We start from the raw sequence: 82,012 nt of genomic DNA on the forward strand, positions 1-82,012 counted from the left end.
CGACGAGGCACAAGATAGGCGCCTTGACCTTTTCAACCCGTTGTTGGACCGCAAGATACTCGAGGATCCGTTCCTTGACCTTCTCGAGGCCAAAGTGATCTTCGTCGAGCACGCGTTCCGCATTCGAGAGGTCATTGTTGACCTTGCTCTTCTTGCGCCACGGCAAGCCGATCAGCGTGTCGATGTAGTTGCGCACGACTGTCGCTTCAGCCGACATCGGCGACATCAGCTTGAGCTTCTTCAGCTCGGCGTCGGCCTTCTTCTTGGCTTCCTTGGGCATGCGCGCGTTGGTGATGCGCTTCTCGAGTTCTTCGAGATCCGCACCTTCCTCGCCTTCGCCCAATTCCTTCTGGATCGCCTTGACCTGTTCGTTCAGGTAATACTCGCGCTGGCTCTTTTCCATCTGACGCTTCACGCGTCCACGAATGCGCTTTTCGACCTGAAGAATGTCGATCTCCGCTTCGAGCTGGGCAAGCAGATGTTCAAGACGTTCCACAACCGGGAGCATCTCGAGAATGTGCTGCTTCTGGTCGAGCTTCAGCGGCAAATGCGCGGCGATGGTGTCAGCCAGGCGACCCGCTTCATCGATACCCGACAGCGACGTCAGGATCTCAGGAGGGATCTTCTTGTTGAGTTTCACGTACTGATCGAACTGCGACACAATCGCGCGGCGCAACGCTTCAGTTTCAGCGCTGTCGGCATGGTCGGGTTCAAGCGGCATCACATCGCAGGAAAACTGTGTTTCCTGTTCTTCGATGGTGAGCGTCTTGGCACGCTGCAAGCCCTCGACCAGCACCTTCACGGTACCGTCCGGCAGCTTCAGCATTTGCAGGATGTTTGCGATACATCCCACTTCGTACATGTCTTTTTCGGTCGGCTCGTCTTTCGCAGCGGTCTTCTGGGCGACAAGCATGATGTGCTTGCCACCTTCCATCGCGGCTTCGAGTGCCTTGATCGATTTGGGTCGTCCGACAAAAAGCGGAATCACCATGTGCGGGAAAACGACTACGTCACGCAGCGGAAGCAGCGGGAGAGTAATACGTTCCTGCGGGAGGAGTTGGGTTCCTGACATTTTCATTTCCCCAGTAGTGGAATCAGTTCAGTCGTAAATAAGGCCGTCAAAATGGATTGCAAGCCTTAAGCGTGTGGGAAAAGATCAGTGAATCGAAAAAATTCGCCTCAGTAACGTGTCAGTAACGTCCACAAGATATCCGAAAAATAAACAAAAAGCCGTTCACGTTGCCATGAACGGCTTTTCGCCGACACACAGCCCAACTCAGTTAGAACCTGCTACCTTCGGCGTGTCTTCGTAGATCAAAAGCGGCTTGCCATCGCCATCGATTGTATTGTCATCCACGATAACCTTGCTTACACCCTTCATTGCCGGCAACTCGTACATCACGTCCAGCAACGCTTGTTCCAGAATGGACCGCAGACCACGCGCACCCGTCTTGCGACGAATTGCCTTCAACGCAATAGCCTTCAACGCGCCCGGACGAATCTCCAGGTCAACGCGTTCCATGTTGAACAGCTTGTGATACTGCTTCACCAGCGCATTCTTCGGCTCGGTCAGGATCTTGATCAGCGCGTCTTCATCCAGCTTGCCGAGCGTCGCCACAACGGGCAGACGGCCGATCAGCTCGGGAATCAGACCGAACTTGATCAAATCTTCCGGTTCCACTTCACGCAGCACTTCGCCCGCGTCGCGATCCACCTTGCTCTTCACGCTTGCGCCAAAACCGATGCCGGTCTTTTCCGTACGATCGATGATGACCTTTTCAAGGCCGTCGAACGCGCCGCCGCAGATGAACAGAATGTTGGTGGTGTCGACCTGGATGAAGTCCTGGTTCGGATGCTTGCGGCCGCCTTGCGGGGGCACCGAAGCCATCGTGCCTTCGACCAGCTTCAGCAATGCTTGCTGGACACCCTCGCCCGACACGTCGCGCGTGATGGACGGGTTATCCGACTTGCGGCTGATCTTGTCGATTTCATCGATGTAGACAATGCCGCGCTGGGCTTTATCGACTTCGTAGTTACAGTTCTGCAGCAGCTTCTGAATAATGTTTTCAACGTCTTCGCCAACATAACCGGCTTCCGTCAGCGTGGTTGCATCTGCAATCACGAACGGGACGTTCAACATGCGCGCGAGCGTTTGCGCGAGCAGCGTCTTGCCTGAACCCGTGGGTCCGATCAGCAGGATGTTGCTCTTCGACAGCTCGATATCGTCTTTCTTCTCGAGATGCTTAAGACGCTTGTAGTGGTTATAAACCGCCACTGCAAGAATCCGCTTCGCGCGTTCCTGACCGATCACGTACTGGTTCAGGATCTCGCTGATCTCTTGCGGGCTGGGCAGATCCGACTTCGTCAGGCCAGCCTCTTCCGCCGCGCCGGCAGCTTCGTCGCGGATGATTTCATTGCACAAGTCGATGCATTCATCACAGATGAACACAGAAGGACCTGCAATCAACTTCTTGACCTCGTGCTGGCTTTTGCCGCAGAACGAGCAATACAACAGCTTTTCGCTGTTTGAACCTTTTTTGTCCGCCATGGATGTGCGAGCCTCCGGACACTCGATTACATAATACGCCGCTCGATTCACCTACGCAGAAATGGCCTGTGCGTAGGGCAAAAGCGCGTGTGGCGTGTGCTTTGACGCCGTTTTCCGCGTTGGCGCAAGCCGTGCGCGCGGTTTGGGTTGCCGCGCCGCCGTTGGCGGTCTGGCCCGAAACCGCAACGTCCGTATGGACAAAAACGGAACAGCCGGCCCGTTATTCCCCAACGACCGGCCGACGCCCGGTTAAGGACGCCCGTTCAGGGACGCTTGTGAAGAACCTGATCGACGATACCGTACGCCTGTGCGTCATCGCCGGACATGAAATTGTCGCGGTCGGTGTCACGTGCGAGACGTTCCGCCGGCTGGCCCGTATGGTGCGCGAGCAACTGGTTCAGACGTTCCTTCAGGTACAGGATTTCCCGAGCCTGAATTTCGATGTCCGACGCCTGCCCGCGCGCGCCACCGAGTGGCTGGTGAATCATCACTCGCGAGTTGGGCAGCGCAACGCGCTTGCCCTTGGCGCCCGCCGCCAGCAGGAAAGCGCCCATGCTTGCGGCCAGTCCCATGCACAGCGTGGCGACATCCGGCTTCACGAACTGCATGGTGTCGTAAATCGCCATGCCCGCCGACACGGAGCCACCCGGGCTGTTGATGTACAGGCTGATGTCCTTGTCGGGGTTTTCGCTTTCGAGGAATAGCAACTGCGCGACGACCAGGTTGGCCGACTGGTCGTTCACTTCGCCGACCAGGAACACCAGGCGCTCTTTCAACAGGCGCGAATAGATGTCATAGGCACGTTCGCCGCGGCCGCTCGTTTCAACCACCATGGGCACCAGACCGAGCGCCTTGGTTTCGAAATCATGCGGTGCGTTCGACGCGAGCGTGTCCAGCAATTGAGCGCGAAAGGTCATGCAATTTCCTTGTTCGGAATAGGGATACTGAACGACAAAGGAACATCCGAAAAACGGCACAACTGGGCAACCAGGACCAACACAACCGAAATGCAAAAAAGGCGTGCCGGCCCGTCACCTCGACGGCCCTGCACGCCTTGTCGACGCTGCTTACGCTTGCGCCGTCGCGCTGGCCAATTCTTCGAAGCTTACTTCCTTGTCGCTCACTCGGGCCTTGCCGAGCACGAAGTCCACGACGTTGCTTTCCACAACATACGCTTCCATTTCGGCGAGGCGCTGCTGATTCGAATAATACCAGCGGACGACTTCCTTCGGGTCCTCGTAGCTTTTCGCGAATTCGTCGACTTCCGCGCGGATCTGTTCCGGCTTCGCCTGCAGGTCGTTGGTCTTGACCAATTCGGCCAGAACCAGGCCCAGCTTGACGCGGCGTTCAGCTTGTTCCGCGAACATTTCTGCGGGGATGGGTGCATCGGCTGCGTTCGGTACACCGCGTTGTTGCAGATCCTGACGTGCCATTTCGACCAGACGTTGCTGATCCTGCTCGATCAGCGCCTTCGGCACGTCGAGTTCGGAGATCTTCAGCAGCGCGTCCATGACCTGGTTCTTCACGATCTGTTGCGTGCGGCGCTTGGCTTCACGCTCCAGATTGTCCTTGATCTCACCGCGCATCTTGGTCGTATCGCCATCTTCCACACCCAGCGACTTCGCGAATTCGGTATCGATTTCCGGCAGGTGCGCCCATTCGATCTTCTTCATCGTGATGGTGAACTGGGCCGTTTTGCCGGCCACGTCCTTGCCGTGATAGTCGTCCGGGAACTTGAGGTCGAATTCCTTCGATTCGCCGATCTTCAGGCCGAGCGCCGCGGTTTCGAATTCCGGCAACATGCGGCCTTCGCCCAGCACGAACGTGAAGTCTTCAGCGCTGCCGCCTTCGAACAGCACGCCGTCGAGCTTGCCGACGAAGTCCATTGTCACGCGATCGCCGTCCTTAGCTGCCGTATCAGCACCACCGTCGCCATGCTCGCCACCTTCGCCGCGTGCGTGGTAGTGCACGCGCTGCTTGCGCAGGATTTCCAGCGTGCGGTCGATTTCCGCTTCCGAGATGGTCGTGACCGTGCGTTCGATTTCAGCCGTTGCCACGTCGCCGACCTTCACTTCCGGATACACCTCGAAAGTTGCGTCGAACGCGTAGTCATCCGCTACTTCGCCGCCCTTGGGCGCGAAGCTCGGCTGGCCGGCCACACGCAGGTTTTCGGTGCGCGTGACGTCGAAGAATTCCTTGCCTACCTTGTCGCTCAGCACCTCGGCTTCAACCTGGCCCTGGTACTGCTGCGTCACCATCTTGAGCGGCACCTTGCCCGGGCGGAAACCCGGCATGCGCACGTTTTTCGCCAGCTGACGGATACGCGAATCCACTTCCTTTTGCACCGTATCTTTCGGCAGGGAAATCGTCACACGGCGTTCGAGCTTGCCGAGGTTTTCAACAACGTTAGCCATGGCTTCTATCGTCCTAAAGTAAATCGAGTATTCGGGTTCGTGTGTCGGGTCAGTTCTGGTTCGATCTCGCGCCACGATAGGCGCACGGCGCCTCACAGTTCCTGAACAATGCAAGCAGCCTGACTGAGCCTTTGCCAAGTGGCCAACGCTCAATACCGTAGATCCGCCAAGCCGTGACAGGAAGCCGTACGCGCCGGTTTGAGTCAACCGAGCCAAACATTTTACCAAACTATTTGCAAGGGTCGTGGCGGATCAGGGTCTGCCCTGCCAAATACTGGCAAATTCACTGGCAAATCCGGCCCATTTTCGCGATTTTGGTGCCAGTTTCAGGGTCGTCTGTCACCGTGATGCCGCTTCAGCTCCGTCCCGGCCTGTGCAATTCCGAACGCACGTGCGGCCCCGTTGTAGTCCGTTACGGGGCGCGTTTCATTGCCTGCGCGAATCGAAAGCATGCCGTACGCGCATAAGGTTTGATTATTTCGGGCCGTGTCGCTAGATTTCAAGCAAATTCATAACTCGAGACATCATGCCGAACACCCAGCCTGCCGGTTTTTCCGCCTCTCCCCCTCTCCCCGTTGTTGTCATCGCGCCAGATTCGTTCAAGGGTTCGCTCAGCGCGGAACAGGTCGCGGAGGCCATTGCGAGCGGTATCCGGCGCGCGCGCAGCGACGCGGTCATCCGCATCGTGCCGATGGCCGACGGCGGTGAAGGCACGCTCGACGCCATGCTCGCGGCAGGCGGCGAGCGGCGCCTGATCGACGTGCGCGGCGCGGCGGCGAAGCGCCGCGACGCCGTGACGGGTTTGCTGGCGGACGGCAGCGCGATTTTGGAAACGGCGGAGGTCGTGGGAATCACGGACCCGGACGGCATGGCCGTGCCGGTCGCCGAGCGCAGCACGCTCGGCATGGGCGAAGCGATCCGCGCGCTGCTCGATCTTGGCGTGCGCAAGTTCTATGTGGCGCTGGGCGGCAGCAGCACTAACGACGGTGGTGCCGGGCTTTTGGTCGGCCTGGGCCTGAAACTTTTCGATGCAGACAACAAACCGCTCGACCCGGTGCCTTCGCAGCTTGCGCGAATTGCGCGCATCGACGCGACGGGGCTCGATCCGCGCGTGCGCGACGCCGAATTCACGGGCATGTCCGACGTGGACAATCCGCTTACCGGCGAGCACGGCGCGACGGCGATTTTCGGACCGCAAAAAGGCGTGACGCCCGACCAGATCGCCACGATAGATGCAGCACTCGGCCATTTCGCCGATCTGCTCGAACCGGCGCTGCAACTTAGCGGGCGGGATAAACAGGGCGCAGGTGCGGCGGGTGGGCTGGGCTTTGCGCTGCATATGCTGGGTGCGAGCTTCGAGGCCGGCGCGGAAGTGGTCGCGCGGGAAGTAGGGCTGGATGCGGCGCTCGATGGCGCGAACTGGCTGATCACGGGCGAAGGACGCTCGGACGTCCAGACGCTGCACGGCAAGGCGCCGTTCATCGCGTGTCAGCACGCTCGTGCGCATGGCGTGGAGGCGTCGCTGCTGTCCGGCGCTATCGATCCGGCTGCGTTACCGCGTCTGTCCGAGCATTTCAGCGGCTGTTTTTCGCCCGCGCCCGGGCCGATCACGCTGGAAGTCGCGATCCGCGACGCCGCCACGCTGCTGGCGAACGAAGCCGAACAACTTACGCGATTGAAGTTCGGTTCGAGATAGGTTGGCAATGAGCAGTCAGTCGGCTACTTGCTCATCGCGTGTCCACAACCTTGCCGGGACTGAACAGCAAGCGGTCCGATAGCCACACAATCAGCATCGTCGGGATCTGGCCGCTGTATCTATCGATGTGCAACGTACGGTCGGCTTCAGGATCAGCGGGAAAGTACGACATGGTGTAGACACCTTCGGCGGTGGTCGGCAACGCGATGTCGTAGCCATCCTTGAAGCCCGCTTGGCACCCCGAGTGCGACGACCTTGTCGAGCGCAATAGTTGCGTCGGCCGCATCAGCGGTTCTGTGTGGAACATGCGTAGCGCCCACTGCCCACGGTGTCTGCGGCAACGGCAGATCGTCCTTCTTCATGCCGGTCATCGATGGATCGGCCATGTTCATCGCCATCGCGGGTTTCGCGGAATGCACATGTGCGCGGCCTCACGCCCCTTGCGGATTCGAGTTCTACCGGCCAGTCGCGTAGGTATCTCCGCATGCATATTGCGCAGGGAGACATTGGGCATCGATTCGGTTAGAATGCCGGGCTTGGCGCGACGCACGCACCTGTGTCGCCGGGAAATTTTCCTTCCCGAAGTTGATAAGCGCGGTAGGTAGTACAAGGCGGTTGGGCACGGATGACACGCTCCCCAGCCTCCCGAACCCGCTTTAAACTAGCCGCATAAACGCGCGTGAGTGGCGAAATTGGTAGACGCACCAGGTTTAGGTCCTGACGGCAGCAATGTCGTGTCGGTTCGAGTCCGACCTCACGCACCAAGCTGAAAACGAAGCCTCGCAGCGGAAACTGCGAGGCTTCGTCATTTGTGCCGCGGTTTTTTGAGCTGAAGCTGCCGCTCTCGCCTTATCAGGCAGCCCGCTGAGTCAGCACTTCATCGATCAATCCATACTCCCGCGCCTGATCCGCCGACATGAAATTATCGCGGTCGGTGTCGACTGCAATTTGCTCCACGCTCTTCCCCGTGCGCTCCGCCATGATCTCGTTCAGGCGTCCGCGCGAATACAGCACCTCCTTGGCCTGGATGGCGATATCGGCCGCTGTGCCCTGCGAGCCGCCCGAGGGCTGGTGGATCATGATGCGTGCGTTGGGTAGCGCGAAACGCTTGCCCTTCGCGCCCGCGGTCAGCAGGAACGTACCCATGCTCGCGGCGAATCCGGTGCAAAGCGTGGAGACATCGGGCCGGATGAATTGCATGGTGTCGAAGATCGCCATGCCGTCGTAGACCGAACCGCCCGGCGAATTGATGTACAGCGCGATGTCCTTCTCGGGGTTGTCCGCTTCGAGAAACAGCAACTGCGCGACGATCAGGCTCGCGGTCTGGTCCGTCACCGGCCCAACCAGGAAAATGATGCGTTCGCGCAGCAGCCGCGAATAGACATCGTAAGCACGCTCGCCGCGCCCGGAGTGTTCAATGACGGTCGGCACAAGGCCAAGGTTCTGGGGATTCATTTCGCTGCGGTTCCTTGTTTTTGCTCGGTGTGAATGCCTTCAGCCGATATGACGCACAAGGTCGTCCGTGCGTGACGCCCGTTCACGCGATATATTTTTGCCTGGGGCTGTCACATTCGCGTGGCGCTGGCCGTCAGGCGGATACATGGCAAAAGCACGTACTCGAGGGGAACCTGCATGACTGGTGATACGGATATCGATCGCGACACGGCGCAACTCGCCCTCTTCGAGGCGTCGCGCGCGCGGCTGTTTTCGCTGGCATACCGGATCCTCGGCGTGCACGCGGACGCCGAGGACGTCGTCCAGGACACGTTTGTGAAATGGCATCTGCATCACCGCACGGCGGGTATCGCGGGAGGCGATGCGCTGGACACGCCCGCTGCATGGCTCGCGACGGTGGCAAAACGCACGGCCATAGACCGCTTGCGGCGCTTGAAACATGAAGCACCAATGCCGGACGGCATCGACAATCTCGATGGTTTCGATGCCATCGATCACGCTCCGTCGCCCCAGGCGCTGACGGAACAGACATCGGATTTATCGTACGGAATGCGCCTCGTGCTCGATCGGCTATCGGCGGAGGAACGCGCGGCGTTCCTGCTGCGCGAGGCGTTCGAAGCAGACTACGCAAGCATCGCGAAGATCCTTAACCGGAGCGCCGCGCACTGCCGGCAGATGGTGCATCGAGCGAAAGACCGGGTGCGCGGCAATCGGAAAAACAATGACGCAACCGATACGGCGCATGGGGAAGACGCAATCGAGCCATTACTCGATGCCATCGCGCGTCAGGACGTCAGCGCGCTGGTCGCACTGACGCTTGCCACGGCGGCGATCCCGTCGCCGGAGTTTGCACCGGCCGCTCCGGTCTCCGCGATGCCGATGGCCATGGCAATGGCAATCGCCGAACAGCAAGCGGCGCTGCTGACGCACGCGCTGATCGCGCGACTGCGGATCGGACGCATCGATTTGCCGGCATCCGTCGCTGGCGAACGCGTATCCTCCCTCGCGGCAGCCTAAGACCGCCACGGCCCATCAGCAGGCGAAACCCCGCACGGGGCCGCCTGTCAAGCCGCAAACGAATTCTTTCACTCGAACCGTCTCGTGTATCCTGAAAACTGGGTGTCTGGAGGGTCCAGACATCTCGATCAAGGATCCACAATGGCTTTCAACAATCAGGCCGCGACAGTCGCGGTAGGGTCGCGGAGCATTTTTACCAGCGGCCTCCTGCCTGTTGGTTTTCGCTTGCACGGGGCAGTCAGGTGAACGAGCCACAACGCTTTACCGTACGCCACACGAGCATCTACCGGTATTCGGAACCGGTGGATTTTGGCGAACATCGAATGATGTTCCGGCCGAAGTCCAGCCACGATCTGCGCCTCGTCACCATGCAGTTGAAGATCACGCCGGAACCGGCGCGCTTGCGCTGGCTGCACGATATCTTCGACAACTCGGTGGCCGTCGCCACGTTCGATAGCCAGGCAGCGGAGCTGACGTTCGAAAGCGAAGTCACGCTAGAGCACTTCGAAACGCCGCATCCCGACTACGCGCTAGAGCGCTACGCGGCCACGTTTCCGTTTGCGTACACGAACGAAGAAGCATCGGACCTGGTCAATGCGCGCAACCGGCCGGAGCCGGATGGCGATGTCGATGCGTGGGCAAAACGTTTCGTCACGCCCGGCGAACCCATGGGCACGATGGCGCTGCTGCGCAAGATCAACCAGACGATCAACGACGACTTCAAGTACGTTCGCCGCACGGAAAAAGGCGTGAATCGTCCCGCCGATACCTTGCGCCTGCGCACCGGCAGTTGCCGCGACTTCGCCGTGTTCATGATGGACGTAGTGCGCTCGCTGGGTCTGGCCGCGCGGTTCGTCAGCGGCTACATCTTCGTGCCTGATGTTGAGCCGCCGGTTGAGCCCCCGGTTGAGCCCCCGGTTGAACCCAAACTAGAATCCAAGCCCGAACTTAAGCCCGAACCCAAGCCCGACACCACACGCGGCGGCGGCGCCACACACGCGTGGCTGCAAATTTTTCTTCCCGGCGCCGGATGGGTCGATTTCGACCCGACCAACAGCATTATCGGCAACCGTCATCTCATCCGCGTCGCGGTTGCATGGGACCACCATCAGGCCCTCCCGCTATGGGGAACCTGGAACGGCGAACCCGGCTCGTTTCGCGGCCTCGATGTCGAGGTCAGGGTGACCGAGAACCGCTGATATCCTCTTCCATAGAAAGGCCACTCCCATGAAACTCCGCGTTGGTTACGAGCTGGTCTACGAGTGTCTGCAGCCGACACCCATGCTTCTCATGCTGAACACGCACTTCTCGTTCGCTCCCCAGGTCTTGCTCGCCGATCTGCTGGTTGTGAATCCGCCGGTGCCGATCTCGCAGTATCGCGATGCTTTCGGCAATCTATGCAGCCGGATTGTCGCGCCTGAAGGCCAGATAGCGCTGTCGACTTCGGCATTGCTTGAGGTGTCGGATGAATTCGAAAAGCCCGGGCCGCAAGGCGAGCAACATCCTGTTGAAAACCTTCCCAGTGAATCCCTGGTGTTTCTGCTCGGCAGCCGTTATTGCGAAACGGACCTGCTTTCCGACTTCGCGTGGAAAACGTTCGGCAATACGCCGCTGGGGCGCCCGCGCGTACAGGCAATCTGTGACTTCGTGCATAACCACATTGTGTTCAATTACGCCCACGCGCGGCCGACCAAGACCGCGTGGGAAGCGTATAACGAGCGTCAAGGCGTATGCCGCGATTTCGCTCATCTGGCCGTCACGCTGTGTCGCGCGATGAACATTCCGGCCCGCTATTGCACGGGCTATATCAGCGACGCCGGTATGCCGCCGCCCTACACCGCCATGGATTTCGCTGCGTGGTTCGAAGCGTTTATCGGCGGAACCTGGCAGACCTTCGATGCGCGCAACAACGTGCCACGCATGGGCCGCGTGTTGATGGCGAGAGGCCGCGACGCCGCCGATGTCGCGATCAGCAATACCTTCGGCCCCACCAAGCTGCTCAAATTCGATGTCGTTTGCGAAGCGCAATAACGAGCGCTTTCACTTCGGATATCTAACTGAAATCACGCCACGCGGAACAGGCTCAGACGACCGCGTGGCGACGCCTGTTTCGCCTCGCCTTGCAGCACGTTTTCATCCGGGGGATATAATTCGGCCTGAATATCGCTGCAGTGAGCCAGGCGCAGTGGCCCAGAATCAACCTGCACCGAAAAAGACAAGGCTGCATCCTCCCTTACCTGTCCAGTCTCCAGAGCACGCGCGAGCCATTGAGTTTCAATGGCTTTTTTTCTGGCCCGGACCGATCGGCTTACGCCGTCACAACCTTCCATTGCCGTGAACTTCGACGACTACTGCCAGCAAAAAGCCGCGCCCGATGGCTCCAGCACGTACTACGCCCTGCGCCGTGCGCCCTCGGCCAGACAGCCGCTTCTGACAGCGTTTTACGCGTTGCGCCGCGAGCTGGAAGACACCGTCAAGGAAACGAGCGATCCCACCATCGGCCGCACCAAACACGCCTGGTGGCAAAAGGAATTGGCCAGCCTGTTCGGCGGCGAACCCGCCCATCCCGTGACGAAGGCGATCGCCGCGCATCAGGCGAACACCCCGGTTCTCGACGAGCAAGGACAGGAGTCAATCAACAATCTGGTCGATGGCTTCAGCATGGACCTCGATCAGGCGCGCTATCTCGACTGGCCGGGTCTGCGGCGCTATCTGGACAACGTCGGCGGCGCGTTTGCGTTGATCGTCGCCCGCGCGAGCGCACGCCGTCCCGATGATGCACCGGGCTGGGCCAACTCTCTTGGCACGGCGCTCACGCTGGCGGAGCGCATCGCGGAGATTGGCGACGATGCACGCCACGGCCGCATCTATATCCCCATCGATGAGATGCAGCGCTTCAACGTCACCGCGGCCGATCTCATCAACCGCAAATACAGCGATGGGTTCACTGAACTCATGCGCTTCCAGACAGGCCGCGCACGTGAAGCGCTCAAGCAGTCGCTGGCGGCGATCCCCTCAGACGAGCGTGCGACGCAGCGCGTGCTGCGTACGCAAGCGGCTTTATCGCTGGCTTTGCTCGACGAAATTGAACGCGAAAACTTCCAGGTGCTTCATCAGCGGATTGCGCTGACGCCTGTCCGCAAACTGTGGATCAGTTGGCGCGTCCGATAACACCGCTTTTTGACGCGCCAGGCCTCAGGCGCGCAGTAAAGGCAGCGTCTCGAACTTCTGCCCGAGCACTACGGTGGAGTTCATGCCCCACCACGGCCCAAGTACAGTTGCGTACATCTGCCTGAAGTCCACGCCGACCGGCAAATTGCCGTTGCCGTCCAGCCGCGCCAATTCCGGCGCAACACCATGAAGGCCACCATTCACGCGGCCGCCCATCACGAAATGCGGCGCGACCGTGCCGTGATCCGTCCCGTTGCTCTGGTTCTCGCGCGGCCGCCGGCCGAACTCGGCATAGGTCATGATGAGCGTCTCGTTCCATCGGCCCAATTCGAGCAGCGCCGAACGTATCGCAACCATTCCCTCCGATAACTGCTTGAGCAACGCCGCCTGCTGACCCGGCTGGTTCTGATGAGTATCGAAACCATTGAGCGTCAGGCGGATCACCGCGACGCCCTGCCCCGTCTGCGGCACGCCGCCTGGGGTATCCGTCGCGGCCAGCACTTGCATGGCCGTCTTGATCGATGTGCCGAATGCACCGCCCGGAAATTGCGTCTTGAGTGCGAACTGGCCGGCCCGTGGACGCAGCCGGTCGGCCGCCTTCACGATCTCGTTTTCGACATCCAGGATATGCGCGAGCGCGGGGTTGCGTTCCTTCAGCGATACCGGCGTCGCAAGCCGTGCCTGTTTTTCGAACTGCGCGGGATTCACGAGCGCGACGGCGCGTGCGCCGTTCGCGAGCGGTCCCATTTCCGCGCTGCCGATCACCACGGCGTCGGCGGCAAATCCTGTCGGCACGGGCTGCGCGCGAAACGTGCGCGTGAGCCAGCCTTCATGCAGATATTGATCCGAGCGCGAGCCGGTGTCCCAGATCTCGATGGATCGAAAGTGCGACAGATTCGGTTGCGGATAACTGACGCCCTGCACGATCGCGAGTTGCCGGTCCTTCCAGAGCGGCATCAATGGCTGCATGGCGGGATGAAGGCCCGTGCGCTCATCAAGCTGGATGACCTGTTCGCGCTTGATGCCAATCCCCGGGCGCAATGCCGCGTAAGCCGGGTCGGCGAATGGGATCACGGTGTTCAGGCCGTCGTTGCCGCCCTTCAGTTCGACCAGGATCAACACGTTGCCGTAGCCGCTCGAACGCATCTCGACTGGAAGCGGGCTTGCCGCGGCAAATGCCGAGGGAGCAAGCGCGATGGCGCCGGCTGCGCCGGTCATCGAAAGGAAGTCGCGTCGGTTCATGGGGCCGCCTATTTCAACTGGTACGCAGGGTCCATCAGCAAGACCCGCAGATAAGCGCTGCTGGTGACGTCGGGTTCGATGGCATCGGCGGGAGAGACCGCCAGCACCGCCCGCTGCAGTTGCAATTGCGTCGACAGGTCCGGGCGCGCGTCAGGCGTCGTGTTGTATCGCGCGAGCCATGCATCGAGATCGAAGCGCAAGCCGGGATGCGGCTTTGGCATCGCCGCAGGTTTCATGGCGGCGTTGGTCATCATGATCGGCGTTGGACCTGACATCGCGCTCGTCTTCGCATTGGTCGCCGCCGGGTGCATGCCATGCGCTTCGGTCGCCCGGAACAACTGTTCGATGAACTGCTTGCGCGCGAGCAGCGTGGTGCTGTTGATCCAGTTTTCACCGCCCGGCCAGCCCTTCACGTTCGGGGGATAAAAGAGATTTTCACCGAAGTTGCGCACCTGGCCAGCGAGCGGCGTTGCATCCTGATCGGCATAACCGATATCGAATTCGCGCACAGCACCGACCACGAATTCCGCGGGCGACTTGACCAGCACGCCCCGGTTGCGCTCATCCCAGAACGCCTCCGATAAAAACAGTCCTCGCAACGCCGTCTTGATGTCGTAATGCGACGCGCGAAAACGCTCGGCGATCGGTGCAATCTGAGCCGGGTCCGGTGTCTCGGAGACGAACTCGCGCCACAGTTCGGTCGTGATGAAGGTCGCCGTTTCCGGTTGAGCCAGGAGGATGTCGAGCACCTGATCGCCATCGAAAGGGCCCATCTGCCCGAGAACGGTCTTGTCGCCGTCATCGTGGATTTTTGGATTGAATTGATACGCGAACGTATTCGGATCGAGCGTCCAGCCAGTGTAGGCCCGTGCAGCTTCAGTCACGTCACGCTGCGAGTAATGTCCCTCGCCTAACGTGAACAGCTCCATGACTTCGCGCGCAAAGTTTTCGTTCGGTCGGCCTTTGCGGCTACCGGCGCCATCGAGGTATTGCAGCATGGCCGGATCTTTAGAGACAGCGTGCAGCAAGTCGCCGAAATTGCCGAGCGCGTCGCGACGCAATAGCGCGTTTTGCCGGAACATCAACTGCGGATAGTGAACCTTGTCTTCGCCAGACGGAAAGTGGTCGTGCCAGAAGAGCGTCATGCGCTCGGTGAGCGGCGAGCGCGTGGTCACCATTTCGCGTACCCACCAGCCGCGCAACTCATCGTAGCGACGGCTTTGTTCGCGCTGGTCGTCGCGGCGTTCGTCCTGCGTCCACGCACGGCGAACGTCAACTGAAGGGATCGGCTCCATGACCCATGCCGGCGGCGGCGTTTCGGCTTCAGTTCGGGCGCCGGCAAGCAACGCGTCAACGGCCTGCTCGCGGGTCATCCCAATGTACGGCGCGACCTCACTTGCGTTCGCTTCGAAACCTGTGCGCGTGAGCAGGAAGCGGGCATCGGTGGGATCGAGCGGATCGGCATCGACTGCCGCCGCTTCCGTTCGATGCACATTGCGCATCCGACGCGGCGTAGTGTTTTGCGCTGCCTGAGCCGTCAGTGCGCTGGTCAGCATCAAACACAACGCCATGACGAGCGTAACGATATTCAAGCCACGCTCGCGCCGATCCAGCAAACCGCGAGCAATGTGGACATCAGGAAACCTGGAGGGTTGCATCGAGGAGCGAGTCCGGTGGCCGTGCTATGTCAATCAACGGCGCGCTGCCGGGGCCCGTTGACCGCCGATGTCACTTAGGCATCCCGTCAGCGTTACAAAGCCTAAGCGTCAGGTCGCGCAACGCGCCGCAAGCTATTCGACCACGCTGAGCCTCAACTCAACGCTTATAAAGATCCCTGACCGCTTCCTCAATATGCTGGCGCAGCAGACGCCGTTCATCCGCTGTCATCACAGCATGCCGCGGAACCCGTTCTGGAGGCTGCGGATCGGGCGGCGACGGTATGGGCTGCATCGCTTGCTGGTCGCGATTACCGTTGAGCGGCTTTTGCATGCGATGTTGAGCGCGCATGAAACGGCCATCGAAGCGTTTTCTAGGCTGTTGCGAATTGAAATCAGAGCTGTCGCCTTCGGGATTCGAATAGCGGGACGCAGATGATGATGAAGATGAAGACGAAGACAACGACGAATCAGGGCGATCGAGCGCCGATGAATTGCGAGTGGAGGATTGCGATGCTTGCGCAAGAGCGGTGCGTGCGGCAAACACGGCGTAAAACGCGCTAGCGATTAGCGTTAGTCGGATGATGCGCTTGGTGCGCACAGGTATGCGCCGCCGCGCTCCCCTCATGTTGTTCCCTTCGTTGCTCGACAACCGGACAGTCTCAGGCTCTTTGGCGTGGTTGCGTGTCATGCCAGTATCGACGGTTAATGCCGCCATGATACTGACGCGCAATCGTTGTACTAATGGAGTATCCACCGAATGACGGGCTTAGGTAAAGGAGTGTACGCATAGAACCTTTATGTCGTGCCACAGTCGCCGTAAATTTTGTAACTATCTGTTACCTTATAAATGGAGCAAACTAGCAGCTCTTTCTAATCGCGCTAAGATGCGGGCATGGAAACCAAAAATCCCTCAAAAATACTCGTAGTCGACGACGATCCCCGTTTGCGCGATCTTTTGCGACGTTATCTCGGCGAACAGGGCTTTAATGTCTATGTCGCGGAAAATGCGCCGTCAATGAACAAGCTCTGGGTTCGAGAACGTTTCGACCTGCTCGTGCTCGACCTGATGTTGCCGGGGGAAGACGGACTCTCGATCTGCCGCCGTCTGCGAGGCAGCAACGACCGTACGCCGATCATCATGCTCACCGCGAAAGGCGAAGACGTCGACCGCATCGTGGGCCTGGAAATGGGCGCGGACGATTATTTGCCGAAGCCGTTCAACCCGCGCGAGCTCGTCGCGCGGATTCATGCGGTGCTGCGTCGCCAGTCACCGTCGGAACTGCCGGGTGCGCCGTCTGAAACCACCGAAGTCTTTGAATTCGGCGAGTTCGCTTTAAATCTCGCCACGCGGACGCTGACCAAGAATGGCCAGGAAATTCCGCTGACCACCGGCGAATTCTCAGTGCTCAAAGTATTCGCGCGACATCCGCGTGCGCCGCTGTCGCGTGAAAAGCTGATGGAACTGGCGCGCGGCCGTGAATACGAAGTCTTCGACCGCAGTCTCGATGTGCAGATCTCAAGGTTGCGCAAGCTGATCGAGCCGGACCCGAGCAGCCCGCGTTTTATCCAGACGGTGTGGGGTCTCGGTTACGTCTTCATCCCCGATGGCGCAGCCTGATTGAGTTCTGATCGAATACTGGCAAACGCGCCGTGTGCGCGCCACAAGCGAAAAGTATCAACGAACCATGCGGATTGACAGGCGGCTACTGACGCTCGCGTTCGGCGGCCTGTTCTGGCGGACCTTCGCCTTGATCGCGCTGCTGATCGCGGTCAGCATCGCCGCATGGTTCCAGAGCTTTCGCGTGATCGAACGCGAACCGCGTGCACAGCGCGTGGCGCTTCAACTCGTCGCAGTCGTCAAGCTCACACGTACCGCCCTCCTTTATTCCGATCCCGACCTGCGACGCGCGTTGCTGCAGGATCTGGAAAGCAATGAAGGCGTGCGTGTGTACCCGCGCGAAACCACCGATAAATATCGCCTGCAGCCCGACGAGTCGCTGAACCGGTTGATCGAGCACGACGTGCGCGGCCGGCTTGGCAACGACACGGTGATCGCGCAATCGGTCAACGATATCCCGGGCGTGTGGATCAGCTTCAAGATCGACGACGATGATTACTGGGTCGCGCTCGACCGAGATCAACTCGATAACGTCACCGGCCTGCAATGGGCCGGCTGGGGCGTCTTTGCGCTGGCGCTGTCGCTATTCGGCGCGGCGTTCATTACCAGTCTTGTGAACCGGCCGTTCGCGCGGCTTGCGCTGGCGGCGCGCAGGGTCGGCTCGGGGCAATCGCCCGAGCCGTTGCCTGAGCGCGGCATGGGCGTGGCCGCCGAAACCAATCGCAGTTTCAACCAGATGGTGCAGGACCTCGAGCAACTCGACGCCGACCGCGCGCTGATGCTCGCGGGCATCTCGCACGACTTGCGCACGCCGCTTGCACGCTTGCGGCTCGAAACCGAAATGAGCCCTTCGGACGAAGCGACGAAACTTGCGATGGTCGATGACATCGAACAGATGGACATGATTATCGGGCGCTTTCTCGACTACGCCCGGCCGATGCAGCGCATGGCAGAAACCGTCGATCTCTCGCTGATCGGCGGTGAAATGGCCGCGCGTTTCTACGCGGAAGACGGTGTGCTGATGAAGACCGACCTGGCCCAGGGTGCGAACATTGAAGGCGACCCCACTGACGTTCGGCGCGTGATTGGTAATTTGTTGGAGAACGCGCGCAAATACGGGCGCAGCGCGGTCGACGATATCGCCAGGATCACCCTGCAAACGCGGGTCAATCACGGCCGCGTTGAACTGTCCGTGCTGGATGAAGGGCGCGGCATTCCCGAAGATCAGGTTGCGCTGATTACGCGGCCGTTTTACCGCGTGGACACGGCCCGCACGCAGGCCAACGGCACCGGGCTCGGCATGGCGATCGTGCAGCGGCTCGTCACCCGGCAGCGCGGCACGCTGCGCTTGCGCAACCGCCATCCGCATGCGGGTTTCGAAGTGACCATCGACTTCCCGGCGATGGAAAAACGCACTTTCCGCTAAAGCGATCGTTTCACAAAAATGCTATCGGTCTATTCGTTAAAAGCTATCCATCTCATTAGTCAAAAACTATTGAAATGAATATTTAATAGAGGTATAGTAAGGATCGCTCAACGCAGTCATCAGCTTCTCATGCAAGTTTGATGCTGCGTCATGTGAGCGTTACAGCGATCCGTTAGTCTTGATTTCCTCTTCCAACGAACACAGGAGTATTCATATGAAGACCGTGGGCGATAAAGTTGAAGCGTTTACCGTTACTGCTGCAAAGCCGGGTTTCAATCATCACGAAGAAAATGGCGTGTCGGCGTTCGAAGACATCACGGAACAGTCGTTCCCTGGCAAGTGGAAGATCCTGTACTTCTACCCGAAGGATTTCACGTTCGTTTGCCCGACGGAAATCGTCGAATTCGGCAAGCTGAACAGCGATTTCGCCGATCGCGATGCAGTGTTGCTCGGCGGCAGCGTAGACAACGAATTCGTGAAACTGGCCTGGCGCCGGGAGCACAAGGACCTGAGCAAGCTGAACCACTATTCGTTCGGCGATGTGAAGGGCGAGTTGATCGACCAGCTCGGCATCCGTGACAAGGAAGCGGGCGTGGCGCTACGCGCAACGTTCGTTATCGACCCGGACAATGTGATCCAGCACGTATCGGTGAACAACCTGAACGTGGGCCGCAATCCGGAAGAAATCCTGCGTATTCTCGACGGCCTGCAAACGGACGAACTGTGCCCGTGCAATCGCGCTGTCGGCGGTTCGACGCTGTAAGTTGTATCGGCGGAGGGCCTGATGGCCTTCGCGCTAGCCCGTCAGCTTTCCGAGTCAAGCTCGAGCCGGCGGGCTTTTTTATCGCTGATCAGATAGGAGAAATTTATGGAATTCCTCGCATCGATTAAAGAACTGATTCCTGACTATGCCAAAGACATCCGCCTGAACGTGGATGGAACGATCGCGCGTTCCTCGCTGGAAGGCAATGACGCCGTGGGCGTTGCGCTGGCCGCAGCCTACGCGGCGAAGGCTACAAAGATTGTCGCGTTGATTCGCGCGGCGGGCGTGTTGTCGGCCGAGGAAACGAATGGCGCGTTGACCGCAGCCGCGTTGATGGGCATGAACAACGTCTGGTATCCGTACCTGGAAATGGCCGATAACGGCGATCTGAAGACGCAGCCCGCCGCGTTGCGGATGAATGCGTACGCAACGCACGGCGGAGTCGATAAGCGGCGCTTCGAGATGTATGCGCTGGCCGCATCGATTGTTGGAAAATGCCACTTTTGCGTGAAGTCGCACTACGAGAATCTCGTTGGTGAGGGAATGAGCACGACGCAATTGCGGGATGTCGGGCGAATTGCTGCCGTGATCAACGCGGCTCAACTGGCGATTACTGCTGAAGGGAAGTAAGCGGGAGCGCTCGCGCCGGTAGACAGATCAGGCTCTGCCGGTCGCGCATTGCGTCGAAACTGAGCGTTGCTGTCGAATATAAGCACGATGGGCTTCGACACAGCGCTTTGCACGGAGCCGGGCCGAGTGGTTGGAGTTATGCAATTCAGCCAGCACCTCCTGATCCACTCGACTCCAGATCCTGCGTGCGGAAATTGCGGTTGCGACGTACCGGGTTACTTCGGCATTGCCAAATTCAAGAACGGGATCGCCGTTCCAGACCATTGCGCAGGCAGTTGGCCGTTCCATTTTTTGATTGCTTCGAGCGCAATAAACTTGTCTCCGCCCTGCTCTTCCAGCGCCTTCGCTTCGATCGCCGACGCCTTCGCACGTCCTTCGGCTTCCACGACCCGTTGGTCTGTTTGAATCCGGGCTGTTTCGAGCGTTTGTTCGGCAGTCAGCTTGTTTTGACCGGCCACTACTTTCTGACGCACCGCGTCCGCAAACTGTGGATCAAAGTGAAAATTCTGCACGTTGATATCGGATACAAGAATGTGATATTTGGCGAGTTTTTGGGTGAGTACAGTCACTACATCGCCTGATACCGCGGATCGTCTGGTCACCAGTTCCTCAGCCGTGTACCGGGAAGTTACCGCCTTGAAGGACTCGTAGAGCGCAGGGATGATGAACTTTGCTTCAATGTCCCCATCACCGCCAAAGTTGTTATAGAGGTACGGCGCGTAGGCCGCGTCGTATTCATAGTTCAACGTCAGATCCTCGAATACTTCCTGAAGGTCTGACGTGCCGCCTTCCGCTTTCTGAGCCCCTGCGGATTGAAACCGTACGTTGAAGTCGTATACCGATGTCAGCGGGTTCAGAACGTAAAAACCGGGCTTCAACGGTTCCGGGCGAACGGCTCCAAACAACTTTACGACACCCACGTGTCCCGCCGGAACCACGTGCGCGCAATTGAACAAGGCGATCGCGAGAATAGCGGCCCCAATGCCGACGGTAACCAGTTTCTTGGAATCCATTTTTAATTTCTCTTTTTGTAAATTTCTGCAGTGCTGACTACTGGAAATTATCTAGTGGCCGCGTCCTAGACGATATTTCAGCCTTTCAACCCAAAGCGAGATTTGCGAAAAGGAACCGGCGATGACTGAAAACATTGCCGACTTGTCCTTTCGACTTCGAATCGCAGCAACAACGATCTCGTAGACGCGAGAAGACATATACCGCAAGCACGACCGTCAGCATTCTCACCGCGACAATATTTTCCAAAATGCAACGCTTTATGTTTTTGATCTGGTAGCGGAGCAGGTCTGAGCGGTACGCGGGCGAAGAGCAGTACTGCGCACTAAAGAAACGGTTTGGCACGAGCTGCGCCTGCGGCGACCACACAAGCGCCATTACCGGATCGCATTCACCGCCGGCAAACCGTGCCTATCGGCCGGCGCGAGCAAATCCACCCCTCAAACAATCTAGGCGTCGATACCCGTACGCATCAACAACACAGCAGCCTGCGCCTCGATCCCTTCCTTGCGCCCCAGATACCCCAGCTTCTCATTCGTCTTGGCTTTCACATTCACGCGAGTCAGCGGCAACTCGAGATCTTCAGCAATATTCGCCCGGATCGCTTCGATAAACGGCGCAAGCTTCGGCGCCTGCGCAATCACCGTCGAATCGACATTCATGATCGCGAAGCCGGCTTCGGAGACTCTTGAAAAAGCCTCGCGCAGCAGCACCCGGCTGTCCGCCCCGGCAAAATCAGCATCCGTATCCGGAAAATGCCGGCCGATATCGCCCATCGCTGCAGCGCCGAACAGTGCATCCGTAATCGCGTGCAGCAGCACATCGGCATCCGAATGTCCGAGCAGCCCGCGCTCGTAGGGAATGGTGACCCCACCGATGATGAGCGGCCGGCCTTCGACCAATTGGTGAACGTCGTAGCCTTGTCCGATTCTGAAATCCATCGATAGTCCTAGAAAGTAGAAAGCAACTGCATCAAACCGCTGATTCAAGCACTGCTGCGTCAAGCACCGCCGAGCATAGCCGACGCCAGCGCGAAATCTTCCGGATACGTCACCTTGAAATTGCGCAGGCTTCCCTGAATCAGCCGCGGCGCATGCCCGAGCCACTCGATGGCGCTGGCTTCGTCGGTGAGATCGTGGCCGTCCTGCTGCGCGCGCGTGATCGCATCGCGCAACATCCCCAAGCGGAACATCTGCGGCGTCTGTGCCTGCCACAAGCCGTTCCGCGACTCGGTGCTGGCAATGCGCCCTTCTGTGTGTGCCACACCTTCAGCCTCGATCCGCTTGAGCGTGTCAGCCACCGGCAGCGCCAGAATTCCGCCGACTGGGTCGTTCTTCAACTCACCCACCAGCCTGCGGACCATCTCAGGCGTGAGCCCGGGGCGCGCGGCGTCGTGCACCAGCACCCAGTCGTCGTCGCGCGCACCGAAACCGGTCAGCGCAGCCAGGCCGTTGAACACCGACGCTTGCCGCGTCGTGCCGCCACAGCGTTGCACGGCGAAGCGCAAGCCGGCGAAACGGCGGTCATCGAAATGATGATCGCCCGGCGCGAGCACGACCAGCGTCTGGGCGAATTCGGAACAGGCGTCGAAAGCGGCGAGCGAATAACGCAGCATCGGATGGCGGCCGATAGTCTGGTATTGCTTCGGCATCGGTGCACCGGAACGGCTGCCGGAACCGGCGCACGGGATGAGGGCGAACAGGCGGGAAGTCACGAGTTGAAAACGCCCAAGTCAAAAGTGAAGCCCGGATTTTATAATAGGTCCATCGCGACCATGCCGGTCCCGCGTGCACTTTCGCACGCGAACGGTTCCCCGCACACTTTATGCCTTCAAAAGCCGTCAGTTTGCAGTCAACGTCCCCTATCGCACTCGTCAAAGCCGGTCAGCGCTTTGCCTTCGATGGCGCCACCGGTTCCTCCGACGCGCTCGCCCTGGCACGCTACCACCTGGCTTTTCGCGAAAAAGTCCCGTTATTGGTCGTCATGTGCGCGAGCGCCGTCGATTCGCAACGTCTCGCGGTCGAAATTCCGTTTTTCGCGCCGGAGGCCCGGGTAAGGCTTTTGCCCGACTGGGAAACGCTGCCGTACGACACTTTTTCGCCCCATCAGGACCTGGTTTCGGCACGGCTGGCGACGCTGCACGACTTGGGCGAAGGCCGCTGCGACATCCTGCTAGTGCCCGCGACGACCGCGCTGTATCGGATGCCGCCGGCATCGTTTCTGGCTGCGTATACGTTTTCGTTCACGCAAGGCGAGCGGCTGAACGAGGCGAAACTGAAAAGCCAGTTGACGCTGGCCGGCTACGAGCATGTAAGCCAGGTCGTGCGTCCGGGCGAATATTGCGTGCGCGGCTCGCTCCTCGACCTGTATCCGATGGGCTCGCCGCTACCATACCGGATCGATTTATTCGACGATCAGGTCGATTCCATCCGCGCCTTCGATCCCGACACGCAGCGCAGCCTGTATCCCGTGCGCGATGTGCGCCTGCTGCCCGGCCGCGAATTTCCCTTCGATGAACCCGCGCGCACCGCGTTCCGCAGCCGCTGGCGCGAGGTGTTCGAGGGTGATCCAAGCCGTTCGTCTATCTACAAGGACATCGGCAATGGCGTGCCGGCAGCGGGTATCGAGTATTACCTGCCGCTGTTCTTCGACGAAACCGCCACGCTGTTCCATTATTTGCCGCAAGACGCGCAACTGGCGTTCGTCGGCGACATGGACGCGGCCATCAAGCGCTTCACGAACGACACACGGCAGCGCTACAACTTTTTGTCGCACGATCGCGAGCGGCCGCTGCTCGAACCGCAGCGCCTGTTTCTCAGCGACGACGATTTTTTCTCGTTCGCCAAACCGTTCGCGCAGATCAAGTTTCCTGCCACGCCCGAGGGTGGCTGGGCAGTCCCGTTGCCCGGTATGGCGATCGATCGTCACGCCGAAGAGCCGTTGCTCGCGCTGCGTCACTATCTGGAGCAGACGCCGAATCGCGTGTTGTTCGCAACCGAATCTGCCGGCCGCCGCGAGACGATCCAGCAACTGCTCTCCGATAACGGCCTGCGCGCAACGCTCGACGATACCTTCCAGGATTGGCTGACCGGCGACAACAAATTCTCGCTCGGCGTAGCGCCGCTCGCGAACGGCTTTGCGCTGCCGGGCGAAGGCATCTCGATCATCACCGAGACGGAGCTATACGGGCAGCTCACGCGACGTGCGGGACGGCGTCGGCAGGAGCAGGCGAGCAACGTCGATTCGATGGTGCGCGACCTCTCCGAGCTGAAAATCGGCGATCCGGTCGTGCATACGCAGCATGGTATTGGGCGCTACATGGGCCTGGTATCGATGGATCTGGGTGAAGGCGAAACCGAGTTCCTGCATCTCGAATACCAGAACGAAAGCAAGCTGTACGTGCCGGTCGCCCAGTTGCACGTGATCTCGCGCTACAGCGGCGCGGACCCGGAAAGCGCGCCGTTGCACGCGCTCGGTTCCGGCCAGTGGGATAAAGCGAAGCGCAAGGCCGCGCAGCAAATCCGCGATACCGCCGCCGAACTGCTCAATCTTTACGCGCGCCGAGCGCTGCGCGAGGGTCATTCGTTCCCACTCGAAGCGCGCGATTACGCGAAGTTCGCGGAGAGTTTCGGCTTCGAGGAAACGCCCGATCAGGCCGCAGCGATTACCGCTGTGATCGGCGATATGACCAGCGGCAAGCCGATGGACCGGCTAGTCTGCGGCGACGTCGGTTTCGGCAAGACGGAAGTGGCGCTGCGTGCGGCGTTTATCGCGGTGATGGGCGGTAAGCAGGTCGCGATTCTTTCACCGACCACGCTGCTTGCCGAACAGCACACGAACACGTTCAGCGACCGGTTCTCCGACTGGCCGGTGAAGATTGCCGAGTTGTCGCGCTTCAAGAGCACGAAGGAAGTGGCGGCATCGATTCAGGCAATCAACGAAGGCACCATCGATATTGTGATCGGCACGCACAAGCTGCTCTCCACCGATGTCGTGTTCAAGCGGCTCGGGCTGGTGATCATCGACGAGGAGCATAGGTTCGGCGTGCGTCAGAAGGAGGCGTTGAAAGCGCTGCGCGCGGAAGTCGATGTGCTGACGCTCACCGCTACGCCCATCCCCCGCACGCTCGGCATGGCGCTGGAAGGGTTGCGCGACTTCTCGATCATCGCCACCGCGCCGCAAAAGCGCCTCGCGATCAAGACTTTTGTTCGACGTGAAGAAGACGGCGTGATCCGCGAAGCGATGCTGCGAGAACTGAAGCGCGGCGGCCAGGTTTATTTCCTGCACAACGAAGTCGAGACGATCGACAACCGGCGCGCAATGCTTGAAGCGCTGGTGCCTGAAGCGCGTATCGCGGTTGCGCACGGGCAAATGCACGAGCGCGAACTCGAACGCGTGATGCGCGATTTCGTTGGCCAGCGCGCGAACGTGCTGCTGTGCACGACGATTATCGAAACGGGGATCGACGTGCCGAGCGCCAACACGATCCTGATCCATCGCTCCGATAAATTCGGCCTCGCGCAGTTGCATCAATTGCGTGGGCGCGTCGGGCGTTCGCATCATCAGGCATACGCCTATTTGCTGGTTCACGATCCGGCTGCGCTCACGAAACAGGCGCAGCGGCGGCTGGAGGCCATCCAGCAGATGGAAGAACTCGGTTCGGGCTTCTATCTCGCCATGCACGATTTGGAGATTCGCGGCACGGGCGAAGTGCTCGGCGACAAACAATCGGGCGAAATCCACGAGATCGGTTTCCAGCTTTACACCGACATGCTCAACGACGCCGTGAGGGCGCTGAAGGAAGGCCGCGAGCCCGACCTGAACTCGCCGCTCGCCGCAACGACCGAGATCAACCTGCACGCGCCGGCCATCCTTCCCGCCGACTATTGCGGCGATGTGCAGGAACGTTTATCGCTGTACAAACGCATGGCGAACTGCGAAACGAGCGATTCCATCGACAGCATTCTCGAAGAGCTGATCGACCGTTTCGGCAAGCTGCCGCCCCAGGCGAGCGCACTGGTCGAGACGCACAAGTTGCGCCTCGCGGCCAAGCCGCTGGGCATCATCAAGATCGACGCGGCCGAACATGCAATTGCGTTGCAATTCATTCCGAACCCGCCTGTCGATGCCATGAAGATCATCGAGATGGTGCAGAAGAACAAGCACATCAAGCTCGCGGGACAGGACAAGCTGCGCATAGAAGTGCGCAGTCCGGATCTTGCCGTGCGGATTTCGACGGTTAAAGACACGCTGCGCGCACTTGGCGCACCGCTGCGGCAGCAGAAACCGGCCGTCGCGCCTGTGCCTTCCCGCTAAATAGATACACAACCCGCGCACTGCCTTGTCCGGCGGTGCGTGGCCAGTTTTTTCGGTATTATCGAAAGTAATAATTCCAAGGAGAGCGTCATGTCCCAGATCGCTGAATCGACGGCTTCCGTCGCGCAAACATCCTCTTCTGAGCCGGCGTCGTTGCCGTGGATCAAGAAGCTCGTCTCCTTCGACACCGTCAGCCGCAACCCGAACATGGGCCTGATCGAAACCGTGCGCGATGAATTGCGCGCCGCCGGTGTGGAAAGCACGCTCACCACCGATCCTTCCGGCAAATGGGCCAACCTGTTCGCAACCGTGCCCGCACACGATGGCGCGACGAACGGCGGCATCGTGCTGTCGGGGCATACGGACGTGGTGCCGGTAGACGGTCAGAAATGGGACAGCGATCCGTTCAAGCCGGAGATCCGCGATGGCCTGTTGTACGGTCGCGGGACGTGCGACATGAAGGGGTTTATCGGCGCATCGCTGAGCTTGTTGCCGAAGATGCAGGCCACGAAGCTCGCGCGACCGATCCACTTCGCCCTCTCCTTCGATGAAGAAGTCGGCTGCGCCGGCGCGCCGCTGATGATCACGGACCTGCAAAAACGCGGGCTGCGGCCGGACGGCTGCATTGTCGGCGAGCCGACCAGCATGCGGCCGGTCATCGCGCATAAGGGTATCAACGCGTACAACTGCTGCGTGCGCGGGTTCGCGGCGCATTCATCGCTGACGCCGAAGGGATTGAACGCGATCGAGTACGCAGCGCGGCTGATTTGCTACATCCGCGACGTCGCCGATGAATTCCGTGCGCAAGGCCCGTTCGACGAACAGTACGACGTGCCCTTCACGACCGCGCAGACGAGCACGATCAGTGGCGGCAACGCGATCAACACCGTGCCCGCGGAATGCAATTTCGCGTTCGAATTCCGCAATTTGCCGACGCTCGATCCTGAACCGATTTATCAGCGTATCGAGAAATACGCGCGGGAGGAGTTGTTGCCGAGGATGCAGAAGGAACACGCGAACGCGGCAATCGAGATCTCGAAGATTGCTGCAGCGCCCGGGCTCGATGCGTCCGAGCAAGCAGCGATCACGCAACTGGTGCGCGCGCTGACGGCGAATCAGGAAAAACGCAAGGTGGCTTACGGGACGGAAGCGGGCTTGTTCCAGCTTGCGGGCGTGCCGAGTATTGTGTGCGGGCCGGGGAATATCGAGCAGGCGCATAAGGCGAACGAATATGTTTCGCTGGAGCAGCTTGCGGCGTGCGAAGCGTTTTTGGGCAAGTTCATTCACAGCATGTCGGTTGAAGCGCAGGTGCGTTGATTTAATGCAACTTGAGTGAAACCTTCAGCCGCTCTGGATCTCAAACGTGACAAGGTTCGCGCAACGGTAAGCCGCTTCCGTGCTGCGAACCCACGCGTGTTCGGCTCGGTTTTGCATGGCACCGATCAGGATGGCAGCGACCTGGACTTGCTGGTTGATGCATTGCCCGGCGCAACGCTATTCGACTTGGGCGGCTTGCAGATGGAACTGGAAGACATGCTTGGCGTAGCGGTCGATTTGCTGACGCCGGGCGATCTGCCTCCGCGGTTTCGGGAGCGCGTGCTAGCCGAAGCGGCGCCGGTATGAGCGATGGCGCTCGCGTGCGCCGTCAGTTGCATAAGAACCGAATTTGTTGCTTGGCTTCATTAATCGTTACGCCGTCAACCACTGCCCATGTCCACCGCCCATCACTCCGATAACACCATCGACGGCACGCCGATTCCTACACTCGACGATATCGCCAGCCAGCACATGACGCTCTCGCCGTGGGTCGCGCGCACGCCGACCTTCGAGCGTCACGACTTTCCCACGCTGGAAGGTACACCGGTCAACTTCAAGTTCGAACTGCTGCAGGTCGGCGGCACGTTCAAGACGCGCGGCGCGTTTTCGCATCTGCTCGCGCTCACTGAAGGCGAACGCGACGCGGGCGTGACGTGCGTATCGGCGGGCAACCACGCGGTAGCGGTCGCCTATGCCGCGATGCGGCTTCGGATCAGCGCGAAAGTCGTGATGATCAAGACGGCCAGTCCGGTACGACTGGCGCTTGCCCGTCGTTTCGGCGCGGAGATAGTGATGGCGGAAAACGGCGCCGAAGCGTTCGAGATCGTGCGCCGCATAGAAGCCGAGGAAGGTCGCTACTTCGTGCATCCGTTCAACAGCTACCGGACGATCGTGGGCACATCGACACTCGGATACGAATGGACCTCCCAAGCGCCCGATCTGGACGCGGTGATCCTGCCGATCGGCGGCGGTGGACTGGCGGCGGGGGTATCGCTGGCGTTTCGGCTCGCGAATCCATCGATCCACGTGTATGGCGTTGAACCCACGGGCGCCGATGCCATGGGCCAGAGTTTCGCCGCCAATCACACCGTGAAGATGGGCGCGATGCACAGCATTGCGGATTCGTTGATGGCGCCACACACCGAAGACTACAGCTACGAACTGTGCAGGCGGCATATCGACCGTCTGGTGACGGTGTCCGACACCGAGTTGCGCCACGCCATGCTGCATCTGTTCAACGAGCTGAAGCTGGCAGTCGAACCGGCATGCGCCGCGGCAACTGCCGCATTGCTGGGACCGTTACGCGAGACCTTGCAGGGCAAGCGCGTCGGCGTGTTGCTGTGCGGCACGAACACCGACTCGGCCACGCTCGGCAAACATATCGCGATGGCGGCTCAAGACGACTGAGCCTGGCCGCATCTAGAGCACATTCGTCAGCCGCTTGCGCTCGCTGCGCTGCATGAAGTAGTTCGCGGCGATCACGCCGACCGTCACGAACGCGATGAACAACGTGGCGAGCGCGTTCATCTCCGGATTCAAGCCGAGCCGGACGCGTGAAAACACGACGAGCGGCAACGTAGTCGACCCCGGTCCCGACAAAAACGCGGATAACACGAGGTCATCGATCGACAGCGTGAACGACAGCAGCCACCCGGCCACCAGCGCCTGCGATATCAGCGGCAACGTAATAGCAAAAAACACGCGCAATGGCGTCGCGCCCAAATCGAGCGCGGCTTCTTCAAGCGACGGGTTCAATTCCCTGACCCTCGATTCCACGATGATCGCGACGTAGGAAATACACAGCATCACGTGACCGATCCAGATCGTGAAAATGCCACGCCCTGCCGGCCAGCCAAATACTTTCGCCATTTCCACAAACAGCAGCAGCAGCGAAATCCCCTGGATCACTTCAGGTATCACGAGCGGCGCGTTGATCATGCCGGCATAAAGCGTGAAGCCGCGAAAGCGCCCCATTCGCGCCAGCACGTAACCCGCCCACGTCCCGATCACCACCGACGCGCACGCTGTGAATACCGCCACTCGAATCGATAACCACGCGGCATTGATCAGTTCTTCGTCGTGCAATAACGCCGCATACCACTTCAACGAAAATTGCGTCCATACGGTCACGAGCTGAGACTCGTTGAACGAGTACACCACCAGACTCACGATCGGAATATAGAGAAACAGGAATCCGAAACCGAGAAACGTGAACCGGAGCGAGCGACTGGGTTCAATCATCGCTTTTCCTCCCGTTGCTTCGCCTGGTAGTACTGGAACAGCGCCATGGGAACGAGCAGCAGCAACACCATCGCGCAGGTGACGGCGGAAGCCATCGGCCAGTCGGCGTTATCGAAAAATTCATTCCACATCACGCGGCCGATCATCAGGGTATCCGCGCCGCCCAGCAATTCCGGAATCACGTATTCGCCCACCGCTGGAATGAACACCAGCAGGCAGCCCGCAATAATCCCGTTCTTCGATAACGGCAGCGTGATCTGCAAAAACGCCTTCCACGGTTTCGCGCCGAGATCGTAAGCGGCTTCGAGCAACGTGAGATCCATCTTCACCAGATGGGCGTAAAGCGGCATCACGAGAAACGGCAGATACGAATACACCATGCCGATATAAACCGCGATATTCGTGTGATACAGCTCGATAGGCGAATGAATAATCCCCGTCCACATCAGGAAATTATTCAGCAAGCCGTTGTTCTTCAGAATCCCGATCCATGCATACACACGAATCAGGAACGACGTCCAGAACGGCAGCATCACGGCCATCATCAGCAGATTGCGAGTCGCCGGATTCGAACGCGCGATGTAATACGCCATCGGATAACCAATCGCGAGGCACAACAGCGTGGACACCCCCGCCACCAACAGCGAATTCATGTAGGTGGCGAAGTACAGGCTGTCCGTGACGAGAAACGCGTAATGCGAAAAATCGAGCGCGATACTCAGCACGCCGTCTTTCATCGCCGTCAATTCCGTATAAGGCGGAATCCCGAGACGCGAGTCGGAGAAACTGATTTTGACGACCAGCAGGAACGGCACGAGGAACAGCAACACGAGCCACAGATACGGCCCGAAAATAACCGCCGTCCTGCCTGACAGGCCGAAGCGTTGCTTGAGTAAGCTCAGTAAGCTCTGTAAATGCAGCGTCTTCATGCCGTGAGCACCACGCCTGCCGACGCTGTCCAGCGCACGAAGACTTCGTCGCCCCAGGTGGGCGAATCGATCTCGCCAATCGCAAGGCTCGACAGGTTCGCCACGACCACTTTGCCGCTGTCCAGCTTCACGTGATACAGCGTATAGCCGCCCATGTACGCAATATTCGCCACCGTGCCGTGGCCCCAGTTGTACGCACCGTCGGGCGGCTTGCGCGTCAACGCAATGCGCTCCGGCCTGACCGAGATGGTGACCGGCATGCCGAGCGGTCCTGTGATGCCGTGGTTCACGTACAAGCGCGACGGCAGCTCCGCCGTTTCCACGAACACGTGATCCGGTTCGTCTTCCACCACGATGCCGTCGAACAGATTCGTCGAGCCGATGAATTCAGCGGTGAAGCGGCTGTTCGGATATTCGTAGACCTCGTGCGGCGTGCCGATCTGCACGATCTCGCCTTCGCTCATGACCGCGATCCGGCCGGCCATGGTCATTGCTTCCTCCTGATCGTGCGTGACCATCATGCAGGTCACGCCGACCTTGTCGAGGATATTCACCAGCTCGATCTGCGTGCGCTGGCGAATCTGCTTGTCGAGCGCGGACATGGGTTCATCGAGCAGCAGCAATTTTGGACGCTTGACCAGGCTGCGGGCCAGCGCCACGCGCTGCTGCTGGCCGCCCGACAACTGGTGCGGCTTGCGCTGCGCATACTTCGCCATCTGCACGAGGTCGAGCGTCGCGTGCACGCGTTCCTTGAGTTCCGCGCCGCGCACGCCCTCCTGCTTGAGCCCGAACGCCACGTTCGATTCCACCGTCATATGCGGAAACAGCGCATATGACTGGAACATCATGTTCACCGGCCGGCGATACGGCGGCATGCTCGCGAGATCCTCGCCATCGATCACGATCTGCCCCGCCGTGACCGACTCCAGCCCCGCGAGCATGCGCAGCAAGGTGGACTTGCCGCAGCCGGAACTGCCGAGCAGCGCGAACAACTCGCCCTTTTTCACCGACAGGCTCACGCCTTTCACCGCGACGGTTTCGTCGAATTTCTTGACGACATCGACGATCCGCACGAAATTCTCGGCCGCCCAGTCCGGGTCCCGCAAACCCGGTTCCGGCCTGCGGCCATTGGGACCGCCCGGACCGCCCGGACTACCTTGATTGCCTGCTCCGGCGGACACTGCGCTCGACTGCTGCTCACTCATGATCTGCTGCCCGGCTCCTGCGCTACGCGCGTTTGTGCTGCTTTTTCCAGCCGCACTTTTACCTTTATTCTTTCGACGCGGCTACCGGCAAAATCGCCGGCCACGAACAAAGCCCCCGGAGGACCAGGGGCTTTGCGTTTATCGACTGCCTGATGCAATTGGCAAGCTTCGCAACTTTACCGGAACCAGGATCAGCGTCCGGACTTCAGTTCCGTCCAGAGCCGCGTTTGCAAACGCTGGATTTCCGGCGGCAACGGCTTGAGCAGGAACAGCGTCTTGATCACGTCTTGCGGCGGATACACGGCCGGATCGTCGGCAACATCCTTCGATACGTACTTCCGTGCTTCCAGGTTCGCACTCGGGTAATACACCTCGTTCGTGATCGCGGCGTGAACCTGCGGCGTCTCGATGTAGTTGATCCACTCGAGCGCAGCTTCCTTGTTCTTCGCGTCCTTCGGAATCGCCATCACGTCAAACCACACCGGCGCGCCGCCCTTGGGGATGTAGTACTCGACCTTGTACGGCTTCTTCGCCTCTTCCGCACGATGCTTGGCGATCACCACGTCGCCCGACCAGCCGTAGGCGAAGCAGACGTCACCGCCGACCAGGTCGTTGATATAACCCGACGAGTTGAACTGGGTGATGTACGGGCGGATCTTCTTGAGCATCGCCAGGGCGGCGCGGTAGTCGGCCGGGTTCGTGCTCATCGGATCCTTGCCGATGTAGTGCAGCGCGGCGGCGAACATCTGGTCGGGGGCATCGAGTACCGAGACACCGCAGGCCTTGAGCTTCGAGATGTTTTCCGGCTTGAACAGGATGTCCCAGTTATCCAGCGGCACGTTCTTGCCGAGGATCTGCTGAACCTTCGTCACGTTGTAGCCAAGGCCCGTCGTGCCGTATGCCCACGGTACCGTGTACTGGTTGCCCGGATCGGCGCCCGCGACCAGCTTCATCAGGTCAGGGTCGAGGTATTTTAGGTTGGGGAGTTTGGATTTATCGAGCGGGGCGAAGATGCCTGCCGTGATTTGCTTGCCGGCGTAGTTGCTGGTGGGCACCACGATGTCATAGCCCGAATTGCCGGTAAGCAGCTTGGCTTGCAGCGTGTCGTCGCTGTCGTAGTTGTCGTACTTGACCTTGACGCCAGTCTGCTTCTCGAAGTTCGGAATCGTGTCTTTCGCGATGTAGTCCGACCAGTTGTAAACGTTGAGCTGAGTGTCTTTCGCCGATGCCCCCAGCGGTGCCGATAAAACCGCCACGCCCGCAATAGCCATGGTGATCGAAACTACGCACGCCGGTATCCGTGCAACCGCGCCCGATGCACTCGAACGCTTCGACAACCGGTCCGCCACTTTTTCTGTCATTTCAGTTTCTCCGTCCTTTCGACTTGCCGACCGTTGGTATCCCTGTCTCGATTCGCCCTTTACTCCCCTACTTGATCGAGACGATCTTAAAAAAACGAAAACTATCATCAAAAGGGTGCTTCGCAAAAAACAATCGGCGAGATTTGTCGCGTGAAGTGTACAAGGGCGCGTTCGACCGATCCGGAGGGGGTATGGGTTTTTGCGGGGTTCCAGGCTGGTGGTCCCAGCCACAAAGACCACACCACCGTTGTTGAATCCAAAGAACTGTCTGGATTGGCCGCTGATCTCCGCTTGCTCATGGAACCGTGCTCACCTCGGCTTGCGCCCCGCCCGCTCTCCAAACTGTCCCGTTGCGATCTCCAGGCGCACGCGTCGAACGAACAAGCAAACATCTCGTTCCCGCCGGCTCGCTTGTGAAGCAATGAGTGAATCGTTGCTGGCCGGGATCGATTTTTGCGATGCCTGCCCGTTCGACTCAGCTTTTCGAAGTGATCCTTCCGCACGCTTACAATTTCGCGTTTCGCGAATGTCGCGCGTGAGTGGGCGGGATGTTATTCGCCTCGGTTAGTCGCTAAACAAGGGGTCGCGCACGACGCAATCGGGACGGCAAGGGACATGTGTTCCTGCCGAGCGGGTCCACGCCCGACGCTACTCAACGCAACAAGGACTATCGATTCATGGCCAGAGGCTTTTTGCCGTTTCCCACCCGCTCCACCACGCCCTTCCGGCGACGCGATGTCGCGACGGCTTCCCGCTTGGCCATGCTCGCGTGCGTTATCGGCCTCGGCTGGACCAACGCCGCCTACGCGACGGTTTCCGTGCTCCAGCCCGTGCGCGAAGCCGCCTCTGAACAACCGCTCGAACTGACGCTGCTTTATAGCGACGACGACAAGCAGCCGCTCACCATCGATGTGCCCAAAGCGCTCAACGTCACGCTGACCAACGGCGATCTGCCGCCGCAGCCGCTGGCGCTGCAACGCGAACCCAACGTTCCCGACAAGCTGACGCTGCGCCCCGGACAATATCGAAAGGTTCGTTATGCGGCCCCGTGGCCCGAAGCAGCGCGTGGTGTGATGAAGGTCGATCCGGTAGGCTTCGATTCGTCGCCCATGCTGATCACGCTGAACCGCGGCAAGTCGCAAACGCAAGTGGTGGCAGCTGAGACCGCTGAGACGAAGGCCACGACACCGCAGCAACTGGCGAGCGCAGAGGCCGCGGCGAACACATCGGCGGTGCCTACGACAACGAGCGACCGTATGTTGAGCGGCCGTTTGTCGACCTTTGAGCCCATGTATTTCGCCGACGGCCAGAACGGCGACAACCTCGCGAAATTCCAGTTCAGCTTCAAGTACCGCCTGCTGTTGCCCGACGATCCCCGCTCGCGCAGCCTCCTCGACAACCTGTATTTCGCCTACACGCAAACGTCGATCTGGGACCTGTCGGCTGAATCAGCGCCGTTCCGCGACACGAGTTACGAGCCGCAACTGTTCTACTACCTGGAGAACACGGGTTGGAAAAGCTCGCTGTTTTCGCGGATGGGCGTGACTGCCGGTATTGGGCATGAGTCGAACGGGAAGGCGGGCGCGGATTCGCGCGGGATCAACATCGCGTTCGTGCGTCCGAGCTGGGATTTCGGCGATATCAATTCGAACCACCTGACCATATCGCCGAAAATCTATTACTACATCACGAAGAGCGGCAATGAGGACATCCAGGACTATCGGGGATACGTCGACCTGCTCGTGAAGTACGGTAGCCCCGACGGCTGGCAACTCGCCACGACATTGCGCAAGGGTACCAAAGGGGGATACGGCAGCGTTGACGCCCAATTCACGTATCCGCTTGCCAAGCTGATCAGCAGCGCGTGGGGCGGCTATTTGTGGGTGGGGTATTTCAACGGCTACGGCGAAGATATTCTCGATTACAACCAGCGTAACCACTGGATCGCTCGGATCGGCTACAGCATCGCCCGTTAAAGTTAAACTTAGGCCTTTTGCGCGGGCGCTGCAGCTTTCACTGCATGCCGCGCCCGACTACAGGCGTTTTATGGCATCGAACCTTCATGATTTACCTGACAGCCCGTGCATCGGCGTCTGCTCGACCCTCTTCGACGACGTCTGCAAAGGCTGTGGCCGCATGGCCGGAGAAGTCTCCAACTGGGTCTTTCTCAGCGACGCCGAGAAGGCCGTGATCTGGGAACGTATTACGCGCGAAGGCACCGCCATGCGCTTCACCCGCGACAAGGTTTGATCGGCGCGTGAGTTGCGCGTGAGGTCAGGTGTGGACACCTGTCTGTCCGTGCGCAGACGGTCTTTTGACTCCGCGGGAAGCCCCGGAAAACCGATGATTTCCGTGCCGCGTAGCGACCGGTTTGTGGCGGGCTTGTGGCGGGCCCGAGTCACAAGCCAACTTGTAACCCAAGCTTCAGCCTAATCTGCAGAACTCGCGCCGTTCAAGCCGCCGCCGTGGGCCGGATATCTGCGACCAGCAAGTCGAGCAATTCACGCACGCTGCGGATCGCTGATCCGAACGGCAGCGCCTCGCGTCCCCGGAAAAACAGCCCGTTCGCGCGATCTCCACGCAGGGCCGCGGCGAGACGGGTATCAATACAAAAGTGCCCGAACTTTTCGATGCCGTCACGCAAACCACACGCCACCAGGCAATTCAGGCCCGTGGGACACTTTTGCACGCGCGAACCGATCTTGTCGCGAATCCGTTGCTCATTGCGCATATAGCGATCGAGCCATGGCGTTTTCACCGCGCGAGCCGGCAGGCCGGTCACGCTCACGAATTCGACGATGTCTTCCGGCGTTGCATCAGCGAGAATCCGCTTGAATTCGGGATGCGCGTCACCCTCCTCGGTCACCGCGAACGCCGTGCCGAGTTGCACGCCGGACGCACCTGCCGCCAGCCAGCGACGCACCGCCGCATGCCCGTCGATGCCACCCGCCACGATCAGCGGAATCTGAGTGCGGGAGATGCCGAGGGCATCGAAAGTCAGCATGGTTTCTTCGATCACGCGGGCGAAGTCAAAGCGCTCGCTTGGAATGTCCGCGACGCTTGCCACGCCTAGATGGCCTCCCGCATGCCCCGGATGTTCGATCACGATGGCATCGGGCAAACGATTCTTCTTGAGCCACTTCTTCAGTACCAGCGCAATGCCACGGCTATCCGACAAGATCGGGATCAGCGCGATATCGACGCCTTGCGTCAGGTCCGGCAGGTCCAGCGGCAGCCCTGCCCCCATGACGATAGCGTCGGCGCCGCTTTCGCACGCCGTCTGTACCGCCGCCGCGTAGGACGAAACCGCGCGCATGACATTCACGGCAATCATGCCGTGGCCCTCGCTAAGAGCCTTCGCTGCAATGATCTCGCGCCGCAACGCCGTCTGGTTGGCGGCTTCCAGCGTCGCCTGATCCGGATTCTGTTTGCATATCTCAAGCAGGTCCGGATGGTGATGCCGCAAGTCGATGCTCGAGATTGTTCCCATTGCACCCTCCCGGGCTACGGCGCCGGCCAGCCGGTGCGCGGATACACCCACACCCATGCCTCCCTGCACAATAGGAAGCAACGTGCGGCCGCGAATGGTCAGGGGGGTAAGAGGGGTCATGAAAGGATCATCTCCAGAGTCAAAATTTTGAGCTTGCAGGAGGTTAGACAAACACACGTTGCGTTTTATCAAGCAAGTTCGACTGTGCTGTATTTCAGTTTTCCAAACGTGCTCCGTTCCCAGAAAGCAAACGGCCCGCTTCTTTACGAAGCGGGCCGTTTGCGTTGCTGCTTGTTTCTATTGGCTAACTGCTGTGTTGCGCGGGGTGATACGCGCGCCCAGTTACTGAATACCCTGACTCGCCAGCAATTCCTCGTACGTGCCGCCGAAGTCGCGCAGCGTACCGTCGTTCTTCACTTCGATGATCCGGTTCGCCAGCCCATTCACGAACTCCCGGTCATGCGAAACGAAAATCAGAGTGCCTTCGTATTTCTCCAACGCGATCTGCAGGGATTCGATCGATTCCATGTCCATGTGGTTGGTCGGCTCGTCCATCAACAATACGTTCGGGCGCCCGAGCATCAGCTTGCCCCAGATCATGCGGCCTTTCTCACCGCCCGACAGCACCTTGACCGACTTCTTGATGTCGTCGGCGTTGAACAGCAAACGGCCCAACGTGCCACGGACCATCTGGTCGTCGTCGCCCTCCTGACGATACTGGTCGACCCAATCGGTGAGCGTCTCGTCCTTCGGAAACTCTTCGTACGTGTCCTGCGGCATGTAACCGACCAGCGCGTTTTCTGCCCACTTTACCGTGCCGCCGTCCAATTCGATCGCACCCTTCAACGCGCGCAGCAACGTGGTCTTGCCTGCGCCGTTCTCACCGATGATCGCAATCCGCTCACCCGGCTGAACGCTCACGCTGAAGTGGTTGAAGATGGTGCGGTCGTATTTCTTCGTGATGTTGGTCGCAACCACCGCGATGTTGTGCAGCTTTTTCTCGAAGTCGAAGCGAATAAACGGGTTTTGCCGCGACGACGGCTTGAATTCCTCGATCTTGATCTTTTCGATCTGCTTTGCACGGCTGGTCGCCTGACGTGCCTTCGACTTGTTGGCCGAGAACCGGCGCACGAAGTCCTGCAAATCAGCCACTTTGTCTTTCGCCTTCTGGTTCGCGTTTGCCTGACGTTCGCGCGCCTGAGCGGATGCCAGCATGTAGTCGTCGTAGTTACCCGGATAGACCTTCAACGTGCCGTAATCCATGTCTGCCATGTGCGTGCAGACCTGATTCAGGAAGTGTCGATCATGGGAAATGATCACCATGGTCGAGTTGTACTGGTTCAGTACGTCCTCGAGCCAGCGAATGGAGGTGATGTCCAAGTTGTTGGTCGGTTCGTCGAGCAGCAGCACGTCGGGCTTCGAAAACAGCGCCTGTGCGAGCAACACGCGCAGCTTCCAGCCCGGGGCGACGTTGCTCATCGGGCCGTTATGGTCTTCAATCGCAATGCCAATGCCCAGCAGCAATTCGCCAGCGCGTGCTTCAGCCGTGTAGCCGTCGTACTCAGCGAACTTCGCTTCGAGCTCGGCGGCGTGCATGTAGTCGTCGTCGGTGGCGTCGGGGTTCGCGTAAATCGCGTCGCGCTCGGACATCGCGTTCCACATTTCCGTGTGGCCCATCATCACGACGTCGATCACGCGCATGTCTTCATACGCGAACTGATCCTGACGCAATTTACCGAGACGCACGTTCGGTTCGAGCATCACGTTGCCGGAGCTCGGTTCCAGGTCGCTGCCTAGAATCTTCATGAGCGTGGATTTGCCGCAGCCGTTCGCCCCGATCAGGCCATAGCGATTTCCTTCCCCGAACTTGACCGAAATGTTCTCGAAGAGGGGCTTCGGCCCGAATTGCATGGTGATGTTGGCAGTAGACAGCACAGCGCGTCCTTTTGAATGGTGTACGGCGAAAAACCTGCAATTTTAGCAGTTTTTGGGACGAATTGCGGCAATGCAGCGGAAAGCTGCACGCGCGGGCGCGTAGACCGCGCTTCCGGCGGTCCACAAATGGCGCCGCGAGTGACGCCACAAATGCCGCCGCACCGGGCGTTCCGGGCTGACTGAATCTGCCCTAATCCTCCGATGCCGCCCGTCCCGAGCTTAGATGCGCTCCGCGATATACGCCTTCACGAGTCCCGCCTCGGCCGCCACGATATCGAATTTCTGTGGCAATTCTTCGATACCGATAAACGCCGCCGGCCGCTCCGGCTCACGCTCGAGCGCTTCACGGATGGTTTCGCCGAATTTGATCGGCTGGGCGGTTTCCAGCACGATCATCGGTACGCCCGGCTTCAGGTGTTCGCGCGCAACCTTCAGGCCGTCAGCCGTGTGGGTATCGATCATCGTTCCGTAACGCTCGAACACGTCGCGAATGGTGTCCACCCGGTCCGCGTGGCTGCTGCGTCCCGACACGAAACCAAATTCCTCCACGCGCGCAAAGTCGCCACTGGCCGCGAGGTCGAATCCACCCTTTTCCTCCACGTCGCGAAACAACTGCAGCACGCGCGCGGGATCGCGGCCGAGCAGATCGAATACGAAACGCTCGAAATTCGACGCTTTCGAGATATCCATGCTCGGGCTGGTCGTGTGATACGTCTCGGCCGCTGTGCGCACGCGATAAATGCCGGTGCGGAAAAATTCGTCGAGCACGTCGTTCTCGTTCGTAGCGACGACCAGTTGCTCGATCGGCAAACCCATCATCCGCGCGATATGCCCGGCGCAGACATTGCCGAAATTGCCCGATGGCACCGTGAACGACACCCGCTCGGCGTTCGACTTCGTCGCGGCGAAGTAGCCCTTGAAATAATAGACAACTTGCGCCACCACGCGCGCCCAGTTGATCGAATTGACCGTACCGATCTTGTTGGCCGCTTTGAACGCGTGATCGTTCGACACCGCCTTGACGATGTCCTGGCAATTGTCGAAGTTGCCGACCACCGCCAGGTTGAAGATGTTCGGGTCCTGCAGCGAAAACATCTGCGCCGTCTGGAACGCGCTCATTTTCTGATGCGGCGACAGCATGAAAACGCGCACGCCCTGCTTGCCGCGCATCGCGTATTCGGCCGCGCTGCCGGTGTCGCCTGATGTCGCGCCAAGAATATTCAGCGTCTGCCCCTCTTTGGCGAGCGTGTACTCGAACAGGTTGCCGAGCAACTGCATGGCCATGTCCTTGAACGCGAGCGTAGGACCGTTCGACAATTCCAGCAGCGACACCGTCGTGCCGCCTTCTTCGCCCAACGTTTTCAGAGGCGTGATCTGCGACGCGCTTTCGTGATGGCGGACGTTGCTGTACGTATTCGCCGTGTAAGTCCGGCGCGTGAGCGCGCGCAGATCTTCGTCGGAAATGTCGTCGCTGAATTTGCGCAGGATTTCGTAGGCGAGATCCGCATACGAAAGCGAGCGCCACGCAGTCAGTTCTTGAGCCGTGATGCGCGGATATTCAGCGGGCAAATACAGGCCGCCGTCCTTGGCGAGACCGCCGAGAAGGATGTCGGAGAAAGTATGGCGCTCGCCGAAACCGGCGCCGCGCGTGGAGATGTAGTTCATTTCATAGCCCTAGTTCAATCCTTCCATGCGCAGCTTCGTCACTTTCGAAACCACGGTGGACAGCGCCTCGATCTGCGTGATCGCCGCGTTGATTTCCCGTTCGACCGTTTCGTGCGTCAGCAGGATGATGTCGGTTTCACCCTTGTCCTCGCCGTCGACATGCTCGGATTCCTTCTGCAGCAACGCGTCGATGGAAATGACCTTGTCCGCGAGAATCCGCGTGATATTGGCCAGCACGCCGGTAACATCCGCCACGCGCAGGCGCAGGTAGTAGCTGCTCGTCACTTCCTCTATCGGCAGGATTGGCGTGTTGGCGAGCCTGTCCGGCTGGAACGCCAAGTGCGGCACGCGATGTTCCGGGTCGGCCGTATGGAGGCGCGTGACGTCTACAAGGTCTGCCACCACCGCCGACGCAGTCGGCTCAGCGCCCGCACCCTTGCCGTAATAAAGCGTGGTGCCGACTGCGTCGCCGTGCACCACCACCGCGTTCATCGCACCTTCCACGTTCGCCAGCAAGCGTTTTGCCGGAATCAGCGTGGGATGCGTGCGCAACTCGATGCCCTTCTCCGTGCGCCGCGCGATACCCAGCAGCTTGATCCTATAGCCCAGCGCCTCGGCATAGCGGATATCGATGGCGTCGAGCTTGCTGATCCCTTCCACATAAGCCCGGTCGAATTGCACAGGCACGCCGAACGCGATCGCGCTCATGATCGTGACCTTATGAGCCGCGTCTACGCCTTCAATATCGAAGGTCGGATCAGCTTCCGCATAACCCAGTTCCTGCGCCGCCTTCAGTGCGGTCGCGAAGTCGAGTCCGCGGTCACGCATCTCCGAGAGAATGTAGTTCGTCGTACCGTTGATGATGCCAGCGATGTACTGGATCCGGTTCGCCGTCAGCCCTTCGCGCAGCGCCTTGATGATCGGAATGCCGCCCGCGACCGCCGCTTCGAACGCCACCATCACGCCCTTCTTGCTCGCCGCTTCGAAAATCTCGCTGCCGTGCACGGCGAGGAGCGCCTTGTTCGCCGTCACCACGTGCTTGCCGTTGGCGATGGCGCGCAGCACCAGTTCGCGCGCGATGCCCGTGCCGCCGATCATCTCGGCGACGATGTCGATGGAAGGATCGTCGACGACCGCATTGAAGTCGGTCGTGACGTCGATACCTTCGGCGCCCTGCACCTTCGACGGCGTGCGCACCGCGATGCGCGTAATTTCGATGCCCCGTCCGGCGCGCCGTTTGATTTCTTCCTGATTGCGGCGCAGCACCGTGAAGGTGCCGCTGCCGACGGTGCCGAAGCCCAGCAGGCCAACTTTGATCGGTTCCATTGCAGCGTGAGTCTTATAAGAGAGGTTTTAGACAGAGTGACGCTTTCGATAACCATCGAGAAAGCGCGCGATACGGTTGATGGAGTCAGCGAGATCGTCCACGTTCGGCAGGAACACCACGCGGAAATGATCCGGCGCCGGCCAGTTGAAGCCGGTGCCCTGGACCAGCAGCGTGCGTTCTTCGAGCAGCAGGTCCGTAATGAACTGCTGGTCATCGACGATCGGATACATCTTCGGGTCGAGCTTCGGGAACATGTACAGCGCCGCCTGCGGCTTCACGCAGCTCACGCCGGGAATGGCGGTGAGCATGTCGTAGGCGAGTTCCCGCTGCTTGAAAAGTCGTCCACCCGGCACGATCAGGTCGTTGATGCTCTGGTAACCGCCGAGCGCCGTCTGGATGGCGTACTGCCCCGGCACGTTCGCGCACAGGCGCATGGAGGCCAGGATGCCGAGCCCTTCCATATAGTCATGGGCGATGCGACGGTTTTCACCCGTCAGGCCGGAAATGTACATCCAGCCCGCGCGATACCCGCAGGCCCGGTAACTCTTCGACAGACTATTGAACGTGACGGTCAGCACGTCTTCGGACAACGCGCCGACCGCCGTGTGCTTGCGGCCGTCATAGACAATCTTGTCGTAGACCTCGTCGGCAAAAATGATCAGGCCATGCTTGCGCGCCAGTTCGATCATCTCGAGCAACAGTTCGTCGGAATACAGCGCGCCGGTCGGATTGTTCGGGTTGATGATGACGAGCGCCTTCGTATTCGGCGTGATCTTCGAGCGCAGGTCGTCGAGATCGGGCATCCAGTCGGCCGATTCGTCGCAGAGATAGTGCACCGGCGTACCCGACGACAAGCTCACCGCAGCCGTCCACAACGGATAGTCCGGCGCCGGCAGCAGCACTTCGTCGCCGTCGTTGAGGAGGCCTTGCATGGCCATCACGATCAGCTCGGACGCGCCGTTGCCAATATAGATGTCGTCCAGTTCCACGCCCGCCACGCCTTTTTGCTGGCTGTAATGCATGATCGCCTTGCGGGCGGCAAACACGCCTTTCGAATCCGAATAACCCGACGACGTGGGCAGGTTGCGGATCATATCCTGGATGATTTCGTCCGGCGCGTCGAAACCAAACGACGCCAGATTGCCGATATTGAGCTTGATGATCCGGTGGCCCTCGTCCTCCAGCCGCTTCGCGTGCTCGAGCACGGGACCGCGAATGTCATAGCAGACGTTCTGTAATTTATTGGATTTGAGAATCGGTTTCACGGCGGGAAAGCTCACTGGGTTACTGGAAATCAGGCTCTGGATCAGGAAAATCGGCAAACAAAGTTGACAAGTCAGGTCCACAGACTCGGCGCTTCAGGCGCGGAGGGTTAAAACACGTCAAAACGGACCGGACACCGCGCAGAAACCCTAAGTAGCGACGCGGAACAGGCAGTCTAGCGAAAATGCGCCGGATAGAGGCAGGTTTGGGCGGAATCGTGTGAGCTTATGGCCATCAGGCCAAGGCAAAACGCCCGGTTGCGTGTCGGCAAGCAGCTTGTGGCGGCACGCGATGCATCGCGCCGCCCGGGCTCGCAACCCGCTGACGGCTGAAAAGTTATAATTTAGCGGATTATCTGTGACTTTCGCAATGCGCCACCGGCAAAACGCGTGCACATTGGCCTCATCCCGGTGCCGCGCGAGCCGATGAAAGCTGCATTGCGCGCCAGGCCGTCCCGTTGTTACAGGCCTCTTGCGGAGTCACCTCTCGCCATCAACTTGCCTGTCGGAATACCGATTTGAAATTACATCAGGAAGCTAGCGGCGCGCTCAATACCATCACGAGTTACGGCGCCGATTACGTCGCAATCAATCTGCAGCGCCATGAAGGCAGCATCATCGTGATGCCCGAAACGCCGGTGATCGCGTGGCCCGTGTCGTCATTCGAGGCGCTGACGCAGGAAGATTTCGACGCGCTCATCGCGATCGCACCTGAAGTCGTCGTGTTCGGCAGCGGCACGCGCCTGCGTTTTCCGCATCCGCGGCTGATCGCCAAGCTCTCCCAGCAGCGCATTGGCGTGGAGACAATGGATTTCGGCGCCGCATGCCGTACTTACAACATTCTCATGTCGGAAGGCCGCCGGGTGGCGGCTGCGCTGCTGATCGAGGCGTGAGTTCGGTGAGCCCGGCTTACCGGCGGCCGCTGGCACGGCCGCCGCGGTAACGCTCCGGCGCGGTTTCCGCGCGCCAGTGCGCTAAACTGCCGCCCGGCGTCGATATCGGTACGGCTGGTACGGCTATCGGCATCGGTAACGCCTGTTTTCTGAGCAGCGAAGGATAAAGGACCGGCCCGCGGCCGCACACAGCACGGCGAACCACACAAGGACTGGCCTTTTGGCTGGCTTGTACGCTTTGTCAAAGCAGCGGAACCTGCATGGGCTGGCCGCACGCCGGATACGCGGCGAAGCTTGCCCTAAACGTGCCCGTTAAGCCGGCCTTAAGCCCCAATGCGCCAAACTCGGGCCCCCATGAATTTTGCTAGCGCCGCTAAAGCGGCATCGGACAGGTCGACTCCCATGAACGATACGCCTCACCGGCTACCGCTCACCCGCCTCTCGCTTTTACTGCTGATCGCAGCACTCGCCGTGATCTGGTTCGCGCCGCTGGGCCTGCGCCATCTCATCCCAAGCGACGAAGGCCGTTACGCCGAAATGGCACGAGAAATGTTCGTGACCGGCGACTGGATCACCCCGCGTTACAACGGCTACAAGTATTTCGAAAAACCCCCGCTGCAAACCTGGGCGAACGCGCTGACATTCGCGTGGTTCGGCATCGGCGAGTGGCAGGCGCGCCTTTATACGGCGTTGACGGGCTTTGCCGGCGTGCTGCTGCTCGGCTATACAGGCGCGCGGGTGTTCAACGGCGTGACGGGGTTTTGCGCGGCCGTCGTGCTCGCGACTTCGCCGTACTGGAACCTGATGGGCCATTTCGATACGCTCGACATGGGCCTGTCGTTCTGGATGCAACTCACGCTCTGCAGCTTGCTGCTGGCGCAACGTCCGAACCTGCCGGTGCCCCAGGTCCGCCTCTGGATGTGGCTTTGCTGGGCCGGCATGGCGCTCGCGCTGTTGTCGAAGGGGCTGATCGGCCTGATCCTGCCGGGCGCGGTGCTGGTGCTCTACACGTTGATAGCGCGGGACTGGGCGCTGTGGCGTCGGCTTTATATTGGCAGCGGGCTGATCCTATTCCTGATCATCGCGGCGCCGTGGTTCGTCCTGGTCCAGATCAGGAACCCCGAGTTCCTGAATTTCTTTTTCATCGTCCAGCAGTTCGAGCGATACCTGACCCCCGAACAGAACCGTCCGGGTGCGTTTTATTACTTCGTGCCGGTGCTGATTGTCGGATTCCTGCCCTGGCTCTCGGTCGTGTTCCAGAGCACCCGGCATGCGCTGAAGGTGCCGCGCCAGCCGAACGGCTTCGCGCCGGTCACGCTGCTCCTCGTCTGGTCGGCGTTTATCTTCTTGTTCTTCAGCGTGTCGCATTCGAAACTGCTGTCGTACACGCTGCCGATCGCGCCTTCCATTGCGTTGCTGATCGCTATCTATCTGCCACTGCTCACACGCGCCCAATGGCACAAGCACTTGACCGGGTACGCTGTGTTTCTCGTCGTGGCGGCGTTTGGCGCGATCTTTTTGGGCCGCATGGGCGGTGGCCACACGCCCAATGCGCTGTACAAGGAATTCCAGGTCTGGGTGTACGCCGCGCTCGCCGTAGCCTTCGTGGTCACGCTGGCTGCCATCTGGCTGAACCGGCGCAGTTCGATCGGTGGCGTGGTGCTGCTGGGAACGGCCTGGCTGCTAATGGGGACGATCGCCGGCACCGGCCACGATGTGTTCGGCCGCGAAAGCTCGGGCGTGCAGTTGGTGCCCGCGGTAAAAGCCGCCATGGCCCGGCTGCCCGCCGACACGCCGTTCTACTCGGTCGCCAAGCTCGATCACACCATGCCGTTCTATCTCGGCCACACCATGATCATGGTCCAGGAACCCGACGAACTGAAGTTCGGGGTCACGACGGAACCGCAGAAGTGGGTGCCGACCATCAACGAGTGGATCCAGCGCTGGGACGCACAACGCTACGGTCTTGCGCTGATGCCGCCCGGCCGGTATGACGAGTTGCTGGCGAAGCACGTGCCCATGCAGGTCATTGCGCGGGATGACCGAAGGATAATTGTCGAGAAGCCTCAGCCTTGAAACAATGGCGCCGCGTGTTGACCCGAGCTTGAACCGGGCTCGAACCGGGCACCGCCCGCCAGCGAATACAAAATCCGGAGACGCCGCCAAGCCTTACCGCTTAGCTGCTCCGCTAAAAAAACCCTATTACGGCCAACGATGAACCCGATATCCTTCATTTGCATCATCACCGGCGTCATGCTGAACGCCGGCGCCCAGTTGTTGCTAAAAGCGGGCGTGAACGCCGTGGGCCATTTCGAATTCACCCCGGCAAACATCGTACCGATCGGTTTCAAGATCGCGACGCAGTGGCCGATCATCGGCGGTCTGGCATGCTACGTGATCAGCGTAGGCGTGTGGATTGTGGGATTGTCGCGGGTCGACGTCTCTATCGCTTATCCCATGCTCTCGCTCGGCTACGTAGTGAACGCGTTCGCAGCATGGTATTTATTTGGCGAAGTCCTGACATTGCAGCGACTGGTAGGTATCGGCATTATCCTGATCGGCGTCGTGGTACTGACGCGCGGTTGAGCGGCTCGGGCGCGCTCGGGCGTACCTGAAGTGCGCATGAGCGAACCGGAACCCGGCTGACCCTATGTATCAAAGACCGTGTATCAAAGACTGTGCATTAAAGATCTCACCGTTCCTTTCCTTCGCAGAGCTTCCATGACCCAGAACGCGCCTTCCAATACGCATCCCTTTCTGCCTTTCGTACGCGCCGAGATCGACGAAGAGACAATTCAGGGCGTCGCCGACGTTCTGCGTTCAGGCTGGATCACGACCGGTCCGCAAAACCAGCAGTTCGAAGCCGAACTGTCCGCCTATTGCGGCGGCCGCCCTGTGCGCACGTTCAATTCCGGTACGGCGACCATGGAGATTGGCTTGCGTATCGCGGGCGTGGGCGAAGGCGACGAAGTCATCACCACACCCATGACCTGGGTCTCGACCAGCAATGTGATCATTGAAACAGGCGCTACGCCGGTGTTCGCGGATATTGACCCGGTGACACGCAATATCGATCTGGACCTGCTCGAAAAGGCCATTACGCCACGTACCAAGGCAATCCTGCCGGTGTATCTGTCGGGCCTTCCCGTCGATATGGACCGGCTCTACGGCATTTCGCGCGAACATGGCCTGCGCGTGATCGAAGACGCGGCCCAGGCGTTTGGCTCGTCCTGGCGCGGCCAGAAGATCGGCGCTTTCGGCGACATTATTTCGTTTAGCTTTCATGCAAACAAGAACGTCACGTCAATCGAAGGCGGTGCGCTCGTCCTGAATAACGAGGAAGAAGCCGTGCTCGCACAAAAGTACCGGCTGCAAGGCATCACGCGCACCGGCTTTGACGGCATGGACTGCGATCTCCTCGGCGGCAAATACAATCTCACCGATGTCGCCGCCCGCGTCGGCCTCGGACAGCTCAAGCATGTGGAGCGTTTCACGGAACAACGCCGCGAGCTGGCGCGCGCATACTTCGAGAGTTTCGCAAACAGCGCGGCCGTGCGAATGGGCGTGCAGCTGCCGGTGCCGAACTTCACCGACAGCAACTGGCACATGTTCCAGATCGCGCTGCCGCTCGAGCGCCTGTCGCTTACGCGCTCGGCGTTCATGGGCCTGATGAAGGAACGCGGCATTGGCACGGGCGTGCACTACCCGGCGCTGCACCTGTTCACGCTGTATCGCGGTCGCGGGTTTCACGAGGGTATGTTCCCGCACGCGGAAAAATATGGCGCATCAACGGTCACGCTGCCGCTGTTCACGCAGATGACCCAGGACGACGTGACGCGCGTCGTGCATGCAGTCAACGAAATCTGCGCGGCACACGCCATTTAAGGTACTAACTAACCAACGTAACGCCTGCAGGCAGGCAAGCACGCCACGCAGTTGACACAGCAAAACAAGAACGACATTTTTCACCACGGACACCTAGCGGAACCATCGCCAACATGAGTCAAACGGATTTTTTGCCGACCGGCCCGGAATTAACGGTCGTGGTCCCGGTGTACAACGAAGAAGAAGGCCTTGCCGCCCTCTTCTCCCGGCTGTATCCCGCGCTTGACGCGCTCGGCACAACGTATGAAGTGATCTTCATCAACGACGGCAGCCGCGACAAGTCGGCGGCATTGCTCGGCCAGCAATTTCGCGCGCGGCCGGACACCACCCGCGTGATCCTGCTGAACGGCAACTATGGCCAGCACATGGCCATTCTTGCGGGCTTCGAGCAATCGCGCGGGGAAAGCGTGATCACGCTCGACGCCGACTTGCAGAATCCCCCCGAGGAAATTGCCAAGCTGCTTGAGAAGATGCGCGACGGTTACGACTACGTCGGCACGATTCGCCAGCAACGCCAGGACAGCTTCTGGCGCAAGAAGGCGTCGCGTCTGATGAACCGGCTGCGCGAACGCATCACGCGCATCAGGATGACCGACCAGGGCTGCATGCTGCGCGGTTACAGCCGGCACATCATTGACACCATCAACCGCTGCGGTGAAATCAATACCTTCATTCCGGCGCTGGCCTATACGTTCGCGCAGAATCCGATCGAAATCGATGTCGCGCACGAAGAGCGCTTCGCCGGGGAATCGAAGTACTCGCTGTACAGCCTGATCCGCCTTAATTTCGACCTGGTGACCGGATTCTCGGTCGTGCCGCTGCAGTGGTTGTCGTTTATCGGCGTGATCCTTTCCGTGGGGTCCGCGGGCTTGTTCCTGCTGCTGTTGGTTCGACGCTTCATGTTCGGCGCGGAAGTCCAGGGTGTGTTCACCCTGTTCGCTATCACGTTCTTCATGCTCGGCGTGATCATCTTCGCGCTTGGGCTGCTCGGCGAATATATCGGCCGGATCTATCAGCAAGTGCGCGCGCGGCCGCGTTACCTGGTACAGACCATCCTGGAAGAGCGCGACGGCAAGCTTGCGCGAACCATGCCACGCCAGGAAGCGGTAGCAGCAATCAGCCGGGAAGTCGATCCGCTATGAGGTCACTATGAATCCGGCGCCGGTCAATGCAAATGCTACGAATGCCACAACCGCTATAAGCGCTCCGCGCGTGAAGCCTCGTGCGGTCGTGTTCGCGTATCACAACGTCGGCGTGCGCTGCCTGCAGGTCCTGCTCGCGCGCGGCGTGGAGGTCGCGCTGGTTGTCACGCACGAAGATAATCCGGACGAGAACATCTGGTTCGGCAGCGTGAGATCGGTGGCAGCGGATCATGGCATTGCGGTCATCACGCCCGCCGATCCCCAGTCGCCCGAATTGCACGACGCAATCAGCGAACTCGCGCCGGACTTCATTTTCTCGTTCTATTACCGGCACATGCTGCCGGTCGGCCTGCTCGCGCTCGCCGCCCGCGGCGCGTACAACATGCACGGTTCGTTGTTGCCGAAGTATCGAGGGCGCGTGCCCACCAATTGGGCCGTGCTGAACGGAGAAACCGAAACGGGAGCGACGCTGCACGAGATGGCAGCCAAACCGGATGCCGGGGCAATCCTTGCCCAGACACCCGTGCCCATTCTCCCCGACGACACCGCCGCGCAAGTCTTCGACAAAACCACCGTCGCCGCGGAACAAACCTTGTGGCGCGTCTTGCCGGCGTTGATCGCGGGCGAGGCGCCGCATTTGCCGAACGATCTCACGAAAGGCAGCTACTTCGGCGGCAGGAAGCCGGAGGATGGCCGCATCGACTGGTCGCAAACCGCGCAGCAGGTCTACAACCTGATTCGCGCCGTCGCGCCGCCGTATCCGGGGGCTTTTACAGACATTGGACAGGCGCGGTTTATCGTCGCGCGGGCTCGTCTCATGCCCGAAAACGGCCTGCCGGGCATCGACGCCGAGACCCTGCGTGAGGTTTCGAATTTGCCCCCTGGGCTGCACGTGAAGGATAATGCGCTGTTTGGCGTATGCGGCGACAGCCGCGTGGTCGCCATCCGTGAATTACGGCAACCATTCGTGGACGAAAGCCAGACTCCAGCCGGCGGCGAACGCGTCGTCAGTCCCGCCGAATTCGGCCGACTCACTCAATCACTTCCTCATTCATGAAAAAAGTCCTGATCCTGGGTGTCAACGGCTTCATTGGCCACCACCTCTCCAAGCGCATTCTCGAGACGACCGACTGGGAAGTCTTCGGCATGGACATGCAACGCGACCGCCTCGGCGACCTCGCCAATCACGAGCGCATGCATTTCTTCGAAGGCGACATCACGATCAACAAGGAGTGGGTCGAATATCACATCAAGAAGTGCGATGTGATTCTTCCGCTGGTGGCCATTGCCACGCCGGCGACCTACGTGAAGCAGCCGCTGCGCGTGTTCGAACTCGACTTCGAAGCAAACCTGCCGATCGTGCGTTCGGCTGTGAAGTACGGCAAGCATCTCGTGTTTCCGTCTACGTCCGAGGTGTACGGCATGTGCACCGACGAGCAATTCGATCCCGAAGAATCGCAACTCAGCTACGGCCCGATCAACAAGCCGCGCTGGATCTACGCGTGCTCGAAGCAACTGATGGACCGCGTGATCTGGGGCTACGGCATGGAAGGCCTGAACTTCACGCTGTTCCGCCCGTTCAACTGGATCGGCCCGGGTCTTGACTCCATCTATACGCCGAAGGAAGGCAGCTCGCGCGTGGTCACGCAATTCCTGGGTCATATCGTGCGCGGTGAAAACATCAGCCTGGTCGATGGCGGCGCGCAAAAGCGTGCGTTCACGGATATCGACGACGGCATCGGCGCGTTGATGAAGATCATCGAAAACAAGAACGGCGTGGCAACGGGCAAGATCTATAACATCGGCAATCCGAGCAACAACTTCTCGGTCCGCGAACTCGCGCACAAGATGCTGAAGCTCGCCAATGAGATCAGCGAATACACGGAAAGCGCGAAGACGGTTCAGCTCGTGGAGACGTCGTCGGGCGACTACTACGGTGCCGGTTATCAGGACGTGCAAAACCGCGTGCCGAAGATCGACAACACGATCGAGGAACTCGACTGGAAACCGGTCGCGACCATGGACGACGCGCTGCGCAAGATTTTCGAAGCCTATCGCGGCGATGTAGGCACGGCGCGACGCCTTGTCGAAGATCAGTCTTAAGGACGGCGCGTGGCTCGCATCGTTCTGAAAATCGACGTCGATACCCTGCGCGGCACGCGCGAAGGCGTGCCGAATCTCGCGCGCCTGCTCGACAAATATCACGCCCGCGCCACGTTCCTGTTTAGCCTCGGACCCGATCACACCGGCTGGGCGTTGCGTCGCGTGTTTCGCCCGGGGTTTCTCAAGAAGGTGTCACGGACGTCGGTGGTCGAGCACTACGGCATCAAGACGCTCATGTACGGTGTGCTTCTGCCGGGACCGGATATCGGCCGCCGCGCAGTGGCTGAAATGCGCGCGATTCACGAAGCGGGTTTCGAGTGCGGCATCCACACGTGGGATCACGTGTACTGGCAGGACAATGTCCGGGCGGGAAACCGTGAGTGGACAGCCAAACAAATGCAGCGCAGCCACGCACGTTTCGTCGAAATCTTCGGCACGCCGCCGGTTACGCACGGCGCGGCGGGTTGGCAGATGAACGGCTACGCGTTCGAACAGATCGATGCCTGGGGCATGAAATACGCGTCTGATGGGCGTGGTCACACACCCTACATTCCGGTGCTCGACGGCCGAACGCTGAATCACATCCAGATGCCCACCACGCTGCCTACGCTGGATGAAATCCTCGGTATAGATGGCGTGGACGTGGGCAATGTTGCCGCGCATTTGCTGGCTCTTACGTCGAAGCAGGCGCACGACCAGGTCTTCACGCTGCACGCCGAGTTGGAAGGACAAAAGCTGGCCACGGTATTCGAACAATTGCTGGCCGGTTGGAGCGCGCAAGGTCACAGCTTCTGCACGATGGGCGACTATCATGCGACGCTGGACCGCACGACGCTGCCCACGTACCCTGTCGCGTGGGGCGAGATTCCAGGTCGCGCTGGCGAGTTGATCCTGCAGCCGGACTGACGCTGGTTGGGCCTGTTTTTGTAGCTAGGTTCGCGTTTTTTTGCGACCGTTCCCGCAACTGGCATCTGTCGCAGGCCCGGTCGGACGGTGCCCAGCCCTTCCCTGATTCGCACTACCGTTTCAACGTGCTCGCTCTCCAGAAATGGCGCACGAGCCACGCGTCTACCGATAACAGCAACAACTTTCATGGGACTGGAGTGAGCGCCATGAGACCAGAGTAAGGCACTAAAGTGCCAACTCTGGTCGACACGCCAACTCCGGTCGACCGCAAACAACCTGCATGGGACCGGAGTAAGCGCTGAAGCGCCAACTCCGGTCGACAGAGGAGAAACTTCGTGCCGATCGCAGTCGATCAATCCGTTCCCGATTTCACCGCGCCCGCAACCGGCGGCGACTTTTCGCTGTCCAGTCTGCGAGGCAAGAAAGTCGTGCTGTTTTTTTATCCGAAAGACAACACGCCGGGCTGTACCACGGAAAGCCTGCAGTTCCGTGATCTCTATGCTCAATTCAAGAAGGCAGGCGCTGAGGTGATCGGCATCTCGCGTGACAGCGTGAAATCGCACGACAACTTCAAGGCGAAGCTTGAACTGCCGTACACGCTGGTGTCCGACTCCGACGAAGCTATTTGCACGCTCTTCGGTGTCATCAAAATGAAGAAAATGTATGGCAAGGAAGTACGCGGAATCGAGCGCTCGACCTTCCTGCTGGACACGAACGGCGTGCTTCGCCGGGAGTTCCGTGGCGTAAAGGTTCCAGGTCACGTTGAACAGATTGTGGAAGCTGTACAAGCGCTTTGAGGCACGTTATATTGATTCGCAATGAGCGCTTGCCCTTCCCTCCATTTCTCTTTGCGTAGCGTCCGGTGTTTCGCGGTTTCCCCCGCGACCGGCACGGGGTCCCGCTACACGCCACGCCGGCAATCCTCGCGCGTGGCGGAAGTTGAAAGGCGCTTTGAAGCAGGCGCTGTCGAGCCGCTGGTCCCATCGTCCGGGACGGCGGCTTTTTTGTTTGCGGACGCTCCCTCACCTGCAGCGTGTGCGCCCTGGGCGTCCCGCGCCGTCCGTGCGTTTCATCCCCGTTTTCTTCAGGACGCAACTTCCAAGGAGCCGATCGAAATCTAGGCGAACCGGCGTTTTCGAAACCGAAGCGCGTCTCCGGGCGCAAACTGCATCGACGTCCGGCCTTCTGGCCTGAAGACCTGAACGTCGGCTCACGCAGGATGCGACAGGCGACGCACGACATACGATCCGAATCCTATCGAGGAAAACCATGCCTTTGCCTACCGCACCCGTCAAGCTCGGCAACCTCCTGCCGTCTGAAGAATACAAAGCCAAAGCCCGGCCTGCCCGAACATCGAAAAAGCAGGCAAGCGACGGTGATCTGGCTGAAACCGAGACCGACTTTGGCGCAAGCGTCGGCGGTTCACGGCCTGCCGCCGCGAACACCGCCAATACGCTGCGCGCTATAGCAAGCGAGACATTGGCGAACGCGGCCAAAGGCTCAGCAGTAGAAGCCTCTGACGCAGCGCCCGCCGCCCGCACGCGTCGCGCGAAACAAACCGCTGCGTTGCTGCAGCCCGCTGCTACGCCGGCCGAACAGATCGAAACCACGCCGGCTGTCGCCCGCACGCCGGTCGAAGCGCGCACGCCGTCGCGCGCCGAAGCACCGGCCGCGCCCGTGGCTGCCGCAGGGCAACCGCGTGGCCAGCAGAAACGCCGTCAGCGTGGCCAGCCGGAGAACGAGATCGGCAAATTGTTCGTGCTCGACACGAACGTGCTGATGCACGATCCGTCATCGCTTTTCCGGTTCGAGGAACACGACGTCTATCTGCCGATGATGACGCTCGAGGAACTCGATAACCACAAGAAGGGCATGTCGGAAGTGGCGCGCAATGCGCGTCAGGTGAGCCGCACGCTGGATGCGCTGGTGGCGCACGTCGGCGAGATGTCGGCTGGTTTGCCCTTGTCCGCGCTGGGCAATCGCGATGCCACCGGCCGCCTGTACTTCCAGACCACGCTGACCGACATTGAGCCGGTTGAAGGCCTGCCGGTCGGCAAGGCCGACAACCAGATTCTCGGCGTGGTTCGCGCGTTGCAGAAGGAGCGCACGGATCGCCAGGTCGTGCTGGTGTCGAAAGACATCAACATGCGCATCAAGGCCCACGCGCTCGGCCTGCCCGCTGAAGATTATTTCAACGACCAGGTGCTGGAAGACAAGGACCTGCTCTATTCCGGCGTACGCGCGTTGCCGTCCGACTTCTGGACGAAGCACGCGAAGGGCATGGAAAGCTGGCAGGACACCAAGACAGGCACGACGTATTACCGCGTCACCGGTCCGCAGTGCGCGTCCATGCTGGTCAACGAGTTCGTGTATTTCGAACCGCAGAACGGCGAACCGTCGTTCTACGGCATCGTGCGCGAGTTGAACGGCAAGACAGCGCTGCTGCAAACGCTGCGCGATTACAGCCATCACAAGAACAACGTGTGGGGCATCACATCGCGCAATCGCGAGCAGAATTTCGCGCTGAACCTGCTGATGAACCCGGACGTGGATTTCGTCACGCTGCTGGGTCAGGCCGGTACCGGCAAGACCTTGATGGCATTGGCCGCCGGCCTCGCGCAAGTGCTCGACGACAAGCGCTATAACGAGATCATCGTGACGCGTGCGACGGTGCCTGTTGGCGAAGACATCGGCTTCTTGCCGGGTACGGAAGAGGAAAAGATGCAGCCGTGGATGGGCGCATTCGACGACAACCTCGAAGTCCTGCAAAAGACCGACGACGCCGCCGGCGAATGGGGCCGTGCCGCCACGCAGGAACTGATCCGATCACGCCTGAAGGTGAAGAGCATGAACTTCATGCGCGGACGGACGTTCGTGGACAAATACGTGATCATCGACGAGGCGCAGAATTTGACGCCCAAGCAGATGAAAACGCTCGTCACGCGCGCCGGTCCGGGCACGAAGATCGTGTGTCTGGGCAATATCGCGCAGATCGACACGCCGTATCTGACGGAGGGCAGTTCAGGCCTGACGTACGTGGTCGACCGCTTCAAGGGCTGGACGCATAGCGGCCACGTCACGCTCGCGCGTGGCGAACGCTCACGTCTGGCGGATTACGCGTCCGAGATTCTTTAAATTCTTTAGATTTTCGACACGCTTTGAAAGCCCGGCAAGCATCGCTTGCTGGGCTTTTTTGCGCCTTTTCAGCGTGTTTTCGGTCTGAAAACACGTCCCTCCGAAGCAACACTTACAGCGTAAACCTCAAGTGACTTATCAAGAAAACTTGCTCCAGCCCCGTCTGACGGGCTAGTATCGCGAGACCGCCATCATGGCGAGCGCTCATGTTCACCCTCGGCTCGCCCTTCCGAATGCGTCAACTCTGGTCACTGCTGCTTCTCACCCTCCTCGTTGCCGCGTGCTCGAGCGCGCCGACGCGGGTGTCGCGCGCACCGGCCGGATCGAACGCTACCGCTTCCAATCGCACCTTCGCCACACCCTCCGGTTTCCCGAATTTCGTCGATCACAGCGTCGGACGCGAGGAAATCTCCATTCAGGCGATGTCGCTCGTGGGCGTGCCGTATCGCTGGGGAGGTAATACGCCGGAGGCAGGTTTCGATTGCAGCGGGCTGGTGCGCTATGTGGTGGATCGGGCGGCATCGGTGAACCTGCCGCGCACGACGGCGGACATGAGCGTTCGCGGTGAATCGATTGAACCCGACGAAGTTGCTCCCGGCGACCTGATTTTCTTCAACACGACGGGCCGGCCGCATTCGCACGTCGGGATTTACGTGGGGAAACTGCGCTTTGTGAACGCGCCCTCGACTGGGGGCACCGTGCGGCTCGATTACCTCACCAATCCATATTGGGCCAAGCGTTTCGATGGCATCCGGCGCGTCGCGGCACCGAAAGCAGATCCGGCTCCGTTCGATGCACCAACGTATCTGGCGTCGCCGGTTCCGGCACCGGTCCCAGGCGGTTCACCGCCGCAAGTTGCCGCGACGGCCAACGCAGCCCCTGCTGCCGATCGCTATGAACCGCCGAGCGCTGCGCCAACGACGGCACCGCCGGTAGGCTCCTACCGTACCGCCGCCGATCAGTTCGAACCACCGCCGTCCGCATTGTCGTCCGCACAACGGCAGGCGCAATCGGCGGGTGCCGTGTCACCAGCCATTACTACCGCCCGCTCGGGTGCCGATCCGTTCGAACCGCCGCCGTCATCGCTTTCCGCCGCACAACGTCAATCGCAGACCGCAAACGCGATGTCACCACCACGCGAATCGCAGGCTGGATCGAATGCTGTCGCGGCGGCATCGGCAGCGCCCGACCCCATCGCGGCCGCTGCCGATGCCTTCGAACCCCCGCCGCCCACCGCCCGGCTGGCGGCGCAGCAGGTGCGCTCCGTGCGAGAACAACAACCTTCCTCAGTCGGTCGCATTCCCGCCGCCGACCCATCCGCCCACGTGATGCGCGCCTCCACGAATTCGCTCACGATTCCACGCACGCCTACGCACCCCGCTACCGCCGACGACCCCATCGCGAAGTTCGCCAACGGCAGCTACTGAGCCGTCACCCGGCTATCACGTTCAGCGCGTTTTCTGAACCGCACACACTTCCCAGCGTCTGCTATCGTGTCTCGATAACGATTCAACGCATCATCGAATCGACCATCGGCCTCGAAAGGAGTGAACCTCATGGACTTGGGACTCGCCGGCAAGATCGTGCTCATCACGGGCGGCAGCAAGGGTATCGGCTTCGCGTGCGCGCGAGCATTTGCAGCGGAAGGCGCGCGCGTCGCGATTGTTTCACGCGATCCGGCAAATCTCGCCCGTGCACGCGAAGAACTCGCGAAAGATGGCTTCCACGTGCATCTGGCGCGTGCCGATCTTCACGAAGCGCACAGCGCGCAAGACGTGGTGGAAGAAGCGACGGGCGCGCTCGGCCCGATCGATATCCTCGTGAATTGCGCGGGCGCCGCTAAACGCTACGACCCTGATCTCCTCGATGCCGCCGCCTACAAGGCCGCGATGGAAGCGAAATATTTCCCGTGTATCTACCCTCAGCAAGCCGTGCTGAAGCAAATGGCCGAACGGCTGAGAGCGAACCCCAAGGCCGAACCGGGCGCGGTGGTGAACATCATCGGGATGGGTGGGAAGATTGCGAGCGATATTCATATCGCGGGCGGCGCGGCGAATGCAGCGCTGATGCTGGCAACCGTTGGTCTCGCGCATCATTACGCGAAGCTCGGCATTCGCATCAACGCGATCAATCCGGGCGCGACGTTGACGGAACGGGTTGAGGAATCGCTGGCGCTCGAGGCGCAGAGACTGGGTGTCACGCGAGATGAAGCGTTGGCGCAAAGCCAGGCAAAAGTGCCGCTCGGCCGATACGCGAAACCCGAGGAAATTGCGGACGTCGCGCTGTTCCTGGCGAGCCGCCGGGCGAGTTATGTATCCGGCGCGATCATTCCGATGGACGGGGTCGGCGCGCCGTTGATCTGACACACGAAGCGCGGGTGACTTATAACCAGGTCACCCGCGAACTGCTCGCGGCGTTTAAGGAAGAAAGCGATGTCCGAGCCACCAAGCGGCGGCGGCCATCACGGCAGACGCCGGAATGGTTAATATCCACGCCCACACGATGTTTCCCGCCACGCCCCATCGCACCGCGCTGAACTTCTGCGTCGCGCCGACGCCGACAATCGCGCCTGTGATTGTGTGCGTGGTCGACACGGGAATACCGAGGAACGACGCGACGAACAACGTAATCGCCCCGCCCGACTCCGCGCAAAACCCTCCGACCGGCTTGAGCTTCGTGATCTTCTGTCCCATGGTGCGCACGATGCGCCAGCCGCCGAACAGCGTACCGAGCCCCATCGACAGATAACATCCGCCGATCACCCAGATCGGTGGCGCGTCCGCTGCCGCTGACCAATACCCCGCCGCGATCAGCAGCATCCAGATAATGCCGATGGTCTTCTGCGCGTCATTACCGCCGTGCCCAAGGCTATACAACCCTGCCGATATCAGCTGCCAGCGTCTGAACCGCCGGTCCACCTTGGAGGGCGGCGTGCGGAAATACATCCACGACACAATCAGCATGAACAGCGATCCGAGGACGAAACCCAGCAGCGGCGAAATGAAGATAAACGAGACGGTCTTGAGCAAGCCGTCCATATTCAGCGAGCCCCAGCCCGACTTCGCCCACGCCGAGCCGACCAGACCGCCGATCAGCGCATGCGACGAACTCGACGGAATGCCGTAGTGCCACGTGATGATGTTCCAGCCGATCGCGCCAACCAGCGCGCCAAAAATCACATATTGATCGACGATAGCTGGGTCGATCGTTCCTCTGCCGACAGTGGCGGCAACTTTCAAATGGAACACGAAATACGCAATGACGTTGAACGCGGCAGCGAACGCCACGGCTTGCTGAGGTTTCAGCACGCCCGTGGACACGACGGTTGCGATGGAGTTGGCGGCGTCGTGGAAGCCGTTCATGAAGTCGAACACGAGTGCGACCACGACGAGCGTAATGACAGCCCAGAGGGCGAGTTGAATCGAATGCATCGTTTATCGAGTGAGTGGCGCGGCTGAAATCAGGCGTTTTCCAGCACGATGCCTTCGATGATGTTCGCAACATCCTCGCATTTGTCGGTGATGGTCTCGAGCAACTCGTAGATTGCCTTGAGTTTGATCAGCGTCTTGACGTTGTCCTCTTCGCGAAAGAGTTTCGACATGGCCGAGCGCAGCACCCGGTCGGCATCCGATTCCAGACGGTCGATTTCTTCGCAGATCTTGAGGATTTCGCTCGCGCGTTTCATGTCGGCGAGCAGCTTGACGGCGTGTTGCACGCGCTCGCAGGTGGCCGTGCTGATATGCGCGAGCTGGCTCATTTCCGCGGTCGATTCGCGCACGTCATAGAGCGAGATGGCAGTGGCGACGTCTTCCATCAGGTCGAGGATATCGTCCATCGTCGTGATGAGCTTGTGGATTTCGTCGCGATCGAGCGGCGTGATGAAAGTCTTGTGCAGCAGGTCGATGGTTTCGTGCGTGAGCTTGTCCGCACGTTTTTCGTTGGTCTGGACGTTCTGCTTATGGACCTCCATCTGGTCCATGTTGTCGATCAGCAGTTCGAGTTCGTGACTGGCGTCAACGATGCACTTTGCGTGCGCATTGAAGATTTCGAAAAATTTGCCCTCGGTGGGCATGAATCGACCGAACATGAAAATCCCGAAAAGTAATTTTTCTGCGTTAAATCAACTGTTTACCGAAACACGCACGATTAAGATCAGAACCGTACCCGACTTGCATGAAATGCCTGACTAGTGCGAGCCGATATGACAAACCCGTGACAGGTGCGATTCTATCGGAAAGCGTCCGCTCTCAGGCAGGCGTGTCAGACCGCCACAACCTCCAAGCGTAGCGTCTGCTCGATCTCGGTTTGACGGTCCGGAAACTGAGTTGCGTGTTCCAGACGTTAGTGCCCCACGCTGAACCCTGACCCAACGCTTCGTGAGCGAATGCGGCGTCAAGCGACGCATGCCGTAAACGACAGTAATAAAAAGAATCCGCGCGTCTTTCGGCTTTACTAAACAAGCCTGCACTGACTCGTGAGAAAAGCCTCAGACCGTTACAAGTTATGGTGCGGGCGCTTATTTGCTGTCCTCAATCCCCTACTGAACATTGGCCAGAACGGCTTCAATCGTCATTCCAAACCGCTCCTGCGCGCTGCAGCTTTGTTTTCCTTTGTGTACATTGCCGCATTGTCTTCGTTGCAGACAAAATCACGCGAGCTCGGTGCTTTATTTCAAGTCGACTTCTTATTGACGATTTCGAAAGCAATTCGAAAGTGCTCATGGGTTTGAGCTTGACTCAGCAGTGCAACGCCGACCGGATCAGAAACTCGCAGCATCAAGGCAACGTTCAGTTAAACCCCAAGTCCTGGAACTCTCATGCTCGGCCTAGTACGTATCGCTCTCCGACGGCCATACACCTTTGTCGTCCTGGCGATCCTCATCCTGATCATCGGGCCGCTTTCCGCGATCAGAACGCCGACCGATATCTTTCCCGATATCCGCATTCCCGTGATCAGCGTCGTATGGCAATACACGGGCTTGCCGCCGGATCAAATGGTCGGACGGATTACCTCCCCGTTCGAGCGTTCGCTGACTACGACGGTGAACGACATCCAGCACATAGAAGCTGAATCGGTTAATGGCTTCGGCATCATCAAGATCTTCTTCCAGCCGGGCGTGAACATCAGTAACGCGAACGCCCAGGTGACCGCCGTCTCGCAGACGCAATTGCGTCAATTGCCACCGGGCACCACGCCGCCGCTGATCCTGAACTACAACGCGTCGACGGTGCCGATCATCCAGCTCGCCCTCTCGGGTAAAGGTCTCACCGAACAAAACCTCGGCGACCTTGGACTGAACCAGTTGCGTCCGGCGCTGGTGACGGTGGCCGGTGCGTCGATCCCCTATCCGTTCGGCGGCAAGTCGCGCCAGATACAGATCGACATCGACCCAACTGCATTGCAGGCGCGCGGCCTGTCTGCCCAGGACGTCGCCAATGCGCTCGCCGCGCAGAACCTGCTGACGCCAATCGGTACGGAAAAAATCGGCGATCACGAATACACGCTGCAGTTGAATAACGCGCCTTTCGCGCTTAAAGCGCTAGGCGACCTGCCGATCAAGGCGGTCAATGGCACCACGCTTTATATCCACGATGTCGCCAACGTCCGCGACGGCAGCCCGCCGCAAACGAATATCGTGCATGTGGACGGCAAGCGTTCGGTGCTGATGTCGGTGCTGAAGAACGGCTCGGTGTCCACGCTCGGCATCATCGCCGGCATCAAGCAGCACGTGCTGGACGCGAAGGCTTCATTGCCCGACGCGCTGCAAATTGCACCGATCGGTGACCAGTCGCTGTTCGTGCGCGCGGCCATCAGCGGCGTGGCCCGCGAAGGCGTGATCGCAGCCGCGCTGACGAGCCTGATGATCCTGTTATTCCTCGGCAGTTGGCGTTCGACCGTGATCATTGCGACGTCGATTCCGCTCGCCATTCTCGGTTCGATAGCGACCCTGTCTGCGCTCGGCGAGACGCTCAACATCATGACGCTCGGCGGCTTGGCGCTCGCGGTGGGGATCTTGGTCGACGACGCGACCGTCACCATCGAAAATATCAACTGGCATCTTGAGCAAGGCAAGCAGGTAGAAGAAGCCATCCTCGATGGCGCCGCGCAGATCGTCACGCCGGCGTTCGTGGCGCTGCTCTGTATTTGCATTGTGTTCGTGCCGATGTTTTTCCTCGATGGCGTCGCGCGTTTCCTCTTCGTGCCAATGGCCGAGGCCGTGATCTTCGCGATGGTCGCATCGTTCATCCTGTCGCGAACACTCGTTCCCACGATGGCGAAATACCTGCTGCATCCACACAATCTCGATGAAGACGCACATGCGAAGAAGCGCCCTGGCCCACTTGGACGCTTTCAGCAAGGCTTCGAACGACGCTTCGAAAAGATCCGCAGCGGCTATCACGGCTTGCTCGAACTGGCGCTTAACCATCGCGCACCATTCGTCAGTTGCTTCCTTGGCTTCGTCCTGATCTCGTTTGCGCTGGTGCCGCTGCTCGGCCGCAATTTTTTCCCGGATGTCGACGCCGGGCAAATCCTGTTGCACGTACGCGCGCCCGTCGGCGTGCGAGTCGAGAAGACCGCGCAAATTTTTGCGGATGTGGAAGGATCGATTCGCCAGATGATCCCGTCAAGCGAACTCGCCACGATGGTCGACAACATCGGCCTGCCGGTCAGCGGAATCAACCTCGCTTATAACAACACCGGGACCATCGGCTCGCAGGACGGCGACATCCAGATCGCGTTGAACGAAGATCACCGACCGACCGCGGAGTACGTGCGGCAGATGCGCGAGAAGTTGCCGCGCCTTTATCCGGGCGTGACGTTCTCGTTCCCGCCGGCGGACATCATCAGCCAGATCTTGAACTTCGGTTCGCCGGCGCCTGTTGACTTGCAGGTTCGCGGCAACAACCTGCCCGCCAACTTCGCTTACGCCAACCGGCTGCTGCGCGAAATCCGCCAGATTCCCGGCGTAGTCGATGCACGGATCCAGCAAGCGCAAAACTCACCCACGTTCAACGTCGATGTCGATCGCACCCGCGCACAACTCCTTGGCATCAACGAGCGTGACGTCACGAACAGTCTGGTCGTGAATCTCGCGGGCTCGAGTCAGGTCGCGCCGACTTTCTGGCTGAACAATGTGAACGGCGTGTCGTATCCGATCGTGATGCAGACGCCGCAATACACCCTCGATTCGCTTGCCTCGCTGCAGAACCTGCCGATCACATCGAGCCTGCAGAGCAGTGGTCAGATCCTGGGCGGCCTCGCGACCGTCCAGCGTACGAACACCAATGCGGTCGTCAGCCAGTACAACATCCAGCCGATGGTCGAGATTTTCGCGACCACGCAGGATCGCGATCTAGGCGCGGTCGCCTCCGACATCCAGCGCGTGGTCAAAAACAATGCCGCCACCCTGCCCAAGGGTTCGTCCATCGCCCTGCTCGGCCAGGTGCAGACCATGAACAGCGCATTCGCCGGCATGTTGTTCGGCCTGCTCGGCGCGGTCGTGTTGATCTACCTGATCGTCGTGGTCAACTTCCAGTCGTGGGCCGATCCGTTCGTGATCGTCACTGCGTTGCCGGCGGCGCTCGCCGGCATCGTCTGGATGTTGTTCGCGACCCATACCACGCTGTCCGTGCCTGCACTGACGGGGGCCATCATGTGCATGGGGGTGGCGACCGCCAACTCCATTCTCGTGGTCAGCTTCTGCCGCGAGCGCCTGGCCGTTCACGGCGACCCGTTCAAGGCGGCGCTCGAAGCCGGCTTCACCCGTTTCCGCCCGGTGCTCATGACGGCTCTCTCGATGATCATCGGCATGGCGCCGATGGCCCTCGCGATGGGCGAAGGCGGCGAACAGAATGCACCGCTTGGCCGCGCCGTGATCGGCGGCCTGATTTTCGCTACCACCGCGTCGCTGCTCCTGGTCCCGGTGATCTTCTGCATCATTCACTCGCGCCCTGGCCGCGCGGTTGCCCCGACACCCGTGACGGGAGGTCCTGCTCATGTCGTCTGAACCTGTTGTGAATAATGAACCCGTGCCGCGCCGTCGACTTGTCGTGATCGGCGTGGTGGGTATCGCGGTTGCCGTGCTCGTGGTCGCTGCCGGCGTCACGCTGCGCGCGGTCGATGCCCGCAACCTCAAGACCTGGACCAACGCGCAGGTCGTCCCGACCGTCAACGTGATCCATCCGGTCAGCGCGGCAAATGGTCCGACGCTTGACCTGCCGTCGCATCTCGAAGCGTATTCACGCGCGCCGATCTTCGCGCGCGTCAGCGGTTATCTGAAGTCGTGGAATGTGGATATCGGCGCACCGGTGAAAGCCGGGCAACTGCTCGCGGTGATCGAGTCGCCCGAGCTCGACCAGCAATTGTTGCAAGCCCGTGCGGACCTCGCCAGCGCGCAAGCCAATTCGGCACTCGCGGGTACGACCGCGAAACGCTGGCAGGCACTGCTCGGCACGGATTCCGTCGCCCAGCAGGAAGTCGATGAGCGCACCGGCGACTACACGGCCAAGAAAGCCACCGTGGCGGCCGCGCAGGCCAACGTGGATCGTTTGCTCGCCACCAAGGGCTTCGAGCGCATCGTGGCGCCGTTTGACGGCGTGGTGACCGCGCGGGACACGGATGTCGGCGCGCTGATCAATGCGGGCAGCGGCGGCGTCGGACAGGAGTTGTTCACCGTCTCCGACGTGAAGCAGTTGCGCGTGTATGTCCAGGTGCCGCAGAGCTACGCCCCCGATGTCCGCAGCGGCACGACAGCAACGCTTTCCGTGCCGGAATATCCGGGCCAGCGTTTCGCTGCGCGCGTGATTGCATCGGCGGATTCGGTCAGCGCATCGTCGGGGACCACGCTGGTTCAATTGCTCGTCGATAACGCCGACGGCAAGCTCTTGCCGGGTGGGTTTGCCAGCCTGCAATTCAAGCTGCCGGTGCAGGCAAATGCGGTCCGGGTTCCCGCCAGCGCACTGGTATTCGACGCGCGCGGCCTGACGGTCGCAACCCTTGGTGCAAACAGCCAGGTCGTCTTCAAGAAGGTGACGATCAATCGCGATTTCGGCGACTCGGTCGAGATTGGCTCGGGGCTCGTCGCGAGCGATAACGTGATCGATACGCCGCCGGATGGTCTCGTTGACGGCGATCACGTGCAAGCCGCCAGCACCGACAAGAAGGTGGCCGCCAATGGCTAGGAGGCTTAGGTTAGGTGTCCCGGCGCTGCTGGCCGGCACCATCGCACTGGCGGCCTGCTCGCTCGCGCCGGACTACAAGGTGCCTGCAACGCCTGTCGTCGCGCAATATCACACGGTCGGGCCGTGGATCAGCGCGCAGCCCGCCGATCAGTTGGATCGGGCCGGCTGGTGGAAGATGTATAACGACGCTCAACTCGACGATCTCGAGATACGCCTGCTCGCAAACAACACGGATCTTGAAGCGGCCTTCGCGCACTACCGGCAGGCGCAGGCGTTCGTGGATCAGGTTTCAGCCGGACTGTTCCCGAAGATCAGTGCGAACGCCGTTCCGCAACGCGACCGGCAGTCGTACCGGCGGCCCTTGCGCGTGGGCGGCCCCAACGATTACAACTCCGCCACGCTCGGCGGCGAGATCGATTACGACCTCGACCTGTGGGGCCGCGTGCGGGACTCCGTGGTGGCGGGCAAGGACGAGGCGCAAGCATCGAAAGCCGATCTTGCATCGGTGCAACTGAGCCTGCAGATCCAGCTCGCCGATAGCTTCATCCGCCTGCGCGGCCTTGATCAGCAGACGAAGTTGCTCAACGACACGGTTGCGGCCTTCGCACGCGCGCTGCAACTCACGCAAACGCTGCATGGGGGAGGACTTGTTTCAGGGCTCGATGTATCGCGTGCACAGACGCAGTTGTCATCGGCGAAATCGCAGTTGTCGCAGAACCTCGCGCAGCGCGCGTTGATCGAACATGCAATCGCGGAACTGGTTGGCGCGGCTGCGTCCGAGTTCAGTTTGCAAGAGCAAACCGCCGATATCACCTTACCTGTGATTCCGACCGGCTTGCCCTCGACCTTGTTGCAGCGGCGCCCCGACATTGCCGCGGCCGAGCGCCGCGTGGCAGAAGCCAATGCGAAGATCGGGGTAGCGCGCGCCGCCTACTTCCCTTCCATCACGCTCAGCGCGCAAGCTGGATTTCAGAGCTCCGCTTATGCGAATCTGATTAGTGCTCCAACGTTGTTCTGGGCAATCGGTCCGCAACTCGTGCAATACGTCTTCGATGGCGGCTTGCGCCGCGCACAACTCGATTCGGCGAAAGCGGCGACCGATGAAGCCGGCGCGCGTTATCGGGGTGTCGTGTTGTCGGCGTTCCAGCAAATAGAGGACAACCTGTCGCTGCTGCAGGACTTGGGCACGGCGCTCGAACAACAACGCGATGCCAGCAACTCGGCGCAGTATTCCGTCGATCTGGCGCTGCACCGGTATCGGCAAGGCGCTGTAGGTTATCTCGATGTCGTGCAGGCGCAGACTGCCGCGCTCGACGCTCAGCGGGGCGTCCTCGATATCCAGACACGTCAGCTAAGCGCGAACGTGCAATTGATCAAGGCGCTGGGCGGCGGCTGGTCGAGCGAAGAGCTCGCGAGCACGGCGGCAGCGCCGGTGCTAGTCGCTGCTGGTGAGAAACCGAAGGAATAGTGCCTGTCGCCGAGTGCGCGAACCGCGCGCCTCGCCGCGCGCAGGATATCCGGGAAGCCGGCTTCGCCCGGTAGGACCGCTTCTCGGCGCCCGTACCAGGGTCGAATCGCGGGGAGAGTGGCAAATAAGCCTCCCGCTCAGCGCCTAGTCGCCGTAGAAATTCTGCGCACCGGCAAAATTCTCGAACTTCGTATATTGACCCTGGAACGTGAGACGAATGGGACCAATCGGACCATTACGCTGCTTGCCGATAATGATCTCGGCCGTGCCTTTATCCGGGCTATCCGGGTTATAAACTTCGTCGCGATAAATGAACAGAATCACGTCCGCGTCCTGTTCGATAGCGCCGGATTCTCGCAGATCGGACATGATCGGGCGTTTGTTCGGACGTTGCTCCAACCCGCGGTTCAACTGCGATAGCGCCATCACGGGAACATCGAGTTCCTTGGCGAGACTTTTGAGCGAACGCGAGATTTCCGAAATTTCGGTCGCCCGGTTTTCCCCGGCAGAACCGGAGCCGGACATGAGCTGCAAATAATCCACAATGATCAGGCCCAGCTTGCCGCATTGCCGCGCGAGGCGCCGCGAGCGCGAGCGCAGTTCCATCGGATTCAGACCACCCGTCTCATCGATAAAAATCTGCGCCTCGCTCATTTTCTGCACGGCATGAGTGAGCTTCGGCCAGTCCTCGTCGGTGAGACGGCCGGTACGCATCCTGTGCTGATCGAGGCGGCCCACTGAGCCCAACATACGCATGGTGAGTTGCGTGCCCGGCATTTCCATGGAGAACACGGCCACTGGAAGGCCATATTCAACAGCCACGTATTCGCCGATATTCATCGAGAACGCGGTTTTACCCATCGACGGCCGGCCCGCCACGATGATCAATTCACCGCCATGCATGCCCGACGTCATGCGGTCCAGATCGACAAAACCTGTCGGCGTACCGGTCACGTCGCTTGGATTCGCCGTGTGATACAGCGTGTCGATACGCTCGACCACCTGCGTCAGCAACGGCCCGATCTCGAGAAAACCCTGCGTGCCGCGCGCGCCGCTTTCCGCGATCGAGAACACCTTCGCCTCGGCCTCATCCAGCAACTGGCGCACTTCCTTGCCTTGCGGATTGAAGGCATCGGCGGAAATTTCATCCGCGACTGACACCAGACGGCGCAACACCGCCCGATCCCGGACGATTTCCGCATACCGGCGAATATTCGCGGCGCTCGGCGTGTTCTGCGCGAGTGCGTTCAGGTACGCCAGGCCACCCACTTCCTCGGCCTTGCCGGTGTTCGTCAGCGCCTCGTAGACGGTGATCACGTCGGCCGGGCGCGTGGTCGCAATCAGCTTGCCGATCGCCTCATAAATGATCCGATGGTCGTAGCGGTAGAAATCGCCGTGCGACATCACATCCGCAATACGGTCCCATGCGGCGTTATCCAGCAGCAAGCCGCCAATGACGGACTGCTCGGCTTCGATGGAATGCGGCGGGACCTTCAGCGCATCCAGTTGGGGATCTTTCGACGGTGCGTTCATGGGGAGGAATTATCGGCGAAATGACGGAGCGAAGGGAGACGGAAAAACAAAAAAGGCGGGAACCGTTGAGGGTTCCCGCCCTTCTTTTACCGCATTACTTTTGGCCTCGCGCCAGGACTAAGCCCGGCGGACGAAACACTTAAGCGTGTTCGCCGAGCACCGACACCGTCACGTCGACAACCACGTCGGTGTGCAGTGCAACCTGGACGGCGTGATCGCCAACCAGCTTCAGCGGGCCGTCGGCCAGACGCACTTGCGACTTTTCGACTTCAGCCAGGCCTTGCTTCTTCAGCGCTTCGGCGATGTCCGCGTTCGTCACCGAACCGAACAAACGACCGTCGACGCCAGCCTTTTGCGAGATCTGAACGGTTGCGCCGCTCAACTTTTCGCCCAAGGCCGTAGCCGCTGCCAGCTTTTGAGCAGCAACCTTTTCCAGGTCAGCACGGCGCACTTCGAATTCCGCGATTGCGTCCTTCGTTGCACGGCGGGCCTTCTTGCCCGGGATCAGGAAGTTACGTGCGTAACCGTCCTTGACACGAACGATGTCGCCCAGGTTGCCCAGGTTGACGACTTTTTCCAAAAGAATGATTTGCATTTGGCTTTTTCCTTATTGCGTCGTCTGATTAGGCCTTGTGCAGGTCGGTGTACGGCAGCAGCGCGAGAAAACGAGCGCGCTTGATAGCCGTATCGAGCTGACGTTGGTAGTGAGCCTTCGTTCCTGTCAGACGAGCCGGCGTGATCTTGCCGTTCTCACCAACGAAGTCCTTCAGCGTTTCCGTGTCCTTGTAGTCGATGGTCTCGACATTAGCCGCGGTGAAACGGCAGAACTTCTTGCGCTTGAAGAGCGGGTTTTGTTGCTGACGACGTTTGTCGAATTTCTTACCAGTCGGGCGGGGCATGTTCAGTCCTTTCCAATATCCTGCAATTCTGTGATGTGAAACACCAGGGTTCGCGCGTTGCGGCTTTTCTTCGCCATAAAGCCCGTGAAGAGCGTTTCTACGCCCATGACGAGGCCTTCCAGCTTGCCGCTCGCAGCACCGGCCGCGACCGCCGGGAGAGTCAATTCGATTTGGCGGGCAATGCCCGCTTCGACGACTTCCGTACGGTGATGCAACGTGCAACTCGCTATGGGGACGCCGGCGGGGGTGTACCGCACCGGTTCTCGCTCCACAACGCTTGCTGTCAGTTGCAGCCGGTTCACTTGATTCCTGGTGACGCGACGACTTTAAAAGTCGCCTACTCGATTAGTTTGCCTGCGAGCTTGCGGCCGGAGCTGCATGAGCTTCAGTCGACGGCTGGCTGGCCGCCTTCTTGGCTTCTTCGCGGTGAACTTCCTTCATCATCGGCGACGGGCCGGTTTCGGCCTTCTTCAGCTTGACGATGAGGTGACGCAGCACAGCGTCGTTGAACTTGAACGCGTGTTCCAGTTCTTCGAGCGTTTCCTGGCTGCATTCAATGTTCATGCACACGTAGTGAGCCTTCGCAAGCTTCTCGATCATGTAAGCCAGCTGACGGCGGCCCCAATCTTCGATGCGATGGATCGAACCACCGTGAGTTGTGATCGTGGTCTTGTACCGTTCGATCATGGCGGGCACTTGCTCGCTCTGATCCGGATGCACGATAAATACGATTTCGTAATGACGCATTGTTACTCCTTGAGGATATAAAGCCACCCGGGCGTCGGACCGGTGCGGCAAGAGAGAAGCCAGCGATTATAGCGAGATACGGCCGGCCACACAACTGATTTACGCATTTCGCGTATTACTTCCGCTGTGTTTTCAATGGCTTAGCGCTTATGCGGGCCTGATAGGCCCGGAAAGTCACCGTTCACGGCTCCAATAATCCGGCTGCGCGTAGATTTTCTTCAAATAATCAATGAAGTAGCGCACTTTGGCCGGCACGTAGCGCTGCTGCGGATAGACCGCGAGGATGTCGTAATCGGGCAGCGCGAACTCGTCCAGGACGGTTTCCAGTTCGCCATTGGCCAATTGCCGCTGGATTTCCCAGGTCGAGCGCCAGCCCAGCCCATGACCTTCCGATACCCACCGGTGCAGCAATTCGCCGTCATTGCAATCCAGGTTGCCCGAAACCCGCACCGTCGCAAGTTTGCCGTTGCGACGGAAATACCAGCCGCGATTCTGGCCGCCTTGCAAATTGAACGCGAGACAGTTGTGGCGCGGCAGGTCATCGAGCGATTTCGGCTTGCCGTGCTTCTTGAAATACGCCGGTGTGCCGCAGACCACCCGGCGGTTATCGGAGAGCTTCACGGCAACGAAGTTCTGGTCGACCGCCCCGCCAATACGGATCGACAAGTCGTAACCCTCGCGGATCAGATCGGCTACACGGTCGTTCAGGTTGAACGACATCTGTAGCGCGGGTTTATCGACGAGAAAGCCCGGCGCGTGCGGCGCCACGTGCATTCGGCCAAATGCCGCCGGCGCCGAGACGATCAGGTGGCCATCGACAGTGCGCTGGCCATCGGCGAGTTCGTCTTCCGCCTGATTCCAGTCCGCCAGCAGTCCACGGCAGCGCTCGAGGAACGCCGCGCCCTCCTCGCTTACCACTAGACGGCGCGTGGAGCGGTACATCAGCTTGACGCCCAGACGCTTCTCCAACGCATCAATACGCCGCCCCAAAATGACTGGCGACACCCCCTCCTCCAGCGCCGCCGCAGCCAGGCTGCCGGCCTCGGCGACCTTCACGAACGTCTCAATCTGCCTGAAGCGGTCCATTTTTGGTGCCTCCGTTCCATACTTTTTGTATCGGATCAAACGACTCTGGCTGATCTTATCAACACTCCGGCATACGCATAAAGTCCCATTAACGACATTGCGCAAGGGCGCGATGCAGCAGAACACAATGGAAGGAGACACTCATGACCAAGATGCGAGCAGTCGACGCAGCCGTTCTCGTGCTGGAAAAAGAAGGCATCGAAATGGCGTTCGGCGTTCCGGGCGCGGCAATCAACCCGTTCTACTCCGCCCTGCAACGGGCTGGCAGCATCGGCCACGTGCTGGCGCGCCACGTGGAAGGCGCGTCGCATATGGCCGAAGGCTATACGCGGGCGGCGCCGGGCAATATCGGTGTGTGTATCGGCACGTCGGGCCCGGCGGGAACGGACATGATCACCGGCTTGTATTCCGCTCAGGCCGATTCCATCCCGATCCTCGCGATCACGGGTCAGGCGCCGCGTGCGCGTCTTTATAAAGAAGACTTCCAGGCCGTCGATATTGAATCGATCGCGAAGCCCGTGACCAAGTGGGCCGTGACCGTGCGCGAACCGGCGCTCGTGCCGCGCGTGTTCCAGCAGGCATTCCACCTGATGCGCTCGGGCCGTCCGGGTCCGGTGCTGGTCGATCTGCCGATCGACGTGCAACTCGCGGAAATCGAATTCGATATCGACACGTACGAACCCCTGCCCGTCTACAAGCCGAAGGCAACACGCGGCCAAGTCGAGAAAGCGCTGGCAATGCTGACGGCATCCGAGCGCCCGTTGATCGTCTCCGGCGGCGGCGTGTTGAACGCGGCGGCCGAGGATCTGCTGGTCGAGTTCGCTGAAATCATGAACGTGCCGGTGATCCCCACGCTGATGAGCTGGGGCGCGATCCCCGACGACCATCCGTTGATGGCCGGCATGTGCGGTTTGCAAACGGCGCATCGCTATGGCAACGCTTCGATGCTCGCATCCGACTTCGTGCTCGGTATAGGTAATCGCTGGGCGAACCGTCACACGGGCAGCGTCGAGGTGTATACGAAGGGCCGTACGTTCGTGCACGTCGACATTGAACCGACCCAGATCGGCCGCGTGTTCGGCCCGGATCTCGGCATTGTGTCCGACGCCAAATTCGCGCTCGAATTGTTCGTCGAAGTGGCGCGCGAATGGAAGGCCGCGGGCAAGCTGAAGGATCGCGGCACGTGGGTCGGCGAGTGCCAGGAACGCAAGCGCACACTGCATCGCAAGACGCATTTCGACAACGTTCCGATGAAACCGCAACGCGTCTACGAAGAGATGAACAAGGTCTTCGGCCGCGATACCTGCTACGTCTCGACGATCGGTCTTTCGCAGATCGCCGGTGCGCAGTTCCTGCATGTGTACAAAGCGCGCAACTGGATCAATTGCGGTCAGGCCGGCCCGCTCGGCTGGACCATTCCGGCGGCGCTCGGTGTTCGCGCAGCGGACCCGCAACGGCCGATCGTCGCGCTCTCGGGCGATTACGACTTCCAGTTCATGATCGAAGAACTTGCCGTTGGCGCGCAATTCCGTCTGCCGTATATCCACGTGGTCGTGAACAACTCGTACCTCGGCCTGATCCGTCAGGCGCAACGCGGCTTCGAGATGGACTACTGCGTTCAGCTCGCCTTCGAGAACATCAACGCGCCTGACTTGAACGGTTATGGCGTTGATCACGTCGCGGTGGCCGAAGGGCTCGGTTGCAAGGCCGTGCGCGTCTTCAATCCGGAAGACCTCGCGCCCGCTCTTCGCAAGGCTCAGGGAATGCTCGCGGAATTCGGCGTGCCGATCATCGTTGAAGTGATCCTGGAGCGTGTGACGAACATCGCGATGGGCACGGAGATCGATGCGATCAACGAATTCGAACCGCTTGCCGAAAGCGAGCAGGACGCACCGACGGCCATCGCGCACAACGCCTGAGAGAGAACCAAGATCATGCCGAAATTTGCTGCAAACCTGACCATGCTGTTCAACGAAGTACCGTTCCTCGACCGCTTTGCGGCGGCAGCTGAAGCGGGCTTCGAAGCGGTTGAGTTCCTGTTTCCGTATCCGTACTCGGCGGCTGATTTGCGTCAACGTCTCGACGCCAACAACCTTCAGCTCGTGCTGCATAACTTGCCGGCCGGGAATTGGGAAGGCGGCGAGCGCGGCATCGCGTGCTTGCCCGATCGAACGGAAGAATTTCGTGAGGGCGTAACGCGGGCGATCGAGTACGCGAAAGCGCTGAACGTGCCGCAGCTGAATTGTCTCGTCGGCATTCCGCCGGCTTCGGTGAGCCGCGAGGAAGCGCGGGCAACCATCGTCGAAAATTTGAAGTTCGCGGCCGCCGCGTTGAAGAAAGAAGGCATCAGGCTGCTGGTCGAGCCGTGCAATCACTTCGATATCCCCGGCTTCGCGCTAAACCGGTCGCAGGAAGGACTCGACGTGATTCGCGACGTGGGTTCAGACAACCTGTTCCTGCAATACGACATCTATCACATGCAGCGCATGGAAGGCGAACTGGCTGCGACGATCAAGCGCAACCTGCCGTCGATTGCGCATATTCAACTGGCCGATAACCCGGGCCGCAACGAGCCGGGCACGGGCGAGATCAACTATCCGTTCCTGTTCTCGCTGCTGGACTCAATCGGCTACGACGGCTGGATCGGTTGCGAATACAAACCGCGCGGCACGACTGAAGCCGGCCTTGGCTGGTTGCAGGAACTGGCTGGCTGGAAGTCTGCGCGAGCAGTGGCATAACTGGAGGAGACACACGTAATGGCAACAATCGGATTTATCGGCCTGGGCATCATGGGCGCGCACATGGCGCGCAATTTGAAGAAAGCCGGCCACTCGCTGGTGCTGAACGGCGCGTACCCCGTGCCGGACGACCTACGCTCGCTTGGCAAGGTGGTCGCGAGCTCGACGGACGTCGCGCGAGCCAGTGAAATCATCGTCATCATGGTGCCGGACACGCCCGACGTTGCTAACGTCCTGTTCGCCGACGACGGTGTGGCGCAAGGTCTGGAAAAGGGGCAGCTCGTTATCGACATGAGCTCCATCTCGCCGATCGAAACGCAAGCGTTCGCAAAGAAAATCAATGCGCTCGGTTGCGATTATCTCGACGCACCGGTGTCAGGCGGTGAAGTCGGCGCGCGTGAAGCGTCGTTGACGATCATGGTCGGCGGTCCGGAAGCGGCGTTCGAACGAGCAAAGCCGCTCTTCGATGTCATGGGCAAGAACATCACGCTCATCGGCGATAACGGCGCAGGACAAACCTGCAAAGTCGCGAACCAGATCATCGTGGCGCTGAACATAGAAGCGGTGGCCGAAGCGTTGCTGTTTGCGTCCAAATCCGGCGCGGATCCCGAGCGGGTGCGGCGTGCGTTGATGGGCGGTTTTGCCGCATCGCGGATCCTGGAAGTTCATGGTGAACGCATGACGAAACGTACGTTCAATCCGGGCTTTCGAATCGAATTGCATCAGAAGGATCTGAACCTCGCGCTGGAAAGTGCAAAGAAACTGGGTGTCGCTTTGCCGCATACGGCGAGCGCGCAGCAGTTGTTCAGCGTGTGCGTGGCGAACGGTGGCCGCGAGTGGGATCACTCAGGAATGGTGAAGGCGCTGGAACTGATGTCGAATCATCAGGTTACCGAATGAACTGCTTGAAAGCCGGCTGACGCCTACGTATTGCTATACGCATTGCCGGTTGCAGAAAGAGCAATAAAGCGGGGTCCGTCAAGCGGCGCCCGGTAATGACGTGGAAGCCTTGGTCGGTCAGACGTCATTGCCGGGTGTCCGCATTGCCGGATCTTTCTTCGTTTATTTGCTCAAGAAATGCCCATCCACAAAGTATGACAATTCCATCGGTGGAATCCGAGAACTAACGCTTAGTTCTGGAGACTAAATGGCTCGGCTCGATCAAGCCGATCTACCCGGTTATTACAGGAGTTGCAACATGGGCATTCTCAGTTTCATCAAGGACGCTGGCGAGAAGTTATTCGGCGCTGTTTCGACCACAGCTAAAGCAGCGCCCGCCGGCGCCACTCCACCGGTTGATATCGCCGCGCTCAACAAGACGGCTGGCGACGCAATCGCAGCGTATATCCGCGCGCAAGGCTTGAACGCCGACAACCTGCAAGTCAGCTTCGACGGCGCGTCGCATACGGTCACGGTGAGCGGCCAGGCCGCCGATCAGGCGACGAAGGAAAAGATCCTCGTGGCAGCGGGTAACGTGCAGCATGTGGACAAGGTCGACGATCAACTCACCGTACCGACCCCCGCCCCCGTTTCGCAATTTCATACGGTGGCTTCCGGCGACAATCTCTGGAAAATCGCTGACAAGTACTACGGCAACGGCGCGAAGAACGACGTGATCTTCGAAGCCAACAAACCGATGCTCAAGAGCCCGGACAAGATCTACCCAGGACAGGTTCTGCGGATTCCCGCGCTGGCTTGACGACAGGTTGAATGCTTGAATAGAAACGCGACCCGAGGGTCGCGTTTTTGTTTCGGGGTCAACAGGTACCGCCAAGATTCGCCGTGTGGCCTTAACGAATGATCCGTTGTCGAAGCGTTGCGTTCTGGACCGTCCGGCTGATCGACAGCATCTGGAAAAAGCCGTGTATGCCTGCCCTCAACTCGTCCGCGTGTTCGAACTCCAGGTAAGTTACCTCACATAAATCATCGAGCTCCCGAATCAGCGTCGTTTTGATCGGAGCATGCTTCCAGACAAGAAACAGGATCGGGGAGCATCGCCCCTTGAAAATGTGGTAGCTGAGTTCAAAGGCGCTGCTCTCGCTCATACCCACCCTGATATTGATCATGACATCGGCCTGATCCAACAGTTTCAGCCGATAGTCACGAAAGTTCTTCGGCGTAAATGGCAGTTGACGATCACGCTCAAACGATTCTCTGAAGGTATCCGCACTTTCAGCGCTGGTGCCGGTGAGATAGTTGAAGGGACAGCGTGAGTCATTGGCGGTGTCGATAATTTGCAGTATCTGTTCGATCAAGCGCTGCTGCGTCTGACCCGACTCGGTGAACGGTTGCCTGATGAATAGCCTAAGTGGAGTACCGCCCACGGAAGAGTCGGGACTGTCGGTTCCCAGCGTTGTTTGCGCGAGCGACCGATGTAGCTCCTGCAGCGAATACACAGCCATGGGATGTTTCATCACCTATCCCGTCCATCTGGGTTGCGAGCCGACGATACCTATTTTTAATTTCTAAAAATCAAAACATTAAATAGGATACCGAAATATGTAAAAGCGATAGAAACAGATCTCAAATCCTGACGAGTCGTGATCTATGTCACCGCCAGCAAACCGCTTCGCTTTTCCGACTGATCTTAAGAACTATCACACTCGAAAATTCTGGCTCAAGTCTAGTGCATGGATGCGCACTCTCAAAGGGAATTTAACGACCATTTCGGTGCATCGAAATGTCATCGTGACAATGGTTTCATTGACTGGATCCTGACGTTTAAAAACTTGTTCGTATATCTAACGAAAAACCCTTGTTTGCGGGTTTTAATTGCATTTCCTGAATCACCCATCAATCCTTGTGTGACATGCCGCCCATGCGCCCATGTTCTCCTGGCAGCATCGACATCGAAACGCGCGAACCCACCGTTGCCTTCGCCGTCAATTTCACTCCCGGACGCCTCCGTCGCGTGGCTCCTGGAAAACAAGCCCCGCTGGATCTTTTTGCTTTTGTTGAAGCGATCTATGATCTCCAACACTATTTCGCAATATTCCAATCACATTCAGGAAACGCACGACCATGACATCGACAACTCCTATTGAGATCAAATCGGTGGCCGTTGCCGACTTCGATGCGTGGTTGGCGTTATGGCGCGGTTATCAGGCGTTCTACAAAACCGATATCCCCATGGATACGACCCTGCGCACATGGGTACGCATGCTCGATCCCGCGGAGCCGGTATTCGGCGCATTGGCGGTCATGGATGGCCGTGTAGTCGGGATGGTGCACTGGATCATGCATCGGTCGTGCTGGACCGCAGGCGACTATTGTTATCTGCAGGACTTATACGTGGAACCGGATATTCGCGGAGCCGGGATTGGACGCAAGCTCATCGAACATGTCTATGCCAAGGCTGCTGAAGCGCAGTGCTCGCGAGTCTGGTGGTTGACTCATGAAACCAATACCGACGCGATGCAGTTGTATGACCGCATCGCGGACCGGTCGGGGTTTGTGCAGTATCGGAAAATGCTGGGATGATAGAAAGCTGACGCCGGAGGTCCGGCGCATCTCTACGATCAATATGTATCGAATACGCTTTGCAAATCTGCCGGGGCAGTGCCCGCCGCCAACGCCAGCATCAGCAGCACGCGCGCCTTATACGGGTTCAAAGCGCCTGCGGTGATCGAGCCGAGCGCATCGTCAGGCGCCGCGCCGTTGCGCATCACATGTCCCGCTCCCACCCTCGACGACCGAACCACCGCCACGCCGTGTTTGGCGGCATCGGCAAGGGCGTGTTGCAGCGTCGAATGAATCGAGCCGTTGCCCGTCCCTGCAATCACGAGCCCTTTGACACCCGAGGCAACGAACGCATCGATAGCCGCTCGCGACGCCCCAGCATAACTCGTCACGATCTCGACCGCGGGCAGGTCAGCGGACATCTGGAACGGGCTATGCACCGTGTGCGGCTTCACCACTGAACGCTGGAATTCCACCTGCCCGTCCTGCACCCAGCCGAGCGCACCGCTATCGGGTGAGCGGAAGGCATCGACGGCATAGGTGCTTGTCTTCGTAACGTCGCGGGCGCAGTGGATCTGGTTGTTGAACGCGACCAGCACGCCCTGCTTCCAGGACGTCGGGCTTGCCGCGACCGTTACCGCGTTGAGAAGATTCAGCGGACCATCGGCGGATAAAGCCGTCGCCGGGCGCATGGCCGCCGTCAGCACAACCGGCTTCTCGCTTTTAACTGTGAGATGCAGCAGGTAGGCGGTTTCCTCGAGCGTATCGGTGCCGTGCGTGATGACGACGCCGTCAATATCGTCCTGCGCCAGCAACGCATTCACTCGCTCGCAGAGCGTGGCCCACAGCGCCGGCGTCATATCCTTGCTGTCGATGCTCGCTATTTGCTCGGCCTGGATCTGCGCGACTTGCGAGAGCGAAGGCACTGCGCCTAGCAGTTTATCGACACCGACTACGCCGGCCTTGTAACCCGATGTTTTCGCGGCATCGCCGGCCTCGCCCGCGATGGTTCCGCCGGTAGCCAGCACCGCGATCCGCGGCAATGAAGTGTGTGAGGAGTTCATGGCCGTGATTGTAGCGGAGCGGCGGCTGCCTGATTCTTAAGCCGTCTTTTCAGACCTTAGGCAGCTTCCCGCAATTGCGCCGCGATCTGCGCTTCGTCGAGTTGCGGCGCGAACATCTCGATCAACCTGTACGCATACGCCCGCAGGAAAGCGCCCTTCCTCAAACCCACGCGCGTGGTGCTGGCTTCGAACAGATGCTGCGTGTCGAGCGCGACGAGTTCGGTATCGCGTTTCTCGTCGAAGGCCATCGCCGCCACAATACCGATGCCCATGCCCAATTCAACATACGTCTTAATGACATCGGCATCGATAGCGGTCAGCACCACGTCCGGCAGCGCGCCCGCTTTCGCAAACGCCTGGTCGACATGCGAGCGGCCGGTGAAATCATGGTCATAGGTGACGATCGGATATTCGGCGATCTCATCGAGCGTGATGTTCTGGCGGCCGACTAGCGGATGCCCCTTCGGCACGACCACCGTGTGATGCCACGTGTAGCAAGGGAACGTGACGATATCCGGATACCGGTCAAGCGCTTCCGTCGAGATGCCGATATCCGCCTCGCCGTTGATGATCATCTGCGCGATTTGTTGCGGGCTGCCCTGACGCAGCGCGAGATGGACTTTCGGGAACACTTCCGTGAACTGGCGGATCACCTTGGGCAGCGCGTAACGCGCCTGCGTGTGGGTGGTCGCGACCACCAGATGGCCGTTGTCCTGATCGGCAAACTGGCGCGCCACGCGGCGCAGGTTCTCGGCATCGAGCAGCATGCGCTCGATCACCTGATGCACCTCTTTGCCCGGCTCGGTCAGGCCCGTCAAACGCTTGCCGCGTCGAATGAAGATATCGACGCCGAGTTCGTCCTCGAGATCCTTGATCTGCTTCGACACACCCGACTGCGATGTGTAAAGCACGTTTGCGACTTCCGTCAGATTCATGTTCTGCCGGACGGCCTCGCGCACGAAACGCAATTGCTGGAAGTTCATGTCAGCCTCTCTTTTTCAGTTTGCTTAATGCGCCGGGAACACGCGCAGTACACGCGGCACGGCGGTCACGCCATCGCCGATATTCAGATTCAATCCACGCCAGGTTTCGCGATCCAGTTCCGCCTCCAGCACGTTGCCTTCAGCGCCTTCCAGATCCACACGCACCGAACCGCCCAGCGTCACGACACGGCGGACATCGACCACGATGCCATCGCGATGACCAGAAGCCGTAGGGAACAGCGTCAGGTCATGCGGGCGCACATAAGCGAACGCCGGACCCGCGAAATTTGCTTCGGTCGCGATCGGTTGCGCGGCGCCCTGCGCCACAAAACCGTTCGCATCCACGCTGCCCTTGAGCCGGTTTGCAGCGCCAAGGAACTCGTACACGAATGAAGTCTGCGGATGGTCGTAGACGTCTTGCGGACTGCCTACCTGCTCCACATGACCGCGATTCAACACCACGATCCGGTCAGCAACTTCAAGCGCTTCTTCCTGATCGTGCGTGACGAAAATTGTCGAGATATGCAGGTCGTCGTGCAAACGCCGCAGCCAGCTACGCAGTTCCTTGCGAACCTTGGCGTCGAGTGCGCCGAACGGTTCGTCGAGCAGCAGCACCTTCGGTTCGACGGCCAGCGCGCGGGCCAGCGCTATCCGCTGCCGTTGTCCACCCGAAAGCTCCGATGGAAACCGTTGCGCCAGCCAGTCAAGCTGCACGAGCTTCAGCAATTCATGCACTTTCTCGCGAATCACCGCTTCGGACGGCCGCTCCTTGCGCGGTTTCACGCGCAGGCCGAACGCCACGTTCTCGAACACGGTCATGTGGCGGAACAGCGCGTAATGCTGGAACACGAAACCGACCTGCCGCTCGCGCGCGCCCACGGCCGCCACGTCCTCGCCGTTCAGCACGACCGAACCGGCGTCCGCGTATTCCAGCCCCGCGATCACGCGCAGCAGCGTGGTCTTGCCACATCCCGACGGACCGAGCAGTGCGACCAGCTCGCCCGACGGGAAGTCGAGCGACACGTTATCCAGCGCGACGAAATCGCCGAAGCGCTTCTGCAAATTGCGAACGATGATGCTCATGGTGATCTTCGCCTTCTAGTTCTGGAGTGACACTGACGCAGCGGACACATCGGCGGGCCTTGCCTGCACCGCTTCAATCGACTGCGACATGCGGCGTTCGGCGAGCAGCTTCAGGCCGAGCGTGACCAGCGCGAGCAGCGCAAGCAGCGACGCCACGGCGAACGCCGCCGAAAAGTTGTATTCGTTGTAGAGGATTTCTACATGCAGCGGCATGGTGTCGGTCTGTCCGCGAATATGGCCCGATACCACCGATACCGCGCCGAACTCGCCCATCGCCCGTGCGTTGCAGAGAATCACGCCGTATAGCAAACCCCACTTCACGTTCGGCAGGGTCACGCGACGGAAGATCTGCCAGCCTGACGCGCCGAGCACGTGAGCGGCTTCTTCCTCGTCGTTGCCTTGCGCCTGCATCAGCGGGATCAGCTCGCGCGCAACAAACGGGAACGTGACGAAGATAGTGGCGAGCACAATGCCGGGCACCGCGAAGATGATCTGCACGTTGTGGTCGATGAGCCAGGGGCCGAACCAGCCCTGCGCGCCGAACATCAGCACATAGATCAGGCCCGAGACGACCGGTGACACCGAAAACGGCAAATCGATCAGCGTCGTGAGGAAGGCCTTGCCGCGGAATTCGAACTTCGCGATCGACCAGGACGCCGTCAACCCAAACACCACGTTCAGCGGCACGGCGATGGCGGCGACGATCAGCGTGAGCTTGATGGCGGACCACGCATCGGGATCCTTCAGCGAATCAAAGTAATAGTCGACGCCCTTGGCGAACGCTTGCGCAAACACGGCAACGAGCGGCACGACGAGAAACAGCGCCAGGAAAATCAGCGCGATGGCGGTCAGCGCCCAGCGCACAACGCGCGGTTCGGTAACCGGATCAAGCCTGTGCTCGGTCTCACGGGGCGTGGTGTCATCGACACTTTTCTGGTTGACGGTGCTCATGCTTTCGCCCCGTCAATATGCAGTGCACCGGCCGAAGCAGGCGCGGGTCCGGCTCCGCCGCGGCTCGTGCGCCGTTGCAGGAACCATTGCAGCGTGTTGATCAGCAGCAGCATCAGGAACGATACGCACAGCATCACCACGGCAATAGCGGTCGCGCCGGCGTAGTCGTATTGTTCGAGCTTCGTGATGATCAGCAGCGACGTGATTTCGGACTTCATCGGCACATTGCCGGCGATGAAAATGACTGACCCGTATTCGCCCAGCGCACGCGCGAACGCGAGCGCGAAACCGGTCAGGATCGCTGGAAACAGCGACGGCAGCACCACGCGGCGAAACGTCAGCCAGCGCGTGGCGCCAAGGCACGCAGCCGCTTCTTCCTGCTCGCGCTCGAAATCTTCCAGCACGGGCTGGACGGTGCGCACCACGAACGGCAAGCCGATAAACGTCAGCGCCACGAGCACACCCAACGGCGTGAACGCCACCTTGATCCCGAGCGGAGCGAGAAACTGGCCTATCCAGCCATTGGGCGCATATACCGCGGCGAGAGCGATGCCGGCAACCGACGTCGGCAACGCAAACGGCAGATCGACGACAGCGTCCACCACGCGCTTGAACGGGAATGTGTAGCGCACGAGCACCCACGCGACCAGGAAGCCGAACACGGCGTTGATCAGCGCGCCGCCGAGAGCCGCCGTAAACGTCAGCCGATACGACGCCATCACGCGCGGCGACGTGACCGCGCGCACGAACGTCGCCCAATCGAGCGTGGCCGTCTTGGCAAACGTCGCGGCGAGCGGAATCAGCACCACGAGGCTCAAATACGCCACCGTGATGCCGAGCGTCAGGCCAAAGCCCGGCAGTGCGCTGGGCTTGCGGAAAGTGAAAGTCGTCATGCGTGAATCATCCAGTTCCGGCGCGCCGCGGGGACGGCGCTTCGGGGTCGAGCTTCGGGTTGGTTTCATGGCCATCTATGCGGCCGTAGTGTTGTTTCAAGCTTCTTTACGACTACAGCATCGCGAGCGCATGAGCGCCGGCGATGCTGTCCTTCATGCCGCCATGCTTATCGCGACACTTACTGCGGCTGATAGATCGAATCGAACACGCCGCCATCGGCGAAATGCGTCTTTTGCGCCTTGGTCCAGCCACCGAACGAGTCGTCGATGGTGTAAAGCTTGATCTTCGGGAACTGCTTCGTCAGCGCGGCGGGAACTGCCGTGGAACGCGGCCGATAGAAATTGCGCGCCGCGATCTCCTGACCTTCCTCGCTATACAGATACTTGAGGTAAGCCTCAGCCAGCTTGCGTGTGCCATGACGATCCACGACCTTGTCGACAACTGCCACTGGCGGCTCAGCCAGGATGCTCACCGACGGCACCACGATCTCGAACTTGTCCGAGCCAAATTCCTTCAACGACAGGAACGCCTCGTTTTCCCAAGCGATCAGCACGTCGCCCTGCCCACGCTGCACAAAGCTGGTGGTGGCTCCCCGAGCGCCGGAATCCAGCACGCCGGCATTCTTGTAGAGCTTGGTCACGAAGTCCTTGGCGGTCGTCTCGTTGCCGCCCGGCAAATGTTCTGCATACGCCCATGCTGCGAGGTAGTTCCAGCGCGCGCCGCCAGACGTCTTCGGATTAGGCGTCACGATGGACACGCCCGGCTTGAGCAGGTCTGGCCAGTCCTTGATCTGCTTCGGGTTGCCCTTGCGCACGAGGAACACGATCGTCGATGTATAAGGCGACGCGTTGTCCGGCAAACGCTTCTGCCAGTCCTGGGCGACCAATCCCTTGGCTGCGAGCGCATCGATGTCGTAGGCCAGCGCCAGCGTCACCACATCGGCTTGCAAGCCGTCCAGAACCGAGCGCGCCTGACCGCCGGAGCCGCCGTGCGATTGCTTGAACGTGACGGTTTCACCCGTTTCAGCCTTCCATTTCTTGCCGAAAGCCTGGTTGAACTCCTGGTAGAGCTCGCGCGTCGGGTCGTACGACACGTTCAGGAACGACGTGTCCGCGTGCGCTTGCGAAATCGTTCCCGCGATCATCCCGGTCGCCGACGCTGCCC

Annotated in this window: 71 protein-coding genes and 1 tRNA gene (1 of these 72 running past the window's edge); 36 read left to right on the plus strand and 36 right to left on the minus strand. The window is 60.0% G+C overall.

The features are described from left to right. The 4 genes from lon to tig form a co-directional block, all read right to left on the minus strand. Positions 1-1,072, minus strand: the 5' end (the start) of a protein-coding gene (lon, locus tag FH08_RS0118340; protein WP_031359731.1) for an endopeptidase La. The gene continues 1,352 nt to the left of window position 1, outside the view; the window shows 1,072 of its 2,424 coding nt (coding positions 1-1,072); it begins with the start codon at positions 1,070-1,072; its stop codon lies off the left edge, out of view. A 204-nt stretch (positions 1,073-1,276) separates the two neighbouring features. Beyond that, positions 1,277-2,548 carry an ATP-dependent Clp protease ATP-binding subunit ClpX gene (gene clpX / locus FH08_RS0118345; protein ID WP_031359732.1) on the minus strand — a complete coding sequence of 424 codons (1,272 nt, stop codon included), beginning with the start codon at positions 2,546-2,548 and terminating at the stop codon, positions 1,277-1,279. Between the two features lie 263 nt (positions 2,549-2,811). Continuing rightward, positions 2,812-3,465, minus strand: coding sequence for an ATP-dependent Clp endopeptidase proteolytic subunit ClpP (gene clpP, locus FH08_RS0118350; protein ID WP_031359733.1), 654 nt, complete (start codon positions 3,463-3,465; stop codon positions 2,812-2,814). Positions 3,466-3,615: 150 nt separating this feature from the next. Continuing rightward, on the minus strand, positions 3,616-4,962 hold the full coding sequence (tig, locus tag FH08_RS0118355) for a trigger factor (RefSeq protein WP_031359734.1): 1,347 nt from the start codon (positions 4,960-4,962) through the stop codon (positions 3,616-3,618). Between the two features lie 526 nt (positions 4,963-5,488). Here tig and FH08_RS0118360 point away from each other — a divergent pair. Continuing rightward, positions 5,489-6,658 (plus strand): glycerate kinase, encoded by a 1,170-nt coding sequence (locus FH08_RS0118360; protein WP_031359735.1) that lies wholly within the window; start codon positions 5,489-5,491, stop codon positions 6,656-6,658. 31 nt (positions 6,659-6,689) lie between these two features. Here FH08_RS0118360 and FH08_RS0118365 read toward each other — a convergent pair whose 3' ends face one another. Beyond that, a complete protein-coding gene (locus tag FH08_RS0118365) occupies positions 6,690-6,965 on the minus strand; it encodes a hypothetical protein (RefSeq protein WP_031359736.1) in 276 nt (91 codons plus the stop codon). Between the two features lie 370 nt (positions 6,966-7,335). On the opposite strand from FH08_RS0118365, the gene FH08_RS0118370 reads away from it, so the two are divergent. Beyond that, positions 7,336-7,422 (plus strand) — tRNA-Leu (locus FH08_RS0118370). A gap of 88 nt (positions 7,423-7,510) precedes the next feature. On the opposite strand, the gene clpP (FH08_RS0118375) is transcribed toward FH08_RS0118370, so the two are convergent. After that, complete coding sequence (gene clpP / locus FH08_RS0118375) at positions 7,511-8,113, minus strand: ATP-dependent Clp endopeptidase proteolytic subunit ClpP (RefSeq protein ID WP_031359737.1); 603 nt, start codon at positions 8,111-8,113, stop codon at positions 7,511-7,513. 177 nt (positions 8,114-8,290) lie between these two features. Here clpP (FH08_RS0118375) and FH08_RS0118380 point away from each other — a divergent pair, with 177 nt between their 5' ends. The 4 genes from FH08_RS0118380 to FH08_RS0118400 all read left to right on the plus strand — a co-directional run bounded on the left by FH08_RS0118380 (position 8,291) and on the right by FH08_RS0118400 (position 12,301). Further along, on the plus strand, positions 8,291-9,130 hold the full coding sequence (locus FH08_RS0118380) for a sigma-70 family RNA polymerase sigma factor (RefSeq protein WP_051888355.1): 840 nt from the start codon (positions 8,291-8,293) through the stop codon (positions 9,128-9,130). Positions 9,131-9,372: 242 nt separating this feature from the next. Beyond that, positions 9,373-10,329: a transglutaminase family protein gene (locus tag FH08_RS0118385; RefSeq protein ID WP_031359739.1), complete on the plus strand. Its 957-nt coding sequence runs from the start codon at positions 9,373-9,375 to the stop codon at positions 10,327-10,329. Between the two features lie 28 nt (positions 10,330-10,357). Then, the gene (locus FH08_RS0118390; protein WP_031359740.1) at positions 10,358-11,161 is read left to right on the plus strand and encodes a transglutaminase-like domain-containing protein; all 804 of its coding nucleotides are present in this window, start codon (positions 10,358-10,360) and stop codon (positions 11,159-11,161) included. Between the two features lie 246 nt (positions 11,162-11,407). Continuing rightward, complete coding sequence (locus FH08_RS0118400; protein ID WP_200878762.1) at positions 11,408-12,301, plus strand: squalene/phytoene synthase family protein; 894 nt, start codon at positions 11,408-11,410, stop codon at positions 12,299-12,301. A 24-nt stretch (positions 12,302-12,325) separates the two neighbouring features. On the opposite strand, the gene FH08_RS0118405 is transcribed toward FH08_RS0118400, so the two are convergent. The 3 genes from FH08_RS0118405 to FH08_RS0118415 form a co-directional block, all read right to left on the minus strand. After that, the gene (locus tag FH08_RS0118405; RefSeq protein WP_031359742.1) at positions 12,326-13,543 is read right to left on the minus strand and encodes a DUF1501 domain-containing protein; all 1,218 of its coding nucleotides are present in this window, start codon (positions 13,541-13,543) and stop codon (positions 12,326-12,328) included. 8 nt (positions 13,544-13,551) lie between these two features. Next, a complete protein-coding gene (locus FH08_RS0118410; RefSeq protein WP_031359743.1) occupies positions 13,552-15,045 on the minus strand; it encodes a DUF1800 domain-containing protein in 1,494 nt (497 codons plus the stop codon). 313 nt (positions 15,046-15,358) lie between these two features. Next, positions 15,359-15,889 (minus strand): hypothetical protein, encoded by a 531-nt coding sequence (locus tag FH08_RS0118415; protein WP_419178018.1) that lies wholly within the window; start codon positions 15,887-15,889, stop codon positions 15,359-15,361. 204 nt (positions 15,890-16,093) lie between these two features. Between FH08_RS0118415 and ompR the strand changes: the two genes are divergently transcribed. From ompR to FH08_RS0118435, 4 genes are all read left to right on the plus strand, one after another. Continuing rightward, complete coding sequence (gene ompR, locus FH08_RS0118420; RefSeq protein WP_031359745.1) at positions 16,094-16,819, plus strand: two-component system response regulator OmpR; 726 nt, start codon at positions 16,094-16,096, stop codon at positions 16,817-16,819. A 67-nt stretch (positions 16,820-16,886) separates the two neighbouring features. Further along, positions 16,887-18,245, plus strand: a complete 1,359-nt coding sequence (locus tag FH08_RS0118425) for an ATP-binding protein (protein ID WP_031359746.1) — start codon at positions 16,887-16,889, stop codon at positions 18,243-18,245. Between the two features lie 214 nt (positions 18,246-18,459). Next, positions 18,460-19,008 carry a peroxiredoxin gene (locus tag FH08_RS0118430; protein WP_031359747.1) on the plus strand — a complete coding sequence of 183 codons (549 nt, stop codon included), beginning with the start codon at positions 18,460-18,462 and terminating at the stop codon, positions 19,006-19,008. Positions 19,009-19,113: 105 nt separating this feature from the next. After that, a complete protein-coding gene (locus FH08_RS0118435; protein ID WP_031359748.1) occupies positions 19,114-19,638 on the plus strand; it encodes a carboxymuconolactone decarboxylase family protein in 525 nt (174 codons plus the stop codon). A gap of 215 nt (positions 19,639-19,853) precedes the next feature. Here the strand turns inward: FH08_RS0118435 and FH08_RS0118440 are convergent, their stop codons facing one another. The 3 genes from FH08_RS0118440 to ispD all read right to left on the minus strand — a co-directional run bounded on the left by FH08_RS0118440 (position 19,854) and on the right by ispD (position 22,363). Beyond that, positions 19,854-20,651, minus strand: a complete 798-nt coding sequence (locus tag FH08_RS0118440) for a prohibitin family protein (RefSeq protein WP_031359749.1) — start codon at positions 20,649-20,651, stop codon at positions 19,854-19,856. A 447-nt stretch (positions 20,652-21,098) separates the two neighbouring features. After that, positions 21,099-21,590 carry a 2-C-methyl-D-erythritol 2,4-cyclodiphosphate synthase gene (gene ispF / locus FH08_RS0118450; protein WP_031359751.1) on the minus strand — a complete coding sequence of 164 codons (492 nt, stop codon included), beginning with the start codon at positions 21,588-21,590 and terminating at the stop codon, positions 21,099-21,101. Positions 21,591-21,649: 59 nt separating this feature from the next. After that, positions 21,650-22,363 (minus strand): 2-C-methyl-D-erythritol 4-phosphate cytidylyltransferase, encoded by a 714-nt coding sequence (gene ispD, locus FH08_RS0118455; protein ID WP_031359752.1) that lies wholly within the window; start codon positions 22,361-22,363, stop codon positions 21,650-21,652. Between the two features lie 110 nt (positions 22,364-22,473). Between ispD and mfd the strand changes: the two genes are divergently transcribed. The 4 genes from mfd (at position 22,474) to FH08_RS0118475 (ending at position 28,689) form a co-directional block, all read left to right on the plus strand. Further along, positions 22,474-25,965: a transcription-repair coupling factor gene (gene mfd / locus FH08_RS0118460; protein WP_035566555.1), complete on the plus strand. Its 3,492-nt coding sequence runs from the start codon at positions 22,474-22,476 to the stop codon at positions 25,963-25,965. A gap of 90 nt (positions 25,966-26,055) precedes the next feature. Then, positions 26,056-27,282 (plus strand): acetylornithine deacetylase, encoded by a 1,227-nt coding sequence (gene argE, locus FH08_RS0118465; RefSeq protein WP_031359754.1) that lies wholly within the window; start codon positions 26,056-26,058, stop codon positions 27,280-27,282. A gap of 15 nt (positions 27,283-27,297) precedes the next feature. Continuing rightward, complete coding sequence (locus tag FH08_RS0118470) at positions 27,298-27,588, plus strand: nucleotidyltransferase family protein (protein ID WP_031359755.1); 291 nt, start codon at positions 27,298-27,300, stop codon at positions 27,586-27,588. Positions 27,589-27,675: 87 nt separating this feature from the next. Further along, the gene (locus tag FH08_RS0118475) at positions 27,676-28,689 is read left to right on the plus strand and encodes a threonine/serine dehydratase (RefSeq protein ID WP_031359756.1); all 1,014 of its coding nucleotides are present in this window, start codon (positions 27,676-27,678) and stop codon (positions 28,687-28,689) included. Between the two features lie 12 nt (positions 28,690-28,701). Here FH08_RS0118475 and FH08_RS0118480 read toward each other — a convergent pair whose 3' ends face one another. The 4 genes from FH08_RS0118480 to FH08_RS0118495 all read right to left on the minus strand — a co-directional run bounded on the left by FH08_RS0118480 (position 28,702) and on the right by FH08_RS0118495 (position 32,928). Beyond that, positions 28,702-29,520 carry an ABC transporter permease subunit gene (locus tag FH08_RS0118480; protein WP_031359757.1) on the minus strand — a complete coding sequence of 273 codons (819 nt, stop codon included), beginning with the start codon at positions 29,518-29,520 and terminating at the stop codon, positions 28,702-28,704. Further along, complete coding sequence (locus tag FH08_RS0118485) at positions 29,520-30,452, minus strand: ABC transporter permease subunit (RefSeq protein ID WP_031359758.1); 933 nt, start codon at positions 30,450-30,452, stop codon at positions 29,520-29,522. The genes FH08_RS0118480 and FH08_RS0118485 overlap by 1 nt, the downstream gene beginning before the upstream one ends. Further along, a complete protein-coding gene (locus tag FH08_RS0118490; RefSeq protein WP_031359759.1) occupies positions 30,449-31,657 on the minus strand; it encodes an ABC transporter ATP-binding protein in 1,209 nt (402 codons plus the stop codon). The genes FH08_RS0118485 and FH08_RS0118490 overlap by 4 nt, the downstream gene beginning before the upstream one ends. A 191-nt stretch (positions 31,658-31,848) precedes the next feature. Next, complete coding sequence (locus FH08_RS0118495; protein WP_031359760.1) at positions 31,849-32,928, minus strand: polyamine ABC transporter substrate-binding protein; 1,080 nt, start codon at positions 32,926-32,928, stop codon at positions 31,849-31,851. A gap of 851 nt (positions 32,929-33,779) precedes the next feature. Here FH08_RS0118495 and FH08_RS0118500 point away from each other — a divergent pair. Further along, positions 33,780-34,994, plus strand: coding sequence for a phospholipase A (locus tag FH08_RS0118500; protein ID WP_031359761.1), 1,215 nt, complete (start codon positions 33,780-33,782; stop codon positions 34,992-34,994). 70 nt (positions 34,995-35,064) lie between these two features. Continuing rightward, a complete protein-coding gene (locus tag FH08_RS0118505; protein ID WP_031359762.1) occupies positions 35,065-35,268 on the plus strand; it encodes a DUF1289 domain-containing protein in 204 nt (67 codons plus the stop codon). Between the two features lie 202 nt (positions 35,269-35,470). Here FH08_RS0118505 and FH08_RS0118510 read toward each other — a convergent pair whose 3' ends face one another. From FH08_RS0118510 to FH08_RS0118530, 5 genes are all read right to left on the minus strand, one after another. Next, positions 35,471-36,628: an NAD(P)H-dependent flavin oxidoreductase gene (locus FH08_RS0118510; protein WP_031359763.1), complete on the minus strand. Its 1,158-nt coding sequence runs from the start codon at positions 36,626-36,628 to the stop codon at positions 35,471-35,473. 222 nt (positions 36,629-36,850) lie between these two features. Continuing rightward, positions 36,851-38,443: an ABC-F family ATPase gene (locus tag FH08_RS0118515; RefSeq protein WP_035566559.1), complete on the minus strand. Its 1,593-nt coding sequence runs from the start codon at positions 38,441-38,443 to the stop codon at positions 36,851-36,853. 219 nt (positions 38,444-38,662) lie between these two features. Then, positions 38,663-40,108 carry a threonine synthase gene (gene thrC / locus FH08_RS0118520; protein ID WP_031359765.1) on the minus strand — a complete coding sequence of 482 codons (1,446 nt, stop codon included), beginning with the start codon at positions 40,106-40,108 and terminating at the stop codon, positions 38,663-38,665. A 9-nt stretch (positions 40,109-40,117) separates the two neighbouring features. Next, positions 40,118-41,434, minus strand: a complete 1,317-nt coding sequence (locus tag FH08_RS0118525) for a homoserine dehydrogenase (protein WP_031359766.1) — start codon at positions 41,432-41,434, stop codon at positions 40,118-40,120. Between the two features lie 27 nt (positions 41,435-41,461). Then, entirely contained in the window at positions 41,462-42,700 is a 1,239-nt protein-coding gene (locus tag FH08_RS0118530) for a pyridoxal phosphate-dependent aminotransferase (protein WP_031359767.1), read from the minus strand. A 515-nt stretch (positions 42,701-43,215) separates the two neighbouring features. Between FH08_RS0118530 and FH08_RS0118535 the strand changes: the two genes are divergently transcribed. From FH08_RS0118535 to FH08_RS0118590, 12 genes are all read left to right on the plus strand, one after another. After that, on the plus strand, positions 43,216-43,590 hold the full coding sequence (locus FH08_RS0118535; protein ID WP_031359768.1) for an Mth938-like domain-containing protein: 375 nt from the start codon (positions 43,216-43,218) through the stop codon (positions 43,588-43,590). Between the two features lie 402 nt (positions 43,591-43,992). After that, positions 43,993-45,666, plus strand: coding sequence for a glycosyltransferase family 39 protein (locus FH08_RS0118540; protein WP_031359769.1), 1,674 nt, complete (start codon positions 43,993-43,995; stop codon positions 45,664-45,666). Between the two features lie 138 nt (positions 45,667-45,804). Next, entirely contained in the window at positions 45,805-46,176 is a 372-nt protein-coding gene (locus tag FH08_RS0118545) for a DMT family transporter (RefSeq protein ID WP_031359770.1), read from the plus strand. 135 nt (positions 46,177-46,311) lie between these two features. Then, positions 46,312-47,475 (plus strand): DegT/DnrJ/EryC1/StrS family aminotransferase, encoded by a 1,164-nt coding sequence (locus FH08_RS0118550; protein ID WP_031359771.1) that lies wholly within the window; start codon positions 46,312-46,314, stop codon positions 47,473-47,475. A gap of 113 nt (positions 47,476-47,588) precedes the next feature. Next, a complete protein-coding gene (locus FH08_RS0118555; RefSeq protein ID WP_031359772.1) occupies positions 47,589-48,617 on the plus strand; it encodes a glycosyltransferase in 1,029 nt (342 codons plus the stop codon). Positions 48,618-48,687: 70 nt separating this feature from the next. Beyond that, a complete protein-coding gene (locus FH08_RS0118560; RefSeq protein WP_031359773.1) occupies positions 48,688-49,674 on the plus strand; it encodes a formyltransferase in 987 nt (328 codons plus the stop codon). Then, positions 49,671-50,720: a bifunctional UDP-4-keto-pentose/UDP-xylose synthase gene (locus tag FH08_RS0118565; protein WP_051888357.1), complete on the plus strand. Its 1,050-nt coding sequence runs from the start codon at positions 49,671-49,673 to the stop codon at positions 50,718-50,720. The genes FH08_RS0118560 and FH08_RS0118565 overlap by 4 nt, the downstream gene beginning before the upstream one ends. A gap of 9 nt (positions 50,721-50,729) precedes the next feature. Beyond that, on the plus strand, positions 50,730-51,626 hold the full coding sequence (locus tag FH08_RS0118570; protein WP_031359775.1) for a polysaccharide deacetylase family protein: 897 nt from the start codon (positions 50,730-50,732) through the stop codon (positions 51,624-51,626). Positions 51,627-51,961: 335 nt separating this feature from the next. Further along, positions 51,962-52,423, plus strand: coding sequence for a peroxiredoxin (locus tag FH08_RS0118575; RefSeq protein ID WP_031359776.1), 462 nt, complete (start codon positions 51,962-51,964; stop codon positions 52,421-52,423). 472 nt (positions 52,424-52,895) lie between these two features. Then, complete coding sequence (locus FH08_RS0118580; RefSeq protein WP_031359777.1) at positions 52,896-54,761, plus strand: PhoH family protein; 1,866 nt, start codon at positions 52,896-52,898, stop codon at positions 54,759-54,761. Between the two features lie 233 nt (positions 54,762-54,994). Next, positions 54,995-56,188, plus strand: coding sequence for an NlpC/P60 family protein (locus FH08_RS0118585; protein WP_031359778.1), 1,194 nt, complete (start codon positions 54,995-54,997; stop codon positions 56,186-56,188). 129 nt (positions 56,189-56,317) lie between these two features. Continuing rightward, positions 56,318-57,124, plus strand: a complete 807-nt coding sequence (locus FH08_RS0118590; protein WP_031359779.1) for an SDR family oxidoreductase — start codon at positions 56,318-56,320, stop codon at positions 57,122-57,124. Between the two features lie 54 nt (positions 57,125-57,178). Here FH08_RS0118590 and FH08_RS0118595 read toward each other — a convergent pair whose 3' ends face one another. Both FH08_RS0118595 and FH08_RS0118600 read right to left on the minus strand, forming a co-directional pair. Next, the gene (locus FH08_RS0118595; protein WP_031359780.1) at positions 57,179-58,192 is read right to left on the minus strand and encodes an inorganic phosphate transporter; all 1,014 of its coding nucleotides are present in this window, start codon (positions 58,190-58,192) and stop codon (positions 57,179-57,181) included. Between the two features lie 29 nt (positions 58,193-58,221). Then, entirely contained in the window at positions 58,222-58,848 is a 627-nt protein-coding gene (locus tag FH08_RS0118600) for a DUF47 domain-containing protein (RefSeq protein ID WP_031359781.1), read from the minus strand. Positions 58,849-59,577: 729 nt separating this feature from the next. On the opposite strand from FH08_RS0118600, the gene FH08_RS0118605 reads away from it, so the two are divergent. Genes FH08_RS0118605 through FH08_RS0118615 form a run of 3 tightly spaced genes read left to right on the plus strand, consistent with a single transcriptional unit; the run spans position 59,578 to position 65,411 of the window. Next, on the plus strand, positions 59,578-62,769 hold the full coding sequence (locus FH08_RS0118605) for an efflux RND transporter permease subunit (RefSeq protein WP_031359782.1): 3,192 nt from the start codon (positions 59,578-59,580) through the stop codon (positions 62,767-62,769). Then, positions 62,759-63,943 (plus strand): efflux RND transporter periplasmic adaptor subunit, encoded by a 1,185-nt coding sequence (locus FH08_RS0118610; protein WP_031359783.1) that lies wholly within the window; start codon positions 62,759-62,761, stop codon positions 63,941-63,943. Before FH08_RS0118605 ends, FH08_RS0118610 begins: the two co-directional genes overlap by 11 nt. Then, a complete protein-coding gene (locus FH08_RS0118615) occupies positions 63,936-65,411 on the plus strand; it encodes an efflux transporter outer membrane subunit (protein WP_031359784.1) in 1,476 nt (491 codons plus the stop codon). The genes FH08_RS0118610 and FH08_RS0118615 overlap by 8 nt, the downstream gene beginning before the upstream one ends. Positions 65,412-65,555: 144 nt before the next feature. Here the strand turns inward: FH08_RS0118615 and FH08_RS0118620 are convergent, their stop codons facing one another. The 6 genes from FH08_RS0118620 to FH08_RS0118645 form a co-directional block, all read right to left on the minus strand. Then, the gene (locus tag FH08_RS0118620; RefSeq protein ID WP_031359785.1) at positions 65,556-66,944 is read right to left on the minus strand and encodes a replicative DNA helicase; all 1,389 of its coding nucleotides are present in this window, start codon (positions 66,942-66,944) and stop codon (positions 65,556-65,558) included. Between the two features lie 139 nt (positions 66,945-67,083). Beyond that, on the minus strand, positions 67,084-67,539 hold the full coding sequence (gene rplI / locus FH08_RS0118625; RefSeq protein WP_031359786.1) for a 50S ribosomal protein L9: 456 nt from the start codon (positions 67,537-67,539) through the stop codon (positions 67,084-67,086). A 28-nt stretch (positions 67,540-67,567) separates the two neighbouring features. Next, on the minus strand, positions 67,568-67,843 hold the full coding sequence (rpsR, locus tag FH08_RS0118630; protein ID WP_031359787.1) for a 30S ribosomal protein S18: 276 nt from the start codon (positions 67,841-67,843) through the stop codon (positions 67,568-67,570). Positions 67,844-67,845: 2 nt separating this feature from the next. Further along, entirely contained in the window at positions 67,846-68,145 is a 300-nt protein-coding gene (gene priB, locus FH08_RS0118635; protein ID WP_031359788.1) for a primosomal replication protein N, read from the minus strand. A 43-nt stretch (positions 68,146-68,188) separates the two neighbouring features. Beyond that, positions 68,189-68,590, minus strand: a complete 402-nt coding sequence (gene rpsF / locus FH08_RS0118640; protein WP_031359789.1) for a 30S ribosomal protein S6 — start codon at positions 68,588-68,590, stop codon at positions 68,189-68,191. Between the two features lie 174 nt (positions 68,591-68,764). Then, positions 68,765-69,676 (minus strand): LysR family transcriptional regulator, encoded by a 912-nt coding sequence (locus tag FH08_RS0118645; RefSeq protein WP_031359790.1) that lies wholly within the window; start codon positions 69,674-69,676, stop codon positions 68,765-68,767. A 143-nt stretch (positions 69,677-69,819) separates the two neighbouring features. On the opposite strand from FH08_RS0118645, the gene gcl reads away from it, so the two are divergent. The 4 genes from gcl (at position 69,820) to lysM (ending at position 74,113) form a co-directional block, all read left to right on the plus strand. After that, on the plus strand, positions 69,820-71,595 hold the full coding sequence (gcl, locus tag FH08_RS0118650; protein WP_031359791.1) for a glyoxylate carboligase: 1,776 nt from the start codon (positions 69,820-69,822) through the stop codon (positions 71,593-71,595). A gap of 15 nt (positions 71,596-71,610) precedes the next feature. Continuing rightward, a complete protein-coding gene (gene hyi / locus FH08_RS0118655) occupies positions 71,611-72,414 on the plus strand; it encodes a hydroxypyruvate isomerase (protein WP_031359792.1) in 804 nt (267 codons plus the stop codon). A gap of 18 nt (positions 72,415-72,432) precedes the next feature. After that, the gene (gene glxR / locus FH08_RS0118660; RefSeq protein ID WP_031359793.1) at positions 72,433-73,314 is read left to right on the plus strand and encodes a 2-hydroxy-3-oxopropionate reductase; all 882 of its coding nucleotides are present in this window, start codon (positions 72,433-72,435) and stop codon (positions 73,312-73,314) included. 298 nt (positions 73,315-73,612) lie between these two features. After that, positions 73,613-74,113: a peptidoglycan-binding protein LysM gene (gene lysM / locus FH08_RS0118665; protein WP_031359794.1), complete on the plus strand. Its 501-nt coding sequence runs from the start codon at positions 73,613-73,615 to the stop codon at positions 74,111-74,113. A 91-nt stretch (positions 74,114-74,204) separates the two neighbouring features. Here lysM and FH08_RS49530 read toward each other — a convergent pair whose 3' ends face one another. Further along, complete coding sequence (locus FH08_RS49530) at positions 74,205-74,816, minus strand: hypothetical protein (RefSeq protein WP_051888358.1); 612 nt, start codon at positions 74,814-74,816, stop codon at positions 74,205-74,207. A gap of 619 nt (positions 74,817-75,435) precedes the next feature. Between FH08_RS49530 and FH08_RS0118680 the strand changes: the two genes are divergently transcribed. Next, a complete protein-coding gene (locus tag FH08_RS0118680) occupies positions 75,436-75,894 on the plus strand; it encodes a GNAT family N-acetyltransferase (protein WP_031359797.1) in 459 nt (152 codons plus the stop codon). A gap of 38 nt (positions 75,895-75,932) precedes the next feature. Here FH08_RS0118680 and FH08_RS0118685 read toward each other — a convergent pair whose 3' ends face one another. The 6 genes from FH08_RS0118685 to FH08_RS0118710 form a co-directional block, all read right to left on the minus strand. Beyond that, positions 75,933-76,937, minus strand: coding sequence for an asparaginase (locus FH08_RS0118685; protein ID WP_031359798.1), 1,005 nt, complete (start codon positions 76,935-76,937; stop codon positions 75,933-75,935). Positions 76,938-76,993: 56 nt separating this feature from the next. Further along, positions 76,994-77,920, minus strand: coding sequence for a CysB family HTH-type transcriptional regulator (locus FH08_RS0118690; protein WP_031359799.1), 927 nt, complete (start codon positions 77,918-77,920; stop codon positions 76,994-76,996). A 24-nt stretch (positions 77,921-77,944) separates the two neighbouring features. Beyond that, positions 77,945-79,003: a sulfate/molybdate ABC transporter ATP-binding protein gene (locus FH08_RS0118695; protein WP_031359800.1), complete on the minus strand. Its 1,059-nt coding sequence runs from the start codon at positions 79,001-79,003 to the stop codon at positions 77,945-77,947. A 15-nt stretch (positions 79,004-79,018) separates the two neighbouring features. Then, on the minus strand, positions 79,019-79,954 hold the full coding sequence (gene cysW, locus FH08_RS0118700; protein WP_051888359.1) for a sulfate ABC transporter permease subunit CysW: 936 nt from the start codon (positions 79,952-79,954) through the stop codon (positions 79,019-79,021). Then, a complete protein-coding gene (cysT, locus tag FH08_RS0118705) occupies positions 79,951-80,847 on the minus strand; it encodes a sulfate ABC transporter permease subunit CysT (protein WP_031359802.1) in 897 nt (298 codons plus the stop codon). The genes cysW and cysT overlap by 4 nt, the downstream gene beginning before the upstream one ends. A gap of 179 nt (positions 80,848-81,026) precedes the next feature. Beyond that, positions 81,027-81,992 carry a sulfate ABC transporter substrate-binding protein gene (locus FH08_RS0118710; protein ID WP_063771212.1) on the minus strand — a complete coding sequence of 322 codons (966 nt, stop codon included), beginning with the start codon at positions 81,990-81,992 and terminating at the stop codon, positions 81,027-81,029. Between the last annotated feature and the right edge of the window lie 20 nt (positions 81,993-82,012).

It is taken from the genome of Caballeronia sordidicola, assembly GCF_000729995.1.
Taxonomy (GTDB): domain Bacteria; phylum Pseudomonadota; class Gammaproteobacteria; order Burkholderiales; family Burkholderiaceae; genus Caballeronia; species Caballeronia sordidicola_A.

Excerpts from the sequence above, each read along its gene's own strand:
- gcl (WP_031359791.1), top strand. The coding sequence starts at position 69,820 with ATGACCAAGATGCGAGCAGTCGACGCAGCCGTTCTCGTGCTGGAAAAA.
- FH08_RS0118440 (WP_031359749.1), bottom strand. The coding sequence starts at position 20,651 with ATGGATTCCAAGAAACTGGTTACCGTCGGCATTGGGGCCGCTATTCTC.
- clpP (WP_031359737.1), bottom strand. The coding sequence starts at position 8,113 with ATGAATCCCCAGAACCTTGGCCTTGTGCCGACCGTCATTGAACACTCC.
- FH08_RS0118590 (WP_031359779.1), top strand. The coding sequence starts at position 56,318 with ATGGACTTGGGACTCGCCGGCAAGATCGTGCTCATCACGGGCGGCAGC.
- clpX (WP_031359732.1), bottom strand. The coding sequence starts at position 2,548 with ATGGCGGACAAAAAAGGTTCAAACAGCGAAAAGCTGTTGTATTGCTCG.
- cysW (WP_051888359.1), bottom strand. The coding sequence starts at position 79,954 with ATGAGCACCGTCAACCAGAAAAGTGTCGATGACACCACGCCCCGTGAG.
- FH08_RS0118400 (WP_200878762.1), top strand. The coding sequence starts at position 11,408 with ATGGCTTTTTTTCTGGCCCGGACCGATCGGCTTACGCCGTCACAACCT.
- FH08_RS0118430 (WP_031359747.1), top strand. The coding sequence starts at position 18,460 with ATGAAGACCGTGGGCGATAAAGTTGAAGCGTTTACCGTTACTGCTGCA.
- lysM (WP_031359794.1), top strand. The coding sequence starts at position 73,613 with ATGGGCATTCTCAGTTTCATCAAGGACGCTGGCGAGAAGTTATTCGGC.
- mfd (WP_035566555.1), top strand. The coding sequence starts at position 22,474 with ATGCCTTCAAAAGCCGTCAGTTTGCAGTCAACGTCCCCTATCGCACTC.
- FH08_RS0118680 (WP_031359797.1), top strand. The coding sequence starts at position 75,436 with ATGACATCGACAACTCCTATTGAGATCAAATCGGTGGCCGTTGCCGAC.
- argE (WP_031359754.1), top strand. The coding sequence starts at position 26,056 with ATGTCCCAGATCGCTGAATCGACGGCTTCCGTCGCGCAAACATCCTCT.
- FH08_RS0118550 (WP_031359771.1), top strand. The coding sequence starts at position 46,312 with ATGACCCAGAACGCGCCTTCCAATACGCATCCCTTTCTGCCTTTCGTA.
- FH08_RS0118620 (WP_031359785.1), bottom strand. The coding sequence starts at position 66,944 with ATGAACGCACCGTCGAAAGATCCCCAACTGGATGCGCTGAAGGTCCCG.
- hyi (WP_031359792.1), top strand. The coding sequence starts at position 71,611 with ATGCCGAAATTTGCTGCAAACCTGACCATGCTGTTCAACGAAGTACCG.
- FH08_RS0118495 (WP_031359760.1), bottom strand. The coding sequence starts at position 32,928 with ATGGCTATTGCGGGCGTGGCGGTTTTATCGGCACCGCTGGGGGCATCG.
- FH08_RS0118415 (WP_419178018.1), bottom strand. The coding sequence starts at position 15,889 with ATGACACGCAACCACGCCAAAGAGCCTGAGACTGTCCGGTTGTCGAGC.
- FH08_RS0118605 (WP_031359782.1), top strand. The coding sequence starts at position 59,578 with ATGCTCGGCCTAGTACGTATCGCTCTCCGACGGCCATACACCTTTGTC.
- tig (WP_031359734.1), bottom strand. The coding sequence starts at position 4,962 with ATGGCTAACGTTGTTGAAAACCTCGGCAAGCTCGAACGCCGTGTGACG.
- FH08_RS0118390 (WP_031359740.1), top strand. The coding sequence starts at position 10,358 with ATGAAACTCCGCGTTGGTTACGAGCTGGTCTACGAGTGTCTGCAGCCG.
- FH08_RS0118615 (WP_031359784.1), top strand. The coding sequence starts at position 63,936 with ATGGCTAGGAGGCTTAGGTTAGGTGTCCCGGCGCTGCTGGCCGGCACC.
- FH08_RS0118695 (WP_031359800.1), bottom strand. The coding sequence starts at position 79,003 with ATGAGCATCATCGTTCGCAATTTGCAGAAGCGCTTCGGCGATTTCGTC.
- FH08_RS0118360 (WP_031359735.1), top strand. The coding sequence starts at position 5,489 with ATGCCGAACACCCAGCCTGCCGGTTTTTCCGCCTCTCCCCCTCTCCCC.
- rpsR (WP_031359787.1), bottom strand. The coding sequence starts at position 67,843 with ATGCCCCGCCCGACTGGTAAGAAATTCGACAAACGTCGTCAGCAACAA.
- FH08_RS0118505 (WP_031359762.1), top strand. The coding sequence starts at position 35,065 with ATGGCATCGAACCTTCATGATTTACCTGACAGCCCGTGCATCGGCGTC.
- glxR (WP_031359793.1), top strand. The coding sequence starts at position 72,433 with ATGGCAACAATCGGATTTATCGGCCTGGGCATCATGGGCGCGCACATG.
- ompR (WP_031359745.1), top strand. The coding sequence starts at position 16,094 with ATGGAAACCAAAAATCCCTCAAAAATACTCGTAGTCGACGACGATCCC.
- FH08_RS0118555 (WP_031359772.1), top strand. The coding sequence starts at position 47,589 with ATGAGTCAAACGGATTTTTTGCCGACCGGCCCGGAATTAACGGTCGTG.
- ispF (WP_031359751.1), bottom strand. The coding sequence starts at position 21,590 with ATGGATTTCAGAATCGGACAAGGCTACGACGTTCACCAATTGGTCGAA.
- FH08_RS0118425 (WP_031359746.1), top strand. The coding sequence starts at position 16,887 with ATGCGGATTGACAGGCGGCTACTGACGCTCGCGTTCGGCGGCCTGTTC.
- FH08_RS0118645 (WP_031359790.1), bottom strand. The coding sequence starts at position 69,676 with ATGGACCGCTTCAGGCAGATTGAGACGTTCGTGAAGGTCGCCGAGGCC.
- FH08_RS0118405 (WP_031359742.1), bottom strand. The coding sequence starts at position 13,543 with ATGAACCGACGCGACTTCCTTTCGATGACCGGCGCAGCCGGCGCCATC.
- FH08_RS0118545 (WP_031359770.1), top strand. The coding sequence starts at position 45,805 with ATGAACCCGATATCCTTCATTTGCATCATCACCGGCGTCATGCTGAAC.
- FH08_RS0118410 (WP_031359743.1), bottom strand. The coding sequence starts at position 15,045 with ATGCGCAATGTGCATCGAACGGAAGCGGCGGCAGTCGATGCCGATCCG.
- FH08_RS0118585 (WP_031359778.1), top strand. The coding sequence starts at position 54,995 with ATGCGTCAACTCTGGTCACTGCTGCTTCTCACCCTCCTCGTTGCCGCG.
- FH08_RS49530 (WP_051888358.1), bottom strand. The coding sequence starts at position 74,816 with ATGGCTGTGTATTCGCTGCAGGAGCTACATCGGTCGCTCGCGCAAACA.
- FH08_RS0118690 (WP_031359799.1), bottom strand. The coding sequence starts at position 77,920 with ATGAACTTCCAGCAATTGCGTTTCGTGCGCGAGGCCGTCCGGCAGAAC.
- FH08_RS0118710 (WP_063771212.1), bottom strand. The coding sequence starts at position 81,992 with ATGATCGCGGGAACGATTTCGCAAGCGCACGCGGACACGTCGTTCCTG.
- FH08_RS0118540 (WP_031359769.1), top strand. The coding sequence starts at position 43,993 with ATGAACGATACGCCTCACCGGCTACCGCTCACCCGCCTCTCGCTTTTA.
- FH08_RS0118525 (WP_031359766.1), bottom strand. The coding sequence starts at position 41,434 with ATGGAACCGATCAAAGTTGGCCTGCTGGGCTTCGGCACCGTCGGCAGC.
- cysT (WP_031359802.1), bottom strand. The coding sequence starts at position 80,847 with ATGACGACTTTCACTTTCCGCAAGCCCAGCGCACTGCCGGGCTTTGGC.
- FH08_RS0118685 (WP_031359798.1), bottom strand. The coding sequence starts at position 76,937 with ATGAACTCCTCACACACTTCATTGCCGCGGATCGCGGTGCTGGCTACC.
- FH08_RS0118510 (WP_031359763.1), bottom strand. The coding sequence starts at position 36,628 with ATGACCCCTCTTACCCCCCTGACCATTCGCGGCCGCACGTTGCTTCCT.
- FH08_RS0118600 (WP_031359781.1), bottom strand. The coding sequence starts at position 58,848 with ATGTTCGGTCGATTCATGCCCACCGAGGGCAAATTTTTCGAAATCTTC.
- FH08_RS0118365 (WP_031359736.1), bottom strand. The coding sequence starts at position 6,965 with ATGTTCCACACAGAACCGCTGATGCGGCCGACGCAACTATTGCGCTCG.
- FH08_RS0118610 (WP_031359783.1), top strand. The coding sequence starts at position 62,759 with ATGTCGTCTGAACCTGTTGTGAATAATGAACCCGTGCCGCGCCGTCGA.
- FH08_RS0118565 (WP_051888357.1), top strand. The coding sequence starts at position 49,671 with ATGAAAAAAGTCCTGATCCTGGGTGTCAACGGCTTCATTGGCCACCAC.
- FH08_RS0118475 (WP_031359756.1), top strand. The coding sequence starts at position 27,676 with ATGTCCACCGCCCATCACTCCGATAACACCATCGACGGCACGCCGATT.
- FH08_RS0118485 (WP_031359758.1), bottom strand. The coding sequence starts at position 30,452 with ATGAAGACGCTGCATTTACAGAGCTTACTGAGCTTACTCAAGCAACGC.
- rpsF (WP_031359789.1), bottom strand. The coding sequence starts at position 68,590 with ATGCGTCATTACGAAATCGTATTTATCGTGCATCCGGATCAGAGCGAG.
- FH08_RS0118500 (WP_031359761.1), top strand. The coding sequence starts at position 33,780 with ATGCTCGCGTGCGTTATCGGCCTCGGCTGGACCAACGCCGCCTACGCG.
- clpP (WP_031359733.1), bottom strand. The coding sequence starts at position 3,465 with ATGACCTTTCGCGCTCAATTGCTGGACACGCTCGCGTCGAACGCACCG.
- FH08_RS0118435 (WP_031359748.1), top strand. The coding sequence starts at position 19,114 with ATGGAATTCCTCGCATCGATTAAAGAACTGATTCCTGACTATGCCAAA.
- thrC (WP_031359765.1), bottom strand. The coding sequence starts at position 40,108 with ATGAACTACATCTCCACGCGCGGCGCCGGTTTCGGCGAGCGCCATACT.
- FH08_RS0118580 (WP_031359777.1), top strand. The coding sequence starts at position 52,896 with ATGCCTTTGCCTACCGCACCCGTCAAGCTCGGCAACCTCCTGCCGTCT.
- rplI (WP_031359786.1), bottom strand. The coding sequence starts at position 67,539 with ATGCAAATCATTCTTTTGGAAAAAGTCGTCAACCTGGGCAACCTGGGC.
- FH08_RS0118595 (WP_031359780.1), bottom strand. The coding sequence starts at position 58,192 with ATGCATTCGATTCAACTCGCCCTCTGGGCTGTCATTACGCTCGTCGTG.
- FH08_RS0118380 (WP_051888355.1), top strand. The coding sequence starts at position 8,291 with ATGACTGGTGATACGGATATCGATCGCGACACGGCGCAACTCGCCCTC.
- FH08_RS0118490 (WP_031359759.1), bottom strand. The coding sequence starts at position 31,657 with ATGAGTGAGCAGCAGTCGAGCGCAGTGTCCGCCGGAGCAGGCAATCAA.